The following is a 115,343-nucleotide window of genomic DNA, read 5'->3' on the forward strand; positions in this document are numbered from 1 at the left end:
GATCATTTCAGCACGACTTGTGGTGATGTCCTCCACATCGGTGACAGCGCGCTCGATGCAAGCATCGAATTCAGCGCTGATATCCATCACCCGATTGAGTTCGCGCAATGTATCGACACGCGTGTTCCCGGCGGCCAGAGCCACCAGCGAACGCCCTACAGCGGCACGCGCGGTGAGTGCAACCCGCTCCAGTACGTAACCATGCAGTTGTGCTGCGACGCTCCCGGAAAAATCCAGGTACTTGCGAAACAGGACCCCATCCGGAGCGTCGGGGGTGTACAACCAATAAAAGGCCTTCGGATCGAAGTAGGTGAAAACGTAGACGCCTTGCACGACATGACCGCCGACCGTCAACTTGATTACACCTTCGCGCGTCACGGCAGCGCCGGGGTGCGTGGCGCCGTTCGCAGAGTTCCCATCGCTCAGCAACGTGACTTGCCGGGTGAGCCACTGGAATTCATCGGTGTTCAATATCGACTTGCCATGGGCCACACGCAGGTCACGGTCCATCCTGGCCAACAGCATGTAACGGTAAGCCTCACGGCGCCTCGGATACTCCGTGGCCTTGGCATCGAGGAAACTGGCGCGGATGTGCCTGGCGTATCGCTCCCCCAGGTAAGCCGCGCGAATGTATGACGCCAGTTCGGCGCTGCGAACCTGCCTCAAGTCCTGCCCGACAGAAGAACGCACGCCTTTTGCGGGGTCGTCGATATCCGCGTTGTGCTCGTATCCGAAGATGGCAAGGTCCAGCAGGCTGGCCGTTTTTTTCTCGGCGGCAAGCCCCGGGCTGTAGTCAATGAAGACCGTGGCCGGATCGACCGCTTCAAGCACCCCCTTGCTATGCAGGTAAGGCGTAATCGAATGGGCGAAGGTACGCTTGGCGAAGTCGATGAAGACTTCATAGTCGGCCAGTTGCTCATCGAATACCTGCCGCTGAACCAGAACCTCCTGGTTCAAGCCGCTGATGTTGCGTCGGGACTCAAGGGGCAACGCCGAGTACCAGCGAGGCGACTCATTCAGTTCCACCTGCGCCAGGTTATTGGCCAGGCCGGTCAAGACCGTGTTCTGAAGACCGGCCCTGAAACCGCTGACCGCCCCCCTGAGGTCTTTGCCCAGGTCCCACGAGGCTGGTTTTTCCGCCACGCCGGCAAAGTATTCCCGGGCTCGCCCATGATCGGTCGCAGAGAGTTGCTGCAGCAGATACTCGCGACCGGCTTCGTTTTGGGTCCAGGCACCGACCTCCCCGCTCAGCGCCCGAAGCGAGGTCAATTCGACCCATTCCTGGCCATCGGGCTTGCCGGGGGCATACAGCAGCAAGCCGCTGACGTCGTCGCCCAAGTCTTCGCGGTAGAACAGAAGAAGATCGGCACACTTCAGGCCATTGGGAAGCACAAGGCCGGCGACACGCCACACGCTGGCGGCTGGCGTCGCGACATCACCCTCCCATAGGGCACGGAGAGCGTCATGGCCGGTCGCCGACAACTGGCCCGCACAACGCGCGATAAACGCACTGCGCTGCAGGCGCGCCAAAAACCAATCGAGCATGGCCTCTTTCAGGTCCGCCCGCTCATATCGGTCGGCCAGTGCTTGCAGGTACCCGGCAGGCGCATCGACGTTCGCCAGCAATCGGCCAATGAAAGCTGGCGAAAGGGACTGGTTACGCAGCATGCCACCATTTTCCACCAGGAACACCGACACCGCGTCCGGCCGTACCGGGCCTGCCGCCACCAGTTCACTCAGGCGGTAAGTGTGCACCGGCTGCCCCATCACCGTTCGCCACTGTAACTGCACGCGAATGCTGTCGGGTTCGACCACCATGTCCAATTCATCCCTGACATAGTCCCTGGTCAATTGCCGAGCGAAGGCCCGCAGCGAAACCAGGTCATCGACCAGTTCATCGACTTGTACCTGCGCCAGCGCGGCCTGGTTTTCAAACGCCCGCAGCCGTTCACGATCCGGATTGCTCAAGCCCCGCAGCCAATGCGGCAATTGCAATCGCGCGAGCGCTCCAAGATCCCGGCGCTCACGGGTTGTTGCCAACGCGATCAAGCGACTCGTCTGGCGCCAGGCGTCCTGGAGCTCTTCGAGCTGTTCTCGCAACTCATCGACGTCCAGGCCGGCCAGATGGTCAGGCTGGAAAAGCCCGTCGACCGCGACCCGATGCTCATCGAGTCTTTGCCTGACCAACGCTTCGAGCGAGGCGTCCTGCGACGCCATTCGCCAATGCCGTCGCAGATAGTCCTTGTAGTGACTGACAAACCTCAGCGCCGCACTTTCCACCGCCAGGGCAACGTACTCACGACGCTCGGGGGCGAACCCCAGGTCTACTCCCTCGGGCCAACGGTAGGGCAAATCCTGCTCTTCGTCATAAACCACAGGCGCCTGGTCGATCATGCGCTGCAACACCGTGTCGAGCAGAGTGCCAATGAAGTGTGGATCGATGTTGCCTTGGTGATAATGGGTGCGCAGCTCGACCAGCAGGTACTCTTCCAGCACCTCCAGCAAGCTCATCTGGGTTTGCAGTCGCGCGTCGATAGCCACTTGCCAACGCGTCAATTTCTCCAGGGTCACGTGTGCAGTCGCCGCCTGCGGGGAAGAGACCAGCCCCGTGCGCGCCATGTTGCTGTGCCGTTCGGCAGTGATGTCCATACACATTCCTCCCTGCTGTGTGGACCGGCACCTTATCCGCCCGGCGATACGCCCATGGCATACATATATATATCGAAACACCCACCCGGACGGCGCGAGACTCGCTTATCCACTTTGCCCGCGACCTGGCGTACACTGCGCGCCTTTGCAGCCCTGCGCTGCCCCCTCTAGATTTTTTCCAAAGGTGCCCGCCATGCCTTGGCTGCAAGTACGTCTGGCCATCAGCCCGGAACAAGCCGAAACCTACGAAGACGCGTTTCTTGAAGTAGGCGCCGTATCGGTAACCTTCATGGACGCCGAAGACCAGCCGATCTTCGAGCCGGAGCTCAACACCACCCCACTGTGGTCCCACACCCACCTGCTGGCCCTATTCGAAGACGGGACCGAGGCAGCCAGCGTGCTGGCCCATCTGGAGCTGCTGACCGGCAGCCCGCTGCCCGAGCATCACAGTGAAGTGATAGAGGACCAGGACTGGGAACGCAGCTGGATGGACAACTTCCAGCCGATGCGTTTCGGCCAGCGCCTGTGGATCGTCCCAAGCTGGCACGCCGCGCCAGAACCGGACGCGGTCAACCTGCTGCTGGACCCGGGCCTGGCGTTCGGCACCGGCACCCACCCGACCACCGCACTGTGCCTGGAATGGCTCGACGGCCAGGAGCTGAAGGGCTGCAACGTACTCGACTTCGGCTGCGGCTCGGGGATCCTGGCGATTGCCGCGCTCCTGCTGGGCGCCAGGGAAGCGGTTGGCACCGACATCGACGTCCAGGCCCTGGAAGCCTCCCGCGACAACGCCGGGCGCAACAACATTGCCGAAGCCCTATTCCCACTGTACTTGCCGCAGGACTTGCCACAAGTCCAGGCCGACGTGCTGGTGGCCAACATCCTCGCCGGCCCGCTAGTGTCCCTGGCGCCGCAACTGTCGAGCCTGGTCAAACCGGGCGGACGCCTGGCGCTGTCGGGTATCTTGGCCGAACAGGGTGCAGAAGTCGCCGCCGCTTATGCCGCGGACTTTGACCTGGACCCGATCGCCAATCGCGATGGCTGGGTGCGCATCACCGGACGTCGGCGCTAGAATGAGCGCCTGTATCCACCGGATTGCCGCATGACTGACAGTTTCGTCACCCAGTGCCCGCATTGCCATACCCGTTTTCGCGTCAGCCATACTCAATTGAGTGTGGCCCGCGGGGTGGTTCGTTGCGGCTCGTGCCTGCAAGTGTTCAATGCCGCACGACAGTTGCTGGAACAACGCACCGCCAAGCAAGCGACGCCTGCTGTCGCGCCGCCCTCCAAACCGGAGGACGAAGCCCTGCCTCGGGCGATCAGCCAGAAACAATGGAGCGCCGCCGAGCTGGATCTGGATGACCTGGACAAGGAACTGGCGCGCCTGGAGCGGCGCGACAATCGCGCGCCGGGAAACACTGGCCGGCGCCGGGAAGACAACCTGAGCGCGCAGCGCGACTCGCTCTCCAGCGAGCAGCAAGCCTGGCCCGACAGCCTGTACAGCGAAACCTTGAGCGAACGCGCCGACGCCATCCTCGATACCCCTGTCGAACCGTTCGAGCCCCACGAGCCGGCCCGGCCACCACGCACCGAGCCGTCGCTGTCCCTGGCCCTTGAACCACTGGAACCAGACGACGAGCCTGGCGCCCCACTCCACCTGGCGCCGGACGACGAGCCCGACGAACACCTCGAGCGCCTGTCCGCCACCGACGACCACGACGACGAACCCGAGCAACCGGTGCCACTTCGCAAGTCACGCGAACGCCAGGAGCCAGGGATACGCGCCGAGGCCCTCCACGACCTGGACGACGACCCGCTGCAACTGGACTGGCGCAAACGCCGCTCGCCCTGGGGCCGACGCTTGTTGTGGGCCCTGCTGATACTGCTCGCCGCCGCAGCCCTGGGCGGCCAGTACATCGCCTACCATTTCGAAGAAATGGCCCGCCAGGACCAGTACCGGCCGTGGTTCCTGCAAATCTGTCCGACCATCGGCTGCGAAGTACCGTCCAAGGTCGACATCGCCAAGATCAAGAGCAGCAACCTAGTGGTGCGCAGCCATCCGGAGTTCAGCGGCGCCTTGGTGGTGGACGCGATCATCTACAACCGTGCGCCCTTCTCCCAACCTTTTCCGTTGCTGGAGCTGCGCTTTGCCGACCTCAACGGGCACCTGATCGCCAGCCGTCGCTTCAAGCCCGGGGAATACCTGGGCGGCGACCTCCAGGACCGCGGCGAAATGCCGCCCCAGACGCCCATTCACATCGCGCTGGATATCCTCGACCCTGGCCCCAAAGCGGTGAACTACAGCCTGAGCTTCCATTCCCCTGAATGAATCCTGCCAGGGTCGACCAATTGACGGCAGCTTTCTGACTGACCCCAGCCAGACCAAACCGCTGGCGATAACAAAATAGCTGTTCAGATTTTATCCAATTCGATCTTTATCCAGTCATCGAGAGCGGGTATCATGCCAACCCTTTTTCGAAGTCTCATGATCCGGCCCCACTTCAGGGAAGTCCTATGTCGGCGGTACGCATCGGCCCATATACATTGCAGAACGGCCTGATTCTCGCTCCTATGGCGGGGGTCACCGACCAGCCCTTTCGTCAACTGTGCAAGCGGTTGGGTGCAGGATTGGTGGTTTCGGAAATGGTCACCAGCGACATGAGTTTGTGGAACACCCGCAAATCGCGTCTGCGCATGATCCACGAAGGTGATCCCGAGCCCCGCTCGGTGCAGATCGCCGGTGGCGACGCACAGATGCTGGCGGAGGCGGCCCGGGCGAACGTCGAGCTGGGGGCGCAGATCATCGACATCAACATGGGCTGTCCGGCGAAAAAGGTCTGCAACAAGGCCGCCGGCTCTGCACTGTTGAAAGATGAAGCGCTGGTCACCGAGATCCTGCAGGCGGTCGTCGCCGCGGTCGATGTACCGGTGACCCTGAAGATCCGCACCGGCTGGGACCGGGAGAACAAGAATGGCCTGGTGGTGGCGAAGATCGCCGAACAGGCGGGCATCACGGCGCTGGCGGTCCACGGCCGCACCCGCGCCGACCTGTACACCGGCGAAGCCGAGTACGACACCATCGCCGCGATCAAGCAGGCCGTGTCGATTCCGGTGTTTGCCAATGGCGACGTCGATTCGCCCGAGAAGGCCCGGTACGTGCTCGACGCGACCGGTGCCGATGGCCTGTTGATCGGCCGGGCCGCCCAGGGGCGGCCATGGATTTTTCGTGAGATCGAACACTTCCTGCGCACTGGCGAAAAGCTTGCGGCGCCGCAGTTGTCCGAGGTGGAACGTATTCTGCTAGAGCATCTGGCCGCGCTACATGCCTTCTACGGAGAAGTCATGGGCGTACGCATCGCTCGCAAGCATGTGGGCTGGTATCTCGCAACCCTGCCGGGCGCCAGGGAGTTTCGCGCCCGTTTCAATCGTTTGGATGGTACGCAAGCACAATGCGCCGACGTTCAGGCGTTCTTCGCTGAACGTTACAAGAGCCTGACAGGGGACGAAGGGGTGGCCGCATGACGATGATGACCGAGACTTTAGTGAGTGGAACAACACCCGTGAGCGACAACGTGAATTTGAAACAGCACCTCAATACGCCCAGCGAAGAAGGCCAGACCCTTCGCGGGAGTGTCGAGAAGGCGCTGCACAATTATTTCGCCCACCTTGAGGGCGCTGCCGTCACGGATGTGTACAACCTGGTGCTTTCCGAAGTCGAGGCGCCTCTGCTCGAAAGCGTGATGAACTACGTCAAGGGCAACCAGACCAAGGCCAGTGAGCTGCTGGGCCTGAACCGCGGCACCCTGCGCAAGAAACTCAAGCAGTACGATCTGCTGTAAGCATTCAATCAAACCAGAAAGGCGCCCGCGTAAAAACGGTCGCCTTTTTTGCTGACTTCCCTTGCTTTTGATGGAAATTGAAATGACCGACCAGACCACCCGCCTGCCGATCCGCCGCGCCCTGATCAGCGTCTCCGACAAGACCGGAATTCTCGAATTCGCCCGCGAGTTGCAACAGCTGGGCGTCGAGATTCTCTCCACCGGCGGGACCTTCAAGCTGCTGCAGGACAACGGCGTCGCCGCAGTGGAAGTCGCGGACTACACCGGTTTTGCAGAAATGATGGACGGTCGGGTCAAGACCCTGCATCCGAAAATCCACGGCGGGATCCTCGGCCGTCGCGGCATCGACGACGCCATCATGAACGAACACGGCATCAAGCCGATCGACCTGGTAGCGGTCAACCTCTACCCGTTCGAAGCCACCATCAACAAGCCCGGCTGCGACCTGCCGACCGCCATCGAGAACATCGACATCGGCGGCCCGACCATGGTCCGCTCGGCGGCCAAGAACCACAAGGACGTGGCCATCGTGGTCAACGCCAGTGACTACGCCAGCGTGCTGGAAAACCTCAAGGCCGGCGGCCTGACCTACGCCCAGCGTTTCGACCTGATGCTCAAGGCGTTCGAACACACCGCTGCCTACGACGGCATGATCGCCAACTACATGGGCACCGTGAACCAGGCTGCTGAGACCCTGTCGACCGAAGGTCGCAGCGAATTCCCGCGCACCTTCAACACCCAGTTCGTCAAGGCCCAGGAAATGCGCTACGGCGAGAACCCGCACCAGAGCGCGGCGTTCTACGTGGAGGCCAAGCCTGCCGAAGTCGGCATTGCCACCGCCACCCAGCTGCAAGGCAAGGAACTGTCGTTCAACAACGTGGCCGACACCGACGCCGCGCTGGAGTGCGTGAAGAGCTTCGTCAAGCCGGCCTGCGTCATCGTCAAGCACGCCAACCCGTGCGGCGTGGCGGTGAGCCCGGACGCCGAGGGCGGCATCCGCCAGGCCTACGAACTGGCCTACGCCACCGACACCGAGTCGGCGTTCGGCGGCATCATCGCCTTCAACCGTGAACTGGACGCCGAGACCGCCAAGGCCATCGTCGAGCGTCAGTTCGTCGAAGTGATCATCGCCCCTTCGGTCACTGAAGAAGCCCGCGCCATTGTTGCCGCCAAGGCCAACGTGCGCCTGCTGGCCTGCGGTCAGTGGGATGCCAACCGTGCGCCGGCCTGGGACTACAAGCGCGTCAATGGCGGCCTGCTGGTACAGAGCCGCGATATCGGCATGATCGGTAGCGAAGACCTGAAAGTGGTGACCAAGCGCGCCCCGAGCGAGCAGGAAATCAACGACCTGATCTTCGCTTGGAAAGTCGCCAAGTACGTCAAGTCCAACGCCATCGTCTACGCCAAGAACCGCCAGACCATCGGTGTCGGCGCCGGCCAGATGAGTCGCGTGAACTCGGCCCGCATCGCCGCCATCAAAGCTGAACACGCCGGTTTGCAGGTACAAGGTGCGGTCATGGCCTCCGATGCGTTCTTCCCGTTCCGCGACGGCATCGACAACGCGGCCAAGGTCGGTATCACCGCGGTGATCCAACCGGGCGGTTCGATGCGTGACAGTGAAGTGATTGCGGCTGCCGATGAAGCCGGTATCGCGATGGTCTTTACGGGCATGCGCCACTTCCGTCACTGATACACCGCTCCCCTTGTAGGAGCTGACAAGTGAAACGGGCTGCGATCTTTTGATCTGGCTGTGAAAAGCAAAATCAAAGATCGCAGCCGCGTTTCACTCGTCAGCGCCTACAGGGGATTGCAGCGCCTCCCACAGTTTTGAGGTTTTTGAAATGAATGTTTTGATCATCGGCAGCGGTGGCCGTGAACACGCCCTAGCCTGGAAAGTGGCACAGGACCCGCGCGTCGAGAAAGTCTTCGTCGCCCCGGGTAACGCCGGCACCGCCATCGAAGCCAAGTGCGAGAACGTCGCCATCGACGTGCTGGCCCTGGAGCAGCTTGCAGATTTCGCGGAAAAAAACGTCTCGCTGACCATCGTCGGCCCGGAAGTGCCGCTGGTGGCCGGTGTGGTCGATCTGTTCCGCGCCCGTGGCCTGGACTGCTTCGGCCCGACTGCCGGTGCCGCGCAGTTGGAAGGCTCGAAAGCGTTCACCAAGGACTTCCTGGCGCGTCACAAGATCCCGACCGCCGACTACCAGAACTTCACCGAAATCGAACCGGCCCTGGCATACCTGCGCGAGAAAGGCGCACCGATCGTGATCAAGGCCGACGGCCTCGCTGCCGGTAAAGGCGTGATCGTTGCCATGACCCTGGCCGAAGCCGAAGATGCCGTGCGCGACATGCTCGCCGGCAATGCCTTCGGTGACGCCGGCTCCCGCGTGGTGATCGAAGAGTTCCTCGACGGCGAGGAAGCCAGCTTCATCGTCATGGTCGATGGCAAGAACGTTCTGCCAATGGCCACCAGCCAGGACCACAAGCGTGTCGGCGATGGCGACAGCGGCCCGAACACTGGCGGCATGGGTGCCTACTCCCCAGCCCCGGTGGTGACCGCCCAGGTGCACCAACGCGTCATGGACCAGGTGATCTGGCCGACCGTGCGCGGCATGGCCGAGGAAGGCAATGTCTACACCGGCTTCCTCTATGCTGGCCTGATGATCGACAAGGCTGGTAACCCAAAAGTCATCGAATTCAACTGCCGTTTCGGCGATCCTGAGACCCAGCCGGTAATGCTGCGCCTGCAATCGAGCCTGGTCTTGCTGGTCGAGGCTGCACTGGCCCAGGCACTGGACAAGGTCGAAGCCCAGTGGGATCCACGCCCAAGCGTCGGTGTCGTTTTGGCGGCTGGCGGTTACCCGGGCGACTACGCCAAGGGTAGCGCGATCCAGGGCTTGGACGCCGCGGCCCGCCTGGAAGGCAAGGTCTTCCATGCAGGCACGGCGTTGAAGGATGGGCAAGTGATCACCGCCGGCGGTCGCGTGCTTTGCGCCACCGCCATGGGCGCCAGTGTCGACGAAGCTCAGCTGCAGGCCTACAAGCTTGCCGCCGAGATCGACTGGGAAGGTTGCTTCTACCGCAAGGACATTGGCTACCGCGCCATTGCCCGTGAGCGTGGCGAAAATCTGGAATAACCCGGCCATTCAGCCAGGCAAGGGTCTGCGGCCCTTGCCTGACTGTTCCGGCGCCGCGCATAGTTATAATCTGGCATCAACCTACGAAGGGATTTCGCCGTGCGCTGGCTCAGGATTGCCATAGGCCTTACCGTCACCTTGCTGACGCTGCTCTGCATGCTCCCGGCCCAGGCCGCGCCAGGCAGTGGCTGGGCGGTATTGCTCGACGAACAGGGCGACCTCACGCTGAGCGACATCCGTTCTGCCCGCTACACCAATCAATTCAGCCCCATCGACCTGGAGCGCCTCCAGGCCGCCGAGCCCGGCGGGGCATTGTGGTTGCGTTTCCGCCTGGCCCCCGACCGGCATGAACAGATCCTGCGCATCTTCGCGCCCGACCTGTCACGCCTGAACCTCTATGTGTTGGACGGCGATGCCCTGGTTGACCAACAAATCAGCGGCAATGCCACGCCACATACCGAACCTGTGGTACCTAGCAGCGATTTCATACTGCCCCTGCCGCGCAGCGACAAATCGCTGGACGTCTACCTGCGACTGGCCTCGCACCATGAACTGCGCCCCTACATCACCTTGCAATCGGCGGTCGTGGCCGCGGCCGATCAGAACCAGACGCTGATCTATGGGTTGCTGTTCGGCTGCATCACCATGCTGATCCTGCACAACCTCACCCGCTACGCCTACACCCGCTCACGCAGTTGCCTGTGGCTGGCAGCCTGTGAAGGACTGCTGATGCTCAGCCTGGTGCTGTTGCTGAACCTGGCCGGACCCTGGCTGCCCGACTGGCCAGCCGTCCAGACGCCCGGGGCCTACCTGGCCTTGCTGCTGACAGCGCCCTGCGGCCTGATGTTCGCCTACCGTTTCTTCGCGCCCCTGGGCCCGCACCCGTTGAACCGGCTGCTGCTGGGGGACATTGTGCTCGTCATGCTGTGCAGCCTGTTGCTGTTGTTCGTCAACACGCTACCGCTCAATATCATGACCTATGTCCTGGTGGCCCTGGCCGGCCTGAGCATGCTGTTCGTCAGCGCCTGGCACTGGCAAAAAGGCTACCGCCCGGCCCGACTGTTCGTCGCGGCCATGGTGGTCTTCAACCTGGGCACGCTGATCATCCTTCCGGCACTGCAAGGGCTCACGGAAGTTCCTCCCCAAGGCTTGATCATCACCCTGCTGATCTTCATCTGCATCAGCGGCCTGTTGATGAGTGTCGCCCTGGGCGAGCGCCAGCGCTCGATCAACGAAAGCCGGTTCAGCATCAGCCGCGACCTGGCGGCGAGCAATGCCGAGATCAATGCCAAGGCCGAGTTCCTGGCCAAGATCAGCCACGAGATCCGCACCCCGATGAACGGCGTGCTGGGCATGACCGAGTTGCTGCTGGGCACGCCGTTGTCGGTCAAGCAACGCGACTACGTGCAGACGATCCACAGCGCTGGCAATGAGCTGCTGACCCTGATCAACGAGATCCTCGACATCTCCCGGCTCGAATCCGGACAGATCGAACTGGACGACGTGCAGTTCGATCTCAATGCACTGATCGAGGATTGCCTGAGTATCTTCCGCGCCAAGGCCGAACAGCAGAATATCGAGCTGATCAGTTTCATCCAGCCCCAGGTGCCACGCGTGATCAGCGGTGACCCGACGCGGCTGCGCCAGGCACTGCTGAGCCTGCTGGAAAACGCCCTGAAGAAAACCGATGAGGGCGAAGTGCTGATCGTCGTCGCCCTCGACGAGCGCAGCAATCAGCCGCGCCTGCGTATCGCCGTACAGGACAGCGGGACGCCGATGGACGCCGAAGAGCGCGACACGCTGATGCACGCCGAACTGCACAGCAAGAATTTCCTGTCGGCCACGCGCCTGGGGGGAAACCTGGGCCTGGTCATCGCCCGTCAGTTGATCATCCTGATGCACGGGGAATTCGGTATCAAAAGCGGCAGCACCCAGGGCAGTACCCTGTGGCTGACCCTACCGCTGGATCCGGATCGCCTCGAACATCCGACTTCCGACCTCGATGGTCCGCTGCAAGGGGCGCGGGTATTGATCGTCGACGACAACGACACCTGCCGCAAAGTCCTGGTGCAACAGTGCAGCGCCTGGGGCCTGAACGTCAGTGCGGTGCCATCGGGCAAGGAAGCCCTGGCGCTGCTGCGCACCAAGGCGCACCTGCGCGATTATTTCGACGTGGTGTTGCTGGACCAGAACATGCCGGGCATGACCGGCATGCAACTGGCGGCCAAGATCAAGGAAGACCCGAGCCTGAACCACGACATCCTGTTGATCATGCTCACCGGTATCAGCAATGCGCCAAGCAAGATCGTGGCACGCAACAGCGGGGTCAAGCGCATCCTCGCCAAACCGGTGGCCGGCTATACCCTCAAGACCACCCTGGCGGACGAGCTGAACCAGCGCAACCGGGGCCAAGCGACGAATGTCCAGGTGAACGCCGGCCCTCCCATCCCAGTGAAGGTGCCGAGCGATTTCCGCATCCTGGTGGCCGAGGACAACAGCATTTCCACCAAGGTCATCCGCGGCATGCTCGGCAAGCTCAACCTGCAACCCGACACGGCCAGCAACGGCGAAGAAGCCCTCAAGGCCATGAAGGAGCAGCGCTACGACCTGGTCCTTATGGACTGCGAAATGCCGATCCTCGACGGCTTTTCCGCCACCCAGCAATTGCGCGCCTGGGAAATGGGCAACCAGCGGACCCGCACCCCCGTGGTGGCGCTCACCGCGCACATCCTGGCCGAGCACAAGGAACGCGCCCGTCAGGCCGGGATGGACGGCCATATGGCCAAGCCGGTGGAACTGTCGCAGCTGCGTGAGCTGATCGAACACTGGGTCGCTCAGCGCGATCAGCAAAAACCGACTGCATCGACTTATTGAGCCAAGCCTGCGAGAGCGCGCGCTTCAGAGCTCCAGGGCACTGAGGTAGGTGGACGCTTGGGACAGCACTGAACGCTTTACCTTTTCCCTGAAGGTGGCGTAGTACAGCGTATTGAAGTTGATGGTGGTCATTTGCTCGACGCTGTTGCGCACCCAGTCGCTTCGTTCGATGAACAAGAGTCGAGACGCCTGTCGACGCAGCTGGAACTGGCAGTGATAAACGCCCATTGCAATTCGATGGGTGCCGTTCGGCACGCAGGGAATCATCTGGAAAATGCCTGTGTCGCGAGACAGGCTGGTTGATTCGAACAGCTCGAGCGCTTTCGGATTGTTCTCCAGCGCCACCAACGCACCACTGGCCGGGGTGTGAAAAGCTTCGCCAAGACGAGCTTCGATATGTTGCGTCGCCCCCGCCCCCAAAGGCTTGCCTTCAATGGCAGGCAACGCCTGCGGGCGTGGCACGTCCCAACCCAGGAATTTGAGTTGGTTGCAGTAATAGTCGAACCAATTCCCTGACAACCCGGCACGGTAGGCCGCCCAAGTGGCCCGTTGCGCGTACAGCGTGCTCAAGTACACATCTTCCCTTTGGGACGCAGGCAGACCGGCCGCGAACGAAACAACACTGCCGCCAACGACCGCCGCGGATGGAATCGGCCCCGTCATCGGCCCACCTCTTCAGCAGGACAAAGAGCCAAATCCTCGATAGCCTCAGTGATCTGCGCGACGTGGTCGCCCACGACAGCCCCCACCTTACGGGCGATAACCTCGCGAGCCGGTGCGAACAATGTTTCGCTCAGTTGCATATGAAAATAACGCGCCGACACACAACCGTCGATGTCCTTGTCATCAAAGCATTGCCCCCATGGGTTGGCATCGATTGCTTTCCCGGTGCTGAATTGCAAACAGAGACCTGTCATCGAAACAGGGCTATGCGCCACGATCACCAACAAGCGCATGGAGCTGGACGATGAAGGGTTCGGTGTCGGGTCAGGTTCGTTGTGTTTTTGCATCTGCTTGCGCAGGATACTCAGCGCCGGCAGCGAGCCGGGTAACGCAGCCACACGACCCAACACCGTCATGATTTGCTGTTGCTGATCCAGCCGATCATCCAAGGGGATTGCTGCGACCCACTCCAATGGCGAGCTGACCCCTTCTTTTTTCGGTAGCAGGTCCTTTCGCCGTTTGGCACCTGAAACCCAGGCGACACTCAGGACCTCCATATAACTATCGTACCAATCAGCCCTCGGTATACGCTGCAGAGTCTTGTTAGCCACCAACTGCGCGAGCAAGACCGAATTCATCAGGTCGTCAACGGCCGTTTCACGCACAGAGGAGGAAACTAAAACAATCGCCGCCGCGTTAACAAAAATCGAATATTCCTTGTCCATGCTTTTATTCCTCTTGAACATAAGGCAACCGACCATCCGGCTGCCTTATTTAAACTAAGCTTAGATTTCGTACTCTTCGATCTTGCTGACGGCATGATTACCCAGCCGACCAATAATGACGCCTCGGGTTTGCTCGACAATACTCGGTACTTTCCTGAAAACCGACTCGCCTTTATACAGCTTCACTTCGCGACTGCTCCAATCTGCAAACAAAACCTGGGTCGCGCTATTGCGCCGAATAAAGCGTACGGTGCCAAGCAACATGCTGACTTCACCGTCTATTTCGACACAGGTACCGGCCGCCATTCCACCCACCCCATGTTCCAGCAGGTTTCGCTCGAAAAGGGTCAGCGTCTTTTCCTTCTTCTGCAAGGCCGTGATTGCACTGTCGGCGACCTTCAACAACAGCGCCGAAGTAGCGCTTCCGAGGGCAATACCCGCGACTACGGAACCGAGAATGTCCAATACCAGCTTGTCCATTCGCACGGTGTTGCCGGCGATGCTCAGATCATCATAGAACCGCTGCGTCGCGACCCAACCGGCGTTCGTCATGACCTCAACAAACTTGTAGTACCACTCTCGCCCTTGGGATTCGAGAGGGTATTGCCTGTTGGCAACCAGGGAGGCAAAGAGAAAAGCATGCTGCGCATCTTCTTGATGCTGGGGAGAAAGACCACCGGCGAACGCCAGGATGCCTTCACCGACAACCGATCCCTTCGTCGGTGGTTCAATATCGCCCACATACAACGAACGAGGACTGATATCAGGGTAAATTTCGTAACTTTCCAGCCGCGCCACACAGGCAGCTACAGCGTTATCACACATTTCATAACTCATCACTTACTCCTTAAACTATTAAGCAAGTCACTCCATAACTTGCAGCCCCACCTTAATCAACCGAACCAGACTCAACAACTCTCGACTTGTAACTTCAAAATAAAACCACCAATTTAACAGCCGGCAAATAAAGTCAAGAAAACACTCAAATAAAACACCACCCTTTCCACCTCAGCCAATCAAATGCCGACAGTCGATTCAGAGGCTGATAGACTCCGGCGATGTCTTTCGCAATGAGTCTGAACCATGCTCCACGTGCTATTCAGCGTGTACCTCAAGATGCTGGTGCTCTATAGCCCCTTCTTCGTGCTGTCGTGTTTTATCGGGCTGACTCGCGGCTATTCGCGCAAGGAACAACGCCGCCTGGCCTGGAAGGTCGCGATCGCGACGCTGGTCTCCAGCGTGTTGCTGTATTTGTTCGGGCGGGTGATTTTCAGCGTGTTCGGCATCACCGTGGACGCCTTCCGTATCGGTGCCGGCAGTGTGCTGTTCATTTCGGCACTGGGCATGGCCCAGGGCAAGTCGGCCGTACAGACCGACAACGTGCAGCAGGACGTGACCATCGTCCCGCTGACCATTCCATTGACCGTCGGCCCCGGCACCATCGGTGCCCTGCTGGTGATGGGCGTGAGCCAGCCGCACTGGGACGACAAACTCATGGCCATCATCAGCATCGCCCTGGCGAGCTTCACCGTCGGCGTCGTGCTCTACCTGTCCAGCCGCATCGAACGGATCCTGGGCGACCAGGGCCTGCAGATCGTCAGCCGCCTGATGGGGCTGTTTGTCTGCGCCTTGGCGGCGCAGATCATTTTTACCGGGGTGAGGGGCTACCTGGTGCCCTAAAGGAGGACCGCCTGGCCTTCGACCGGCGCCGGCGCCAGCAGCTCTTTCAGGGTTGCACTGCCGACCCCTCCCAGGTCCCGTAACCGTGCCACGAACGTCGACACCGGGCGGGCATGCGCAGCGTTGAAGCCCAGGCATATTTCACCGCGCAAGACCGGGTCGGCGGCACACACATCACGCAAGATCAGGCAGTGTTCACTGTCCGGATCAACAATGACCAGATGCGTCTGGACGATCTCGAACACGAGCTTTGCAGGTTCATCGAGTGCCCAGACCAATGTACTTGCCATGGTGGGTGGTTCACCCAGGGCATGTCGACAGTCGACAATGACCGAGTCCAGTTTCAGCCACTCCGTCTTCGTCAAATGACACGTCACCGCGCCCTGGCCCAAGCGCAGAATCAACGTATTGACCTCATCGGGAATCAGCGGCAAGAGATCGCGACCGATCTTCGCCCCTTCGACGACCAGCACCTGGGCGTTGCGCTGGACATAATCGAACGGCCCGATGCTGCGTTTGTCGGGATAGATGAGCACCCGTCCATCCTGATGCTTGTGCAGCAGCACGTTAACCTGAGCCTGAGTGCCGAGCAGGGTAAAGTTCCTGGGCAGGTTTTTGCCGGTCACCCGCAGCAGCCGGGCACCTTGCACGTCATACCATTGCAGGCTTCCAGGCTCGGACTCCACCGACACGAACTCGGCATGCTGCGCTTGCTCCAGCAACCGCTGGAGAGCTTCGATCAGGTGTTCGCCCTGGGCGCTCACCCAGTCGTGATTGACCCCGGTGATAGTCCCCGCCTCCTGATGACGCAACGCCAACGACACACCGTCCACACTGGTGCCGCGCAAACCGCTGCCTTCGAGCGTGACATCGGCGAAGCGCCAGCTCGCCCACTCCCGCTGATACGCCGGCAGGCTGTCGCCGGGCAGCAATTGCGAGCCGGCACCGAATGCCTGGTCAAGTCGCAACGGGTCAAAGAATGCCTGGTTCAATACGTCACCGCTCGACCGATCGAACAGCCAGACCGACTGATTGTCGGGCGTCACGCCGAGCAAGCGAACCTCCTTGTCGAGTCCCGGATCGCACAACAGCAAGCGGTGATTCACGTACCAGGCACACAGGTTGCCGTCACCGGCGACATTGCGCAGACCGGCAATCGCAAAATCCCTGCCCGGGTAACCCTTGGCCAACGGCTCGAGCGCCTGCCACCACCGGGCACGCCCCTTGAGCCACTGCTCGCTCACGCCGGCAAACTGCAGCGATTCTTGCGCGTCCAGGTTGAAAAACAACCCGTTTTCATCGAGCGCTACATACCCCCCGTCGACGGCCAGGACCTGCTTGAGCCCATCGGGCTGTACCCATTGATGGGTCCACTGCGCCTTGCCGTCGTTCACGCTGCGTTGCAGTCGGCAGAGCGTCTGGTTGGAGGTGACTCGCTGGTACACGAAGAACACCTCGCTGTCGTCGGCCACGGGCAATAGCATCAGCCCGTCCAAGTTCTTGATCGAGCCATCCCAGCCACGGGCATGATGCTTGGCGGGTGGCGCCAAGATCAGACGTCGATCACTGCTGCGTACCCATGCCAGGTCTCGGGAATCGGGCGCAATCGTCCAGCAGATCGAAACGTACGAAGCCGGCTGCCAATCGACAGTCGTCACCCCGTTATCCAAAGGCCCGGGGGACAGCCGCAGAAAATCACCGAGTACGGACGACCACTCGGCCAGGCTATCGCTGGTCAACAGCAGCGCCTGCAGTTGCGGCGCGGTGTCGTAAGTGACGGAACTCAACAGCAATTGCCCGTCATGAATCAGGTAGCGGTATTGCAGGACGGTTTGGTTGTCGAGGAGGTATTCCTGCACGACATGAATCACCCCCTGGGCATCCGCTTCCAGGCTGCGAATGGTGCTTTGCCCCTCCTGGAGCAGTAACAGGTAGCGACACTTGAGCAAACCCGTGGCGCAATCCGTCTGCCAGATCTGGAACCCGTCAGGATCGTAGAAATACGCGGACGCCCCCATGACGACCGACAACTGCGGCTCGCCGAGCACGGCCATGTCGTCGCGGATATAGAGAAAGCGGTCTTCGCTCGCGTCATACCAGGCCGTGGTGTAGCTCGGCTGCTGGGGATCCTCGAACGGGATCAGATAGTGATGGATCGGCGTATAGGGCAGCGCCAATCGATGCTCGCGCGCCAGGGTCATGTAGTGGTCAAGTAGCGCCTGCTCATCGAGCCCCTCTGGCGCCGCCTGTTTGAGAAGGTCCAGTTGGCGTTTACCCTGGGTCACACTGAACAGCTGGTCAGCCGTGCGAATCAGCACTTCCTGCTGGCCGATACGGCTCACATGGACGGTGCCGATGTACAGCTCGCCGGAAGGCTCGACCCGGATATCACTCTCATTGGCCCAGGTGGCCTGCAACACCCAGCGGCAATACGTCTGGTTCGGCGCGACAAGGCTGATATCGGCCCCGGGATTGAGCGCTACGGTGCAACGCGCACCCGCGCCCCTGAGCCGATAGGACAACTTTCCATGCCAGGCGTCTGGCAGGACGGGAATCACCAGTACCCGCTCCACCGCATCCAGGTTCACCCTGATCAGCGTTTCGCCGTACACCGGATTCAAGCGATTGAGGATGTAGTCGGAAGGAAAGGAATAGAACGTAAACAGAAACAACCAGGTGCCGTCCGCTTGCTTTTTCTCCAGCCGCCGGGCCGTGTCGAAGCCACGATCATGGCGCCAGCGGGCGAACGGCAACGCCTTGTACTCATAGCCGTAAGTGGTGTGCGGCGTACAGGGCAGCACGATGGGTTGCCCGTCGGGCGGGGTGAACTCGATCCGTCCGGGCAGGCCCAGCTCTCGACGGATGTCGATCGCCCGCGCGTCATCGGGGTCGAAGCCCGGCACACCGAAATGATCATGCAAGGGGTACAGCTTTGGGCTGTCGAGCCGCAGCGTCCCATCATTCAGGTCGATGCTTCTGACAATCAGTGAAGGCCGTGCCACCCACGCGGCCAACCTGTGATCGTAGTGGTAACCGTCGCCACGGTAGGCCTGCTCCAGATCATCGAAAAACTGACCGACTTGACGTGCCTCCCGGGCGATGGTGGCAAACCCCTGGGCCAGGGCGGCGCCCCCGACGGCCAATCCACCGAGAATCACCCCCGCACCGCCGAGCACCGCCGCGGCGGTCGAAGCCCCGGCCAACCCTGCCCCGACGCCGCCCGCCGTCAAGGCCAGGCTGGCAGAGTCGAATGTCAGTTGGGTACCGAATTGCGCTTTTTCGATGCCGGTTTGCGCCGTCTTCAGCTGATAGATATCAAAGCCGACATTGGCCAGCCCTAACACCGCGCCGACGCCCTCGTTGGCCGCATGCCCCAGCGCCTGACCAACGACCGGCGCACACGTGCGGGCAATGAGCCGTTCTTCCGCCAGGGCGGTGCGGACCAACTGCACCAGGCCCGCCACGTCCACGACATTACCGTGTACCAACTGCGCATAGTTGACGTAGGCATGCAGGCGCACGGCGGTGGTCAACGTTCGATCCTCCCCTTCCCGCCCGCGCAAGGCGTTCATCAAAGCCTGGATGGTGAAGCCCGCGTTGAGGGTATGAACGCTGCCGGCCTCGGTCGGGTCCAGAACGCCGCCGCTCTGCACAGGTTGGCGCGCCAGGGTCGAAAACTGTTCCGACAGCCAGTTCTTGATCCGCAACAGGCGATGATCGTCACTGAGCACGCGGATCAATTGTTGCGGTTGCGCAGGATCGATCAGGCTCACCCGGTATTGGCCCTCTGGCGTAACCTCCAGCGTTTCGAACAAGGGCACCAGCGTCGTCGGCGAGTCATGCAGCGCCTGCAAACCGACCGTGACCTGGGCGATCTGCTGGCCCCACCAATGGCTGTCCAACTCCAGCAAACTGCTGCCCAGGTGCGAATTGTCGACCAGGGCTCTGCCGTAGGCACTGTTCAGGCGCTGGCGAATCGCGAGCGCTGGTTTTCCGGGCAACGGATCGGGATTGAGCAGGTGCTCCACGGTGAAGCCCTCAGCCAGCTCCAAGGCGGCGATCTTATTGCTGTGCAGGTCGATCAGATCGAATTCCGGTCGAGCGTCAGGACCATAGGCGGCGTAATAGCGGGCCATACCCTCTGTCTGGAAAAACCTTTCCAGCGCCCGCTGCAGTCCATCCGGATGCTCGAATTTGCACAGGCCGAAGTTGGGGTCGAAAAAGTGATAGGCGGCACTTTCTCCACTGATGGTCTTGGCCACCAGCATCGAATGGTTGTCCGAGTTGAGCATCAGCGTACGGGGGCCGGTGTGCTTCTCGAGCGTGTCCCTGACCTGGTCAAGGTTCGCCTGTCCAAGACGCGTACCGACGTCAGTCATCGGTACGTCCCGCAGTGCTTCCAGCGTTTGCAGGAACGCTTGGGAATCGGTTTGCCCGGGTTCGAGCACCGCCAGGAAGAAACGCTCGCGCAGATGCCCGGTGGACCCATCGCCCTGCATAAGCGCTGCGCTCATCACCAACGTCAGGGGATAGCAGCGCCCACCAATCGCCTCGCCATCGCTGTTGAGCAGTAAATCCTGGGGGACCATTTGCACGCCGGCGTGGCCGAATCCGTCCAGCACTTGCGCGGAACGTTCGACGATCTGGAGACGGTGCTCAAGGGTCGCCACTTTCTGGATCCGTGCAACATGACGGCCCCACTGGAACAGCGTCCGCGCCTGTTTCAAGGCCGTTCTCTTCAACTCCAGCGCGCTGTCGGACGGCAGCGGCGCATCCACTGGATCGGTTTCCAGGCCACTCATGAACCTTGCCGCCTTGCGCTTGAACAATTGCCGCTCGATGACCGCGTAACGACCCGCCACGCCCTGTTCGACAACGCCGTTGGCCAGGTTCTCCAGCTCACTGCTGGAGGCGTTGAAGCGCGGGTTATCCAAGGTCTCCAAATCGAGCAAAATGCCCAGTGACAGCCTTTGTACAGGGCTGACCTCAATGACCCGCCGGGCACCGCTGGCGATCTCGTTCAGCACCTCGTCGATCCCCAGGCTTTGCATCTTTGCATCGCTCAAGAACACCGGCACCAGCGTATCGGAGGGCTGGCGCCGAATACGCTGGCGATCATCGAAACTCAGCGGCAGCGGCTTCTCGAAACGGATTTCACCGTCATGCCCCTGGCTCATCGCCTCGCTGAACGGCTCGCCGAGCCCCTCGAGCAATCGCTCCAGCACATCGGTCAGCAGCACGGCTCGGCCTTCGATCAGCGGCCAGCCCTGTTGGAACTCAACGGTCGAATGCTTGAGCAACTGCGCGATGTCGCCGCTGTAGCGCGTGGGGTACTGACCATCACGCCAACGTGCCTGCTCGTTGCGGACCCATTTCTCGTGATCGGTTTCATTTTCTTTCCAGGAGTGATCCTGCTCCTCTTCGGTGGCACCGTTCACCGTCCCATTGGGCGCGATGGGCGCCTCTTTGCGCAGGCTCTCGGCAATGACGGCGCTCAAGTGCGCTTTCGCATAGTCGACCATGCCATCGCGCATGGCACCGGGCCCCGTCAGGTAGATGGTGCCCTCGCTGTCGAACCGAATGCCATCGCCGAAGTGGGTCGCTATGGCCGAGATCAACGCTATCGCTCTGGGCACGTCTTCCATCGACAATCCGGTCAACGGCCCATTGGTTTTTTCGAACACCTCCTCCACCAGCCCTAACATGCCGGCAACATCACTCAATGCAATATCGCGCTGAGCCGCCAACCGGGTCGATGCATCGATCAACGCGTAGTTGGTGCGAACGCGCTCAAGCACGCTTTTGAGAACTGCTGAGCCCGGATGGGCCATCAGAAACGCATTGGATAACGATTGCTCCATGGCCAAGGCCCGCAGCGCGAAGGGACGAGCAAGCCGATCCGCCGGTTGCCCAAAGACCTCACTCAAGCTTGGACGGCTTTGCGCGAAGGCTTGCAGCGCCGGAAAATGCTCGGCGCCAATGTGCGCGTAATAGCTGGAAGTCGTCTCGCGACCCGGCATCCATTCGGGGTTGTTGTTCAGCAGCAGTTGCAGGACCCCGAGGCGGGCATCACGGTCAAAGCCGCTGATATCAACGGCGCCCAGGGTTTGCGACAACGGCGGAAGGTGGTCGACATCGGTATAACTGCCGCCTTCGGCATACAGGACCTCGGCGCGCACAACATCGGAGGCCGCCGCCATGTTGCCGCGCAAACGCATCTCCCGTTCATAGACAGCCTGCAACTGCAGCGAAATTTCGCCCGTGGCAAGATCACGTAACTTGAAGCCGTGCATGTCCAAGAGGCTACGTTGATTGTGTGCCAACTGTTTGCGCAGTACTTGTACATCCTGACCGTAGGCGCGGGACAACAAATCTATCCGGGCCTCGTCAGCTGACCCTCCGCTAGCCACTGCCGCACGGATATGTGAATGCATCTGTTGTTTCAGAACAATCGCCCGCTCATTGTATAAGGCGCCCAATTCAACTTCGGAGACACGTTCGTCTACGCCTTGTAGAAAAACATCGGCCTTGGCGGCTTCGACAATCAATTTGCTGGTTTGCCAGGCCAGTAGTGCATCACTGTCATACCAAAGATTCAGGGTATAAGCCTGCTTGGCCAACACCTTTCTCCACACATTTAGATAATCGCGCTGAATGCTGCCAAGTCCACCCCCGAGCCAGACAAAGTGCAACGTCCTGGGAACCTCCGCAGGCACCTGTTTCATCTGTTCGGTGCTGAACTGAAGGCGCGCTTCATGACGTTCGACTTTGTCATAGATCCGCGGCAAATCCACTGTCGCCTCGTCGGGGCCGGACACGCTGCGCTTCACCCTGCGGCTGCCCAGGACCTGGGCGAGCGTCTGCTTCAAGAGCCCCAGTGGCTCGAGCAGTCGATGGGAGTCCGGTACGCTAATACAGGCAAAGTAATAACGGATGACCGCGTCGTATTGCTCATTGTTTTTGTACGGCAACAGTGCCTGTTCAAGGTCGGCCAGTTTGAAAAGACTGATGAAACCGAGCGCACCACCGTACGCCTTGATGTTCGCTTCCTGCATAAAAACACTCCTTGGCCTGTTCCTTTACAAAAGCAACAGACATATAAAAACGCCGCCACCAGAGCGTGTTCTGGCGACCTGCTTTTCAATTAAATATTTTGCAACTTGGCGGCAACTAAAACCTATGCCAAGCGCTGACAAGCACACACCGATAACTTATCAGGCACGAAAACTAACGCTTAAGAAGCAACAACTCAAACAGGAAGGCTTTCAATGCATTTCAAAGGAGCATCAAGACTTGAACCTGCTCTTTTATTTATACGCACGACAAATAAAGCGAAAGAATCGAAAACGCGGCCCTGAATCCTGTGGCGAGCAAGCTCCCGCTGGGCTACGCCGTAGGAGCTGCCGGGTGCAACGAGGCTGCGATCTTTCCCCAGACACTTGAATCTCAAGCGAAAGATCAAAAGATCGCAGCCTTCGGCAGCGCCTACACCCAGCGTGAGCAAGAGAACGGTTTCGCGGTTCAGGCTGGCTTGAGCCCATACCAGCGTGGCGTATACACCCAGTTTCCACCCGTCGCGCGCGCAAACACACAGGTTGTGGAGGAGCCGATCAGCACCATGGTGCGCATATCCACCTGCTCGGTCGTGAGTTGCCCTAACGTGGTGACACGCAGGGTCTGGCCCGGACGACCGATGTCACGCCCCAACACCACCGGCGTCTCCGGCGTGCGGTGCTGAGCGACGATCTCCAGCGCACGCCCCAATTGCCACGGCCGCGCACGGGAAATCGGGTTGTAGAAAGCCAACGCCAGATCAGCTTCGGCCGCCAGGTCCAGGCGTTTTTCGATGATCGACCAGGGCTTGAGATTGTCCGACAGCGACATCACGCAGAAGTCATGCCCCAACGGCGCACCGGCCTGGGCGGCGGTGGCGAGGGAGGCGGACACACCGGGCAGGATCTCCAGGTCCACCTGATGCCAGGCCGGATCGCTGGACTCGTGCAACGCTTCGAGCACCGCCGCCGCCATGGCGAATACCCCCGGGTCGCCGGACGACACCACGATCACCGAACGGCCTTGCGCGGCCAATTCAAAGGCATGTCGGGCACGCTGCATTTCTTCGCGGTTGTCGGTGCAGTGCAGCACTTGATCGTCGCGAAACGGGCCGGCCATGCGCACATAGGTTTCGTAACCGAGCACATCGGTGGCCCGAGCCAGTTCGGCCTTCACCGCCGGCACCATCAGTTCGGCCGCACCCGGTCCCAGGCCGATCACCGCCAGGCGTCCGCGCGGGCGACCGATTTGGGCCACATCCAAGGGCAGCGCGGCAACGGCGATGGCCAGATTATCCGTTGTCGAAATAATGTTCGCCCCCGGTACAAAACTGCGCGCCAACGCTGCGGCATCGCCGGTCATCGCCACAAAGCGCAGCGCCACCCCGAGCTCCAGCGCCGCTTCACGCAAGGCCACACTGGCCATCAGCGTATCCGCCGCCACCAGGCATGCCAGGCTCTGAAGCGCCACTTTCGCTTGCTGCAAAGCCGCACGAACGGCACCCGGCAGGTCAGCCATCTCGGCGCTCACCACCACCGCGACACTGCGCGGATAAATCAGCAATTCATGGGCGCTCGCCTCACGCTCGGCATGGCCAACGTGGATCGTGCGCCGCGCCTGCGGGTCTTGCGGCAACTGCGCCTGATCCAACCACGGCGCCGCACCTTCGATGCGCACCGGTTCACCGGCCAACAAGTCGGAGACGAAGCGCTTGCCCTGCTCGAGGTCGCCAAGGCTGTAGCCGCTTGGCGGATTGAGCAGGCAGGTGCCGAAACGCAATTCGCCGCTGGTGGTAATCGCCGGCGCTACTTGCAGCGTTGCCGCGATCTCCCGGGCCATGACGTTGACCCCACCCAGGCCGCCCAGCAGCGGCACCACGGCGCTACCATCCTCGGCCACCGCCAGCACCGGTGGCTCGACGCCCTTTTCCAGCAACAACGGCGCCAGGGTGCGGATGACGATGCCGGCCGCGCACAGGACAATGATCGGCGTATTGTGTTGGTAGAGCTCGCGCAACGTCGCGCCGAACTCGAGGTATTGGCGATCCGCGCCCTCGACCCTTCCGGCCAGGCCGTGGATCAAGGCGTCGGGATAGCGCTGCTGGATCCGTCGGGCCGTTGCCAGGCTGCCCGGGCCGAGGATGACGATGGCCGGCGCCTTGGCGGCCATCATCCCTGCCACCGTTCGCCTGGGACGATGATCAGCGAGAAGTACGGCGAAGACATCGGCTCGACTTCATCCAACGGCACGATTTTCTGGTTGGCCATGGTCGCCCGCTCGACGTACAGCGCCCGTGCGTCCATGCCCAGTTCCTGAAGCACTTGGCGAACCTTGGGGAAATTGCGCCCCAGCTTCATGATCACCGCCGCATCGGCGTCGGCCAGGCGACGCTTGAGATCGTCGTGGGGCAGGACGCCGGAGAGCACCGACAGGCTCTGGTTGCGATAGACCAGCGGCGCACCGAGCACCGAGGCCCCACCCAGCATCGAGCACACGCCGGGAATGACTTGGGCCTCATAGCGCTCGGCCAGGCGATCGTGCAGGTACATGTAGGAGCCGTAGAAAAACGGATCGCCCTCGCAGATCACGGCCACATCGCGACCGGCATCCAGGTGCACGGCCAACTGCTCGGCGGCGGTGTCGTAGAAGTCGGCGATCACCTGTTCATAGGACAGCGGCGCCGGCAGCGCTTCGGTGGTGACCGGATAGACCAGCGGCAGCAACGTCTGCGCGTCCTGCAAATGGGCCTCGATAATGCCGAAGGCATTGCCCTTCTTGCCCTTGGCGACGAAGTACGCCACCACCGGCGATTCGCGCAGCAGGCGCAGGGCCTTGACCGTAATCAGTTCCGGGTCACCGGGGCCCACGCCGAGGCCGATCAGACGTCCAGGCTGCTGCATCATTCAATCTCCGTAGCGAGGGCGTTGACGGCAGCGGCGGCCATGGCGCTGCCGCCCAGGCGGCCTTGCATGATCACGAACGGCACGCCGCGGCTGTTGGCCGCCAGCATCGCCTTGGACTCAGCGGCACCGACGAAGCCCACCGGAAAACCGAGGATCAATGCCGGTTTCGGCGCGCCGGCATCGAGCATCTCCAGCAGGTAGAACAGCGCGGTCGGCGCGTTGCCGATGACCACCACGCTGCCTTCCAGGTGCGGGCGCCACAGCTCCAGCGCCGCCGCCGAACGGGTGTTGCCCAGTTCCAGGGCCAATGCCGGCACACCCTCGTCGCGCAAGGTGCAGATCACCTGATTGTTGGCCGGCAGACGCGCCCGGGTCACGCCTTCGCAGACCATCCGCGCATCGCACAGAATCGGCGCACCGGCGGCCAGCGCCTGGCGCCCGGCCGTGCCCGCGCCCTCGGAAAACTGCAAGCCATCGATGGCCTCGACCATGCCGCAGGCGTGGATCACCCGCACCGCGAGTTTCTCCAGGTCGGCCGGAATGCGCGCCAGGTTGGCTTCGGCGCGGATGATCGCGAAGGAGTGGCGATAGATCTCCTGACCGTCGCGAATGTAATCAAGCATCAAGGGGGCTCCGGGGGCGCGCGTCGAGCCAGTGGCCGAGCGCTTCAATAGTCAGATTGTGTGCCTGCAACGCGCCGAAACCCGGCAGCGTGGCATCGCGAAAATACAGGTCATAACGACCGGGGGCGACCGCCAGCAAGGTGATGGGCGCGATATGGGCTGCCGCGCAGGAACGCGGGCAGCCCGACAGATGGATTTTCAGGGTCTGGCCCTGGCGTTGCAGCAGTTCGGCCAATTGACGGGCATCGGTCTTGGTGTCGGCCAGGGCTTTGCCGCAGCCACTGACGCCGGTGCAGGCGATGAGTTGCGCCAGGGGCTGATCGAACGAACACAACAGGCCCAACCCTTCAAGCCGCGCCAGCACTTCGTCGGCCTCCTCGCGGCGCACGTTGGGCAGCAGCAGGCTTTGCCAAGGGCTGAAACGCAGGCTCGCGTCGCCCTTTTCCCGCGCCAGTTGCGCCGCCCCCCGCAGCATGACCGCATTGAGCCGCCCCAGGGGCACCGCCGCGCCGACGTAGACGCGGTCGTCGTGCTGGGGATGAACGCCGATGTACAGTCCGTCGATGGACCCGTCCCGCCGCCAATCCAGGCAAGTTTGCAGCGGCACGCGACGGGCCAATCGGGTCATGAACTCATCGGCGGGAATTTCAGCCAACAAGTGACGCATGCGGTTCTGGTCCGGGCGGGCCAGGTCGAGGAACAGTTCCAGCACCGCCACCACCAAGGCATGCCCCTGGGCCAACGGCACCCTGCCCGCCGGTTTATCCAAGGGTGAACCGGCCAAGCCGAAGGCCAGCCAAGGCTCGCCATCACGGACCAGGGCCGACAACCACAGGTCGTGGTGATGTTCGAGCATCGCTAACGCTTCCCCTGCGTCCAGTTGCACGGCGAACTTGGCCGACAACTCAGGGAAGCGCTCATGGGTTTGCAGGGTGAAGAGGATCTGCGCCGCCAACGGGCGAGTGTCGAACAGCATCTGTCGGTCGACCCCGGCCGTAGGGCTGAGCATCAGGTTGCGCACGTCATCGCCGGCCGGCTTGCGCGGGCCAAGCCCGGCGGCCAGCAATGGCTGGATCAGCGCTTCGTGTTCGGGACCGATCCCGCGGATTTGCAGATTGGCCCGGTTGGTCGCCTCGATCACGCCGCCGGCAAACCGCTCGGCCACCGCCGCCACGACGTAGGCCTGATCCGCCAAGATGGCACCGCCATCGAGCTTGATCCGACAGATCCCCCCGTCCAACGCCTGGACGACACGCAGCAACCCCGGGCAACCGGAGGGGCGTACAACGTTGGAGGATGGACGTTCGTTCAAGGGCAAACCGCAAATAAGAAACGCCGCATCGGCGAAGGACCGCCATTATGCCTGCTTTGCCGGGGGTCATGAAAAGCTTACCGGTCGGATTGCTGAGAGCCGGCACACAAATCCCCTGCGCACCGCAAATTCCCATGTGGGAGCTTGCTCGCGATAGCGGTCTGCCAGAACAAAATGATGTCGAAAGTGACGCGGCCATCGCGAGCACGCAAATCCCCATAGGATTTGAAGATGACTGAGTATCCCGGGCGGATCATCCACCCGACCGACGTAAGAATTTTTTCTTTACCAAACAACCACATACATCGACACAAAAGCACCTTTGAACAAACAGAGAAACTCCGCTTTATTCATAAGGCAGTCAGTTACTTCATCATCGATAAGGAAATCGAGATATGTCAGAAAACTCAAACAACTACACCGAACAAGAACTCACAACGGCGTTTGATGACATCGCTCTCACGCTGTTCAAAGACGTCACCGCCGAGCCGGTACCCAAGATTCTCGTCGTCGCAGGCCTGCAAAGCTCGGGTAAGAGCTACCTGTTGGAAAGAAGTCTGCTGCCCTCCGGGCGCTACGACAATTATGTTCGGCTGTACCTGCCCGAATACCGAGAAAAACATCCCCGTTACGCGAGACTCATAGAACACGGTGTTCTGCACGCTTACGAGCACACCGAAGCGTTCATTCGGGACATCGGCAAGAAGATCTTCGAGAGGGCGTTCACCCAAAAATACAACATCATCATGGAGGCAGCCTTCGACAGTCAGGGTTTCGCAGCTTTCCCTCCATCGGCAACAGCGGCTGGTTATCAGTTCGAAACGCACATCGTCGCCTGCTGTAAAGATTTCGCCCATTTATCGAGCATCAAGAGAGCCTTCAAAAACATTCAAGCAGGTGAATTGGAGAGGTTCGTCACGGTGCCAATGCTCGACGCCAGCCTAGACCATGCAATAGCGGCACTTCCGGCTCTGGAGGCGGCCGCTCAAGCAGTTAGCGGTTCGACATTCTATTTTTATGAGCGTGGGTTTGGTGCGTTCAAAGAACGACCTTTGCGCGCGCAGAGCACCTATACCAAAGATACGGAAGGAACCTTGACCATTGCAGGGGACCAGCAAAACTATGCAAGCCTTTTCCAAACAACCACCCGTCGTCCTATCTATGAATTGAAGGACCGCGAGGAAATGGTAAAGGAATGTCACCGGGCACTGCTCGCGACTCAGACATTGACTACACCGATGCCCGACTCCCTCTATCACGATCTTTACAGCTATATCCTCAGGTATGTGTACCGATAACCCCAACCAAACCCGTGCCCTCAGGTTCGCGCCTTAACCCAAGGGCACGGTATGATGGCGGCCCGGTTCGCGGCTGTAACACGCCTGTCGATCAACCCCATCTATTCGAGGAACAGAGATGACCCCCTGGCTGACCGTAGTGGGCATCGGTGAAGACGGCTTCAAGGGCCTGGGCCGAACGGCCCGCCATGCCTTGCTGCGGGCGTCACGCATTGTCGGCAGCGACCGGCAACTGGTGCTGCTACCACTGTGCATCCGCGGCCAACGGGAACTGTGGCCCAGCCCGTTCTCCCTTGAGCCGCTGCTGGCGCGACGGAGTGAACCGGTGTGCGTGCTGGCCAGCGGCGATCCGATGTTCTATGGCGTGGGCGCCAGCCTGGCTAAACAGGTGCCGAGCGATCAGATGCTGGTCATCCCCGCGCCATCCTCCTGCTCGCTGGCCGCAGCACGCATGGGCTGGCCGTTGCAAGACGTGGTCACGCTGTCGCTGGTAGCGCGCCCCCTGGCAGCGCTCAATGTGCATTTATCCACAGGCGTCAGGCTATTGCTGCTGAGCAATGACCGCCACAGCCCTGCCGCCGTGGCGACGCTACTGCGCGAGCGCGGCTTCGGCCCCAGCCCCATGACCGTCCTGGAACACCTGGGCGGTGCGGCAGAACGACGGATCGAAAGTACGGCGACACAATGGTCCGACCCGAGCGGCGCCGACCTGAACCTGATCGCCATCGAATGCCGCGCCGAACCGTCCACAGCGCGCCTGTCACGCCTGGCCGGTTTGCCAGACACCGCGTTCGAACATGACGGCCAGTTGACCAAACGTGACGTGCGCGCCATCACCCTCGCCCGCCTCGCCCCGATGCCCGGCGAGTTGCTCTGGGATGTCGGTGCCGGCAGCGGCTCCATCGGCATCGAATGGATGCGCACCCACCCCAGTTGCCGGGCCCTGGCCATCGAAGCCGACGAAGGCCGCCAAGGCTTGATCGAACGCAACCGCGACACCCTCGGCGTGCCCGGCTTGCAACTGATTCGCGGCAAAGCCCCACGGGCGTTGGAGCACCTGGAGCGTCCGGACGCGGTGTTCATCGGCGGCGGCGTCACCCGCGAAGGCGTGCTCGACGCCTGCTGGGCCCGACTCAAGCCCGGCGGTCGGCTGGTCGCCAACGCCGTGACCCTGCAAAGCGAAACGACCCTGATGCACTGGCGCGAACGCCACGGCGGTGAACTGACCCGCATCCACATCGCCCAGGCCCAGCCCTTGGGCGAGTTCGACACTTGGCGCCAGGCCTTGCCGATCACCCTGCTGGACCTGACGAAACCTCTCGATGCGTGACGAAACCGCCGAACAACCCGCGCCCCTGCGCAGCGGCCTGACCACCGGCAGTTGCGCCACGGCCACCAGCCTGGCAGCCGCTCGATTACTGCTGCGCGGCATCGAAGCCGATGCCGTGGATATCGTCCTGCCCAAGGGCAAGCAGGTGCAGATGCGCCTGGAGTTCTGCCGGCTGACCGAACAAGGCGCCGAAGCCGGGACGATCAAGGACGCGGGCGATGACCCGGACGTGACCCACGGCGCCCTGTTGTTTTCCCACGTGCGCTTGATCGCCGAGCCCGGTGTACGTTTCGTCGCTGGTCGCGGCGTTGGCACGGTGACGCGACCGGGGTTGGTGCTGAACGTCGGTGAGCCGGCGATCAACCCGGTGCCGCGCAAAATGATCAACGACCACCTGGGTCGGCTGGCCGAGGACAGCGGTTATGCCGGCGGTTTCGAAGTCACGGTCAATGTCGAGGGCGGCGAAGCCCTGGCGCTGAAAACCATGAATCCACGCCTGGGGATTCTTGGCGGCCTGTCGATCCTTGGCACCAGCGGCATCGTCCGGCCATTCTCCTGCGCGGCCTACATTGCCTCGATCCACCAGGGCATCGACGTGGCGAAAACCAACGGCTACCTGCACATCGCCGCCTGCACCGGCAATGCCAGCGAAGACACCATGCGCCGGGTCTACAACCTGCCGGAAATCGCCCTGATCGAAATGGGCGACTTCGTCGGCGCCGTGCTCAAGCATGTGCGCAAGGTCCCGGTGGAAAAGCTCAGTCTCTGCGGCGGCTTTGGCAAAATCAGCAAACTCGCCGCCGGCCACATGGACCTGCACAGCCGTCACTCGAGCATTGACCTGCCACAGTTGGCCGAGTGGGCCGCCGCCATCGGTGCCGATGAGGTTTTGCAGCAGGGCATCCGAGAAGCCAACACCAGCCAACAGGCCTTGGCCATGGCCAGCGCCGCCGGCATCGCCCTCGGCGACGAGGTGTGCGCACACGCCCTGGCCTTCGCTCGCAGCGTGGTGCCGGCCCAGGTCCAGGTCGAGGTCTTCGCCATCGACCGCCAAGGCGGGATTGTCGGCCACGCCGGAGCCTTGTTATGAAACGTATCCTGCTGCTCGGTGGCGTCACCGAAGCCCTGGCCATCGCCCGCACCCTCGGTCCACAACACATCTACAGCCTGGCCGGCATCGGCCGCGTCCCCACCGACTTGACCTGCCAGGTCCGCGTCGGCGGCTATGGCGGCGCCGAAGGGTTGGCGCACTTCATCCGCGCCGAGGGTATCGACCTGCTGCTGGACGCCACCCACCCCTACGCCGCCCAGATCAGCCAAAACGCCGCCCACGCCGCCCGCGCCTGCGCCATCCCCTGCTGGGCCCTACGCCGCCCGGCGTGGCAGCCCCAGGCCGGCGATGACTGGCGCGAAGTGGCCGACTGGAGCGAACTGATCCAGGCCCTGCGACCCTTCCACCGCCCCCTGTTTACTCTCGGTCGCGAACCCCTGCAACATCTGCATGAAATCCCACCAGAGCAATTCTGGACCCTGCGTGCCCTGGACGTTTACCCCGGCAATGAGCGCTGCGAAGTGATTGGGGCCCGTGGGCCGTTTCACATTGACGGTGAACGCGAACTGTTCGAACGGCGGCAGATCGATGTGCTGGTGAGCAAGAACAGCGGCAGCACGGCTACCGAGCCGAAACTGGAGGTGGCGCGGGAGCGAGGGGTGCCGGTGTTGGTGTTGAAGCGGCCGGTGTTGATGGGGGTGGATAGGGAGTTTGGAGAGATCAATGAAATGCTGGACGCTTTATCCGTACAAAACGGGTTCTGAATTCAGCACATTCGCGCGACATTTCTGACAAGTTTTCAAGACGAAGCCGGCTGTTTCGTCCAAGACGTTCAATTCTATAGTTCCGCTCCTTAATACCCACCGCAGCACCTGGCAGTCATTAAGCATGAGCGACCCGTCTCGTGCCGAGGAAAGTGCTGCTTGCCAATGTGTATCCCAAGGAATACGATCCGAATGATCGAACTTGAACAGTCCCGAGTATTCTCAAGCTGGCTTAACGGGTTGAAGGACATTGCTGGGAAAGCTCGCATCATTGCCAGGCTCCGATCGGCAGAGCATGGAAATTTTGGTGATTGCGAACCGGTGGGTAACGCAGTGTATGAGATGCGTATTCACTCGGGTCCGGGCTACAGAGTGTACTTCTCCCGTCAAGGCTCCGTGCTTTATTTGCTGCTTGTGGGAGGTGACAAATCGACTCAGAAACGGGATATCGCACGCGCTGTTCAAATGGCGCAAACCATGGGTAATGAGGAGTGAATCATGACTGAAGAATTCACACGTTTCGATGCAGCCACTTACCTCAAGACGCCTGAGGAAATGGCCGCTTATCTGGATGCCTGTTTTGAAGAGGATGCGGGTGACGGCGTACTGGTTCGAGCAGCTCTTAACGATATTGCCAGGGCAAAGGGCATGACGCAGATTGCTCGTGATGCAGGCCTGGGGCGAGAGAGTCTTTACAAAGCACTGGGAAGTACGGGCAATCCGGAGTTCACAACTATCATGAAAGTCATGAAAGCTTTGGGCTTGAGGTTACATGCGACGGCCATTTGACAGAGGTTCCCTTCCCTCCTGTATTGGAGTGATTGAATACCGATTGATCAAAAACACACGACGAGGGAACTTGCTCCCTCGCCACAAAAGCACTCACTCGAAGATCTGTTGCTACTGTTAACACCAGCCCTGCGACCCTACACCGCACGTGGCCTTTTTACTTCTCAACCCCGATCAGGCTAAATACCGCCACCTGATCGCCCAACCGAGCGGATTGCCCCATGTCCCGACAACGGCTTGCATTTGCCTGGATCGCCTGCTTCGCAGTGCTGTTCAATATGCTTGCCATGCCGCTTTCCAACAGCGCTGGCGCGATGGCCAATTCGCCGGCCGAACAACTGCTGTGGGGCAGTTTCTGCTCGTCCAGCGGCACGAAAATGGTGGCGATATCCTTGGGCAAGCTCGAACAGGGCACGCCACAGAAAGACAATCACTCGACTATGCAGCATTGCTGGTGCTGCTCAGGGCCGGCGCCGTTGGTGGCGCTCGCCGGGCACGTCCCGCAGTTGTATCTGGATGCACAGTTGGACCATCGTGCCGCCGTCCATTCCAAGCTCGACAGCCCCACGCCACGCCAGCAATGGCCCAGTCTCAATCCTCGCGCCTCGCCTCTGGCCTGATTCTTCCGCACACACCTGCGCCCTGAATCGTTCCGGAGAATCGCCATGTTGAACAGACTTATCCTGCTGGCTGCCCTATTGCTTCCCCTCGGCTTCGCCCAAGCTCACCAATACAAGGTGGGCGAACTTGAGATCGCCCATCCGTGGTCCCAGGAGTTGCCGCCCAACGCACCGACCGTGGCCGCGTATTTCGTGATTCACAACGGCGGCACGAGCGCCGACAAGCTGCTCAGCGTCGACTCGCCGATTGCCGGCAAGGCCGAGCTCCATGAGCATGTGATGCAAAACGACCTGATGAAAATGCAACCGGTGCCCGTGGTGGAGATCGCCCCCGGTGCGACCGTCACCTTCGCGCCGATGGCGTATCACGTGATGCTGCTGGACCTGAAGGACCGCAGCCTGCTCAGCGATGGCAAACGCTTTGCCATGACCCTGCATTTCGAAAAAGCGGGGGATGTCACGGTCAACATCGCGGTGCAGAAAAAAGCACCCGACGGCACCAAGACACACATGCACGCCCAGTAGACGTAGTCGCCCGTGCCCACCCTTCGCGCCAGGCCATCCATGCCCCGCCGCCAGCCCCTGAGCCTGACACGCGGCAGCTGGATCAGTCTGTTCGCCATGCTGATGATCTTTGTCGGTCCGCTGATTTCCCAGTCGATGCCGATGGGTCAGCGCATGTCCATGCCTGTGTCCATGGACATGTCGGTGCACGAGGCGCCGGCAGCCGAATACTGCCCGCCCCAGAGCGAACATCATGCGCTTTGGGAAAAATGCGGTTATTGCAGCCTGCTGTTCAATTGCCCCGCGCTGCCTGGCGGTCACACCTTCGCCGTCTTTGACACCCCCCACACCAACACCTACACCAGCCTTTCCCCACGCCTGGGCCATGCCTGGCCGGCGTTCTTCCCGGGTGCCCGCACCCGCGCACCGCCCCTCGACGCGTAAGCCCGACACTTAACTCACCCGGTCGCACAAGACAGCCCCAGGCTGCCCGACCGTGTCGTCTACGTTTGTTCGATGGAATCATCATGTCCAGGTTTTCTGCTGGCATCGCGTTGGGCTCCGCCCAGGTGCGCTGCCCCCTGAACGAGCCACGGGTTCGTTTGCGCCAAACCATCGCCGCCCTCTGCGGCCTGCTGCTCACCCCACTCGTGCTGGCCGACGAGCAAGAGCATCATGACCATCAGGTCGAAGAACTGAGCCCGACGGTGATCACCGCCATCGCCCCCAGCTCACCCCTGACCGTCGTCACCAACCCCAAGGACCCGCGCCAACCGGTGCCGGCCAGCGACGGTGGCGACTACCTCAAGACCATTCCTGGCTTTGCCCTGGTGCGCAACGGCGGCACCAATGGCGACCCCGTGTTGCGCGGCATGTTCGGCTCACGGCTGAACATTCTCACCAACGGCAGCATGCTGTTGGGTGCTTGCCCGGGCCGGATGGACGCGCCGACGTCCTACATATCGCCGGAAACCTACGACAAGCTCACTGTTATCAAAGGCCCGCAAACCGTGCTGTGGGGCCCCGGCGCATCGGCCGGGACCGTCCTGTTCGAGCGCGAGCCGGAACAGTTCGGCGAACTCGGCACCCGGATCAACGCCAGTGTGCTGGCCGGCTCCAACGGCCGTTTCGACAAAGTGGTGGATGCCGCCGCCGGTGGGCCGCTGGGTTATGTACGGGTGATCGGCAACACCGCCCATTCGGACGATTACCGCGACGGCAATAACGACACCGTGCCGTCGCGTTATGACAAGTGGAACGGCGACGTCACCCTCGGCTGGACGCCAGACGCCGATACCCTGCTGGAGTTGACGGCCGGCAAGGGCGACGGTGAAGCACGCTACGCCGGGCGTGGCATGGACGGCTCGCAGTTCAAGCGCGAAAGCCTCGGGCTGCGTTTCGAACGCTCGAACATCGGCGAGGTGCTGGACAAGGTCGAGGCCCAGGTCTACTACAACTACGCCGACCACGTGATGGACAACTACACACTGCGCACGCCGTCAGGCACCGGGATGATGGCCGGGCCCATGGCCTCCAACGTCGACCGCCGCACCCTCGGCGCCCGCATCAAGGCCACCTGGCGCTGGGCCGATGTGCAGTTGATCAGCGGCCTGGACGCCCAGACCAACGAGCATCGCCAACGCAGCAGCATGGGCGTGGACACCTATAAGGACCTGCCGTACACCAAGGACGCCGACTTCCACAATTACGGGGTGTTCGGCGAACTGACCTGGTACGCCGCCGACCGCGACAGGGTGATCACCGGTGCCCGACTCGACCGTGCCTCGGCCAAGGACTACCGCCAGAGCATCGGTTCCGGCATGTCGGCGCGCGCCAATCCCACCGCCGATGACACCCGCGCCGACACCCTGCCCAGCGGCTTCATCCGCTACGAACACGACCTGGACGACAGCCCCGCCACCCTCTATGCAGGCGTGGGTCACGCGCAACGTTTCCCGGACTACTGGGAGCTGTTCTCGGCGAACGTCGGCCCCAGCGGCTCGCTGAATGCCTTCGACGCGATCAAGCCAGAGAAAACCACCCAGCTCGACTTCGGCCTGCAGTACAAGACCGAAACCCTCGAAGCCTGGGCGTCGGGTTATGTCGGGCAGGTGCGCGACTACATCCTGTTCGATTACACGCCCGGCATGATGGGCACCACCTCGCGGGCCGAGAACATCGATGCACGGATCATGGGCGGTGAGCTGGGCGCAGCCTACAAGCTGACCGAGCGCTGGAAGGCCGATGCCACCCTGGCCTACGCCTGGGGCAAGAACAGCAGCGACGGCAGCGCCCTGGCGCAAATGCCGCCGCTGGACGCACGCCTAGGCCTGACCTACAGCGAAGACCGCTGGAGCGCCGGCGCCCTGTGGCGTGTGGTGGCGGCGCAGCACCGGGTCGACGAGAACAAGGGCAACGTGGTGGGCAAGGACTACGGCAAAAGCTCCGGGTTCGGGGTGTTCTCCCTCAACGGTGCCTACCGCATCAATAAGCACTGGAAGGTCAGCAGCGGCGTCGACAACCTGTTTGGCAAAGCCTACGCCGAACATCTGAACCTGGCCGGCAACGCCGGGTTCGGCTACCCGGCGAGTGACCCGCAGGCCATCAACGAACCGGGGCGCACGCTCTGGACCAAGGTGGATATGAGTTTCTAAAAGCATCGCGGGCAAGCCCTGCTCCCACAGGGACTCCATTGCTGAGGGACGCAACATGTTCCACAGCAATGACGAATACTGTGGGGGCAAGGCTTGCCCGCGATCGGTTGCGCAGCAACCGCAAAACATAACAATCTATTTGCCCTGCGGAGCGCTTTGCAATGAGCCAACCGAAACCCAATTTCTACAACCTGGCCTGGCGCTGGCATTTTTATGCCGGGCTGTTCGTGGCGCCGTTCATGGTGATGCTGGCCCTGACCGGCATCATTTACCTGTTCAAACCGCAACTCGATCCGCTGATGTACGGCAGCCTGTTGAACGTGCCGGCCGGGCATCACACCCTGGCGGCGGACGACCTGCTCAAGCAGGTCCGCCAGGCCTACCCCCAAGGCCAGGTCAAACAGTACCTGCCGCCGGTCAACGCCGAGCGCAGCGCGCAATTCGTGGTGATCGACCAGGGCCGGGAACTGAACGTGTTCATCGACCCGTACCACGGCGATGTCCTCGGCGAGCAGGATGCGAAGAACAACCTGCAAGCCATGGCCCGGGCCATCCACGGCGAATTGCTGATCGGCACCGTCGGTGACCGCTTGGTGGAAATGGCCGCCGGCTGGGGCGTGGTGCTGGTGGTCTCCGGGCTGTACCTGTGGTGGCCGCGCGGGCAATCATCGGCCGGCGTGCTGTGGCCGCGCTGGAGTGCACGCGGTCGGCTGTTCTGGCGCGACCTGCACGTCGTCGTCGGCTTCTGGGGCGCGGCGTTGCTGCTGGTGATGCTGCTTAGCGGCATGACCTGGACCGGCTTCTGGGGCAAGCAATACGCCAATCTCTGGAACCGCTTCCCGGCGGCGATGTGGAATGACGTGCCCAAGTCCGATGTCGAGGCCGGCAGCCTCAACAACGCCCACCGCCAGACCGTGCCATGGGCTGTGGAAAACACGCCGATGCCGACGTCCGGCGACCATGCCGAGCACATGGGCCACGGCGGCATGCACGAAGGGCCCGCCGTCCCGACTGTCAGCCTGCAAGCGGTGCAGGACATCGCCACCGAGCGCCAGGTCACGCCCGGCTACAGCATCACCCTGCCGACCACGGCCAGCGGCGTGTTCACCGTCGCCGTGTTCGCCGATGACCCACGAAACGACGCCACCCTGCACGTGGACCAGTACACCGGCAAGGTCCTGGCCGATGTGCGTTGGGCGCACTACAGCGTCGTCGCCCGCGCCACCGAAACCGGCGTAATGCTGCACGAAGGCAAGATGTTCGGCCCGCTGAACCAGATCATTGTGCTGCTGATCTGCCTGATGATCCTACTCAGCGCCGTCAGTGGCTTGGTGATCTGGTGGAAGCGCCGGCCAGAGGGCAAGTTCGGCGTACCGCCGCTGCGTCACGACCTGCCGACCTGGAAGGCCGGGGTGTTCATCATGCTGGCCCTGGCAGTGGTGTTTCCGTTGGTGGGGGCTTCGCTGCTGGTGATGGGCTTGCTGGATCGCCTCGTCACCCGTTTCAATCGCCAGCCTGAGATTGCCTCATCTTCAAACTGAAGACAGTGCGCTAACGGAAGGCGGTGCGAACCCCCTACAATCGCGCCCGCTTTCCAAACCACGAACACAGTTCAAACTGTGGGAGCGAGCCTGCTCGCTCCCACAGGGGCTGTGTGTCGATCCATTAATTTGAGTAAATGCATGCCCTCCCTAACCCTCTCCCACCTCGCCTGGACGCCCCTGGGCCATGGCCACTGTCATCACCAGTTTCAGCTGCGTGACGTGACGTTGCGGGTGGCAGCCGGAGAGTTTGTCGGGTTGATCGGGCCCAACGGCAGTGGCAAGACCAGCCTGTTGCGTTGCGCCTATCGCTTCAGCCGGCCAGAAAGTGGCGAGGTCAAACTCGAGCATCACAACGTTTGGAAACAGTCCTCGCGCTGGTGCGCCCAACGCATCGCCGTGGTCCTGCAAGAGTTTCCCAACGCCTTCGGCCTGACGGTCGAGGAAGTGGTCGCCATGGGCCGCACGCCCCACAAAGGCCTGTTCGACGGCGACAATCACGAGGACCGTCGGCTGGTGCGCCAGGCACTGGAATCGGCCGGGCTTGCAGGCTTTGGCGACCATGCCTTCGCCACCCTCTCAGGCGGTGAGAAGCAACGGGTGATCCTCGCCCGCGCCCTGGCCCAGCAACCGCAGTTGCTGATCCTCGACGAGCCGACCAACCACCTCGACCCCCACTATCAATTGCAATTGCTGCAACTGATCAAGGGCCTGGGCATCGGCACTCTCGCCAGCCTCCACGACCTGAACCTGGCCGCCGCCTTCTGCGACCGCCTGTACGTGATCGAACACGGGCGCATCGTCGCCAGCGGCACGCCCAAGGACGTCCTCACCGTCGAGCTGTTGCGCGAGGTGTTCGGCATCGAAGCCCTGGTGGATGAACACCCGCTGTCCGGCTACCCACGAATCACCTGGATAACCCAACCATGACCTTGCGTTCCCTGCTGTTGCTGCCCCTGCTGCTGGGCAGTGCCCACGCCTTGGCCGAAGCCACCCACTACCCGTTGACGATCCAAAGCTGCAATCGCCAAGTGGTGTTCAACGAGGCGCCTCGGCACGCTGTCAGCCACGACATCAACATGACCCAGATGATGCTCGCCTTGGGCCTCAAACCGCACATGGTCGGCTACAGCGGCATCAGCGGCTGGAAGTCGGTGACGCCCGAGATGGCGAAGATCCTCGATGGCCTGCCGGAACTGGCCGCCAAATACCCCTCGGTGGAAACCCTGCTCAATGCCAACGTCGATTTCTTCTTCGCCGGCTGGGACTACGGCATGCGGGTGGGCGGCGACCTGACCCCGCAGACCCTGCAACCGCTGGGCATCAATGTCTACGAACTGACCGAATCCTGCGCGTTCGTGATGAAGCGTCCAGCGGCCTCGCTGGAGGACACCTACAACGACCTGCGCAACCTCGGGAAGATCTTCGACGTGCAGGATCGCGCCAACGCGCTGATTGCCACGATGCAAGCCCAGGTGGCCGAAGTGCGCAAACACCTGCCGCCCGATCAACTCCGTGTGTTTCTGTACGACAGCGGCGAAGACCGCGCCATGACCTCCGGGCGCCTGGGCATGCCCCAGGCCCTGATCGACGCGGCCGGTGGGCGCAACATCCTTGATGACGTGGAAACCAGTTGGACCCGGGTGAACTGGGAGAACGTGGTCGAGCGCAACCCGCAAGTCATCGTGATTGTCGATTACGGCGAAGTCAGCGCCGAGCAGAAGCAACAATTTCTGTTGAACAACCCGGCCCTGCAATCGGTGGAGGCGATCCAGCAACGGCGCTTCATTGTGATTCCCTACGTACAGGCCACGCCGGGCATCGATAACGTGCTGGCGGTGCAAACCCTGGCGCGGGGTTTTCACCGCCAATGAACGGTCGTCGCTACGGCGCCCTGCTGACACTCCTCGGCGCACTGCTGCTGGTGTCGTGCGTGGTGTCCCTGGGCTTCGGGCCGGCGCGGGTGCCGGTGGCCGTGGTCTGGGACATTCTGCTGAACAAGGCCTTCGGGGTGGGCGAGGTCCATTGGACGCCGGGCCAGGAGCATATCGTCTGGCTGATCCGCGTACCGCGGCTGTTGCTCGGTGCCTTGGTCGGCGCGGGGCTGGCGTTGATCGGTGCGGTGCTGCAAGCGGTCACGCGCAACCCGCTGGCCGATCCGCACTTGCTGGGCGTCACGTCCGGCGCGACTCTGGGAGCGGTCATCGTGGTGCTGCATGTCGGCGAGATCGTCGGCCTGCTGACCCTGCCGCTGGCGGCGTTCATCGGTGCGCTGCTGAGCATGCTGCTGGTGCTGACCATCGCTGCCCGCCAGGGTCGTCTGGAAAGTGATCGCCTGTTGCTGTGCGGCGTGGCGGTGTCCTTCGTGATGATGGCGGCCGCCAACCTGTTGTTGTTCCTCGGTGACCATCGCGCCAGTTCAGCGGTGATGTTCTGGATGCTCGGCGGCCTGGGCCTGGCCCGCTGGGAACTGCTGGTGGTGCCAGCGGCCAGTGTGGTGCTGGGGCTGGTGTTGCTGCTCGGCATGGCCCGGCCGCTGAACGCGCTGATGGCCGGCGAACAGACCGCCGTGACCCTGGGCCTGAACGCGGCGAAGGTGCGGTTGTGGATCTTCTTGATCGCCTCGCTGATGACCGGCGTGCTGGTGTCCATCAGCGGCTCGATTGGTTTTGTCGGGCTGATGGTGCCGCACATTGCCCGGCGCCTGGTGGGCGCCGAGCATCGTCGGTTGCTGCCGGCCTGCGTGCTGCTTGGCAGCCTGTTCCTGGTGTGGGTGGACGTCGCGGCGCGGACGTTGATCGCCCCGGAAGACTTGCCGATTGGTGTCGCTACCGCGGCCATTGGCGGGCTGTTCTTCATCGGCCTGATGCGCCGCCGATAGACGCAGAGGCACACCATCCGTGGGAGAGCGCTTGCTCCCGCTGGGTCCTGGAGCTGGCAAAGTCTGCGATCTTCTGATCTTTCGCTTGAGACTCAAGTGTCTGGGGAAAGATCGCAGCCTCGTTGCACTCGACAGCGCCTACGGGCGCAGCCCAGCGGGAGCAAGCTCCCTCGCCACAGGTTGGTATTCACAAGCAACGTATCCCAGCTCTTCGCGCACGCACTAATGTGGCGCTCCTCCTCGCACCAGCCCCCGCATCGCGTTCACTCATGGTGCATTCGCGCCCTCACCCCCCCGCGCCAACCCCGCATTTCAAAGCCTTCCCCCGACCGGGCACACCCCTTGCAAAAGCGCTTTCAGCGTTTGCATCTGCCCTCGAAAAAAACTCAAAAGACCACGGAGATCGCACAATGAAGCGTCGTAGCTTGATCAAGGCTTTTACACTCTCGGCAAGCATTGCCGCGATGGGCATGACCTGGACCGTCCAGGCCGCCGAGACCATCAAGGTCGGCATCCTGCATTCGCTGTCCGGCACCATGGCGATCTCCGAGACGTCCCTCAAGGACATGGCGTTAATGACCATTGATGAGATCAACGCCAAGGGTGGGGTCAACGGCAAGCAGCTTGAAGCAGTGGTCGTGGACCCGGCGTCGAACTGGCCGTTGTTCGCCGAAAAGGGCCGCCAGTTGCTGACCCAGGACAAGGTCGCCGTGGTGTTCGGCTGCTGGACGTCGGTGTCGCGTAAATCCGTGCTGCCGGTGTTCGAAGAGCTCAATGGGCTGCTGTTCTACCCGGTGCAATACGAAGGCGAAGAGATGTCGCCAAACGTCTTCTACACCGGTGCAGCACCGAACCAGCAGGCGATTCCGGCGGTGGAATACCTGATGAGTGAGGAAGGCGGCAGCGCCAAGCGCTATTTCCTGCTGGGCACCGACTACGTCTACCCGCGCACCACCAACAAGATCCTGCGCTCGTTCCTGCACTCCAAAGGTGTGGCAGACAAGGACATCGAAGAGGTCTACACCCCGTTCGGTCACAGCGATTACCAGACCATCGTCGCCAACATCAAGAAGTTCTCGGCTGGTGGCAAGACCGCAGTCATTTCCACGGTCAACGGCGACTCCAACGTACCGTTCTATAAAGAACTGGCGAACCAGGGCCTGAAAGCCACCGACGTACCGGTTGTGGCGTTCTCGGTGGGCGAAGAGGAACTGCGCGGCATCGACACCAAGCCACTGGTAGGCAACCTGGCGGCGTGGAACTACTTCGAATCCTTGGATAACCCGGCAAACAAGACATTCGTCGACGCCTGGAAAGCCTACGCCAAGACCAAGAACTTGCCAGGCGCTGATAAAGCAGTGACCAACGACCCGATGGAAGCCACTTATGTCGGCATCCACATGTGGGCGCAAGCAGTGGAAAAAGCCCAGTCCACCGACGTCGACAAAGTCCGCGAAGCCCTGGCCGGCCAGACCTTCGCCGCACCATCGGGCTACACCCTGACCATGGACAAGACCAACCATCACCTGCACAAGCCAGTGATGATCGGCGAGATCCAGGCCGACGGTCAGTTCAACGTGGTCTGGCAGACCGAAGGCCCGATCCGCGCGCAACCGTGGAGCCCGTTCATCGCCGGCAACGACAAGAAGCCCGACTATGCGGTGAAGAGCAACTGAGCCCATGGGTGTCGGCCCTGGGTCTAGGGGTCAACACCCACCCCTTGTGGGAACGAGCAGGCTCGCTCCCACAAAAGAAAGTTTGCGCAAGGCCAACAATATGCCCACCGCCCTTTACCGCCTCATCCTCGCCCTGGTGCTGCTGTTGCCACTGGAGGCCCACGCCGGCGACGCCGAAGACTTCGTCGCCGCCAACCCGACCCAGCAGGCCAAACTCCTGGAAAGCTGGGCCGCGCAGCCGGAGCCTGAGCGCGTTGAACTGATCAACGCCCTGCAACAGGGCCAGTTGACCGTCGAGGGTCAACCCAAGACCCTGCGCCTGAACAACCGCTTGCGCGGGCTGATCGAAAACACCCTCGCCAGCCATCAACTGCTCGCCGTCGATGCCCGCGTACGCCTGGGTGCGGCGCAGCAACTGCAAAAAAGCGCGCGCCCCGCGCAACTGACCCTTCTCGATCGGCAACTGGCCGGCGAGCAGGACGAAGACGTGCATGCCGCTCTGAGCCTGGCGCTGGCGAACCTGCAACTGGTGGACAGCAACCCGAACGTGCGCCTGGCCGCCGTCCGCCTGCTGGGGGAAACCGGCGATCCACTGGCCCGCACGCGCCTGGAAGGTTTGCTCGAACCCGGCGTCGAAACCGATGCCGCTGTGCGCACCGCGGCTGAAACCAGCCTCAGCCAGGTCAAACGCAAACTCTTGGTGGGCGAGTTGCTGGGCCAAGCCTTCAGCGGCATGTCCCTGGGTTCGATCCTGCTGCTCGCCGCCCTCGGCCTGGCGATCACCTTCGGCCTGCTGGGGGTGATCAACATGGCCCACGGCGAGATGCTCATGCTGGGCGCCTACTCCACTTATGTGGTGCAGCTGCTGTTCCAGCGCTTCGCCCCGAACGCCATCGAGTTCTATCCGCTGATCGCCCTGCCGGTGGCATTTTTCATCACCGCCGCCATCGGCATGGCCCTGGAGCGCACGGTGATTCGTCACCTCTATGGGCGCCCACTGGAAACCCTGCTCGCCACCTGGGGCATCAGCCTGATGTTGATCCAACTGGTGCGCCTGGTATTCGGCGCGCAGAACGTCGAAGTCGCCAATCCGGCCTGGTTGTCGGGCGGGATCCAGGTGTTACCGAACCTGGTGCTGCCGTACAACCGCATCGTGATCATTGCCTTCGCGCTGTTCGTGGTGGTGCTGACCTGGCTGCTGCTGAACAAGACCCGCCTGGGCCTGAACGTGCGCGCCGTCACCCAGAACCGCAACATGGCCGCCTGCTGCGGCGTGCCCACCGGGCGGGTGGACATGCTCGCCTTCGGCCTCGGCTCGGGCATCGCCGGGTTGGGCGGCGTGGCCTTGAGCCAGATTGGCAACGTCGGTCCGGACCTGGGCCAGAGCTACATCATCGACTCGTTCCTGGTGGTGGTGCTCGGCGGCGTCGGCCAGTTGGCCGGTAGCGTGTTCGCCGCGTTCGGCCTGGGTATCGCCAACAAGATCCTAGAACCACAGATCGGCGCCGTGCTCGGCAAGATCCTGATCCTCGCGCTGATCATTCTGTTCATCCAGAAGCGTCCGCAAGGCCTCTTCGCGCTCAAAGGACGGGTAATCGACTGATGAACCAGCCCCTGATGCTCACGGCCACGCAAAAGGCCGGCCCCAAAGTCACCCTCGTCGTCGGCACGGTGATCCTGGCCGTGCTGCTGAGCCTGCCGTTGCTGTCACTGTTGCCGGCGGACAATCCGCTGCATGTCTCGGCCTACACCCTGACCCTGGTGGGCAAAATTCTCTGCTACGCCATCGTCGCCCTGGCACTGGACCTGGTCTGGGGCTACGCCGGCTTGCTCTCCCTGGGCCACGGCCTGTTCTTCGCCCTGGGCGGCTACGCCATGGGCATGTACCTGATGCGCCAGACTGCCGGCGATGGCTTGCCGGCGTTCATGACCTTCTTGTCGTGGACCGAGTTGCCCTGGTACTGGGCCGGCACCGACCGCTTCCTCTGGGCGATGTGCCTGGTGGTGCTGGCGCCGGGCTTGCTGGCGCTGGTATTCGGTTTCTTCGCCTTCCGCTCGCGGATCAAGGGCGTGTATTTCTCGATCATGACCCAGGCCCTGACCTTCGCCGGAATGCTCCTGTTTTTCCGCAACGAAACCGGCTTTGGCGGCAACAACGGCTTTACCAATTTCCGCTCGATCCTGGGCTTTGGCATCACCGAGCCGGGCACCCGGGCGGTGCTGTTTTTCGCCACTGTGGTGTTGCTGGTGGCGAGCCTGTTCATCGGCTGGCGTCTGGCCCGCAGCAAGTTTGGCCGGGTGCTGACGGCCCTGCGTGACGCGGAAAACCGCCTGATGTTCTGCGGCTACGATCCCCGAGGTTTCAAGCTGTTCGTCTGGGTGTTGAGTGCGGTGCTGTGTGGCCTGGCCGGGGCGTTGTACGTGCCGCAGGTGGGCATCATCAACCCCAGCGAAATGTCGCCGACCAACTCCATCGAGGCCGCTGTGTGGGTCGCCCTCGGTGGACGCGGCACGCTGATCGGGCCGCTGCTGGGCGCCGGCGTGGTCAATGGCATGAAGAGCTGGTTCACCGTGGCGTTTCCTGAATATTGGCTGTTCTTCCTCGGAGCACTGTTCATCGTTGTGACGCTGTATCTACCGAAAGGTGTGATCGGCTTGCTAAAAAAGAGAGGCGGACAATGAGAATCACCCCGACGGCCGACTTCATGCTCGAACCCATCCTTGAACCCAACAAAGACCAGGGCAGCAGTCGCGACGCCATCGGCCTCGGCCAAGCCGCCGGCGTGGGCCTGAATACCCGCCACGGCACCATCCTGACCCTGGAAGACATCAGCGTCAGTTTCGACGGCTTCAAGGCTTTGAACGCTTTGAACCTGTACATCGGCGTCGGCGAATTGCGCTGCATCATCGGCCCCAACGGCGCCGGCAAGACCACCCTGATGGACGTGATCACCGGCAAGACCCGGCCCAGCCACGGCAAGGCCTGGTTCGGCGAAACCCTGGATCTGACCAGCATGAGCGAAGTGGCGATCGCCCAGGCCGGCATCGGCCGCAAGTTCCAGAAGCCCACGGTGTTCGAAGCGTTGAGCGTGTTCGAGAACTTGGAGCTGGCGCTCAAGACCGACAAGTCGGTGTGGGCCAGCCTGCGGGCAAAACTCACTGGACAGCAACACGACCGTATCAACGAAGTGCTCGAGACCATCCGCCTCACCCCCTCGGTCAACCGCGCTGCGGGGCTGCTGTCCCACGGGCAAAAGCAGTTCCTGGAGATTGGCATGCTGCTGGTACAAGACCCGCAATTGCTGCTGCTCGACGAGCCGGTGGCGGGCATGACCGACGCCGAGACCGACTTCACCGCCGAGCTGTTCAAGTCCTTGGCGGGCAAGCATTCGCTGATGGTGGTGGAACACGACATGGGCTTTGTCGGCGCGATTGCCGACCACGTCACCGTGCTGCACCAGGGCAGCGTGCTGGCAGAAGGGTCGCTGGAACAGGTGCAGGAAAATGAGCGGGTGATCGAGGTGTATCTCGGTCGCTGAGGCGATAGAAGTTGGCTTTTATGTGGGAGCGAGCCTGCTCGCGATGACGGCGGCACATTCGACAACAATGCAAGCTGACCCACCGCTATCGCGAGCAGGCTCGCTCCCACAGGGGTTCTAGGAGATTTGGAGATGCTGCAAGTCGACAAGCTGCACCAGTACTACGGCGGTAGCCACATCCTGCGGGGCCTGTCGTTCGACGCCAAGGTCGGCGAGGTGACGTGCCTGTTGGGGCGCAACGGCGTGGGCAAGACCACCCTGCTCAAATGCCTGATGGGGCTGTTGCCGGCCAAGGAAGGTGCGGTGAATTGGGAAGGCAAGCCCATCACCGCGTTCAAGCCACACCAACGGGTGCATGCCGGCATTGCCTACGTGCCCCAGGGCCGGGAGATTTTCGGAAGGCTGACCGTGGAAGAAAACCTGCTGATGGGCCTGTCGCGGTTTCCCGGCTCCGAAGCCAAGGAGGTGCCGGCGTTTATCTACGAATTGTTCCCGGTGCTGCTGCAAATGAAACAGCGGCATGGCGGTGACCTGTCTGGCGGCCAGCAACAGCAGCTCGCCATTGGCCGGGCGCTGGCCAGCCGTCCACGCCTGCTGATTCTCGACGAGCCCACCGAAGGCATCCAGCCCTCGGTGATCAAGGAGATCGGCGTGGTGATCAAGAAACTGGCGGCCCGGGGCGACATGGCGATTTTGCTGGTAGAGCAATTCTACGACTTCGCCGCCGAGCTGGCCGATCAGTACCTGGTGATGTCCCGGGGCGAGATCGTGCAGCAGGGCCGTGGAGAAAATATGGAAACCGAGGGTGTGCGCGGGCTGGTTACGATCTAGTCTTTAGCGTCCTGACGATAATCAGAAATCATGAATCTACCTGTCTCTTCATTGGCACCTTCGGCCCTGTTCAGCCCCAGCTGGCATGCCGAGCTGGAATTGGGTTACGCCCGATTCGGCGATTGCACGCGCCCGGTACAGCGCCGCCATAAAGGCCCGCTGCGGGTGCAGAAGCACTTGTACGCCGAAGGGCCCGAAGTGTGCCAGCACATCATCGTCCACCCGCCCGGCGGGATTGCCGGCGGTGACCGACTGGACATCTCGGCCCACGTCGGCCCTGGCGCCTGGGCGCAGTTGACCAGCCCCGGCGCGGCCAAGTGGTATCGCGCCGCCGGCCCGGCGTACCAGCAGTTGAGCCTGAGCGTGGCCCCGGGCGCGACCCTGGAATGGCTGCCCCAGGAAACCATCGTCTTCAGCGCGGCCCGGGCCGAACTCAGCACTTGCATCGACCTGCAAGGCGACGGGCGCCTGTTCTACTGGGACATGGTTGCCCTCGGCCGACCGGCCAGCGGCGAGCGGTTCGACCTGGGGCACTTTCAGTCACGGTTGGACATTCGCCGCGACGGCCAGTTGCTGTGGCATGAACGCCAGCGCATTGTGGGCGGTGATGGGTTGCTCGACTCGCCCATCGGGCTGGGCGGTGACCCGGTGTTTGCCACGTTGCTGGTGACCGGCGAGATCGACAGCGAACTGCTGGAACGTTGCCGATCCCTGGGCCATGCCGTGCGCGGCGACCTGACCCAATTGCCCGGCCTGGTCGTGGCCCGCTGCCTGGCGAGCGAGGCGTTGCTGGCGCGGGGGTGGTTGATTGAATTGTGGCGACTACTACGCCCGGCAATGCTGGGGCGAGAGGCCGTACCACCGAGAATCTGGAGTACCTGAATCTGCTTTTCTGTGGGAGCGAGCCTGCTCGCGATAGCAATGGAACATTCACCCTACATGTTGACTGACACACCGCTATCGCAAGCAGGCTCGCTCCCACAGGGGCTGTATTCAAGGATCTGTAATTTTTATCTGCCCTTATGGATTGCACATGGACCTGACTCCACGCGAAAAAGACAAGCTGCTGATCTTCACCGCCGGCCTCGTCGCCGAACGACGGTTGGCCCGTGGCCTGAAGCTCAACTACCCGGAGGCCATGGCCTATATTTCCGCGGCCCTGCTCGAAGGCGCCCGTGACGGCCAGACCGTCGCCGAGCTGATGCACTACGGCACCACGCTGCTGAGCCGCGAGCAGGTGATGGAAGGTATCCCGGAAATGATCCCCGAGATTCAGGTCGAGGCGACGTTTCCCGACGGTACCAAACTGGTCACCGTCCACCAGCCCATCGCCTGAGGCCGTGCCATGACTCCCCACGTTCGTGACGGCCAACACCCGGACCTGCCAGCGATCCGCGACATCTACAACGACGCCGCCCTCAATACCACGGCGATCTGGAACGAACAGGCGGTGGACCTGGGCAATCGCCAAGCCTGGCTCAGCGCCCGGCAATCCCAGGGTTACCCGGTACTGGTGATCGTCGATGCCGATGAAAACGTGCTCGGCTATGCCTCGTTCGGCGACTGGCGCCCCTTCGATGGTTACCGGCACACCGTGGAGCATTCGGTCTACGTGCGCAGCGACCAGCGCGGCAATGGTCTCGGCCCGCTGTTGATGAATGCACTGATCGAGCGGGCCGGGGCCTGCGGCAAACACGTCATGGTCGCCGCCATCGAAAGCGGCAACACGGCGTCGATCCGCCTGCACGAGCGGGCCGGTTTCGTCACCACCGGGCAGATGCCCCAGGTGGGTACCAAGTTCGGCCGCTGGCTGGACCTGACTTTCATGCAGTTGATCCTCAATCCCGGGGCGCTACCGCCTGCCGTCAACAAGGAGTGAAAAGCCAATGAACGCTGCCCAGTTGCGTCGAGTCCACGCTGAAAGCTTTGCGCATTATCGCCAGGGCCTGATCGATCTGTTGCTCGACGCCGTCGGGTACGGCGCCAGCGTGGGGTTCATGGCCGATCTCGATGCCGTCCAGGCACGTGCCTATTTCGACGAGGTCCAGGCCAGCCTCAACCAGGGCCACCTGCTGCTGTGGGTAGTGGTCAAGGACGAACAGGTGCAAGCCAGCGTCCAGCTAGGCCTGTGCCAGAAACCCAACGGCCTCAACCGGGCCGAAGTGCAGAAGCTGCTGGTCCGCGGCGAGGCCCGCCGCCGGGGCCTGGGCCAACAATTGATGAGCGCCCTGGAACTCGGCGCCCATCAGCACAAGCGCGGCCTGCTGTACCTCGACACCGAGGCCGGCTCCGAGGCCGAAGCGTTCTACCGCGCCATGGGCTACATCCGCGTCGGCGAACTGCCGGACTACTGCCAGAGCCCGGACGGGACCTACACACCGACCGCCATTTACTACAAGACTTTGGGGCAACCGCAATGATTCCAGGGCAATACCAGGTCCAGCCTGGCGACATCGAACTCAACGTAGGCCGCCGCACGCTCACGCTGAACGTTGCCAACAGCGGCGACCGGCCGATCCAGGTCGGCTCGCACTATCACTTTTTCGAGACCAACGACGCCCTGACCTTCGACCGCGCCGCCAGCCGTGGCATGCGCCTGAACATCCCGGCCGGCACCGCGGTGCGCTTCGAACCGGGCCAGCGCCGCGAAGTGGAGCTGGTGGACCTGGCCGGGCATCGCCGGGTGTTCGGATTTGCCGGGCGGGTCATGGGCGAATTGGACTAAGCGTCAGCTCGTTCCCACGCTCTGCGTGGGAATGCATCCCGTGACGCTCCGCGTCACACAAGCGGACGCAGAGCGTCCATGGCGGCATTCCCACGCAGAGCGTGGGAACGATCAGGAAAGCACATGAAGATTTCGAGACAAGCCTACGCCGACATGTTCGGCCCCACCGTCGGTGACAAGGTCCGCCTGGCCGACACTGAGTTGTGGATCGAAGTGGAAAAGGACTTCACCACCTACGGCGAAGAAGTGAAGTTCGGCGGCGGCAAGGTGATTCGCGACGGCATGGGCCAGAGTCAACTGCTGGCCGCCGAGGTCGTGGACACCTTGATCACCAACGCGCTGATCATCGACCACTGGGGGATCGTCAAGGCCGATGTCGGCCTCAAGGACGGACGCATCGCGGCCATCGGCAAGGCCGGCAATCCGGATATCCAGCCCGACGTGACCATCGCCATCGGCGCCAGCACCGAAGTGATCGCTGGCGAAGGCATGATCCTCACCGCCGGCGGTATCGACACCCACATCCATTTCATCTGCCCGCAGCAGATCGAAGAAGCGCTGATGAGTGGCGTCACCACCATGATCGGCGGCGGCACGGGGCCGGCCACCGGAACCAACGCCACCACCTGCACCCCCGGTCCCTGGCACCTGGCGCGCATGCTCCAGGCCGCCGATGCGTTCCCCATGAACATCGGTTTCACCGGCAAGGGCAACGCCAGCCTGCCAGAGCCGTTGATCGAGCAGGTCAAGGCCGGCGCCATCGGCCTGAAGTTGCACGAAGACTGGGGCACCACCCCGGCCGCCATTGACAACTGCTTGAGCGTGGCCGACCAGTACGACGTGCAGGTGGCGATCCACACCGACACCCTCAACGAATCGGGTTTCGTGGAAACCACCCTCGCCGCCTTCAAGGGCCGCACCATCCACACCTACCACACCGAAGGTGCCGGTGGCGGTCACGCGCCGGACATCATCAAGGCCTGCGGCTTCGCCAACGTGCTGCCCAGCTCCACCAACCCGACCCGGCCGTTCACCCGCAACACCATCGACGAACACCTGGACATGCTGATGGTCTGCCATCACCTGGACCCGAACATTGCCGAAGACGTGGCCTTCGCCGAAAGCCGTATCCGCCGCGAGACCATCGCCGCCGAAGACATTCTCCACGACCTCGGCGCCTTCTCGATGATCAGCTCCGACAGTCAGGCCATGGGCCGCGTCGGCGAAGTCATCACGCGCACCTGGCAGACCGCCGACAAGATGAAGAAGCAACGCGGCGCCCTGCCCGGCGACGGCGAAGGCAAAGGCAACGACAACTTCCGTATCAAGCGCTACATCGCCAAGTACACCATCAACCCGGCGATCACCCATGGCATCAGCCATGAAGTGGGCTCCATCGAAGTGGGCAAGTGGGCTGATCTGGTGCTGTGGCGCCCGGCGTTCTTCGGCGTCAAGCCGACCTTGATTCTCAAGGGTGGGGCGATTGCCGCCAGCCTGATGGGCGATGCCAACGCCTCGATCCCGACACCGCAACCGGTGCACTACCGACCGATGTTCGCAAGCTTTGGCGGCTCGCGGCATGCCACCAGCCTGACCTTCATCAGCCAGGCCGCCGCCGAGGCGGGGTTACCGGAACAACTTGGGCTGAAGAAAAGAATCGCCGTGGTCAAAGGCTGCCGCGATGTGCAGAAGACCGACCTGATCCACAACGACTACCTGCCGAGCATCGACGTCGATCCGCAGACCTACCAGGTCAAGGCCGACGGTGTGTTGCTATGGTGCGAACCGGCCGAAGTGCTGCCGATGGCGCAGCGTTATTTCCTGTTCTGAGTGGGATCGCTTGCCGAACATGCTGTGGCGAGGGCGCTTGCGCCCTCGCCACAGAGATTCACTGCCCTGAAATGACCGAGCGGGTTCAACCTACAATTCGGTACTTTCCTTCAGCGCGTCCAGTTCCGATTGAGTCAATGACTGAATCAGCTCCGCCTCCTTGATGCCATGCTGCAAGGCCAACGCCTCGGATTGAGAGGCATAGTCGGTCGCCTCCAGGGTGCCGGCGACCTTCGCCTCATCCAGTTCAATCTGCTTGGCGATGAGCGTGTCGGTCAGCGCCTGGAAGGACGCCGGATGTTGTTGCCTCAGGTAGTCGATCCAGAAATCCCGGCTCACCAGCGACTGGAATTGCGCAGGCGTATCGTCCAGCGCCAAGACGAGGGCGGCCGCCGCATCGAGCATCGGACCCGTAACCTGTCCCATCGAGACAAACCGTGCGCCTGAGGGTTGTTTCGGTAGCTCCAGTCGCGCCTTCAGACCCACGCGATAGGCCAGACGAACCTCGACCTCTTCTATCTTCTTTATTTTTTCGACCTTCTTCGCGGCCGTGAGATCGAGACGGGCATTGATAGCATCACGCCGCTGCTGGATATCCTGCTGGGCGATGCGCTCCACCTCATCAAGGCGAAACAACCCCTTCGCCAGGCGAACCAACGTCGCCGCCTCGTCCCCTGCCGCCGCCGTAGCCATGGCGTTGTGAATCATCAACCTGATTTCCAGGTAGCTGAACGACAACGACGCCCGATCCACGCACGCCGGGGCGCCGGCCAGTTCAAACAGTTCACGACGCAACTGCGTGGAATCCCTGGCCGCTTCAAGCATCTGCCAAACACGAGCCTGAAGGTCCGAATAGTTTTCCTGGCCCTCGTAAGAACCGGCCAATCGATTCAACAGGTGAAACAACTCCTTGGACTGCGGTTCATTTGCCAGGCTTTGCCACAAAGCTTTCTTTGCCTCTAGCTCGGTTCCCAGCAAATTGCGTAACCACTGCTGCACGCTTGACGGCCTGCCGGTAGAGGCAGGCCCAAACGCACCGTACCCACGCAAAGCCAGCCATTGCGGATGCGACAGCGAGAGGTTCGTCCAGTAATCGCCCAAGCGCTGCTCGGTCAGCTCGCTCAACGGATTACCCTGCAAGAGCGTCACCCCATTGAGGCGAGCGGTGGCGCGAGCACGCTCTGCCGGCGGATCAATCAGATTGTCCGGGACCTGGGTCAGTTGGTTGTCGCGCAAATCCAGCCGATCCAGAGGCAGCTCACTGAGGCCGCTGGGCCAGACACTAATGCCGGTGCCCTTCAAATACAGGCCCCTCAGATCGGACAAAAAACTGAAATCCGGCAAGCTTCCCAGCGGATTAAACTCCAGATTGAGTACTTTCAGTCGGGTCAAGCTTTGTAGCGTTACGACGCTTTGGGGTGTCAGAAATATCTGATTAGATCCCAGATCGAGCTTGGTCAGGCCCTTCATCGCCTCTAGCGTGGCGGGAAGATGAGTCAGCCTGTTGCGGGTCATATCCAACCAGCGAAGGGAAGAAAAACTGGCGAGGAAACTTTCACTGTCCGCGGTTGTAAGCCCCATATCATTCAACCTCAGTGAGACCACATGGCTGAAATCGGCGGTCAGGTCGGGAAGGCCTCCCACATACTGTTGGCTAATCCTCAACTCATATCCCACCCTGCTGCCGTCCATCGCCGATACCACCGGAGCCTGGCGCCGCCAGCAACGCTTGATGCGCTCAGCCAGCGCTCGCCTGGCTTGCGGGTCCACATCCACGTAACGCTGACGCCCCACCTCACGCCAAGCCGGCGTGTTGGCCCAACGGTCCAGATCCCGATGCAGCATATTCAGCTCGACCTTACGCCGCTTCAGCTCCTTGACGGCTCCCCCGCCCAATGAATCCAGCAAAGCCTCGACTTCTTGCGCGGTATAGTCCGGGTACAGCTCAAGGACCCGGCTTTGCGGTGAACGCCCCACCCCCAACAGTTCGCGCAGCCCCCCCAACGGGTAGCCGAGCTGGCCCGAGGCCAGGCGCATCGGCGATTTGAACCAGGGCTTGATCGGTGGCAGCTTCAAGAGGCTCGCCAGGGAATCCCGGCTCAATGGGGCGGCACCAATGGTCTGTTTCAACAGGTCTGCTTGATGGATCGACGGCAGGCCGATTGCCTGGCGCTCGGCATCCGGAAGGGCACGCAGCAACGCATCGTAGAGGCTCCCCCAGTGGCTCAGGTCGTTGCCCTGGTCGTCGAAAGACTTGTAGGCCCCCTCATCCTTGACCACGTATTTGATCTGCTGCGCGTCCTGCGGCCCGATCGCGTCGATCAATACGCCGGTCACGTCGTCTTCGCGCAACTCGATGCGCACCGCATCACTCCAACCCGACAAGGTTTTCAAGGTCGCCAGCGCCAACCGCGACGTATCGGCGGTGGCCAACGGCTCGTGGTACAACCCCTCGTAGGCTCGGTTCATCCGCACGGCCCGCTGGAAATGACGCAGCTCTTCGGCGATACGCAACGGGATGGGTTTGGTCTGGGCTGCATTGGCGAAATCCCATGCAGCCATGTGTTCTGTTTCAGTCGGGCTGGCATGGGCCAGCATCTGGTCGATTGCCCCGGCGGGGACCGAAGGGAAGCGGGATTTGATCAACGTCGCACGGGGGTCGTTCGAGAAGTCCTCCTTGCCATAATAGTCATTGAACAAACCCGCTTTCTCACGCACCACGATCTCCGCGAGTTTTTTCCTGAGCAGGCGAACTCGGGCCGGCATGTCGGTTTTCGCCATGGCCGGGCGCGCATCCGCCAACAGGTCGCCGCCGGCGGCATCCACCGCCTCGATCAGGTTTTTCAACACCGAAGGCGTCCGCACGTTCGCTTCGGCGAGGCTGCCCCCCTGGGCTGCGGCGTTACCTTCAGGCCCGGGGGCGAATTGCCACAGACGCCTGCCCGAGTGATCGAGCACCTCCAGCTGCAGCCCCTTTGGCCACGGGCCATAACGGGTGAGCAAGTGCAACTGGGCCATCGGCTCGGCGTTGTCGTATTGCAGCGCGTCTTCGCTTTGCAGTTGCCCGGTCAACACCTCGATTTGCCGACAAATGTCGAAGCGCGTGATCGTATCGGCCAGCAACGCCGGCATCGGCGCGCCCTCCACGTGTACACGTCGTAGCACATCGTCAGGGGTGCCGCTGGCGATGCGAATCTGCTCCAGTTCCGCCGCGCTGAAATCCTTGACCCGATGCCCTAGCCGCTTTATCAACTTCGCGCCCTCCCAGCCATAGGGGTGCTCCAGTTCATGGTTCCACGCGCCGCTGCCGTTGTCCGTCAACTCGGGCTGATAGGCATCCGGTCGGGAGGGGTGCCGAATGCGATACCGCTGCGTGGACGGATCCCGCTGCACTTCATAGTGCTGGCCATCCAGCACCAGGACCTGACGGCCGTTGACCCGATGCAAACCTCGAGCGTCCGGCACTGCACCCGCGGGCGGCACAAGATCGCTCCGGTAGGGGGTCAAGTCGGGACGCCACAGCCGCGATTCGCCGTTGTCCAACTGGACCGGTTCCAACTGATCCACGGCGTTGGACCATTGGATATGCGGCAGCACCGCGGCGCCCGTGGCCACGAACGCGGTATTGAGGGCGACGCTGGAAAAATGCGCCCACATTTCTTTGGTCTCCCCCCGTTCGAACGCTTCGATGCCCTCAAAGGCCTCGTTGAACATCTGTACCGCCCCAACCGTCAACATCAGCGGCCCCAGCCCTGGCACGACGAACGCTCCCAGGTTGAGCACATCGATGACCGCATTCAAATAACTTTCCTGGCGCGCCAGACGGGCTTTCTTGTCTTCATCACCGGTGGGCACCGCTACCGCCCGTGCGTCGAGTTGGATCTTCTGGATCTGCCGTCGCCGCAAGGACTCCCACAACGGGGCGGGAATGGGCGAAGTGCCCATGGGCAGCCGCCGCAGGTTCGGCTTGAGCGGGTAGTCGACCTGGTCCTCTGCCTGCTCAGAGGGTTGGTAGAACCGGTTGAACTGCTCGAAAAAAACGCCTTGCTTGCGCAGCGGCACAAAACGGCTGAAAAAGCGCCGATAGGTGATGCCGTGCAGGCGCCGCCGCGTTTCAGCCATGAAGTCGGCGCTGGAAGCAAACTCCTTCAGCGGCTGCTCGGGATCACCGGGAAGGTAGGCCACGAGCCGCTCGACTCGCCGGCTGTTTTCACGCTCCGGTCCGATCAGCACCGGGCCAACCAACTCGATGTCGAAAACGTTCAGCGAAGTGAAGGTCACCGCGCGGTCGTCCAAGGTGATTGCGTCCTGGTCGCCGACCACCTGTTGCAACATTCGATAAGCCGCCCGACTGATATCCCCCTTTGCCCAGGCGAGCTCCATGCTCAGCGCCAAACCTTGCCGGTGATGATCGCGCAGTTGGCGGTCCAACGGGTTGCGTGACACCTCATCTGCCGGCCGTACGATAGCGTTGATGTGTTCTTGATACTGGCGCCCCAGGTCCAACGTGCGACATAGCTTGGCAAAGGCTTGGGGCGCAATCGACAACGCCCCCGCGCGAAAGGCACTGATGGAAGGCTCGACCGCCCCACCATAAAACGGGCGCTGAGTGGTGATAAGCGTGCAATCGGCACAACCTGGCTGGTTTTCTTCGTCAGGTTCGAAGTTGCCCAGCGCGGTCTCCAACAGCGAAGCGCCGTGGTATTCGTACTGATTGAAATGACGCTCTCCGTTATCCAGGACGAGCGCGCCAAAGAAATCACTGCGAACTTGGCGTCCGTACTTGCGGACGAAATAGACTTGGTGGACGTTCAGCTCCTGCTTGAACTCAGCCTCAATCGCCTGCTTAAGCAGCGGCTCGGCAAAGGCACGAACATCCCGGATATCGCCCAAGGTGTTATCGACCTGGTTCAAGGTCTCGCGGTAGCGCGAATGACGGCTCTTGAGGTTGGCCCTGGTTTCGTGGGAGGCCTTTACATACCAGTCTGGCAGTTCCAGCGCATGCTCGCTCAGCGCCTGCTGGCGCTGCACGATGGCCCCGCTGTACCAACCGGGAATACGAGTTTTGAGCAGGTCCAAGTGCAGGCCGCGGGCTTCAGGCCTCACGGGGGGAAGAATGGGTTCTGACATATCGGGTCGTCCTTGATGCTGGAAAACCCGAGCCTAACCAGCGCGCGCTCGAAGAGTGCGGTAACTATTTATCGCTATTTCGACAAGACATAACGGGCACGAGCGCCGCTGTCAGTCCACCCAACGACCCAGCTGCCGGCGCAGCCGCCGGTTCTCGTCCCGCAATTGCTGGACTTCCTCCAGCAGGTCCAGCGCCAGGGCAACGCCTTCCCATTCCAGGTCCAGGTCGTGCCGCAGCTTCGCGGCACGCTTGGCCAGGGTCAGTTCGTAATCGGTGAAACGCCAATCCGTCGGGGCCGCGCCGTGGGGTTCGAGGATGCCATGCTCGACGATTTCGATCACATGGACATCGGCCAATGCGGCGGCTTCACAGAATTCCACCAGGTTCAGTTCAATGATCGGGTTGCTCATGGTCTGCTTCTCCCAATGCTTTTACTGTGTAGGTGCTGACGAGTGAAACGAGGCTGCGATCTTTCCGTTACCCATTGAGTTTAGAGCGAAAGATCAAGATCAAAAGATCGCAGCCTCGTTTCACTCGTCAGCTCCTACACAGCTCCTACCAACAGAAACGGGGCGCTGTCAGAAGTTCTCCCGCGGATCGAACACGGCTTTCTTCGCCAGTTCCGCCCACAACGCCTTGACCGTTTCGTCGCTGACCTTGGGCATCACGGCCTTGAGTTGCACGAACAGGTAACCGCGCTCGCCGGCCTTGTTACGCAGACCGTGGCCCTTGGCGCGCATGCGTTGGCCATTCTGGCTGCCGGCCGGGACTTTGAGGTTGATCTTGCCGGTGAGGGTCGGGACCGCCACTTCAGTGCCCAGCGCCAATTCCCACGGCGCCAGGGGCAAGGTGATGATCAGGTCCTGGCCTTCGACATCGAACTTGGGGTGCGGCGCGAAACGAATGGTCAGGTACAAATCGCCATTGGCGCCGCCGCCGACGCCCGGCGCACCCTGGCCCTTGAGGCGGATGCGTTCGCCGTCGGTCACCCCCAGCGGGATCTTCACGTTCAGGCTTTTGCTGGTGTTGCTCACATGCTGGCCGGCCGCGTTGTACTGCGGCACCTGGAAGCTGACCTTTTTCGACTCGCTCGACAGGGTCTCTTCCAGGAAGATCGGTAATTCCATTTCCACGTCTTGCCCTCGACGGCCGGCGCTGCGACCTGACTGTCCGCCGCCGAAACCCGGCCCGCGATTACCGAAAATCGAACTGAAGAAGTCCGAGAAATCCCCGGTGTCCTGGCCGTCAAAACCACCACGGCTCTGCCAACCCGGCGGGCCCTGGAACGGCTGGCCGTGCTGGCCGTAGCGGCGCAGCTCGTCGTACTCGGCGCGCTTGTCGGCGCTTTTCAGCGCTTCATAGGCTTCGGAGACGTCCTTGAACTGGGTCTCGGCGTCCTTTTCCTTGCTCACATCCGGGTGGTACTTGCGCGCCAGTTTGCGATAGGCGGCCTTGATCGTGGCGTCGTCGGCCGTCGGCTCAACACCCAGGATCTTGTAATAGTCTTTGAAGTCCATTGAAGGATCACCATCCGTTATCGATATAGCGCCGCCATGCACAGCATGCTCGTAATACAAGCCCCGGAGTTTGACCAATCTCAAGGTTTGTGACCGGGCGGCGCTTCAGAAGTTTATCGGCAGCCGGCGGCGGTTCTTGTGCCCGCCCTGTGCTACCAGGCTCATGCCAGCAAGTTTGGGGGTGCGATGCCGTCTTTCAAGGCCAACGATTGCGAATTAGCAGATAACCGGCCTTCGAATCCGCGCCGCACTGACATACACTGCGCGGCCGTTTTTTCAACTGGAACCCGAAAGACATGAAAAACGCATCCCCGGCCCGTGCCTGTGGCATCGACTTTGGCACGTCCAACTCCACTGTCGGCTGGCTGCGCCCCGGCATGGAAACGTTGATCGCGCTGGAGGACGACAAGATCACCCTGCCCTCGGTGGTCTTTTTCAATCTCGAGGAGCGCCGTCCGGTGTATGGCCGACTGGCCCTGCACGAATACCTGGAAGGCTACGAAGGCCGGCTGATGCGCTCGCTCAAGAGTCTGCTGGGCTCCAAGCTGATCAAGCACGACACCAGCGTGTTGGGCACGGCCATGCCGTTCAAGGATCTGCTGGGGCTGTTCATCGGCCAGTTGAAGAAACGTGCCGAAGCCACCGCCGGTCGGGAGTTCGAAGAAGTGGTGCTGGGTCGCCCGGTGTTTTTTGTCGACGACGATGAAATGGCCGACCAGGAAGCGGAAAACACTTTAGTGGACGTCGCCCGCGCCATCGGTTTCAAGGAAGTCTCGTTCCAATATGAGCCCATCGCGGCGGCATTCGACTATGAATCGACCATCGAGAAAGAGGAGCTGGTGCTGATCGTCGACATCGGCGGCGGCACCTCGGACTTCTCCCTGGTGCGCCTGTCGCCCGAGCGCCGCACACACGACAACCGCCACGCCGACATCCTCGCCACCGGTGGCGTGCACATCGGCGGGACCGATTTCGACAAGCAGCTCTCGCTGGCCGGCCTGATGCCGCTGTTTGGCTACGGCAGCCGCATGAAGAGCGGCGCCTACATGCCCACCAGCCACCACATGAACCTGGCGACCTGGCACACCATCAACGCGGTGTACTCGCAAAAAACCACCCTGGCCCTGGGCAGCATGCGCTACGACATCGAAGACACCGGCGGCATCGACCGGCTGTTCAAGCTGATCGAACAGCGCGCCGGGCACTGGCTGGCGATGGAAGTGGAAGAAACCAAGATCCAGCTGACTCAATCCGACCAACGCCACGTGCCGCTGGACCGGATCGAGCCGGGCCTGAGCGTGGACCTGAGCCGGGCCTTGTTCGAGTCGGCCATCGACGGCTTGCTGGAGCGGGTACGCGGCAGCGTCACGCAGTTGCTCAACGATGCCAACGTGCGGGTCGATCAGGTCGACACGGTGTTTTTCACCGGCGGCTCCAGCGGCATTCCGGCGCTGCGCAACAGCGTCTCGGCGATGCTGCCCCAGGCGCGGCATGTGGAAGGCAATATCTTCGGCAGTATCGGCAGCGGGTTGGCGATCGAGGCGATGAAGCGGTACGGCACTCAGGTCTGATCCAGTTCTGCGGCGCGTCCATCGCGAGCAGGCTCGCTCCCACATTGAATCGCATTCCCTCTGAAGGAACTCGGTCAACTGTGGGAGCGAGCCTGCTCGCGATGGCGCCAGAACAGGCGACGCCTACCGGATCAAACCATCCCCACCTGCTTCAACTCACTCTTGAGATACGCATAATAAATCGGCCCCGCCACCACTCCCGGCAGGCCGAACGCGGCTTCGAACACCAGCATCGCCATGAGCAACTCCCAGGACTTGGCGCTGATCTGCCCGCCGACGATGCGGGCGTTGAGGAAGTACTCGAGCTTGTGGATCACGATCAGGTAACCCAGCGCCGCCACCGCCACCCAGATCGACAGTGACATGGCGACAATGGTGATCAGGGTGTTGGACATCAGGTTGCCAATGACCGGCAGCAGCCCCAGCAAAAACGTCATCACGATCAGGGTCTTGGCCAAGGGTAGATGTATGCCGAACAGCGGCAGCACCACCGCCAGAAAAATCCCGGTGAAGAAGGTGTTGAGCAAGGAAATCTTGATCTGGGCGAACACGATGTTGCGAAACGCCTTGACCAGCAGGTTCAGACGATCGAACAGCGCTGCAGCCAGGGGCTTGCGCTTGGTCAGGTCGGGGATGCGTTGCAGGGCAACGATGGCCCCCAGCACCATGCCGATCAGCAGCGTCACGAACATGTGGGCCGCGTCCTTGCCCACCAGTTGCAGGTCGCTCAGGTGTTTGCTCACCCAGTCGCCGATCGCCACCCGGAATTCGGCGGCGCTGGCCGGCAGGTAAGCGTCGATGAACGGCGGCAATTGCCCACGGGCACGGTCGACCACGGTCATGAACTTGTCCAGGGACGCGCCAGGGTTTTCCGCTTCATGTAACAGGAAACTGAAGGCACCTGCGAAGATCAGCGTCAGCGCACTGACCACCAGCGTGCCCAGCAATGCCACCGCCAGCCAGCGAGCGCGGCGGCCTTCGATCAGGCGTTGCAACTGCGGGGTGAGCATGTTGACCAGTTCGAACACCAGCAGCCCGGCCAGCAGGCTCGGCAACAGGCGCAGCGGCAACACCAGCAACAGCCCACCAAAAATGATCACCCAACTGATCACCAACAACACATGACGCTGAGAAAACGTTGGCATACAGCCTCAGGACAAAACGGCGTAAAAGGATCGGCAGTCTGCCAGCGATCCGCTGGCAGCACTAGGGATTGTGTCGGCCGACCTTGGTCGCAGTTCAGGTGTTTTTTGCAGTGGCTGTGTCGCTCTCATCGCGAGCAAGCGCGCTTCCACCCTGGGCCGGACAATACAAACCCACTGTGGAAGCGCGCTTGCTCGCGATAGAGTTATGGATTCAACGCTTATTTTTTCTTCAGGCACTCACTCATGAACGCCTTGCGGGCGTCCCCCTTCAGAGCCCGCTCGGTGGCCGTGACGTTGCAGGTTTTCATGCGCTCCTGCGGGGTAGCCTTGAGGCAGTTGCTCATGAAGACCTTGCGCTCGTCGCCCTTGAGCGCCTTGGCGGTAGCGTCGGCGTTGCAGGTGGTCATCTTAGACTGCTGCGCCGTTTCGGCGAAGCCCTGGGAACAAAGCAATAAACCGATCATCAACAAAGGCACACGCAGCGTCTTCATGGTGGTTCTCCTGGCTGCCACACGAGGGTGTGGCGATGAAGTGCAGTGTAGACAAAACCTGTTACACCTTCACCAGGTGGATCCTCTGTGCCTGAGCTACACGCCAGCAGCCTTCAACCGCTCGGCATGCTCGACAAACAACCGGATCGGCTCGGCCCCCTTGCCCACCAGCCCCAGCGATTGATTGACGATATCGAAGTGGTCCAGCGGATAGTCATCGCCGATCACTGTGCCCAGGTGCGAGCTGTAGCGTCCGACCATACCGTCGCACTGCCCCGCCTCCCTAACAAACGTACGAGCAAATAAACGGCAGCTGCGGTTGGTGCCGTCGAACAGGTTGCCCCCCTTGTCAGTCTTGCCCGGCTGCAAGGTGCCGGACCACGAGTAATATCGCACGCCATTGACCTCTTCCGGTCCATTGCCGCCCCAGGTTAGCGGCAGACCCTGTGGATAACGTTGGTTGAACAGTGCCGCCCCGGCGGTGGTCAGGGAGGCATGGGAAGCGTGAATATCCACCGGCAGCTTCGGCCCGCGATAACCGGTTTCCAGCAGGCTCATCAAGGTGTTGATCAGGCGCAGCACGGCACTGAGCACGCGTCCCTTGGCGCTGTCGGCGGGGTAGTGGGCTTGCAGGTAATCCGCCAGTTCTGAGCCGTGGTTGGTGCCGGCCACCGACGTGACCGACGCTACCAGGTCCGGGCGTTTGGCGGCTGCATAGCGGGCGGTGAGACTGCCTTGGCTGTGGCCGATCAGGTTGACTTTCGGCGCACCGGTTTGCCGCAGGATCTCCTCGATCCGCGCCAGCAATTGCTCGCCGCGCTCCTCGGAAGAGTGCAGCGGCGAAACCTTCACCGCCACGACCACGGCCCCGCCGCGACGCAACGCCGAGACGATCCCATACCAGTACGGATACAGCACCAGGCGTATGAACCCGAACATCCCCGGGACCAGTACCAGCGGGTAACGAGTGGCGCAGCGTTGCGACATGGCGACATCCTTGTGATCAAGAGGGGTCAGCATCGGTACTGATGATGACCTGTCTATGACACCCGTGTCACTGCCATGGCCCCATGGCCAGAGATTGCGTCCGTTGGGCCGATCAGAACGTCCGCGCCAGCGCCAGCAAACGCTCCTGGGCCTCGGCGCAGGACAACGCAAAGCTGCGCTCGGCCGATTCTTCGCCTTCTGCCGCCACCACCGTCACATCGGTGATGCCGATAAACCCCAGGACGGTGCGCAACAGCGTGTCGGCGTGGTTCATGCTTTCCAGCTGGCCGCCGGGCCCGAAACCGAAATCGCCGCGACTGGTCACGATCAGCGCCTTCTTACCCAACACCAGCGGCTCGTAGTGCGACACGCCGTTATCCAGGCTGTGGTTGAACGTCAGCCCGATGCGCACGATCTGGTCGATCCAGGCCTTCACGCCGCTGGGCACGCTGAAATTGTGCATGGGCGCGGAGATCACCAATCGGTCATGGGCTAGCAACTCCCCGACCAAGACATCGCTCAGGGCCAGGTCCGCCTGCATGGTCAACGGTCGCGCCTGGGGCTCGGGGTAGAACGCCGCGGCGATGAAAGCTTCGTTGACCGGCGCAATCACCGTCCGACCGACTTCGCGACGGGTCAATTGGGATTGCGGATGGGCGGCCTGCCACGCCGAAACAAAGGCCTCGGTCAAACGCCGGGAATGAGAGCGTTCACCACGGGGACTGCCATGCACCACAAGAATTTTACTCATCTTAATCTCCTTTTATACGGCTACAATCAACACTGCTTTTTCCCTGTAGCTTGAAGCTCGCTGCCGCTGACAGACAAATGAGCGTTAGTTCATTTGGATGAATTAATCTCACCCATCGTATTTCAGGAGAATTAGGATGTTCGCCAACCTGCCGCTTAACGCCCTGCGGGCTTTCGAGGCAGCCGCGCGGCTGCTCAGTTTCAAGGCGGCAGCAGCGGAGTTGTCGGTGACACCTACCGCGGTCTCCCATCAGATTCGATCCCTGGAGAGCTGGCTGGGGCTGGCGCTGTTCGAACGCCTGCCACGCCAGGTACGCCTCACCGACGGCGGGCAACGTTTGTTTCACAGCCTGCACGGGGCGTTGCTGGAAGTGGCGCAAAGCGTCGACACCCTGCGCCCGCAACGCAGCACCAGTCACCTGACCCTGTCCACCACTGCAGCGTTTGCCGCCCTGTGGCTGGTGCCTCGCCTGGGGCGTTTTTATACACGCCACCCCAACATCAACGTGCGCCTGGACACCCACTGCGAGGTGATCGACCTGCACCAGGACGCCAGCGTCGACCTGGTGGTGCGCTACAGCCTGGATACCTACCCGAACCTGTACGGCATGTGCCTGTTCGATGAAAGCTTCGGGGTCTATGGTTCGCCTGAACAGGTGGCCCTGGCGGCCCGGCAGGTGCCGACGCTGATCAGCGTGCATTGGCACAACTCCAAGCTGTACGCCCACGGTTGGGATGCCTGGTGCGCCCAGGCCGGGGAAACCTGGCTTACCCGGCAGCCATGCATGCGCGAGTACGACGAGGAGCATTACGCCTTGCAAGCGGCGATTGCCGGCCAGGGCCTAGTGCTGGCGAGCAATATTCTGGTCTCTGAAAGCATCGCCAGCGGCTTGCTGGTGGGCTATCGCCCGGACGTTCAGGTCAATGGCGCCGGCTACAGCGCCCTGTGCGTCCCGGGCCGCGAACGCCATCCGCCGGTGCGGGCGTTCTTCCAGTGGCTAGGGGAGGAAGCGCGGCTGTCGGGGTTCCCCCCGGTGTTTGCGATGTCGCAGGCGTAGCCGCTGCCGAAGGCTCGGACCGCGTTCGGACGATCTTTTGACTTTGCTTTTTTGGCGTTCGCTCATGACTCAATTGTCGGGGACAAGATCGCCGCCTCGTTGCACTCGGCAGCTCCTACACGGGGTATTTCATAAAACTTTTTGCTTCGCCCATCACTCCCACCTAAAGAAGTGATCGCGCCATCAGAGCGTGACGCTCCCACCGGATCAGCCTCCAGGAGAACGAGATGAGCGACATGCACTTATCCGATGTAACCACCCTGCGCGAACGTGCACGGCAGAACGTGCAGAACGGTGCAGTGACCGAAGGCTACGGCGCCGATCGGCAAGAAGTCGTCCGCCTGCTCAACGAAGCACTGGCCACCGAATGGGTCTGCGTGCTGCGCTACAAGCGCCACTACTTCATGGCCACCGGCCTCAAGGCCAGCGTGGCGGCCAGTGAATTCCTCGAGCACGCGAACCAGGAAGCCGAACACGCCGACAAACTCGCCGAACGCATCGTGCAACTGGGCGGCGAGCCGGAATTCAACCCCGACCTGTTGACCCGCAATTCCCACGCCCAGTACGTGGCGGGCAACACCCTCAAAGAAATGGTGTACGAGGACCTGGTGGCAGAACGGATCGCCATCGACAGCTACCGGGAAATCATCCAGTACATCGGTGAAAAAGACCCGACCACCCGGCGCATCTTCGAAGACATCCTCGCCCAGGAAGAAGAACATGCCGATGACATGGCCGATCTCCTGGCCGATCTCTAATACCGCCATCGCGAGCAGGCTCGCTCCCACAGGGGACCGCATTCTTCCTGAAGAAACTCGGTCGAATGTGGGAGCGAGCCTGCTCGCGATGGGGCCGGCAGTATCACTGCAAGGCTCGGCTACCGGGTCGGCTTGACCGTCACCGGCGCCTTGCCCGCCTTCAACTGCTCCAGCAGCGGCGCGCACTCTTTCGGCTCTCCGCCGCTGGGCGCCACCAACGCGAGCAAGCCGGCGGCCGGTGTTGCGATCACACCCAACGCCACCATCCCGGCACCGCGCAGCATCAGCGGCACCGCCTTGACCCCGGCGGCGGGCTTGGCGAACGGGCCTCGCACGTACAACGGCGAGCGCAGGGAAATCAGGCGCCAGCCCTTGGACTCTGGGGTGATGGTCAGGTCCAGCTGTTCATTCGCCATGTTCGCCGTGCCGTCGATGTAAATGATCGCGTTCTCGGTGTCGAACACGAACAGGCGCGTGGTCGCCAGGCCCGTCTTGATATCGAAATCCGCCGCCGCGCAGTTGATCTTCACTTCCTTGTCGCCAAAGATTTTCCCCACCACGTAGTTGCCGACGTTCAGCCCCGCCAACTCCATCAGCTCACGACTGATGGCACCATCGTTGATGAGCATTTTCAACGTGCCGTTGGAAGTGCCCAGCAACGCCGCCACCGAATTGCCGCGGCCGGTGATATCGGCATCGCCGTTCAGTTCGCCGAAGCTGGTTTTCATCGGCTCAAAACCCGGGAACAGCTGCTTGAGCTTGAAGCCGCGCGCCGTCAACTTCGCCTGGCCTTCAAGGGGCTGAGTGTGCCCGTTGAGGCGGATCTGCGCATCGAGACGGCCACCGGCCACGCCGAAACGCAGGGGCTCGAGGCTCAACTGCCCATCGTTGAGCACCAGATGGGTGTACAGATCGGTGAACGGCAACTGCTCACTATGGACGATGCGTTTGCCAGTGAACTTCACATCGGCGTCCATCACACTCCAACGCTCGGTGCGAAATTCTTCCACGGGCAAGACCTTGTCGGACGGCTGCTTGCTGGTGCCGCCCCGGGCCTTTTGCTCGGCATTGGAGTCGGCCCCGATCAGCGGCGCCAAATCGCTGAAAAGCAGTTGATTGGAGACCAGCGCGCCACTGAGCTTCGCCCGCGGCTGGCTGGCGACATAGGCCAGGTCGCCATGGATATCGCTGTCGCCGATCTTGCCGTTGAACGCCTCATAGCGAAACAGCGCCCCACCCGGCTCATGCAGCTTGGCGATCAAGCGGCCATCAGTGGCATAAGGCGGCGAATCCGGCAGGGTCACGCCGGTCAGCGGGTAGAGATGAGCCAGGCTGTTGCCGGCCAGTTTCAAGCGCAAGTCCAAGGCCCCGAGATTCATCGGGTCGGAGAGGGTGCCGGCCAGTTCGACGTGGGTCTCGGCGATTTTCGCCTGGGCCTGGAGCGGAAAGGGTCGTGACGCATCCTGCAATGCCAGCAGGCCACCGACCTTGCCGGAGCCGGCCAGGCTTTGCCCGTGATACTGCCCGTTGACCTTGAAGGCGAACGCGTAGTCCTGCGGTGTCGCACCTTGGCCCTGAGTTTTTTGGGCGACCTTGTCACCGACGATATCGCTGAACGGGATGGGTTTGCCCAACGGGTCGATCAACAGGTCGAGCCGGGTCTTGAGCGCCTGGTCGTCAAGGGTGACGTGGCCCTTGTCGAAGCCGATGGTGCCGATGTCCACCACCCAGCTGGATGGCTCGACGTCCGGGTCTTTCGGATCGAATTGGAAAGTCCAGTTGGCGCGCCCATCAGCCAGGCGTTGCAGGTTGGCGCTGGGCTCCGTCAGGTCGATACGCGCAATCGCCACCCGCCGGGCCAGCAAGGCCAAGGGCGACAGGCGCAACTCAACACGTTTTAACGTGACCATTTGCGGGGTTTTCGACCAATCCGGGTTGCCCAGGCTCAAGTCCTCGGCCACCACGTGGGGCCACGGCAACCAAGCTCGCCAGCCTCCCTCCTCCGGCTCACGCTGCCAGGACACCGCCAAGTTACCGTGGATAGCGAAGGGGCGATGCAACGCCTCGGCAACCTTGGCATTGAGCGTGGGCTTAATGCGGTTCCAGTCGAAGAACGCGATGACCAGGACCAGCACGGCCAGCAGGACAACAAGGCTGGCAAAGCTCCAGGCGAGGATTTTCGAGGTGCGCGTCATGCACAAGGCTCCTGATGACAAGTCAGCGTCCGCAACCGCGACGCCGCTGAAAACACGAACCTGCAGTCGGTTCGTTATGAAGGGTTGGACTGGTAAAACGGCCGACTGGTGCCGATGAACGGCATAAAAAAACGCAAGAATCCTGACTGATCAGCCAACAAACTGTTACCGAAGCCGCACATTTGCGAGGCAGCGATGAGTACAAAATACCCACCTAGGTGCAAAACCACACCTCGGAAAGGCCCGCTCTAGAGCCTTCGCCCAGAACAATCAATTCCGTTGATTATTACCATTGCGTTTATGAACTTTTATATCGACTTATCGAGAGTAGCATTGCCGTCGTACCCACTTTATCGCCCTCCCACGGAGCAACGATCATGAAACGCCAATTACTGATGAGCCTGTCCCTTTCACTGCTGGCCTCGACTGCCTTTGCATTGCCAGCTGCCGAACAAGCCACGCCACAGGCCAAGGACAGCCACTCTGTCTACAGCCAGACTGTTACCGAAGGTGGCCGTGATCGTCTGGAAGAAAAAGGTCTGGTTGAGGACGGTTCTTCTCGCACACCTGGCCAAACCCTTGCCGAAGACGGTTCTGACCGCACACCTGGCCAGACCCTCGCCGAAGACGGTTCTGACCGCACACCTGGCCAGACCCTCGCCGCAGACGGTTCTGACCGCACACCTGGCCAGACCCTCGCCGCAGACGGTTCTGACCGCACACCTGGCCAGACCCTCGCTGAAGACGGGTCTTCCCGCACCAAACTGGGCGAAACCGTGGCCGAAGGCGGTGGTGATCGCACAATCGAACGCAACGGCATAGTGAGCTGAGCCCATGGTGGCCCAGAAAAAAGCCCGATTCCTGCAATCGGGCTTTTGACTTTTCAAGCCCTTCGTTTTTCCCGTCTGATCCCTCTCTACCGTTCGACGTCGACAAAGCCGATTTGCTAGAGTGCATCGCTCCCGTGAATCAGAAGCCCGCCTTGCGATGCTGCCCCGCGCCGAACAGAAACAACAGACCCGAATTGCCCTGATGGATGCAGCCCGCCATTTGATGGAGTGCGGCCGGGGGTTCGGCAGCCTGAGCCTGCGGGAAGTCGCCCGGACGGCCGGCATCGTGCCCACCGGGTTCTACCGGCACTTCGACGACATGGACCAACTGGGCCTGGCACTGGTCAGCGAAGTCGGCCAGACCTTTCGCGAAACCATCCGCCTGGTACGCCACAACGAATTCGTCATGGGCGGCATTATCGATGCGTCTGTGCGGATCTTTCTCGATGTGGTGCAGGCCAATCGATCGCAGTTCCTGTTCCTGGCCCGCGAGCAATACGGCGGCTCCCTGCCGGTGCGCCAGGCCATCGCCCAACTGCGCGAAGACATCAGCTCGGACCTGGCCGCCGACCTGGCCTTGATGCCCAAGTTGCAGCACCTGGACCTGGCCGCCTTAGGCGTGATGGCCGACCTCATCGTCAAGAGCGTATTCGCCACCCTGCCGGACATCATCGACCCACCCGCCCAAGCCCTCCCCGAACACCTCACGCCCCAGGCAAAGATTACTCAGCAACTGCGGTTCATCTTCATTGGCCTCAAGCATTGGCAAGGGCTGGGCAGTACCGAATAACTGTCTGCATGCCTCCTCTGTGGGAGCGAGCCTGCTCGCGAAAGCGGTGTATCAGCCCCCTGATTGCTCACCTGACACACCGCCTCCCGAAAAACCACGCGACAGATGCTCTGTGATGTAGGAAAAGGCGCATCTGGACCTACGAACTTTCCTATTCGCTGCAAATGCCACCCGCGCCGGAATTGCACTCAATCAGCGGCTCATCGTCTTATTCATCGCTTCCGAGACCTGTCAACGCGGCCTTGCGTACGACGTCCTTGTATATAGGAGCCATGAAAATGACTGCACCCGTGCTATCCCTCCACACCAATGAAGCCTCTCCTGAATACCTGAGCCATCTCGACGAGCCCTACTTTGAGCCGGATCGGTTGGAGGGTTGCGTCGAAGAAGTCGCGACACGGCTTAGACAACAACAGGCTTACGTCAAAGCCCATCCGCCACTCGGTATTTACCGACTGGCGGCCGAGGGTAGTCAGACCCGAGACGGCGGAACGATCCAACAAGCTTCATCACCGTTTGAATTCAAGATGGATGGCCGCACGCTACGCGCCGCCCAGAAAGGCGATCACGTCGCATATGCCGATGGCAGCACGGCGCGGATCGTCACCGGGGCCGGTGAAAGCAATAGCGATGTTGCACTGGTCGACAGCCGTCTGAGCAATGGCGACGAAATCATCAATCCCCCCCAAGACATAGCGATTCTCATCGTCCGCAAAGGCGTGTCGAACGCAGAAGTTTTTTTGCCCGCAGTAGGGCCAGCTGAGGGCCGCCGTCTGCGCCGGAATGAGATGAAGGAGAACCCCCAATGAACAAGGGTTATTTCATCGGCCGGGGCGACAAGACCACGTGTGGCGGGGAAGTGCTGGACGGCGATGGTAGGATCAATATTTTCGGCCTGCTGCACGCCCGCGAAGGTGACCGGGTTTCGTGTGGAAAGGACGGAAAAATCTATCAGATCAGGGGCGGCGTAGCGCACATGGTCAGCCACGGTAAGCAAATGGCCGGCACGCTGGATAGTCACAGTACCTGCCCCTGCAAAGCGCAACTGATCCCTTCGGTTTTCTGGGCCACCTATGAAGGTGCGAATTCTGCACCGCAAACCAGCCGAGCGGCTCAGCCGGCTCCACAGCCCGCGACCAGCGCTCCAACTGCTTCACGCCAATCGTTTTTAGCCCCATCGAGCAACCCGTCACGCCCAACATCTACCCGCGTAGAACCCCAGGAACCGGGCTTCTATATCGTGCCCAGAAGCGTGACTCGCGAAGCGCTGGAAGCCACGTTGTTCCCTTCACCCGACCCGGCTGTGATGCGCAAATTCCGCGCACTCAATCCTCATCGCAACGTCGTCAAGGCCGGTTCGATGATCGTGCTGAGCGATCCGAACAACCATCAATGCACCCGCGAAGAGGCGCAGGTGATGGCGGCGGCGGAAACGGTGAATGCCGCCCTTGACGACCTGACCGCAGAGCAAGCCGACTTCATGCACCGCCACGCGGCGGAGATCGCCAGCTTCACCGGCCAGACCTCCACTTGGCTCGGTGTCAGCGCGGTGATGATGGAAAAACATCTGACCAGCCTGCGCGACACGCTCCAGGCCATGGAACGCTTGCACCAGAACAGCTTTCGTCAATACGGCCATCTTAGATCGCCGCAATTCTTCGCCGAGCGCAAGCTGCTGCTCGCTCAACTGGATGCCCACCTGCTGAATTCCACCCGCCTGCGCGGCCATACGACGCTGGGCGACCATCCCAAACTGAAAACCGCCCTCGGCATTTCGAGCCGCAGTCTGGTGCACCACTGGAACAAGGCCGGAGCACCGGGGCAGATACCGGGGTATGCCACGCATGTGGAGAGCACCAGTCGTGCAGCGAAATATATGCAGATGGGCGGTTATATCGGCATTGGGATTGGTGGGGTGTCTTCGTTATTAGCTGTTCAGGACGTGTGTAACGGAGGCTCTGAGGCGGCTTGTGAGAGAATTAAGTTCACTGAAGGAGGGAAATTCGGCCTATCTACCGTTGGTGGCGCTTGGGGTGGAAATTTAGGTTTATCAGCCAGCGGGCCGCTTTGCTTGGCGCTTGGAGCCTCTACTGGTATCGGAGGTGTGATTTGTGTCGCGGCCGTAGTGGGCGTTGGTGCTTGGGCGGGTACAGCTGTTGGAAGTATGGGAGGCGAAAAAATAGGTGACGTTATGTACGAGATAGCTTTGCCATGACGCTGGGGGAGTTCTGGAACTCTTCGCTGTCTGACTGGATTGTGTTGGCTATGATCCCTATGAACCTTGCGTGCTTGACATTCAGTTTGTACCTAATTCGCCATCATTTGAACCCCATGATGGACGCCTTGAAAAACAGCCGCTTCATATACCTTTGGGCTCCCGCTTGGCGAAATCGAGGCTACTTTGGGGGATTTGTGCTGCTGAGTAAAATTGCCGGGATGGTGATTTTTTCAAATGCGTATATCCGCATCGGGGATGTGGACCCCGTTGATGTCAAACATTTCCCACCCTATCTGAAACGTCTTCTCATCATTGATAGAACGTTGATGGCTTTTACTTTGGCATGGATGGGCATCGTAGCCGTGCTGATCAAGCTCAGATGACTGAATAAACACAAATCCCAGCTGCTAACACTTCGGCCTCCCCAGCCAAAGCTTGATGCATCACTGGAACAAGGCCGGAGCACCGGGGCAGATACCGGGGTATGCCACGCATGTGGAGGCGACCAGCCGGGCCGCGAAGTACATGAAGTCAGGTGGGTATATCGGTATTGGGATTGGCGGGGTGTCTTCGTTGCTGGCGATTCAAGAGGTTTGTTCCGGGGGATCTGGGGAAACTTGTGGGCGGGTCAGGTTTACTGAAGGGGGTAAATTTCTCGGATCAGCCTTTGGTGGCTGGGCTGGTGGCGCAGGAGCCTCTTTGGCTAGCAGCTCTGTTTGCTTGGCGCTAGGGGTTCCCACAGGCGGCATTGGGAGTGTCCTGTGTGTTGCAGCAGTGGTGGGGACTGGTGCATGGGTAGGTACGACCGTTGGCGGTCAAAGGGGGGAGATCGTAGGCGAGATTCTGTATGAGGCCGTACCGCCATGATCAGCGGTTGGCCCGTGTGGGCCCTGCTCATTTTGAATGGCGGCCCAATCCTGTTGAGCTTCGTAAGTTTGATTTTCACTATGTATCTGAGCCGTCGGCATCTGGACGGCATGATGGAGGCCTTGGATAACAGCCGCTACATCCATCTCTGGGGCCCCGCATGGCGGGGTCAAGGCTGGGTAGGGGGAATCGTACTGATCGTGAAAATTGCCGGGATGGTGGTGTTTCCGAGGGCAAATATTCTCAATGGTGACGTAGACCCTACCGACATCCAAAACTTTCCACCTCGCCTGAAGCGCCTTCTCGTTGTTTTTGTATTGATCGTACTAACTTCCATAGTTTGGATGGTGCTTGTATGCCTGCTGTTGAAGTTCGAATAGCTTAATGAGGGATCCGGTCTGTCGAGGGAGGGCTTTCGTAGGAAACGCCACATCCCTCTGTGCGAAGTTTCCTATTCGCTCCAAATGCCCACACCGCCGGGATAGCGACTCACCCGCGCCGCAACGTCTCATTCATCGTTTCGATGGAGGAGAAAATCTAATGATCAGGGGCTATTACATTGGACTGGGTGACCAAACCACCTGCGGCGGCCAAGTCATGGATGGGGATGCGCACAACAGAATGAATGGTATCGCCCGTGCTCGTGAAGGTGATCCGGTTTCTTGTGGCAAGGACGGAAAGACTTATCAGATTGTGGGCGGCATCTCGGGCATGACCAGCAATGGCCGGCGTAACGCTGGCACGTTGGACAGCGTCAGCAGTTGCCCTTGTAATGCTCAGTTGATTCCATCGCTGCACTCGGCCACCTACAGAACAGCCGACGCTGCACCGCAAGCCAGCCGAGCCGCTGGATCGGCTTCCCAATCTATGAACAGCGCACCCTCTACGCCGCGCCACTCGGGCTTCGCCCTATCGAGCAACCCGCCGCCCCCAACATCTACCCGCGTAGAACACCAGGAACCGGGCTTCTACGTTGTGCCCAAAAGCGTGACCCGAGAAGCGCTGGAGGCCACGTTGTTCCCGTCACCCGACCCGGCGGTGATGCGCAAATTCCGCGCGCTCAATCCTTATCGCGATGTGGTCAAGGCCGGTTCGATGATCGTGCTGAGCGATCCGAACAATCACCTATGCACCCGCGAAGAGGCGTTGTTGATGGAAACAGCGATATGGATCAACGACGCCCTTGAACCGCTAAGCGCGGATGAGGCCGACTTCATGGCTCGGCATCGCGACGAAATCGAAACGTTCCTGGCCCAGGGCTCGACTGCCATCGGTGTGGGTGAGGCCATCTTCGCCAAAAACCTGGAGGACGTTAAAACCGTTCTGCGGGATATCGAGGCGTTGCATCAACGTACTTTCCGGCGCGATGGGCACCTACGGTCGCCGGATTTTTTTGCAGAGCGCAAACAACTACTCTCAAGGCTCGACATCCATCTGACCACCCTGACGCGAAAGGGCATCGGCCTGCCAGATCATCCGAACCTGAAAAGCGCCTTGGGCATCTCCAGTCGCAATTTGGTCCATCGTTGGACCAAGGCTGGTGGCGCAGGTCAGATTCCAGGTAATGCGACTCATATCGAGGGTGTTTCCAAAGCGGCCAAAATCATCAAGTACGGGGGGTGGATTGGCCCGATTATTGGTGGTGGGGCTTCGTACATGAAGGTTCAGGATGTTTGCACGGCAGATAGTGCGCAGGCTTGTAAGAAAGTTAAATTCACTGAGACTGGCAGCTTCGCTGGTGGAGTGGCAGGTGGTGTGGCGGCAGGCGCCGCCCTGACAGGGCCCGTGGTTGGAGCGATCTGTATCGGGTTAAGTGTGCCGACAGGAGGGTTGGCAATGGTGGGGTGCGGTGTTCTGGTGGTCGGAACAGGGTCGCTTGCGGGGGGTGTCCTTGGAGGAACACTGGGCGAAAAAACGGGAGAACTTATCTATGAGGCTGCCCAATGACTGTGAGCTTTTCTGAGAAAATATTTATGGTCGTCGGGATAATTGATTTGGGAGGAATTTTCATTTGGATTGGAATGTGTCTGTACTTGGCTTACAAAAAAACGGACCTAATATTGGATCACTTGAAAAATTGTTCGGCCGTCATGACGATCGCATCACTGCGCCATGGTGGTCCTTGGGGTAAATTGATGCTGGTAGGCGGGATTTCCGGACTCATCACCTTTCCCAATTTTTACCTCAAAAGAGGCGGACTAAGTGCCGAAGACATAAATACTTTTCCCGCGAGCCTTAAGCGTAAGCTAGTAGTACTGCAGTGGTGTGTTATCGCACTTCTATCGGTAATGATTATTCTTGCCATGTTCGTTAAGTTTGGTCTCGCTTAGTCTTCCCGTTCCATAGGTTGACCTGTGCCTTGTGATCGGGTTTACAGAGGAAAGACGTCTCCCTGCGCGGAGCGGCTGGTACGACATCCGAAAGAATGCTGGTATTGCAAGCTATCCCGAGAGCTATTGTTCAATATAAATAACAAGGTGTTCGACTGCTTATGAATGCGCCTTTCCAAAACACCACATGTATTACCAACAAAAAAATCAATAACGTGGCTCCAACGTTTTACGTGGTCTCCAAAGACAAGTTGATCATCATGTCATTCCTGACCTTTGGCTACTATTTTATCTACTGGAACTACAAGAACTGGAAAACCTATCGAACTGCTACAGGCGAGAGAATCTGGCCTGTAGCTCGTACGATATTCGGTTTATTTTTTATCTATTCGCTGTACATAAAGATAGATCGACGGTTGCGCATCGCAAACAGACACTATAACTGGCATCCGTATTTGCTCATACTCTGCGCATTGTTGAATGTAGGCGTGAATACTTATGTAGTTCTGGTTGCGACAGAACCCAAAGTTTTCTTTCCTATCGGGTTGGCATCGCTTGCTTTTGGTACCTATTGTCAACTTCGCGTTCAGGCCGCTATCAACCATTTGGAACAGGATCCAGAGGGGCGTCAGAACACCAAAATCACCCTTGCCAATTTCGCATGGATTGCATTGGGCTGTGTCATTTGGTTTTTCTGTATCTCTGGAACTCTGTTGGTACCTTGAAGCAGGTCAACGCTGACCGCAATGGTCAGGAAATCATGTGGGCCGAAGGGCAACAATCCACGAACCCTCAAATCAAAAGATCGCACCTTTCGGCAGCCGCTAGGCAATTTCTGTAGGACCTGCCGACGGCTGCGATCTTTTGGTGCTTTTCCCCGCCAAACCCTCGGACATTTCCTTCAACACGCCGGGCTGTTCATGAACTAGGCAGCGCTCTCGAGCGCCGCTAACCTTTGTTCGTCATCGCAAAAAACGGTGATACGGACGTGCAAGTCCGATCTAGGAGCGTATTCGTTATGGCTATTCGCCGAGCATTTTTCTATGCTCGCTGACTATTATGGCGGCTGCGCGTGGGAGATCTTCGGGTCTGCCGGGTTCCTGGACCGGTCTTGCACACCTACGTACAGCTGCCACCCATTTTTCGACGTGCAATCGGAGGGTGCCGGCTCCACTTCCAGGATTTTCATTATGTTCAAAGCAACTCCGAATCCCCCGCCAAACAGCCACAAGTCCCGCGTCCAAGCGCAGGAAGAAAAGAAGCTCGATGACGCCGCCACCCGCGCCCTCGATTACTACCTCAAGCCCAAGCCCGCCTCACCGCCCGAACCTGACAAAAACCAGCTCTTCATCGTGTCCCCCCACATCGACACCGAAACCCTGCTCGCCAACGCCTCCGAAGACCTGCTCTCCATCAGCACCATCGCCGCCGACCTGGCTGACGACGTGGACGACTCACGCCGCTGCGTCGCCCTGGCGATCAGTCGCATGGCCGATGGGGTGCAGTTGTTGGTCGAGCGGGCGTTGGATCATCTGGAAACCAGGGAGATGGCGGCGCCTGGTGCCAAGGGATAGCGCTTTGTTTTGATGCAAGCTGAGCCGACGCCTTCGCGAGCAGGCTCGCTCCCACAGGTTCTTTTTGTGTCAGCCGCAAAATGGTGCGCGACAACTCGACGCGCACCATTATGGAACGCCATCCACCCCGCCCTGAAACGCCATCCTGGCTATTTCCTACACCTTCTTCGGTTGGCAAGCCCCTTGCTCTAAACACAGCACTGTTCATTGCTGGAAGCACTCCGATGCTGGTGATTCACCGCAGAATCGACACTCAACCGCGCTGGGACGCCGAGCTGCACCTGACCTTTGACGCCCGCAGCAAAAGCCGTCTGCGCTGTTTCAGTGCCGAGGGCGAAGACGTGGGGTTGTTCCTGGAGCGAGGCCAACCGCCGCTGTACGACGGCGAATGCCTGCAAGCTGAAGACGGGCGCATCGTGCGCGTTTGCGCCCGCGCCGAACAACTGCTGCATGTCACCTGCGCCAACGCCTTCGAACTGACCCGCGCCGCCTATCACCTGGGCAATCGCCATGTCGCCTTGCAAGTGGCCGATGGCTGGTTGCGCCTGCTGGACGACTACGTACTCAAGGCGATGCTCGAGCAACTGGGCGCCCGCGCCGAATCCATCGAAGCCCCGTTCCAGCCGGAACACGGCGCCTATGGCGGCGGTCACCATCACTCCCGGCACGGCGACGAAGATTTCAACTACGCGCCGCGCCTGCATCAGTTTGGCGTGCGCACATGAACCCGGCCTGGGCGCTGCTGCGTCTGGCCAGCCCGCAATTGCCGATTGGCGGCTACAGCTATTCCCAGGGGCTGGAGATGGCGGTGGACAACGGCCTGGTCAAGAATTGCGACGACGCCCGGCGCTGGATCAGCGATCAACTGCTGCTGAACCTGGCGCGTTTCGAAGCGCCTTTGCTGCTGGCGCACTGCAGCGCAGCAGCCGCTGACGATTGGGACGCCCTGCTGCTTCATTGCGAAGAACACCGCGCCAGCCGGGAAACCCGCGAGCTGTATCAGGAGAGCCGGCAGATGGGCTACTCGTTGCAGCAACTGCTCACCGGCCTGCCGGAACTCGACGGTGCCGCGCGCGGCTTTCTTGAACAGCTCAGTCTCCAACAACGCAGCGAGCCGCACCTGGCCTTGTGCTGGGCCCTGGCGGCGCGCGCCTGGCATATCGCCCCCCAAGACGCCCTCGCCGCCTGGCTATGGAGCTGGCTGGAAAACCAACTGGCGGTGCTGATGAAAACCCTGCCCCTGGGTCAGCAAGCGGCCCAGCGCCTGACCAGCGAACTGCTGCCGCTGCTGCAACAGGCTCAGCACGACGCCTCGAACATCGACCCCGACCATTACGGCAGCGCCGCCTTTGGCCTGTCCCTGGCGTGCATGGCTCATGAGCGCCAGTACAGCCGCCTGTTCCGTTCCTAGGAGACACTCATGAATACACAACCTCTGCGCGTCGGTATCGGCGGCCCGGTAGGTTCCGGCAAGACCGCCCTGACCCTGGCCCTGTGCCTGGCGCTACGTGAACGCTACAACCTGGCAGTGGTCACCAACGACATCTACACCCGCGAAGACGCCGACTTCCTGGTACGCAACGAGGCCCTGGCGCCGGAGCGGATCATCGGTGTGGAAACCGGCGGCTGCCCGCACACGGCGATTCGCGAAGACGCGTCGATCAACCTGGAGGCGGTGGACCAGTTGAACCGGCGCTTCCCGGGCCTGGACCTGATTCTGGTGGAATCAGGCGGCGACAACCTGTCGGCGACCTTCAGCCCGGAATTGTCGGACCTGACCCTCTATGTGATCGACGTCTCGGCCGGTGACAAGCTGCCGCGCAAGGGCGGGCCGGGCATCTGCAAATCCGACCTGCTGGTGATCAATAAAATCGACCTGGCACCGCTGGTGGGTGCATCTCTGGAAATGATGGACAGCGACACCCGGCGGATGCGCAACGGCAAGCCCTTCGTGTTCAGCAACCAGAAGACCGGCCAGGGCCTGGACGACATCATCGCCTTCATCGAGCGCCAGGGTCTGCTGACCGCCGCCTGATCTTTCCGACTGACCACAAGGAAGCTTATCCATGACCTTCAAACGCATCCTCGGCGCCCTCGCCCTGCTGCTGACCCCGGCCCTGGCCTTTGCCCATCCCGGCCATGGCGACAATGGCCTGGTTGCCGGGCTCGGCCACCCCATCGGTGGGCTCGACCATTTGCTGGCGATGCTGGCGGTCGGTTTGTGGGCCGCACAACAACAAGGTGCCGCGCGCTGGGCGCTGCCCTGTACCTTCATCGGTACGATGCTGTTCGGTGGCCTGCTGGGCTTTGAAGGCCTGGACCTGCCAGCGCTGGAAAGCGGGATCGCCGCCTCGGTACTCGCCCTGGGCCTGGCGGTGGCACTGGCGGTACGTCCGCCGTTGAGCCTGGCGGTCGGTGCGACGGCACTGTTTGCGCTGTTCCATGGCGTGGCCCACGGCTTGGAACTGCCGGACATGTCGAGCCCATGGGCCTATGCGGCGGGCTTCGTCGCGGCGACAGCGGCGCTGCATGGCGCCGGGTTTGCCCTGGTACGGGTGTTGCCGCGAGCGGCGGCGCCGTTGGTCCGATTGGCCGGGGCGGCTTCGGCGGCGGCTGGGGTGTGGTTATTGGCCGGCTAATTTTTCCGACACCTTCAAAGGCGCCTTCGCGAGCAAGCCCGCTCACAGTTTGATCGATCCCTGTGAGAGCGGGCTTGCTCGCGAAGGCGGCCTGACAGCCGCCCCATCTCCCCAGGCCTGCCACTCTGCTACCATGTCGCGCAATCGCCCCCAGCCGTGACGACGTCCGCCAATGCCTCATGCTTCCCGCCCCGCTCCCCAGCCTGAATTGACCGCCCTGTTCGCAACGGTGCGTCAGCATTTTCACGACGTGATCGTGCCGATGTGGCAAGGCCCGGGCTGGAATGCCGAACTGGCGTTGCCCTATGAGTCCCTGGATGCCGAGCATGTGCCGCTGCCCCCCCAGCGCTACCGCGCCATGGCCTGTGCGCGCCAGTTGTATGTGTTCGCCAGCCTGATCGGCGAAGTGCCCCAGGCCGAGGAACGGGCCAGTGCACTGTTTCGCTCGCTGCAGCGTCATTTCCACGATGCCGAACACGGCGGCTGGTTCTACAGCATCGACCCGCAAGGCGCGCCGCTGGACACCGGCAAAGACCTCTACACCCACGCCTTTATCCTGTTCGCCTGCGCCCATTACTGGGGCAAGGTCCGCGAATCGCTGGTGGAATCGGTGCTCAACGCGAGCCTGGAGGTCATTGCCAAGCGTTTTGCCAGTGCAGACGGTCTCTACGAGGCCAGCCTCAAGCGCGATTGGTCAACGACCGGATCCGGCCCGTTGCAAAACCCCTTGATGCACCTGGCCGAAGCGTTCCTCGCCACCCTGTCGGTCCGCGAAGACGCCAACGTCCGCCAGGCGTTGCTGAGCCTGTGCGACGGGATGTCCAAGCAGTTCATCGAGCCGCAGCAACGCGTGATGATGGAGAAGCCGCTCAAGGCTGTGGATAACTGGTTCGAACCGGGGCACCAGTTCGAATGGTATTACTTGCTGGCCTCATCGCCCCTGTTGCGCAACGGCAAGTTGCACACAGCCCTGGCGCACAGCTTCGGCCATACCGAACAACGCGGCGTCGACCCGGACTCCGGTGCTGTGTGTGCAATGCTGGCCTTGGGATCCCAGGCGGGCCCGCGCGATGCCACCCAACGCATCTGGGCCCAAGCGGAGTACTTGCGGGCACTCACCCTGCGCCCGGGCAGCCAGGCGTTGTTGCTGCGTCAATTACAAGCGCTGCAGCAGCATTTCCTGCATGCCAAGGGCTGGAACGAATGCCTGGACGCCGACGGCGCTGTCAGCCGCCGGGACATGCCGTCCACCACGCCGTATCACCTGCTGACTTGCTATCGCGGGCTGGCCGACTATCTAGGCTGATTGGCAAACCGCTATCGCGGGCAAGCCTTGCTCCCACAGGGATCAGGGCAGACCTGCTCCCCAGAGGTGAGTCAAACCTGTGGGAGCAAGGCTTGTCCGCGATGAACGATAACGCGGTCTTATGTTTTGTTGCGCTCAATGGCAAACCCGGCCCAGGTCTGGCTCACCGGCATCAGCTCCAGGCTGTTGATGTTGATGTGCGCTGGCGCATTGAGCACCCAGAAAATCGTATCGGCGATGTCCTGTGGCTGGATCGGCTCGGCGCCGGCGTAGGTCGCGTTGTAGCGCTCCTGGTCGCCACCGAAGCGCACCAGGGAAAACTCGCTCTCGCACAGGCCCGGCTCAATATTGCTCACCCGCACGCCCGTGCCTTGCAGGTCGCAACGCAGGTTCAGGGAGAACTGTTTGACGAACGCCTTGCTCGCGCCATACACGTGGCTGCCCGGGTACGGGTAGTTGCCGGCGATGGAGCCCAGGTTGACGATCCCGGCCCCACGGCCGTGGGCGATCAGGCGCGGCAACAGCAGGCGAGTGCTGTAGAGCAGCCCTTTCACATTGGTGTCGACCATGGTGTCCCAGTCATCGAGGTCGCACTTGGGTGCCGGGTCGACGCCCAGGGCCAGGCCGGCGTTGTTGATCAGCCCGCGCAATTTGGCGAAGGATGGCGGCAGGTTGGCGATGGCCTCTTCCATGGCCTTGCGATCACGCACATCCAATACCAGGCCATGGACTTCGGTCTGCTTCGACAGCTCGGCACACAGGGCATTAAGGCGTTCTTCACGACGACCGGTCAGCACCAGCTTCCAACCCGCCTCGGCAAAACGACGGGCACAGGCTTCACCAAAACCGGACGTTGCGCCGGTAATAAACAGGGTGTCAGACATCGTGTTCTCCTTGCTTGAACTTCAACAGCCATTGAATGGAAATCGGCCCACAGCATGCCCGCCCCGGCACGGTAGGGGCAAGGCTTGCGCACGGCTTTTGCCCCACGACTGCTCATAAAACAACCAATCTGCGCCAAGCCTTGTCAAACAAGGGCCGCAGCCGGTTGCCCGCACCTTATCCACAGGCACGTCCACAGTAATCGGGGGCAAGTGCAAAACCCGCAAGCCGCTGTGTGTAAGGCTTTGCGGGGTATTTGGAAAATTTTTTCGCTTGACCCTGCAGGTGGGGTTGTGCAGCGCAAGTTATCTGCTATAAGCCAACGTTAGATGGGCGATGGCTCCAAGCCAGTAACGACGGTGCTCAGCGCGGTCTTTCCAGAGTTTAATCACAGACTTATCCACAGGCTTGCCCAGCGACTTTCGAGCCCATTTCGGTGCTCATAAAAGTGTTGACAACAGCCACTCCCCCTTGACCAAAAACACCTGATCAAAAAACGATCACAGCCCTGAAAGCCACGTATTCAAAGGCTTGCAGCCAGCTACTCCCACGTTACCCACAGCCAGTTCCACAGCAAACGGGGACAAGTCAAAACCGTGACAAAACAACTATTTGCGGCGACTTTATGTCGCGGTTTCGCAGGGGCTCAGGATTGTTGTCCACAATTGCAAAAACGCATAAAAAACCTGTGGGAGCGAGCTTGCTCGCGATGGCTGTCTGTCAGTGCCATGGAGAGTGGCTGACACGCCGCTATCGCGAGCAGGCTCGCTCCCATAGGGGATTTGTGGTGTGTCCAGAAGATAAAAAAACCGGCGATCACTCGCCGGTTTTTTTCATTGCAACAGCCGCCTCAATGTCCGCCCAGGTAGGCGTTGCGCACTTCCTCGTTGGCGAGCAGCTCCTTGCCTGTGCCAGTCAGGCGGATTTCGCCGTTGACCATCACATAGGCCCGGTCCGACAGCCTGAGGGCGTGGTTGGCGTTCTGTTCCACCAGGAAGATGGTCATCCCGGTGGACGCCAGCTCACGCAGGGTGGCGAAGATCTGCTTCACCACGATCGGCGCCAGCCCCAGGCTCGGCTCATCGAGCAGCAACAACTTTGGCCGGCTCATCAAAGCCCGGGCGATGGCGAGCATTTGCTGCTCGCCGCCGGACATGGTCATGGCCCGCTGGTTGCGGCGCTCCTTGAGCCGTGGAAACAGCTCGAACATGCGCTGCATGTCTTCACTGGCGTGCTTGTCACCGATGGGAATGGTGCCCATCAGCAGGTTTTCCTCGACGGTCATGTCCGGGAATACCCGCCGTCCTTCCGGTGACTGCGCGATGCCGTGGGAAGCAATGTAGTGCGACGACTTGTGGGTGATGTCCACGCCCTGGTAAATGATCTGCCCGCCCGCCGCACGCGGCTGGCCGAAAATCGACATCAGCAGCGTGGACTTGCCGGCACCGTTGGAGCCGATCAGGCTCACGGTTTCACCTTCACCAACGTGCATCGAGACTTTTTTCAGGGCCTGGATCGGCCCGTAGAACACGTCCAGCTCCTTGAGTTCGAGGATAGGTCCACTCATACCAGTTCCTCTTCATCGGCACCCAGGTAAGCCGCGATCACCTTCGGATCGTTGCGAATCGCCTCGGGACCGCCCTCGGCGATCACGTTGCCGTGGTCCAGCACCACGATGTGGTCGGAAATGCTCATTACCATGCCCATGTCGTGTTCGATCAGCACCACGGTCAGATCGTGCTCGTCGCGCAGCAGCCGGATCATCGCGCTCAGCGCTTCGGTTTCCTGAGGGTTGAGGCCGGCGGCCGGTTCGTCGAGGCAGATGATCTGCGGACGCGTGCACATGGCCCGGGCGATTTCCAGGCGCCGCTGCTGACCATAGGAAAGCTCACCGGCGAGACGGTTGGCACAATCGACCAGGTCCACCACTTCCAGCCAATAGAAGGCGTGGTCCAGGGCGTCGCTTTCAGCCTTGCGGTAGCCCTTGGTGTTGAGGATGCCCGCCAGCAGACTGCGGTTGACCCACATGTGCTGCGCCACCAGCAGGTTTTCCAGCACCGACATTTCCTTGAACAGGCGAATGTTCTGGAAGGTACGCGCAAGGCCAGCGCGGTTCACCAGGTGGGTGCCGCCGAACATCTTGTAGTACAGCCGGCTGGCGAAGGATTTCGGCGACACGAAGTCCGTCGGGCGAAACGCCTCGCCCAACAACTTGATGACGTTGGTTTGCTCGCCACGCACGTTGAGCTCGATCTTGCCGCCCGAGGCCTTGTAGAAACCGGTCAGGCAGTTGAACACCGTGGTCTTGCCGGCGCCGTTGGGGCCGATCAGAGCGAAGATCGAGTTGCGTTTGACTTGCAGGCTGACGTCGCTGAGGGCCTTGATCCCACCGAACTGCATCATCAGGTTTTCGACCTGGAGTACGACTTCACTCATGGCGCTACTCCTTTACGCGGCGTCACACCCGTGCGGCTGATACGGATCAGGCCGCGTGGGCGCCAGATCATCATCAACACCATCAGCACGCCGAACAGCAGCACCCGATATTCCGAGAAACTGCGCAGCAACTCCGGCGCCACGGTGAGCACGAACGCGGCGATCACCACGCCAACCGTCGAACCCATGCCACCCAGCACCACGATGGCCAGGATCAGCGCCGACTCGAAGAACGTGAACGAAGACGGGTTGACGAAACCCTGGTAACTGGCAAAGAACACCCCGGCCAGGCCCGCCGTGGACGCGCCGATGGTGAAGGCCGAGAGTTTGACCAACACATGGTTCAGGCCCATGGAACGGCAGGCGATTTCGTCTTCGCGCAAGGCTTCCCAGGCACGTCCGACCGGCATACGGGTCAGGCGATGCTTGACATAGAGCACCAGCAGCACGGTGATGAACAGGACGATGTAGATGAACAGGAATTTGACGTTGGGGTTGTAGGCCATGCCGAAGAACTCGTGGAACGGCACACCGCCCTCCTTCGCTCGCCGACCGAACTCCAGGCCGAAGAAGGTCGGTGACGGCACCGGCATGCCATTCGGTCCGCCGGTGAACGATAGCCAGTTGTTGAGTACCAGGCGAATGATCTCGCCAAAGCCCAGGGTCACGATGGCCAAGTAGTCACCGTGCATTCGCAACACCGGGAATCCTAATATGCACCCGGCCATCGCCGCCGCAATCGCCGCCAGCGGCAACACCGTCCAGAACCCCAGCCCCAGGTATTGGTAGCCCAGCGCCAGGCCATAGGCACCGATGGCGTAGAACGCCACGTAACCCAGGTCCAGCAGCCCCGCCAGGCCGACCACGATGTTCAGGCCCAGGCCCAACAGCACGTAGATCAGGCCGAGGATGACCACCGTAAGCACGTATTTGTTGGCAAAAAACGGGAACACGATCGCAATCACGATCAGCGCCGGGATGATCCAGCGCAGGCGCGACTTGTAGTCCGGGGGCAGCACATGCACGCCGGAACTGGTGCTTTCGAAACCCTGGAGAATATTCAGACCCTTGGGGGTTTGCAGAAACAGGCTCAAGGCAAAGCGCCCAACCATCACGATCGCCACCAGCCAGCCCACACGGGCCGGTTGCAGGTTGAAGCTGTAGCCGTCGAGCACCACGCCGACAATGGGCCCGAACACGATCAGCGAGATCAGGCCGGCCAGGATCGCGTCGATGACGCTCTGTTTGATATCAAGCGGTTTATTGGCAGCAGACATACTTATACCTTCGCCACGAGTGGGCGACCCAGCAGGCCTTGGGGACGGAAAATCAGAATCAGCACCAGCAGCGAGAAACTGAACACGTCTTTGTAGTCAGAGTTGATCAGACCGGCGAACAGCGACTCGGAAATGCCGAGGATGATCCCGCCGAGCATCGCCCCAGGCAAGGAGCCGATACCGCCGAGTACCGCCGCGGTGAACGCCTTGATGCCGATGATGAAGCCGGCATAGAAGTCGAACGTGCCGTAGTTCATGGTGATCAGCACACCGGCCAGGGCCGCCATGGCCGCGCCGATGATGAACACGTAGGAAATGACCCGGTCAGTGTTGATCCCCAGGATCGACGCCATCTTGCGGTCTTGCTGGGTCGCGCGGCACATGCGTCCGAGCTTGGTGTACTTGATGATGTAGGTCAGCAAGGCCATCCCGGCGAATGCGGCGATCAGGATGAAAATCTTGGTGTAGGTGAGCTGGACGAAACCGCTGCCGATGTCGACGCGCATGGCGCCTTCGAGCAGAGTCGGAACACCCTGTTGGCGGGCGCCCTGGCTGATCTGTGCGTAGTTCTGCAGAATCAGCGAGATGCCGATGGCACTGATCAGCGGTGCCAGGCGGGTGGAGTTTCGCAGGGGTTTGTAGGCAACGCGTTCGATGACCCAGCCGTAGACCCCGGTGACCACCACCGTGAACACGAGCGTGCCGAGGATCATAAGCGGAAAGGATTCAATACCGAAGTAAGCCAGCAGAGCCAGACTGATTGCCGCCAGGTAAGCGGAAATCATGTAAACCTCACCGTGGGCGAAGTTGATCATGCCGATGATGCCGTAGACCATTGTGTAGCCGATGGCGATCAGACCATAGACCGACCCGAGGGTCAGGCCATTGATCAGTTGCTGCAGGAAAATACCATCCATAACGCAATCTCACGCAGTGAGAACCTGCACACCCTGGGGTGTGCGGTTCTTCTAAGGAAAATACAGATTTACGTCGGAGCGATGTCAGCCGCGACCGGCGCGCGCCCCTTGGAAACCGGGGCTTGCCCGGCTCTGAAGAAGGCGTGGACGCTCGCTTCGGCCCTTACTTCTGTTTTTCCAGCTGGTGATACTTGCCGTCCTTGTCCCATTGGTAAACCACGTAGTCGGAGACCTTCAGGTCGCCCTTGGAATCCCACTCCTTCTTGCCCATCACGGTCTGGACCGGATTGGCCTTGAGCCATTCAGCCGCGGCTTCGCCGTCATTTTTCTTGGCGCCGTTGAAACCGGCAGCCAGGGCCTGAACCGAGGCGTAGGCATACAGGGTATAGCCTTCCGGTTCGGTGCCCTTGGCACGGAACGCGTCCACCACGGCCTTGCTGTCTGGCAGCAGGCGCGGGTCGGCGCCGAAGGTCATGTATACGCCGTCGACGAATTGCGGGCCGCCGGCGGTGGTGACCAGTTCGTCGGTGACGATGCCGTCATCGGACATGAATTTCACGTCCTTGAGGCCTTGTTCACGCAACTGGCGAACCAGTGGGCCGGCTTCCGGGTGCAGACCGCCGAAGTAGACCACGTCGGCACCGGCCGCACGGATCTTGGTGACAACGGCGCTGAAGTCTTTCTCACCACGGGTCAGGCCTTCGTACAGCACCGGTTCCACGCCACGCTTGGCCAACTGCGCCTTGGTAGCATCCGCCAGGCCCTGGCCGTAGGTGTCCTTGTCGTGCAGGACGACGACTTTCTTGCCCTTGAGCACGTCAACGATGTAGTCGCCCGCGACGATGCCCTGCTGGTCGTCACGACCGCACATACGGAACATCGCGCTCAGGCCACGCTCGGTGACCTGCGGGTTGGTGGAACCTGGGGTGATGGAGATGATGCCGGCATCGCCGTAGACCTCGGACGCCGGGATGGTGGAGGAGGAGCAGAAGTGACCGACCACCGCCAGAACCTTGTCCTGGTCGACAAATCGGTTGGCCACGGCCACGGCCTGCTTAGGTTCACAGGCGTCATCGCCCTTGACCAGCAGGATATCCTCACCGTTGACGCCACCCGCCGCGTTAATGGCATCGGCTGCCGCCTGAGCACCCTTCATGTACTGCTCGCCAAATGCAGCGTTGGCGCCGGTCATCGGCCCCGCCACACCAAATTTCACTTCAGCTTGAGCAAACGCAGAAACACCCAGCGCAGCTGCCACTGCGAGGGCCAGGAAACCTTTCTTGTAAAACGTCTGGGACATGAGGTGGTGCTCCAAGGTTTTTTTTAGTTGGCACTGCGACTTCATTTCACTGATAAAGCTCAGAGCAAGGGCCGTGCCATCGGTTTTTTATTCTGAAAAAAGTCGCTGCTTTATTGTTATTTCGACTGTTTCGAGCCCTTTTTCATAGGGCGTGCAACCGTCTAAACCGCACTAGGTGCAACCTTTTATTTAAATGGGTGAAACCCTCCGTGAGCCATCATTGCAACCATCGCACGAAACGGCGTGCAACCACTGTGTAACAACCCACGTCACCGAACTGCACACTGTCGGTGCGCGATTGCTACAACCCGCACCATAACAGGCTAGACGCTACGTCGGAAAACGTGGATTCCAGCAACATTTTTCAACACTCAAATGACGATCCGCAGGCACTGGCCCGCGTGATACAGCGAAAAACCCGCCTCATACAAGCCACTGCGCAACCCCACCCCGGCCAATGGCCGCATGGGTGCGAACGGGATCGGCAGGGCCTGGGCATCGCCGTGGCAGAGGTAGTCGGCGAACGCCTTGCCGACCACCGTACCGGTGGTCACGCCCCGGCCGTTGTAACCGGTAACGGTCACCAGCCCAGGAGCGGGCTCGAACAGGCGCATCAGGTGATCGGGGGTGAAGGCAATACAACCGGTCCAGGTGCACTCCCACTCCACCGGCTTGAGATAAGGAAAATAGTGCTGCTGGACCCGATCGGCCCAAGCCTTGAGGAACCAGGTCGGCTTGCGGTTGCCGTTGCCCAGGCTGCCCAGCAGCAAACGGCCGTCCTTGTCCCGTCGGATGCTGCTCAACACCTGGCGGGTATCCCACGAACCCTGTCCGCCCGGCAGAATGCGTCGGGCGGCCACGTCGGTCAGCGGGACCGAGGCGACCTGATAGTAATAACCGGGGAAGAAATTGCGCCGCAGTTCGGTCCAGTCGCCCTCGGTGTAGGCATTGGAAGCAATTACCACCTGCTCGGCCAGCACCGAACCCTGGGCAGTCTGCACCGACCAGCGCGGGCCTTGACGCTCCAGGCCTGTCACCGGTGAGTGATCGAACAACTGGCCGCCAAGGTCCCTGGCTGCCTTGGCCAACCCACTGGTATAGGCCATCGGGTTGAGCGTGCCGGCGCGACGGTCGAGCAATGCCGCGGCGATTTTCGACGTGCCGGTGGCATCGACACAGGCCTGGCCGGTGAGCAGTTCCACCGGGGCACCACGGCGTTTCCATTGTTCTTCGCGACTGCGCAGGTCTGCCTCGCCCCGGGCGTTATGGGCCATGTGCAGGGTGCCTTCGCGGCGCAGTTGACAATCAATGCTGTATTTATCGATGAGGCTGAACACCAGGGCCGGCGCGGCCCCCAGCATGCGGTTGAGCTGGCTGCCCACCGCCTCGCCGAACCCGGCCTCGATGTCATCCGGCGGGATCCAGAGGCCGGCGTTGACCAACCCGACGTTACGCCCCGATCCGCCATGTCCGGCCCGATGAGCCTCCAGCACAACCACGCGCTTGCCCTGTTCGAGTAAATGCACCGCCGCCGACAGCCCGGTAAAACCGGCGCCGATCACGCAGACGTCGGCCGTAACTTCGCCGGTGAGCGCGCTGTTTTCGGGCCTTTGCGGCGTCAGTTTTTCCCACAGACATTCTTCGCGTAACGGCATTGCCAGACTCCAACAGAAACCCAACAAACACAAAATCCAATGTGGGAGCGAGCCTGCTCGCGAAGCGGTTTATCTGCCAACATCCATATTGTCTGATCCGACGCTTTCGCGAGCAGGCTCGCTCCCACAGAGGCACTCTTCGTTGACTCGACCTCAGTCGAAGGTAATCCCCTGCGCCAACGGCAACTCCAGCGAGTAGTTCACGGTGTTGGTCTGGCGGCGCATGTAGCCACGCCAGGCGTCGGAGCCGGATTCGCGACCGCCGCCGGTTTCTTTTTCGCCACCGAATGCGCCGCCGATCTCGGCACCGCTCGGGCCAATGTTGACGTTGGCGATGCCGCAGTCGCTGCCCACGGCCGACATGAACTGCTCGGCTTCACGTACGTCGGTGGTGAAGATGCAGGACGACAGGCCCTGGGGCACGGAATTGTTCAGGCACAAGGCCTCGGCAAAGTCCTTGTAGCCGACCACGTACAGGATCGGTGCGAAGGTTTCGTGGCGCACCACATCACTCTGCTCGGGCATCTCGACGATGGCTGGCGAGACGTAATAGGCATCCGGGAATTGCTCTTCAAGCTGGCGCTTGCCGCCAAATACGCGCCCGCCCTCGCTCAAGGCCTGCTCCAGCGCATCCTGCATGTTGTCGAAGCTGTGCTGGTCGATCAGCGGCCCGACCAGGTTGCCTTCCAACGGATGGCCGATACGCACTTTCGAATAGGCAGCCTTGAGGCGGGTGACGATTTCTTCCTTCACCGATTCATGGGCGATCAGCCGGCGCAGGGTGGTGCAACGCTGGCCGGCGGTGCCGACGGCGCTGAACAGGATGGCGCGCACGGCCATGTCCAAGTCGGCGCTCGGCGCCAGGATCATGGCGTTGTTGCCGCCCAGTTCCAGAATACTGCGGGCGAAACGCGCGGCGACCTTCGGTGCCACTTCACGGCCCATGCGGGTGCTACCGGTGGCGCTGATCAAGGCCACACGCGGGTCATCCACCAGCGCTTCACCAGCATCACGGCCGCCGATGATCACCTGGCTCAGGTACGGGGGTGCGTCGCTGAAATTTTTCAGCACGCGCTCGAACAACGCCTGGCACGCCAGGGCGGTGAGCGGGGTCTTTTCCGACGGTTTCCAGATCACCGCGTTGCCGCACACCAGGGCCAGCGTGGTGTTCCAGGCCCAGACCGCCACCGGGAAGTTGAAGGCACTGATCACCCCGACCACGCCCAGCGGATGCCAGGATTCACGCATGTGGTGGCCCGGACGCTCGGAGGCGATGGTCAGGCCGTACAGCTGGCGGGACAGGCCGACGGCGAAGTCGCAGATGTCGATCATCTCTTGCACTTCACCCAGGCCTTCCTGGGTGATCTTGCCGGCTTCCCACGACACCAACTCGCCGAGGTCGGCCTTGTACACACGCAACAGGTCGCCGAATTGACGCACCAGCTCGCCACGACGCGGGGCTGGCACCTGGCGCCACAGGTCGAAGGCGTGTTCGGCACGGCTGACCTGCTGCTCGACTTCAGCCGCGCCTTCCCAGTTCACGGCGCCGATACGACTGCCATCAATGGGTGAATGCACCGGTTGTGTGCCGTTCTGGTACAGGGTCGAGTCGACGCCCAGGCGATCAAGCAATGCAGCAACCATGGAAAATTTCCTCACACAAAAGACAAAGGATTGGCAGCCGGACGAATACGGCTGATCAGACCTGTAGTTGTAGCTGGCCCGAGACTTGCCAACAAACGACCTTTAAGCGAGATATCATTCCGTTTATTCATGCTGGCCATGACCGGATAAGCAGAGCCACAAGAAATAAGGCCTCATCATGATCAATAAACGCTATTTGCCGTCGATCACGGCGCTGCAATGCTTCGAAGCGGTGACCCGCCACCTGAGCTTCACCCGTGCCGCCGAAGAGCTGAATCTGACCCAAAGCGCCGTCAGCAAACAAGTCGCGCAATTGGAAGAGTTGCTGCAGCACCTGCTGTTCCGGCGCGTGCGCCGACGCTTGCAGCTGACGCCCGCCGGTGATTTGTACCTGGGGGAAGTGCGAAAAATCCTCACGCAGGTGGAGATGTCTACCCATTACCTGCGCTCCTACGGCGGCGACACCGAAGTCCTGCGCGTTTCCACGCCTCCGACCTTTGGCGCACGCTGGCTGGTTCCACGCTTGAAGGGTTGGCGATTGCGACATCCGACCATTCACCTGGACCTGTGCAGCGAGCAGGAGGCCGACGACTTGCTGCAAGGGCGCAGCGACCTGGCGTTCTATTTCGGCCACGGTTCGCGACCCGGCACCGAATCCCTGAAGCTGTTTGGCGAAGAACTGGTACCGGTCTGCGCGCCCGGCAGCCTCCCTGAACAGCCCTTCACCGACCCGACCCAACTGGCCGGGCTGGTGCTGCTGCAAAACGCCTCGCGCCCCCAAGCCTGGCACGACTGGTTCGACAACCAGGGCTATCACACCGAACACAGCTACCACGGGCCGCGTTTCGAAACTTTCTACATGTGCATCCGGGCCGCCCAGGTCGGCTGCGGCGTCGCCCTGCTGCCGCGATTTCTGGTGGAAGAAGAACTGGCCGACGGCAAACTGGTCATCCCCTGGCCGCACGCGATGCCCAGCACCAACGCCTATTACCTGGCCTATCCGGAACATTCGGCGGAAGTGCCCAAGGTGCGACTTTTTGTGGAGTGGATGCTGGAGCAGATCGACAGCCCGGATAGACCGGCATAACCCCCCGCGAACTTGCTCCCACAGAATCTGGCTCTCACAGCGGGGATAAATCCCCTTCCCACAAATAACGCTCATCACAACAGAGGACGCTGCGACCAAAAAACACTGGCAATACCCACCACGGTTATGCGCCACTAGCCCTTTGACTACAACCCGCCGAACCTCGCTACCCACGGCTGCGGCCTGTCTGGAGACCCCTATGAGCGAGAGCGTATTTGCCGATCGTATCGTGCAGAACCTGCTCGACACCGACTTCTACAAACTGACGATGATGCAGGCGGTGTTGCACAACTACCCCAACGTCGAAGTCGAATGGGAGTTTCGCTGCCGCAACAGCGAAGACCTGCGCCCGTACCTGGCGGAGATCCGCTTTCAGATCGAGCGTCTGGCCGAGTTGAGCCTGAGCGCCGACCAGTTGGGTTTCCTGGAGCGCATCAGTTTTCTGAAGCCGGACTTCCTGCGTTTCCTGGGGCTGTTTCGCTTCAACCTGCGCTACGTGCACACCGGTATCGAAAACGGCGAGTTGTTCATCCGCCTGCGCGGGCCGTGGCTGCACGTCATTCTGTTCGAAGTGCCGCTGCTGGCCATCGTCAGCGAGGTGCGCAATCGTTATCGCTATCGTGAAATCGTCCTGGAACAGGCGCGGGAGCAGCTTTACCGCAAGTTCGACTGGCTGAGCGCCAACGCCAGCGCCGAAGAACTGTCCGAACTGCAAGTCGCGGACTTCGGCACCCGCCGGCGTTTTTCCTTCCGCGTCCAGGAAGAAGTGGTCAATGTGCTCAAGCACGATTTCCCCGGGCGCTTCGTCGGCACCAGTAACGTGCACCTGTCCCGGGAGCTGGACATGAAGCCCCTGGGCACCATGGCCCATGAGTGGATCATGGCCCACCAGCAATTGGGTCCACGACTGATCGACAGCCAGATCGCCGCCCTCGATTGCTGGGTACGCGAGTACCGAGGCTTGCTGGGGATCGCCCTGACCGACTGCATCACCATGGACGCCTTCCTCAAGGATTTCGATCTGTTCTTCGCCAAGCTGTTCGACGGTTTGCGCCATGACTCGGGCGACCCGGTGATCTGGGCCGAACAAGCCATTGCCCACTATCACAAGCTCGGCATCGACCCGATGAGCAAGACCCTGGTGTTCTCCGATAGCCTGACGTTGCCCAAATGCCTGGAGATTTTTCGGGCATTGCATGGTCGCATTAATGTCAGCTTCGGTATTGGCACCCACCTGACGTGTGACATTCCGGGTGTAGAGCCGATGAGCATCGTGCTTAAAATGATCAGCTGTGATGGGCAACCCGTGGCCAAGATTTCAGACGAGCCCGGCAAGACCCACTGCAAAGACCCGAATTTCGTCGCCTATATGCGACATGTTTTCCAAGTACCTGCCGCCCTTTCAGACACATCAAGCAAGGAGTGAATTCATGCAAGCCGTACAGCGTGAGATTGCTGAACAGCTCAAGGTCCAGCCACCGTTCGCCGATGACGCCGCTCTCAAGGCCGAAATCGCCCGGCGGGTGGGCTTTATCCAGGATTGCCTGGTCAACTCCGGGCTCAAGTCCCTCGTGCTGGGCATCAGCGGTGGCGTTGACTCGTTGACCGCCGGGCTGCTGGCCCAACGTGCCATGCGCGAGCTGCGGGAGAACACCGGTAACGCCGCCTACAAGTTCATCGCCGTGCGCCTGCCGTACGAAACCCAGTTCGACGAACATGAAGCGCAAGCCTGCGTGGACTTCATCGACCCGGACGAGCGCCATACCGTCAACATCGGTCCAGCGGTCAAGGCCCTGGCCGATCAAGTCGCGGCGTTCGAAGGCAAGGCAGCGGTCTCGCGGGATTTCGTGCTGGGCAATACCAAGGCGCGGATGCGCATGGTGGCGCAATACACCATCGCGGGCACCGAGCACGGCCTGGTGATTGGCACCGATCATGCCGCCGAAGCGGTCATGGGTTTTTTCACCAAGTTCGGTGATGGCGCTTGTGACTTGGCCCCGCTCAGCGGCCTGGTGAAAAACCAGGTCAGGGCCATTGCCCGAGACTTCGGCGCGCCGGAGTCGCTGGTGGAAAAAGTCCCCACCGCCGACCTTGAGGACCTGTCCCCAGGCAAGCCGGACGAAGCCTCCCACGGCGTGACCTATGCCGAGATCGATACGTTTCTGCATGGGCAACCGGTTCGTGAAGAGGCGGCCAGGATCATTTGTGACACCTATCGTAAGACTGAGCATAAGCGGGTGATGCCTTACGCCCCGTAACCACCGCGACGGTGTGACAATCCCTGTGGGAGCGAGCCTGCTCGCGAAGGCGTCGCATCAGCGACATCATTGCTGACTGACACACCGCTTTCGCGAGCAGGCTCGCTCCCACAGGGGAAATCTGCCAGGCATGAAAAAGCGCCCTGAATGAGGGCGCTTTTTTTATGCCTCGGCGATTACTTCAGGGTAACAGTGCCTTTCATCATCGAGATATGTCCCGGGAACGAGCAGAAGAAACCGTACGCCTCACCGGCAGCCAGTTTCGACACATCAAAGGTCACCGAGTCCTTCTCTCCGGCACCAATGATCTTGGTGTGGGCAATGATGCGAGCATCACCGTCCTTGAGGTAGTTCTTGTCGATACCGGCAGCAAGGCCATCGGTGGCAATCGGCTGCATGTCAGCCTCCTTGCTCAGTACCCAGTTATGACCCATGACGTTTTTCGGCAAGCTGCCCGAGTGCTTCAGCTCGACTGTGAAGGTCTTGCAGCTCTTGTCGATTTCGATGGCCTTGGTGTTGAAGGACATCTGGTCGGTCGAGTCGACGGTGATCTTGCACTCCGCTGCCATCAGTTGGCTACTAGCCAGCGTCAACAGAGATACTGCTACAAGTTTGGCGAACATCATGAATCTCCAAGGCATGGTTAAAAAATTCGGTCAAAGGAAAAGACTGCCTGATTTTCCGGCAAGTTCCTATGACCTGAGTCAAAGATTGTATACAACTTCAGGCTATCAACCTGATGGACAGAATCAACCAGCCGAAAGTATGAGGCGCCCCTATCATCAGCCCCATCACCTACTGGAGCGATCGTCATGAACCTCAACAGCCTGCTGTGCAGTTTGCTCGCCGCCTACGCCTGTGGCGCCAGCGGCACCTACGAAAAGCCCCAGCGCGAGGTATAAATCCTTTGCGCAACACGGGCCAGGCTTTACTCTGGCGCGGTGACTGACCACGGAGTAAAGCATGTCCATCGCTTCTGTTTGTGTATTTTGCGGCGCCAGCACTGGCACCAATCCCGCGTATCGTGAAGCGGCGCAGGCCCTCGGGCGAGCATTGGCGGAACGAAAACTGACCCTGGTCTACGGCGGCGGTGCCGTCGGCCTGATGGGGATCGTCGCCGACGCAGCCCTGGCAGCCGGCGGCGAGGTCATCGGCATCATCCCGCAAAGCCTCAAGGACAAGGAAATCGGCCACAGCGGCCTGACCCGCCTGGAAGTGGTGGACGGCATGCACGCCCGCAAGGCGCGCATGGCCGAACTCAGCGATGCCTTCATCGCCCTGCCCGGTGGCCTCGGCACGCTGGAGGAGTTATTCGAAGTCTGGACCTGGGGCCAACTCGGCTACCACGGCAAACCGCTGGGGCTGCTGGAAGTGAACGGTTTCTACAGCAAGCTCACCGCTTTTCTCGATCATATCGTCGGCGAAGGCTTCGTCCGCGCGCCCCATCGTGACATGCTGCAAGTGAGCGAATCCGCGCAGAACCTGCTCGATGCCTTGGACGAATGGCAACCGTCCGTGCAGCCAAAGTGGGCCGAACAAAAACCCAGCTAACGGCTCGGCCCCGATACAGGGCAGAATATGCGCCGCTCAACCTCACCTTCGACCCCAGAGGATCGCCCATGGCCAAACCCAATTATTCCTTCGCCAAACGTCAGAGAGACTTGGCCAAGGAGCAGAAGAAAGAGGAAAAGCTGCAGCGCAAGAAAGCCACAGCTGAAGAAGCGGCACTGAACCCGGATGACGAAGGCGAAGTGACGGCAGAAGATGATGGTGGTGATGCACCGAAAGACCAGGCACCCGACGCCTGACATCCCCAGGGCCCGATGATCCGATCCGGCCCTACTGTCTCGGGCTGGCGGTCTCGCTGCCGGCCCTCACAGTCCCAGCGCCTTGATGATCGACAGGCGATAACCCGCAGGCAGGTTCACCGGCAATTGGTCCGGCGCGAACAGCCCGATCTCCTTGTGCTCATGACTGATGGTCGGCACGAAACCGCCCAGCAACTGGCAACGGTACGTGGAGATGAAGACGTGCTTGCCGGCAATGACCTCGAACAAGTACGAATCCAGCGGCTCCCCCACGCTCACCTCCACTGCCAGTTCCTCGGCGATTTCCCGCGCCAGGCATTGTGGCGCCGTTTCACCCAGCTCGATCCGTCCGCCAGGCAACTCCCATTCGTCCCGCTCGTTGAGCATCAGTACAACCAGGCCTTGGGGGGATTGCAGCACGCCTTTGATGGATACCGGGAACATAATGGGTCTCGCTGTGTAGGAGCTGTCGAGTGCAACGAGGCTGCGATCTTTCCCCTGCCAATTGAGTCTGGAGCGAAGGATCAAAAGATCAAAAGATCGCAGCCTTCGGCAGCTCCTACGTATTAATTCATGCTTCCAACGGCATCACCGTCACCCGCACTTCGGGATCATGGGCACCGCCCCCCAGGATTACCCCGCGCAACGGCGACACATCGGAAAAATCCCGGCCCCAGGCCAGGGTGATGTGTTCCAGGGCCGGCTGTACGTTATTGGTCGGGTCGAAGTCCACCCAACCCAATACCGGGCAATACACCGAGACCCAGGCATGGGACGCATCGGCGCCAATCAGCCGGGGTTGGCCAGGTGGCGGTTGGGTCAGCAGGTAGCCGCTGACGTAACGCGCCGCCAGCCCGCGAGAACGCACGCAGGCCAGCATCAAGTGAGCGAAGTCCTGGCACACCCCCCGCCGCCGCTCCAGCACCTCCACCAGCGGCGTGGCCACCTGGGTCGCCTCGGCATCGAAGGTGAACTCCTCGAAGATTTTCTCCATCAATGCCTGAACGCCAATCATCAGCGGTCGCCCTGGCGCAAAGCAGCTTTCGGAGAATTCGACGAAGCTGCGCTTGAGGTGCACGTAGGGCGACTCGAAACGGTAACGGCACGCCTCCAGCAGTGGTGCCGCAAGCGGTCGGCTGCTATAGGTCAGCGCGCGACAGGTCGACTCCCAGGCCGGGGACAGGTTGAAGTCCAGCGCGGGGCGGGCCAGTACCTCGACGCTCAAGCGGGCATTGACCAGCAGCTCGTCGTGGGGGCGTTCGAAGGCCAGGCGGGTCAGCGGGTTGCCGAACACATCCTGCTCGTCACGGCGGGTCGTCGGTTCCGGGCTGATCAGCAATTGCTGTTCGGTGCAACGCTGCCAATCACAGGCCCGTGGCCACAAGTGGGCAAGTTGCTGGGCCAGGGATACCGGGCTGTCGTAGTGGTAATGGGTGTCGTGGAGAATCTGGTAACGGGCGTTCATCAGACGGACACCGTGCGTTGGCTGACGTCATCGACGTGGGCGAAATGGCGCAAGGCCAGGCGATCTGATACCTGGCCACCGACATCGGCCACTTCCTGCAACAGGTCGGCCAGCCCATCGAGTGCTGCGCGCAGGCTGGCTTCACCAAACAGGGGATTCTCCAGGCAACGCAAATCAAAGCGAGAAAGACGCGTCACCAATTCTGGCAAGGCCGTTTCCTTCGGTGCGCCAAAATCGTCGTTCAGGCGTTTGAGTGTGCGGGCCACCAGCTTTAACTGGAAAAGCACCGCGTGGGGGTTCTGCTCGTCCAGCAACAACAGGTCCAGCACCGGGACCAGTTGCGCCACCGCCAGGTAGCGCGAACGATAGGTGATGCTGCTGTTGCCCAATTCCAGCAGCCACTCCAACCCAGCCTGGTCGAACACTGCATCGCTGCGCAAAAACGCCGCCAGGCTGCTGCTGAGGAACTGCAAGCGTTCCAGGCGCCGGCCAATCATCAAGAAGCGCCAGCCCTCGTCACGGGTCATGTCGTCCAGAGCAAAGCCGGACAATGCCGCCAGGGACATCACCAGCCGATTGAGGAAATCCAGCAACTCACCGAAATCCGGTTCCTCGGTTTCCAGCTCCATCGCTTCGCGCTGCAACTCCACCAGGGCCTGCCAGTTCTCCCGGGACAACTTGCCGCGAACCTGCGAGGCCGCCCACTGCAAGCGCTGCAGGTTGGAGCGCAGGCTGAACGACCAGTCGTCCCCCAACAACGCCGCCAGCAAACGCTCGTGCAACTCGCCCTCTTCAGGCAACAGCATCAGGCTTTCGCCCAGGGACACCGCCGATTGCAAAGCCTGCGGGTCGTCGCCATCGACATAACGCCCGAGCATGATCCGCAGCAGCCGTGCGCTGTCGTCGCAGCGTTCGCAGTAACGGCCGAACCAGAACAGGTTTTCCACCACCCGCGAAGGCAGGTACGGATCACGTCGAACCAGATCATGGACCCCAACGGTTCGCTGGGCCGTCCATTGCTCACCACCGGGTGCCTGCTCACTCAGCACCCAGGTGTCCTTGCTGGCGCCGCCACGCTGCATCGACACCACTTCAGCGTCGGCCTCGGCGGCCACGCGAGTCAGGCCACCTGGCAGCACCCGATAATCGTCTTTCCCGGACACGGCGTACATGCGCATACCAATTGCCCGGGGCTGGATGCGCCCATCTTCGGCCTGCCAGACCGGCGCTTGGGACAGTTGCGCCAGTTCCTGGGCGACATAGGCGTAGGGCCGTGCCTGAATGCGCGCGGCCAGTTGGGCGCGCTGCGCCTCGCTCAGGTCGCGACCGAACACCGGGCTGAAACTCTGGGAAGGAAACGCCGGCTTGATCAACAAGTGCGGCAATTTTTCCAAGGCCTGGGCCAGCACCGGCGGCTCGCCGCACCACCAGGTGGCGATGGACGGCAGCAGCAGTTCTTCGCCAAACAGGTACTGATTGATCTTTGGCAGGAACCCCAGCAGGCCCGGCGACTCCAGCACGCCACTGCCCAGGGCATTGGCCACCAGCACCCGGCCCTGGCGCACCGCTTCCAGCAACCCCGGCACGCCGAGGGCCGAATCGGTGCGCAGCTCCAGGGGATCGCAGAAATCGTCGTCGAGCCGGCGCATGATGGCGTGAACCCGGCGCAGGCCGCTGAGGGTCTTGAGGTAGACCGTGGCATCGCGAACGGTCAGGTCGCCGCCTTCCACCAGCGGATAGCCCAGTTGGCGCGCCAGGTAAAGGTGTTCGAAATAGCTTTCGTTGAACCGCCCCGGCGTCAACAGCACCACCAGCGGCGAGTCGCCATCGCTGGGCGCCTGGCGCGCCAGGGTTTCTTGCAAGGTGCGGAAAAAACCGGACAGGTGGCGCACCTTGAGGTCGCGGTACAGGTCTGGGAACGCGCGGGAAACGATCATGCGATTTTCCAGCGCATAACCAGCCCCTGAAGGCGCCTGGGTCCGATCCGCCGTGACCCACCAGCGTCCATCGGGCGTGCGCGCCAGATCCACCGCGTACAAGTGCAGGAAGCTGCCGTCCGGCGGCGCGATGCCTTGGCAAGGCCAGAGGAAATTGTTGTGCCCGAACACCAGCTCTGCCGGCAACAGCCCTTCGCTGATCAGCCGCTGCGGCCCGTACAGGTCGGCCAGTACGGCATTGAGCAGTCGCGCACGCTGGGCGATCCCGGCCGACAGGTGTTTCCATTCCTGCGGGTCGATCACGTGGGGCAGCAGGTCCAGCTCCCACGGCCGGTCGGCGCCCTTCGGATCGGCGTAGACGTTGTAGGTCACGCCGTTTTCCTGGATCTGCCGGGCCAGCAGGGCCTGACGCTGGAGCAACTGGGCCGGCGTGCTGCGCTGCAACTGGTCGAACAGCCGCCGCCAGTGCGTACGCACCGCACCGCTGTCGTCCAGCAATTCGTGATAGGTGCCCGTCGTCAGCGGGTAACGGTCAAGCAGGTCAGGCATGGAAAGCTCGGCAGACGGCAATGAAAGGTGAGACTAGCGCAAGCGCATGACGCCCGGATAGTTGAAAGATGGTGAGCAGACGCTGGGTTGTGCCCTGTAGGAGCTGCCGAAGGCTGCGATCTTTTGATCTTGATTTTTCGCTCCAGACTCAATTGGCAGGGGAAAGATCGCAGCCTCGTTGCACTCGACAGCTCCTACACAGCCTCTACACAGCTCCTCCATTTAGGCCCCTTGAAGACGTCGCAGATCAAGGGTGAGTGGAAACTCGTCATCTACGACGAGGCAGGGAATCGGCAGCTTCCCCGGTGTATGTCCGAGACGGAAGAAACGCGCCATGCGCCGGCTCTCGGCCTCGTTGGCATTCACCGGCAGGCTGTCGTAGTTGCGCCCGCCCGGATGGGCCACGTGATACTGGCAACCGCCCACGGAGCGTTGCATCCAGGTATCGAGCAAGTCGAAGACCAGCGGCGCATGCACCGGGATGGTCGGTTGCAGGCAGTTGGCCGGTTGCCAGGCGCGAAAGCGCACCCCGGCGACGAATTCACCGACCCGACCGGTCGGTTGCAACGGCACCGGCACGCCATTGCAGGTCAGCAGGTAGCGTTGCGGCGCCAGGCCGCTGAGCTTGACCTGCAAACGCTCCAGGGAGGAATCCACATAACGCACGGTGCCGCCGACCGCACCCTCCTCCCCCAGCACATGCCAAGGCTCGAGGGCCTGGCGCAATTGCAGCTCGATACCACTGACCGCGTAATCGCCGACCTTGGGAAAACGGAACTCCAGGTGCGCGGCGAACCACTCGGCCCGCAGCGGGTAGCCGGCGGCGTTCAGTTCATGGATGACGTCGGCAAAATCCTGCTCGATAAAGTGCGGCAACAGGAAGCGGTCATGCAGCTCAGTGCCCCAACGCGCCAGTTTCGCCGGCGCATAAGGCTCGCGCCAGAACCGCGCCACCAGCGCCCGCAGCAATAATTGCTGGGCCAGGCTCATGCGGGCGTGGGGCGGCATCTCGAACGCACGCAACTCCAACAGGCCGAGACGCCCCGTGGCACCATCCGGCGAATAGAGCTTGTCGACGCAGAATTCGGCGCGGTGGGTATTGCCGGTCACGTCGATCAACAGGTTGCGCAGCAGGCGATCTACCAACCACGGCGGGCACTCCTCGCCGGGCTGTGGCATCTGCGAGAACGCGATTTCCAGTTCATACAACGCGTCATTGCGCGCCTCGTCCACGCGCGGCGCCTGGGAGGTCGGGCCGATGAACAATCCGGAAAACAGGTAGGACAAAGACGGGTGGTTATGCCAGTAACTGATCAGGCTGCGCAGCAGGTCGGGACGCCGCAGGAACGGTGAGTCAGCCGGTGTCGCGCCACCCAGTACGAAATGGTTACCGCCGCCGGTGCCGGTGTGCCGGCCATCGATCATGAATTTCTCGGTGGTCAGCCGGGTCTGACGCGCTTCTTCGTATAAGAATTCAGTGCGCTCGACCAACTCATCCCAGGTCGCCGAGGGTTGCACGTTGACCTCGATCACACCGGGGTCGGGAGTGATACGGAAATTGCTCAGGCGCGGGTCGCTCGGCGGCTCGTAGCCTTCCAACAGCACCGGACAGTGCAGTTCCTCAGCCGTCGCTTCAATGGCGCTGACCAGCTCCAGGTAATCCTCGACCCGCTCCAGCGGCGGCATGAACAGATAGAGCCGGCCTTCGCGGGCCTCGGCACAGAAGGCGGTACGGGTCAGCCAGTCGGCAGACTTGTCGATCTCCGGGACACGCTCCTGCTCGGCCGCCGGCTCGCCGTGACGCGCCAGTTGCTCGGTGTCGGGCAGCTCGGGCAAGTCCTGGTTCGGGTCGGTGGGGTGGATGAACGGGTACTCGGCCGCCGTCACCCACGGCTGGGACGCCAGTGGCAGTCGATAGCCCAGCGGCGAATCCCCCGGTACCAGGCGGCAGTGACTGTCACGCAGGTACCAGCGACCGCTTTGCCATTGATCGCCCTTGGCGGTGCGGGCCAGCGGCAGGACCTGGCCGATGACCTTGTCCAGGCCCTGGCTGAAGACCTTGCGCAGCCGCGCGCGCTCCAGAGCGTCTTCCAGGCGTGGGTCCTGGGCCGTGACATTCGAAGGCAATGCGCCTTCGCGCCAGAGGTAATAGAAGTTGTCTTCGTAGGCCGGAAACACGAACCGCGCAGGAATTTTCAAACGCTCGGCGACGCTCGCCAGGAAGCGCCCGGCCAGTTCGCCATCGGCGCCGTAGTCCTCCTGCTCATCGGCGATCAACGCGCTGTTGTGCCAGATCGGCACCCCGTCGCGGCGCCAATAGCAGTTGAGCGACCAGCGCGGCAGTTGCTCGCCGGGGTACCACTTGCCCTGGCCGAAATGCACCAGCCCCTTGGGCGCATAGTGCTTGCGCATGCGCTGGAACAACTCGGCGGAGAGCCAGCGTTTGTCCGGCCCCAGCGCGGCGGTGTTCCATTCAGCGCCGTCCGGGTCATCGATCGAGACGAAGGTCGGCTCGCCGCCCATGGTCAGGCGCACGTCGCCCTCCAACAGGTCGGCATCGATCTGCCGCCCCAGGGCCTGGATCTCCAGCCATTGCGCGTCGGTGTAAGGCTTGGTCACCCGCGGCGCTTCCCAGACCCGCTCGACGGACATTTCATGGCTGAACTCACATTCGCAAGGTTCCACCAAGCCACTGATCGGTGCCGCCGAGGACGGATCGGGACTACAGGCCAGCGGGATGTGGCCTTCACCGGCGAACAACCCGGACGTCGCATCCAGGCCGATCCAGCCGGCACCGGGCAGGTACACCTCGCACCAGGCATGCAAGTCGGTGAAATCGACGTCGGTGCCGGACGGGCCATCGAGGCTCTTCACGTCGGCGGTCAACTGGATCAAGTAACCGGAGACAAACCGAGCCGCCAGGCCAAGGTTGCGCAACAACTGCACCAACAACCAGGCCGAGTCACGGCACGAGCCGGAGGCGTGCTCAAGGGTATGCTCCGGGGTCTGCACACCGGGCTCCATGCGAATCAGGTAGTTGATGTCTTCGCTCAGGCGCTGGTTGAGCGCCACCAGGAAATCCACCGCCGGCAATGGCGTGCGGTCGATGCCGTCCAGATACGCCTGGAACCTCGGCGTCAGCGGCAGGGTTTCCAGGTAAGGCGCCAGCTCCTTGCGCTCGTCGGCCGCGTAGGCGAACGGAATCTTTTCGGCGTAGGGCTCGAGGAAGAAGTCGAACGGATTGAACACCGCCATTTCCGCCAGCAGATCGACTTCGATCCGCAGCTCCCGGGTTTTCTCGGGAAACACCAACCGCGCCAGGTAATTGCCCTGGGGGTCTTGCTGCCAGTTGATGAAATGCTGCTCGGGCGAAACCTTCAGCGCATAGGAAAGAATCCGCGTGCGGCTGTGGGCCGCCGGGCGCAGGCGAACGATCTGCGGGCCGAGTTCGACCGCGCGGTCGTAGCGATAATGCGTGACGTGATGCAATGCGACATGGATCGACACGACGTGCCTCCTGCGAGCCTAGGCGGTATCGAAAGCGGCGCAAGACTTATGCCATGCAGGCAGGCCGGACACTTTCTTTGTCTACTCAAGGCAGTAGAGCACTAAAAACGCGCGATGCCCGTATTCATCTGTAAAGGAATGCACATAAATGCGGCGCGGCTGGCGCGAATCGACTCAGCGACGCCGGCGTGAGGCCTTGGCGGCCTGGATGATAAGCTCGCGTTGGCGGCGAATCTCGACGAGTTTGCCGCGCATTTCCCGATGGCGTTTGCTGTTGAGCAGCAAGAGCCCCAGCAGTGGCAACAGCACCGCGAAAAGGTACACGCCCTGATGCGGCCCATAAGCGAATGTCGGCAGCATCGCCGCCAGACAGGCGAGGAAATAACCCGCCACCCACCAGACCGCCCAGGCGCGCCCGCGTGCGATCATGAGATTGCCCAGGACCAGGACACTCACCAGAGCCAAGGTGCCGAGTCCAACATAGTTGCCCCTGACGGAAGGCTCCAAGGCTCGCCAATAAGTGCTTGCGGACAAAACGAGCAGCGCAGACCCGGAAAAGCAGCCCAGAAAGATCGTGCCCATGAACACCGGAAAATAATGGGCGAGGAACCGCTTCATTGATCCGCCGCCAATCATTCGGTGAACTCCTCATACAGCCCGACGGCAACAGTCTTCACGGCGCCATCGCCGGTATAACTGCCAATGATCCCCAAAGCACGGCGCTGCTCATATGAATCGTCCTTGAAGAATTGGAGAGTTGATTTTTTATTGTGCCGTGCCCTGAAGTATCTACGCCAGCTCAGATTTCTGGCCTGACGACACCGACTCAGCGACGCGGTCGCGACGTCTTTGCGGACTGGAGGATGCGTTCGCGCTGATGGCGGATTTCGACGAGCTTGCTGCGCATCTCGCGGTGGCGTTTGCTGTTGAGCAGCAGGAGTCCGAGTAATGGAAAAAACAGACCTGCCGCATAGGCGATTCGATTCGGACGATAGCCAATGGTTGGTAATACACACAGCAGACAAGCTACGAACAACCCGACAAACAGCCAGATCCAACCAGGCCTGCCCCGGATGACCATGAAGTTGCTATGGACCAGAACCATTGTGCAAATAGCGATGCCTATGGCGGACAATTTTGCTTGGCTCGCCAACGGAACGCCCGCAAGGAAACCGTCGAGCAGAGCAAAGAGGGCAAACAGAAACGATATTTTCGCCACGAAGATTGCTGCAATGAAGGTTGGAAAGTAGCGCCTCATGAAATCGATGAAATTCGGATGGCTTTTCATTTAGCGTCCTTTCATTTTTTTCCGCTGCCGGGTGGCAGACCTTGTCGCGATACGCTCATTGCGTAACTCCAATAGTTTTTGACGCATCTCTCGATGGCGTTTGCTATTGAGCAATAGCAACCCCAGCAACGGGAACAACAACCCAGTCACATAGGCAACGGGATGCGGTCTATAGCCGTAGGTGGGAAGGACAATGAAGAGGCAAACGAGATAGAACACAACGATGGCCCGAACACCCCACGACCGCCCTCTGATCATGAAGAAATGACTCAACGCCAAGAGCAGAGATAGCACCAGTGCAATCAGAAAAGAATATTTAGCCCGCTCAGGATCGCCTCGAAAATAAGTACTTGAGGCCAATGAAATCGAAGCGGAAACCGCAAAACAGGCTAGAAAAAAAGCGCATATGAAGGTTGGAAAATACTGAGCAAGGAACGCGTTCAATGAATGCTTGCGGTCCATCAACTACCCCCCCCGCGCATTAGCTTGATCGGCTCTGCTGCCTGGTCTCACGCTTGATCCGCTGACGTTCGTGGCGGATCTCCAAAAGTCGAGCACGCATTTCCCGGTGACGTTTGCTACTGAGCAGCAACACACCAAGCAAGGGCCAAAACACCCCCTCCGCATAAACAAACTTGTGCGGATCATATTGGATAGTCGGCAAAACGGTTAGCAAGCAAGCAGCAAGTACGGCGACCATGACCCATGCGCACCAAGGTCGCCCTCGAACGATCAAATAGTTGCTGTGCACGATGACCATGGCGATGATAACGGTCGCCGCCCACCCGGAAGTCGCCCTGATATCCACTGGGACAGCTCGAAAATAAGTACTCATCGCTAACGATACCGTCGCCGAAGCAGCGAAGCAGCCCGCAAAAATGACTCCCATGAAAACAAAAAGGTAACGTACCAGGAAACTACGGATAGTCTGGTTCTGCTCCATTACTCCATCTCCTCATACAAGCCAACCGCAATGGTTTTGACATTGCCAGATATGGCGCTGCCGGCGAACCCCAATGCCGCGCCCAGAGAATCCTGTATCTGAGTAACAGTGCCATGCCTAAGCTGAGTGGGTGTGTAGCGCTGGATCGGCATCAATGACGGCGAACAACCGCGGCAGGTTGATTTGGCTTTCAATGCGGCGGCGGCCAACATCTGGGAGATGCTGTTGTCCATGCCGATGCCGATGCCGGGTAACGGTGTGCTCAAATGAATCGTCCTTGAGAATCGGAGGGTGAGATTTTATCCACACTGAACCTTGCGCTCGCTGCGCTGTGCCCTGTAGGAACTGCCGAAGGCTGCGATCTTTTGACCTTTTGATCTTTCGCTTGAGATTCAAGTGCCTGGGTAAAGATCGCAGCCTCGCTTCGCTCGACAGCTCCTACACTGCAGGCAGGCCGGACACTTTCTTTGTCTACCCGCCAAGGCCATAGAGCACTAACACCGCGCGAAGCCCGAATTCATCTGCAAAGCAATGCACATAAATGCGGCGCGGACAGCGCGATTCGACTCAGCGCCGCCGGCGCGAGGCCTTGGCGGCCTGGATGATGAGTTCGCGCTGGCGGCGGATTTCTACCAGTTTGCTCCGCATCTCCCGGTGGCGTTTGCTGTTGAGCAATAGCAGACCCAGGAGCGGAAATAATACAGCCATCACATAGATGACTTTGTGTGGGCGCCCCTCAATGGTCGGTAACACGCTCAACAGACATAGAACCAGTACTCCGACCAGTCCCCACACCCACTGTGGCCGTCCCCGCATCACCATGAAATTGCAATGCACCACGACCAAGGTGGCAGCCGTTCCTCCCAATACCGACCAAGTCGCTTGCTCACCGACTGACACCCCAGACAAATAGAACATCACCAGTAAAGGAACAGCACAGCCCACTGAAAACAGCACCGAAAAAACGCCGCCAATAAAGGTAGGTAAGTAACGCGCAAAAAAACGCGGCAAACTCAAATCGTCCATTACTCCTCCAACTCTTCGTACAAGCCGACGGCAATAGTCTTAACATTTCCCGACAAGCTGCTGCCGGTCAGGCCGATTGTCGCCCCTAAGGAGTCTTTGATCTGAGTAACCGTAGCGTGCTTGAGCTGGGTCGGCGTGAAACGTTTGGGCAACTCCCCAGCAAGCTGTTTGAGCTTAAGCATTTTCGGTGTCAGCCGTGGGTCATTGATACTTAGCAATTCTTTGGTCAACTTCGCCCGCTCTTGGCGATTCAGACCACGCAGAATCTCACGCAGACTTTTGCCGGTGGTGGCCTTCGTCACCTTTACCAGTTTTATGGTAGTTAAGGCAGAAGCCCCGACTCCCAATAATGAGGCTGCATCTAGACCGATAGAAGCGTATTGGTACCACTCCTCGCTGTCCAATTTGTCATTGATTTGCGGGTTGGTCACTTCAGCCCCTGTTCGTATAACTCCGATAACGCACTGCGCAGAGCTAGCAACCGCTGCGGTATACCCCAGAGCAACCACGACAGAACTGGCTCCCGCGCTGAAGGGAACCGCAATCGTGCCACTGAGCACGACAATCCAGCCCAACACCGCTCCTGCGCAAGATAGCGTGGTATTGACCGCCTCCCCCACTAATCGCGACTCACGAGGATTGCTCTGTACCTGTTGCGCGAACTGCTCCGGCGCGATGTATTTCTGCGCCTCACGCAAAATGATCCGCTTGGGCTTGATGCTACAGATCGGCTTGAATTCACGCAGGGTCACTACATTGAATTCAGCATCGATGTACACCACACCGGCGCCGACGATACCGGGATCGGCGTCAATGGCAGCAAACAGGCGCGGCAGGTTGAGTTGGCTTTCGATACGGCGACGGGCCATCATCTGAGAGATGCTGTTGTCCATGCCGATGCCGGGTAATGGAGTGCTCATATGAATCGTCCTTGAATCGGAGGGTGAGACGTTATCCACACTGAACCTGTGGCGAGGGGATTTAGCGAAACGTCGCACCGCCCCGCTGGGCTGCGAAGCAGCCCTAAATATCTGCCACCTCGGTGGGTCAGGCTGATTGTGCTAAGCCTGTATGGGGCTGCTGCGCAGCCCAGCGGGGCGGTGCGACGTTTCGCTAAATCCCCTCGCCACAAGAGCGATGTGTCCGGCGTTGTTGTGCCTATTGACGGGAATTGGCGGGCGCCACGATAACAAACGGCCAGCACCGCCGCTAGAAAGCAAAACGCCAGCACTTAGGCTGGCGTTTGGCGAGGCGGCTAGGCGATCAGCGCGGCACGACAGGCTTGCGCGCCGGTTTCGGGCCCTTGCCCTTGGCGGCGTCCTTGCGTTCCTTGGCGGCCTGCTGGTTGCGGGCGAATGCCGCGGCCTTGGCCTGCTCGCGCTTGTCCCACGGGTTGCCACCGTCGCTGGCCCGCGGCGGCAGGCCGGTGTGCTGGGTCAGGATCTTGGTGGTTTCCTTGCCTACCTTATGGCTGCCGGCTGGCGTCGAGTTCTTGCGACGGGCGCTCTGGTAGCTGTCGGTGGCCGGCTGGTGCAACGGAATCAATTGGTTCTTGCCCGGCCCGATCAGGTCGGCGCGGCCCATGCGGGTCAGCGCTTCGCGCAGCATCGGCCAACCCTTGGGGTCGTGATAACGCAGGAAGGCCTTGTGCAGGCGGCGCTGCTCCTCGCTCTTGACGATGGTCACCGCGTCGCTCTTGTAGGTGACCTTGCGCAGCGGGTTCTTGCCCGAGTGGTACATGGCGGTCGCCGTGGCCATCGGCGACGGATAGAACGCCTGCACCTGGTCAGCCCGGAAACCGTTGCCCTTGAGCCACAGCGCCAGGTTCATCATGTCTTCGTCGGTGGTGCCCGGGTGGGCGGCGATGAAGTACGGAATCAGGTACTGCTCTTTTCCGGCTTCCTTGGTGTACTTCTCGAACATCCGCTTGAATTTGTCATAGCTGCCGATGCCCGGCTTCATCATCTGGTTGAGCGGGCCTTCCTCGGTGTGCTCCGGAGCGATCTTCAGGTAACCGCCAACGTGGTGGGTCACCAGCTCCTTGACGTATTCCGGCGACTCGACCGCCAGGTCGTAACGCAGGCCGGAGGCGATCAGGATCTTCTTCACCCCAGGCAAGGCCCGGGCGCTGCGGTACAGCTGGATCAGCGAAGAATGGTCAGTGTTCAGGTTCGGGCAGATGCCGGGGAACACACACGACGGCTTGCGGCACGCGGATTCGATTTCCGGGCTCTTGCAGGCGATGCGGTACATGTTCGCGGTCGGGCCGCCGAGGTCGGAAATGACCCCGGTGAAACCGGGGACCTTGTCGCGGATCTCTTCGATCTCGCGAATGATCGACTCTTCGGAACGGTTCTGGATGATCCGGCCTTCGTGCTCGGTGATCGAGCAGAAGGTGCAGCCACCGAAGCAGCCACGCATGATGTTCACCGAGAAACGGATCATCTCGTAGGCCGGGATCTTCTCCTTGCCGTACACCGGGTGGGGGACACGTGCGTAAGGCATGCCAAACACGTAGTCCATTTCTTCGGTGGTCATCGGAATGGGCGGCGGGTTGAACCAGACATCGACTTCGCCGTGCTTCTGCACCAGGGCGCGGGCATTGCCTGGGTTGGTTTCCAGGTGAAGCACGCGGTTGGCGTGGGCGTAGAGCACCGCATCGCCACGAACCTTTTCCACCGATGGCAGACGGATCACGGTTTTGTCGCGGGTCATTTTCGGGCTCGCCAGGATCTGCACGACCTTGGCTTCGCTCGGGTCTTCTGCACTTGAAAAAGTCGACCCTTTTTCCTGCTCGATGGCGCAAGCTTGAGTGTCCTGGGTGTTCACATACGGGTTGATGATCTTGTCGATCCTGCCCGGGCGGTCGATGCGCGTGGAGTCGACTTCGTACCAGTCTTTCGGCGTGTCACGACGGATGAACGCCGTGCCGCGCACGTCGGTGATGTCTTCGATCTTGTGGCCGTAGGACAGGCGCTGGGCGACTTCGACAATCGCCCGCTCGGCGTTGCCGTAGAGCAGGATATCGGCGCAGGCGTCGATCAGGATCGAGTTGCGCACCCGGTCCTGCCAGTAATCGTAGTGAGCGATACGCCGCAGCGATGCTTCGATACCGCCAAGCACGATCGGCACATGCTTGTAGGCTTCCTTGCAGCGCTGGCTGTAGACCAGGCTCGCACGGTCCGGCCGTTTGCCCGCCATGCCACCTGGGGTGTAGGCGTCATCGGAGCGAATTTTCTTGTCGGCGGTGTAGCGGTTGATCATCGAGTCCATGTTGCCGGCCGCGACACCGAAAAACAGGTTGGGCTCGCCAAGCTTCATGAAGTCGTCTTTGGACTGCCAGTTCGGCTGGGCAATGATCCCGACGCGAAAGCCCTGGGCTTCCAGCAAACGGCCAATGATCGCCATGCCGAACGACGGGTGATCGACGTAGGCATCACCGGTCACGATGATGATGTCGCACGAATCCCAGCCGAGCTGATCCATCTCCTCCCTGCTCATGGGCAGGAACGGCGCCGGGCCGAAACACTCGGCCCAGTACTTGGGATAGTCAAATAACGGCTTGGCTGCTTGCATGTCGATAACCGGTATAAAAGATGAAAAATCGCGGGCGCGGAATATAGCACAAAAAATAACCAATTCCGACGGCTATGGTCGGAAATTGGTGGTGCACCTTTCGCGAGCAGGCTCGCCCCCACAGAGGAGTGCATTCCAAGGTGGGAGCGAGCTTGCTCCGGGCGGCGTTCCGACGATGAGGCCGGATCAGACGACGAAGAACTTACTCGTCGTCGTCAAAATTGTAGCTACCCGGCGCCAGGTTCTCGAACCGGGTGTATTTACCGATGAACGCCAGGCGGATGAAGCCGATCGGGCCGTTCCGCTGCTTGCCGATGATGATTTCGGCGATGCCCTTGTGCTCCGTCTCGGGGTGATACACCTCGTCGCGGTACACGAACATGATGACGTCGGCGTCCTGCTCGATCGCTCCGGATTCCCGCAAGTCGGAGTTCACCGGACGCTTGTTGGGGCGCTGTTCCAGGGAACGGTTCAACTGGGAAAGCGCCACCACCGGGCAGTTGAATTCCTTGGCCAGGGCCTTGAGGGAACGGGAGATTTCGGAAATCTCGTTGGTCCGGTTGTCGCCGCTGGAACCGGGGATCTGCATCAGTTGCAGGTAGTCGATCATGATCAACCCGACCTCACCGTGCTCACGCACCAGGCGACGGGTCCGGGCGCGCATTTCCGATGGACTGATACCAGCCGTATCGTCGATGAACAGCTTGCGGTCGTTGAGCAGGTTGACCGCCGAGGTGAGGCGCGGCCAGTCGTCGTCTTCCAGTTGGCCGGAACGAACCTTGGTCTGGTCGATACGCCCCAGGGACGAGAGCATACGCATGATCAGCGATTCGCCTGGCATCTCGAGGGAGTACACCAGGACCGCCTTTTCGCTGCGCAGCACGGCGTTTTCCACCAGGTTCATCGCAAAGGTGGTTTTTCCCATGGACGGACGGCCGGCGACAATAATCAGGTCGGACGGCTGCAGGCCGCTGGTCTTCTCGTCGAGGTCGGTGTAGCCGGTGGACAGGCCGGTAATGGCGTTGTCAGTATTGAACAAGGTGTCGATACGGTCGATGGCCTTGGTCAGCAGGTCGTTGACGCTGACCGGGCCGCCGGTTTTCGGGCGGGCTTCGGCGATCTGGAAGATCTGCCGTTCGGCTTCGTCAAGAATCTCGGCGGCGGTGCGGCCTTCGGGGTTGAAAGCGCTGTCGGCGATCTCGGTGCTGATGCCGATCAATTGGCGCAAGGTCGCCCGCTCGCGCACGATCTGCGCGTAAGCCTTGATGTTGGCGACCGACGGCGTGTTTTTCGCCAGTTCGCCCAGGTAACCGAGGCCACCAACCTGAGACGTCTGCCCTTCCTTGTCCAATTGCTCGGCCAGGGTCACGACGTCGATCGGCATGTTCTGATCGGCCAGCTTGGCGATCGCACGGAAAATCAGGCGGTGGTCATGCCGGTAGAAATCGCCATCGGAGACCTGATCGAGCACGCGTTCCCAGGCGTTGTTGTCCAGCATCAGGCCACCGAGCACGGCCTGTTCGGCCTCGATGGAATGCGGAGGCACCTTCAGGGCAGCGGTTTGCAGATCATATTGCTCGGGAGCGGTGATTTCGTTCATGGCCACTTCTGGTTATGAAAATCAGGAATTGCAGAAAGACAAAGGGCACGACCTGTAAACAGGATCGTGCCCGATGTTACCGGCAAGCACCCGAGGGTGCCAGCCGACAGGTGTTGCTTAGGCTGCTACCACGACAACGCGTACGGTGGCTTCAACTTCGGAGTGCAGGTGCACAGCTACGTCGAATTCGCCTACGTTGCGGATGGTGCCGTTCGGCAGACGAACTTCGCTTTTCGCAACTTCAACGCCGGAGGCGGTCAGTGCATCAGCGATGTCGTGAGTACCGATCGAACCGAACAGCTTGCCTTCGTCGCCAGCGGTGGCAGTGATGGTCACTTCCAGCTCAGCCAGTTGGGCAGCACGGCTTTCAGCCGAGGTTTTACGGTCTGCGGCAGCTTTTTCCAGCTCAGCACGACGCTCTTCGAACGCAGCCAGGTTGGCAGCGGTCGCAGCGGTGGCTTTGCCGTAAGGCAGCAGGTAGTTACGGCCGTAACCGGCCTTAACGTTTACTTTGTCACCCAGGTTGCCCAGGTTGGTGACTTTTTCCAGAAGGATCAGTTGCATGTGAAAATCCTCTAACTTTTAACCTTCACCGTTCGCGTTGTCGGCGTCTTTCGGCGCCATACGACCGCGAAAATCAATCAGGCTGTCAACGATGGCCATGACCACGAGTAACGGACCGAGCAAGTGCATGAAAGGCAACAACGTCACGTACATCCCCACCAGCCAGAACGTAGCCAGTCGCTTCTGCGCCACCAGCCCGTGAATCAGGGCCAGGCCGGCGAAGACCAGCGGTACACTGCACAACGGCAACAGGATCAGTGCATGCAGCCCGAAAAACGGAGCAACACACATGACGGCCAGCAGTGACAGCGCCACGCGCTTGGGGAATCGGATGGCGCGAAATTCGCGACCGAAACCACCGGGGTTATACAACGACGCCTGCCAATAGCGCCCAAGAATCAGGCACAGCACGCTAAAGATCTGCAGCGAAGACGCTATCGAGATGATCATCAGCGGAGCGCTCAGGGCGGTGAGAAACGCCTTCTGGTCTGCCGAGAATGTCTCGTAGACCTCACCCATCGCCAGCGGCAGGACGTGTTCGAACGTCTGCGCCAGTGACTCGATGAAGGAACTGAATACAGTTCCCAGGCTCACCGCACACAACAACCCCACGGCCACGCTGCACAGCAGCACGCGATTCCAGGTATGTCCGGCGCGCAGAACCAACGCCAGGCCACAAGCCCCGAGCAACACCAGAAGTGTTGTCGGGTCCTTCAGGAAATACCAGCTCACCAACGCTGACAACAACCCGATACCCAGGACGCTCAAGGCGTCCGAACCGCGCCGCAGGAGCACAAGGCACCCAGCGGCGGCACTCAACCAGAACAACAGCGGCAATGCCGCGGATCCGGCCACAACCAACGTGGCCTGCACGCGTCCCCGCATGATGAAGTCAGCTAAGGCGCGCATGCATTCAATCCCTTACTACTCGTCGACTGCCCGGTCTCAGCGGCCGTGGCTGTCGGTGTAGGCCAGCAGGGCCAGGAAGCGGGCGCGCTTGATAGCGGTGGCCAGCTGACGCTGATAACGAGCTTTGGTACCGGTGATGCGGCTTGGAACGATTTTGCCGGTCTCGGATACGTAGGCTTTCAGAGTGTTGAGATCTTTGTAATCGATCTCTTTCACGTCTTCAGCGGTGAAGCGGCAGAATTTACGACGACGGAAGAAACGTGCCATGTGATTGGCTCCTTAAAAGGTCCGTGGATTACTCGTCAGCGTTATCGCTGTTGTCGCTGTCGCTATCGCTGTCATCGCCATCGGCGCTGTCAGAGTGCTCAGGACGGTCGCGACGCTCACGGCGCTCACTGCGGTTTTCTTCAGCCTTGAGCATCTCGGATTGGCCGGTGACGGCTTCTTCGCGACGGATGACCAGGTTACGGATCACTGCATCGTTGTAGCGGAAGTTGTCTTCCAGCTCGGCCAGGGCCTTGCCAGTGCACTCAACGTTCAGCATCACGTAGTGAGCCTTGTGAACATTGTTGATTGCGTAGGCCAGTTGACGACGGCCCCAATCTTCCAGACGGTGGATTTTGCCGCCGTCTTCTTCGATCAGCTTGGTGTAACGCTCAACCATGCCGCCGACTTGCTCGCTTTGATCCGGGTGGACCAAAAAGATGATTTCGTAATGACGCATGAATGCTCCTTACGGGTTGTAGCCTGCCGCTCAAAAACGGTCAGACAAGGAGTGAATGACACTTATGGACTTGTGGACGCTAGACACATAAGTGCCTGCCATCACAGCAAGGGGCGCAATTGTAGAGAAGGGCCGAGGGAGGCGCAAGGCAATTGGCGATTATTTGAACAACCACTGACGATTGCGAAGCTGAACAATTGTAGGAGCTGCCGAAGGCTGCGATCTTTTGATCTTGATCTTTCGCTTGAGACTCAAGTGTCAGGGACAAGATCGCAGCCTCGTTGAACTCGTCAGCTCCTACAAGGGTATGTCAGGGCTTTTTGGCGACAGCCTTGACGCTGCGCTGGCGCTGCGCTTCGAACAGGCACACGCCCGTGGCCACCGAAACGTTGAGGCTGCTGACGCTGCCGGCCATCGGCAGCTTGACCAGGTAATCGCAGTGTTCGCGGGTCAGGCGGCGCATGCCCTTGCCTTCGGCACCCATGATCAGGATCGTCGGCCCCGTCAGGTCCTGATTGTAAATACTGACCTCGGCCTCGCCCGCCGTGCCGACCACCCACAAGCCGCGCTGCTGGAGTTTTTCCAGGGTGCGTGCCAGGTTGGTCACCGCCACCAGCGGAATCACTTCCGCCGCGCCGCAGGCAACTTTACGCACCACCGGCGTCAAGGTTGCCGACTTGTCTTTAGGCACGATGACCGCCAACGCACCAGCTGCATCCGCCGAACGCAAGCAGGCGCCGAGGTTATGCGGGTCGGTCACGCCGTCCAGCACCAGCAGCAGGGGGGGGCCTTCGCTGCGATCGAGCAGTTCGTCGAGCATCGCCTCGCCCCAGACCTGGCTCGGACTTACGTCCGCCACCACACCCTGGTGAACGCCTTCTACCCACACGTCCATTTCACGACGCTCGGCCTGGCCGATGGCAACCTTGTTTTGAGTGGCCAGCTCGACCAGCGCTTGCACACGCGGCTCGCTGCGACCTTCCGCCAACCACACTTGCTTGACACGCTTAGGGTGGTGACGCAGCAGCGCTTCTACAGCGTGCACGCCGTAGATTTTTTCCAGACTCATGACTTGGCCTTAGGTTTGCGCGACCCGCCGCTTTTCGCAGGGGCCGAACCCGCTTTTGGCGGGCCTTTACGGTGTTTACTTGGCTTGCTCGACGGCTTTTCCGTCCCGTGGGACTTTCCCCCAGGCGCCGCTTTACCACCGCTTTTGGCTTCGTTGAGCAACTGCTGCTTCAACTCGCGACTCTTGCGCAGTTCGGCGTTTTTCGCCGCTGCGTCGCTGGGGCGATAGGCTTCGGGGGCCTTGTCCTTGGCAGGCGAACGGCGACCGGCCGCCTTGGCTGGCTCACGCTCTGCGTTTTTTGCAGGAGCCCCTTTACCCTTGGTCGCAGGCGCTGCGCTCTCGCTGCCACGTTTTTTACGACCAGCCGGCGCTTCGGCGGGCTTGTCAGGCATTCCGAAGTCGATCTTGCGTTCATCGAGATCGACGCGCATGACCTGCACTTCCACGGTGTCGCCCAGGCGGAAGCTGCGACCGGTGCGCTCGCCCGCCAGGCGGTGGTGCACAGGATCAAAGTGGTAGTAATCGCCCGGCAAGGCGGTGACGTGCACCAGGCCCTCGACGTAGATGTCGGTCAGCTCGACAAACAAACCAAAGCCGGTCACAGCAGTGATCACGCCCGGGAACGACTCGCCCACGCGGTCTTTCATGAACTCGCACTTGAGCCAGTTCACCACGTCGCGGGTGGCTTCGTCGGCGCGGCGTTCGCTCATGGAGCACTGCTCGCCCAACTGCTCCAGGGCCGCTTCGTCGTACGGATAGATCCGTGCCTTCGGAATGGTCATGGCACCGGCGCGCTTGACGTGCGGGGTGTTCTGCTTGGAATGGATCACGCTGCGGATCGCGCGGTGCGTGAGCAGGTCCGGGTAGCGGCGGATCGGCGAGGTGAAGTGGGTGTACGCCTCGTAATTCAAACCAAAGTGACCCTGGTTGTCGGCGCTGTACACCGCCTGACTCAGGGAGCGCAGCATCACGGTCTGGATCACATGGTAATCCGGACGATCCTTGATGTTGGCCAGCAGTGCCTGGTAGTCCTTCGGCGTCGGGCCATCCTTGCCTTTGTGCAGGGACAGGCCGAGTTCGCCGAGGAAGGCGCGCAGTTTTTCCAGACGTTCCGGCGGCGGGCCGTCGTGCACGCGGTACAACGCAGGAATCTCGTGCTTCTTGAGGAACTCCGCGGTGGCCACGTTAGCCGCCAGCATGCACTCTTCGATCAGCTTGTGCGCATCGTTACGGGTCGTCGGGGTGATTGCGGCGATCTTGCGCTCGGAACCGAA

At 61.0% G+C, this 115,343-nt stretch carries 100 protein-coding genes and 2 pseudogenes (2 of these 102 cut by a window edge); 56 read left to right on the forward strand and 46 right to left on the reverse strand.

Features of this window, described 5'->3' with window-relative positions; all coding sequences use genetic code 11:
• Window positions 1-2,649, reverse strand: partial view of a dermonecrotic toxin domain-containing protein gene (locus AACY31_RS00265; RefSeq protein ID WP_339503627.1) — the 5' portion only. The gene continues 1,323 nt to the left of window position 1, outside the view; 2,649 of the gene's 3,972 nt are visible here — the first part of the coding sequence; the start codon lies at window positions 2,647-2,649; its stop codon lies off the left edge, out of view.
• Between the two features lie 193 nt (window positions 2,650-2,842).
• Here AACY31_RS00265 and prmA point away from each other — a divergent pair, with 193 nt between their 5' ends.
• The 7 genes from prmA to AACY31_RS00300 all read left to right on the forward strand — a co-directional run bounded on the left by prmA (window position 2,843) and on the right by AACY31_RS00300 (window position 12,499).
• Window positions 2,843-3,721 carry a 50S ribosomal protein L11 methyltransferase gene (prmA, locus tag AACY31_RS00270; protein ID WP_339478517.1) on the forward strand — a complete coding sequence of 293 codons (879 nt, stop codon included), beginning with the start codon at window positions 2,843-2,845 and terminating at the stop codon, window positions 3,719-3,721.
• Window positions 3,722-3,751: 30 nt separating this feature from the next.
• A complete protein-coding gene (locus AACY31_RS00275; RefSeq protein ID WP_339478514.1) occupies window positions 3,752-4,978 on the forward strand; it encodes a DUF3426 domain-containing protein in 1,227 nt (408 codons plus the stop codon).
• A 185-nt stretch (window positions 4,979-5,163) separates the two neighbouring features.
• A complete protein-coding gene (gene dusB, locus AACY31_RS00280) occupies window positions 5,164-6,171 on the forward strand; it encodes a tRNA dihydrouridine synthase DusB (RefSeq protein WP_057448329.1) in 1,008 nt (335 codons plus the stop codon).
• The gene (gene fis, locus AACY31_RS00285) at window positions 6,168-6,488 is read left to right on the forward strand and encodes a DNA-binding transcriptional regulator Fis (protein ID WP_003186237.1); all 321 of its coding nucleotides are present in this window, start codon (window positions 6,168-6,170) and stop codon (window positions 6,486-6,488) included. The genes dusB and fis overlap by 4 nt, the downstream gene beginning before the upstream one ends.
• Before the next feature lie 82 nt (window positions 6,489-6,570).
• Entirely contained in the window at window positions 6,571-8,178 is a 1,608-nt protein-coding gene (gene purH, locus AACY31_RS00290; protein ID WP_339478509.1) for a bifunctional phosphoribosylaminoimidazolecarboxamide formyltransferase/IMP cyclohydrolase, read from the forward strand.
• Window positions 8,179-8,329: 151 nt separating this feature from the next.
• On the forward strand, window positions 8,330-9,625 hold the full coding sequence (gene purD / locus AACY31_RS00295; RefSeq protein ID WP_339478507.1) for a phosphoribosylamine--glycine ligase: 1,296 nt from the start codon (window positions 8,330-8,332) through the stop codon (window positions 9,623-9,625).
• 99 nt (window positions 9,626-9,724) lie between these two features.
• Entirely contained in the window at window positions 9,725-12,499 is a 2,775-nt protein-coding gene (locus tag AACY31_RS00300) for a hybrid sensor histidine kinase/response regulator (protein WP_339503629.1), read from the forward strand.
• Between the two features lie 24 nt (window positions 12,500-12,523).
• Here the strand turns inward: AACY31_RS00300 and AACY31_RS00305 are convergent, their stop codons facing one another.
• The 3 genes from AACY31_RS00305 to AACY31_RS00315 form a co-directional block, all read right to left on the reverse strand.
• Window positions 12,524-13,060 carry a hypothetical protein gene (locus AACY31_RS00305; protein WP_339503810.1) on the reverse strand — a complete coding sequence of 179 codons (537 nt, stop codon included), beginning with the start codon at window positions 13,058-13,060 and terminating at the stop codon, window positions 12,524-12,526.
• Between the two features lie 98 nt (window positions 13,061-13,158).
• On the reverse strand, window positions 13,159-13,887 hold the full coding sequence (locus AACY31_RS00310) for a hypothetical protein (protein ID WP_339478504.1): 729 nt from the start codon (window positions 13,885-13,887) through the stop codon (window positions 13,159-13,161).
• Between the two features lie 60 nt (window positions 13,888-13,947).
• Window positions 13,948-14,724 carry a hypothetical protein gene (locus tag AACY31_RS00315; RefSeq protein WP_339478503.1) on the reverse strand — a complete coding sequence of 259 codons (777 nt, stop codon included), beginning with the start codon at window positions 14,722-14,724 and terminating at the stop codon, window positions 13,948-13,950.
• A gap of 246 nt (window positions 14,725-14,970) precedes the next feature.
• Between AACY31_RS00315 and AACY31_RS00320 the strand changes: the two genes are divergently transcribed.
• Window positions 14,971-15,567 carry a MarC family protein gene (locus tag AACY31_RS00320; RefSeq protein WP_047227382.1) on the forward strand — a complete coding sequence of 199 codons (597 nt, stop codon included), beginning with the start codon at window positions 14,971-14,973 and terminating at the stop codon, window positions 15,565-15,567.
• Here the strand turns inward: AACY31_RS00320 and AACY31_RS00325 are convergent.
• The 5 genes from AACY31_RS00325 to cobG form a co-directional block, all read right to left on the reverse strand.
• Window positions 15,564-22,622, reverse strand: coding sequence for a TcdA/TcdB catalytic glycosyltransferase domain-containing protein (locus AACY31_RS00325; protein WP_339503631.1), 7,059 nt, complete (start codon window positions 22,620-22,622; stop codon window positions 15,564-15,566). The genes AACY31_RS00320 and AACY31_RS00325 overlap by 4 nt on opposite strands.
• A gap of 466 nt (window positions 22,623-23,088) precedes the next feature.
• On the reverse strand, window positions 23,089-24,789 hold the full coding sequence (cobJ, locus tag AACY31_RS00330; protein WP_339503812.1) for a precorrin-3B C(17)-methyltransferase: 1,701 nt from the start codon (window positions 24,787-24,789) through the stop codon (window positions 23,089-23,091).
• Window positions 24,789-25,520: a precorrin-2 C(20)-methyltransferase gene (locus AACY31_RS00335; protein ID WP_339478605.1), complete on the reverse strand. Its 732-nt coding sequence runs from the start codon at window positions 25,518-25,520 to the stop codon at window positions 24,789-24,791. Before AACY31_RS00335 ends, cobJ begins: the two co-directional genes overlap by 1 nt.
• Window positions 25,520-26,146: a precorrin-8X methylmutase gene (locus AACY31_RS00340; protein ID WP_339478498.1), complete on the reverse strand. Its 627-nt coding sequence runs from the start codon at window positions 26,144-26,146 to the stop codon at window positions 25,520-25,522. Before AACY31_RS00340 ends, AACY31_RS00335 begins: the two co-directional genes overlap by 1 nt.
• A complete protein-coding gene (gene cobG, locus AACY31_RS00345; protein WP_339478497.1) occupies window positions 26,139-27,458 on the reverse strand; it encodes a precorrin-3B synthase in 1,320 nt (439 codons plus the stop codon). The genes AACY31_RS00340 and cobG overlap by 8 nt, the downstream gene beginning before the upstream one ends.
• A gap of 47 nt (window positions 27,459-27,505) precedes the next feature.
• Here cobG and AACY31_RS00350 point away from each other — a divergent pair, with 47 nt between their 5' ends.
• From AACY31_RS00350 to ureC, 26 genes are all read left to right on the forward strand, one after another.
• Window positions 27,506-27,697: a hypothetical protein gene (locus tag AACY31_RS00350; protein WP_339478496.1), complete on the forward strand. Its 192-nt coding sequence runs from the start codon at window positions 27,506-27,508 to the stop codon at window positions 27,695-27,697.
• Between the two features lie 156 nt (window positions 27,698-27,853).
• Entirely contained in the window at window positions 27,854-28,756 is a 903-nt protein-coding gene (locus tag AACY31_RS00355) for a zeta toxin family protein (protein ID WP_339503633.1), read from the forward strand.
• 118 nt (window positions 28,757-28,874) lie between these two features.
• Complete coding sequence (gene cbiE / locus AACY31_RS00360; protein WP_339503635.1) at window positions 28,875-30,086, forward strand: precorrin-6y C5,15-methyltransferase (decarboxylating) subunit CbiE; 1,212 nt, start codon at window positions 28,875-28,877, stop codon at window positions 30,084-30,086.
• On the forward strand, window positions 30,079-31,176 hold the full coding sequence (locus AACY31_RS00365) for a cobalt-precorrin-5B (C(1))-methyltransferase (RefSeq protein ID WP_339478492.1): 1,098 nt from the start codon (window positions 30,079-30,081) through the stop codon (window positions 31,174-31,176). Before cbiE ends, AACY31_RS00365 begins: the two co-directional genes overlap by 8 nt.
• A complete protein-coding gene (locus tag AACY31_RS00370; protein ID WP_339478491.1) occupies window positions 31,173-31,901 on the forward strand; it encodes a cobalt-precorrin-6A reductase in 729 nt (242 codons plus the stop codon). Before AACY31_RS00365 ends, AACY31_RS00370 begins: the two co-directional genes overlap by 4 nt.
• Window positions 31,902-32,093: 192 nt before the next feature.
• The gene (locus tag AACY31_RS00375) at window positions 32,094-32,396 is read left to right on the forward strand and encodes a type II toxin-antitoxin system RelE/ParE family toxin (RefSeq protein ID WP_310366832.1); all 303 of its coding nucleotides are present in this window, start codon (window positions 32,094-32,096) and stop codon (window positions 32,394-32,396) included.
• 3 nt (window positions 32,397-32,399) lie between these two features.
• Entirely contained in the window at window positions 32,400-32,690 is a 291-nt protein-coding gene (locus AACY31_RS00380) for an addiction module antidote protein (RefSeq protein ID WP_024617344.1), read from the forward strand.
• Between the two features lie 221 nt (window positions 32,691-32,911).
• Window positions 32,912-33,310 (forward strand): DUF2946 domain-containing protein, encoded by a 399-nt coding sequence (locus AACY31_RS00385; RefSeq protein ID WP_339478487.1) that lies wholly within the window; start codon window positions 32,912-32,914, stop codon window positions 33,308-33,310.
• A gap of 45 nt (window positions 33,311-33,355) precedes the next feature.
• A complete protein-coding gene (locus tag AACY31_RS00390; RefSeq protein ID WP_339478486.1) occupies window positions 33,356-33,835 on the forward strand; it encodes a copper chaperone PCu(A)C in 480 nt (159 codons plus the stop codon).
• 39 nt (window positions 33,836-33,874) lie between these two features.
• The gene (locus AACY31_RS00395) at window positions 33,875-34,258 is read left to right on the forward strand and encodes a DUF2946 domain-containing protein (RefSeq protein WP_339478485.1); all 384 of its coding nucleotides are present in this window, start codon (window positions 33,875-33,877) and stop codon (window positions 34,256-34,258) included.
• An 83-nt stretch (window positions 34,259-34,341) separates the two neighbouring features.
• Window positions 34,342-36,468 (forward strand): TonB-dependent copper receptor, encoded by a 2,127-nt coding sequence (locus AACY31_RS00400; protein WP_339491245.1) that lies wholly within the window; start codon window positions 34,342-34,344, stop codon window positions 36,466-36,468.
• A gap of 161 nt (window positions 36,469-36,629) precedes the next feature.
• A complete protein-coding gene (locus tag AACY31_RS00405) occupies window positions 36,630-38,009 on the forward strand; it encodes a PepSY-associated TM helix domain-containing protein (RefSeq protein ID WP_339478481.1) in 1,380 nt (459 codons plus the stop codon).
• Between the two features lie 141 nt (window positions 38,010-38,150).
• A complete protein-coding gene (locus AACY31_RS00410) occupies window positions 38,151-38,939 on the forward strand; it encodes an ABC transporter ATP-binding protein (RefSeq protein ID WP_339478479.1) in 789 nt (262 codons plus the stop codon).
• Entirely contained in the window at window positions 38,936-39,883 is a 948-nt protein-coding gene (locus AACY31_RS00415) for an ABC transporter substrate-binding protein (RefSeq protein ID WP_339478477.1), read from the forward strand. Before AACY31_RS00410 ends, AACY31_RS00415 begins: the two co-directional genes overlap by 4 nt.
• A complete protein-coding gene (locus AACY31_RS00420) occupies window positions 39,880-40,890 on the forward strand; it encodes a FecCD family ABC transporter permease (protein ID WP_339478476.1) in 1,011 nt (336 codons plus the stop codon). The genes AACY31_RS00415 and AACY31_RS00420 overlap by 4 nt, the downstream gene beginning before the upstream one ends.
• Before the next feature lie 410 nt (window positions 40,891-41,300).
• Complete coding sequence (gene urtA / locus AACY31_RS00425; RefSeq protein ID WP_339478474.1) at window positions 41,301-42,566, forward strand: urea ABC transporter substrate-binding protein; 1,266 nt, start codon at window positions 41,301-41,303, stop codon at window positions 42,564-42,566.
• A 100-nt stretch (window positions 42,567-42,666) separates the two neighbouring features.
• Window positions 42,667-44,169 carry an urea ABC transporter permease subunit UrtB gene (gene urtB, locus AACY31_RS00430; RefSeq protein WP_339478473.1) on the forward strand — a complete coding sequence of 501 codons (1,503 nt, stop codon included), beginning with the start codon at window positions 42,667-42,669 and terminating at the stop codon, window positions 44,167-44,169.
• Window positions 44,169-45,248, forward strand: a complete 1,080-nt coding sequence (gene urtC / locus AACY31_RS00435; RefSeq protein ID WP_339491242.1) for an urea ABC transporter permease subunit UrtC — start codon at window positions 44,169-44,171, stop codon at window positions 45,246-45,248. The genes urtB and urtC overlap by 1 nt, the downstream gene beginning before the upstream one ends.
• Window positions 45,245-46,105, forward strand: coding sequence for an urea ABC transporter ATP-binding protein UrtD (urtD, locus tag AACY31_RS00440; protein ID WP_339478470.1), 861 nt, complete (start codon window positions 45,245-45,247; stop codon window positions 46,103-46,105). The genes urtC and urtD overlap by 4 nt, the downstream gene beginning before the upstream one ends.
• 132 nt (window positions 46,106-46,237) lie before the next feature.
• Window positions 46,238-46,936, forward strand: a complete 699-nt coding sequence (urtE, locus tag AACY31_RS00445) for an urea ABC transporter ATP-binding subunit UrtE (RefSeq protein ID WP_339503637.1) — start codon at window positions 46,238-46,240, stop codon at window positions 46,934-46,936.
• A 30-nt stretch (window positions 46,937-46,966) separates the two neighbouring features.
• The gene (locus AACY31_RS00450) at window positions 46,967-47,818 is read left to right on the forward strand and encodes an urease accessory protein UreD (protein WP_339478466.1); all 852 of its coding nucleotides are present in this window, start codon (window positions 46,967-46,969) and stop codon (window positions 47,816-47,818) included.
• Between the two features lie 151 nt (window positions 47,819-47,969).
• A complete protein-coding gene (gene ureA, locus AACY31_RS00455; RefSeq protein ID WP_003197350.1) occupies window positions 47,970-48,272 on the forward strand; it encodes an urease subunit gamma in 303 nt (100 codons plus the stop codon).
• A 9-nt stretch (window positions 48,273-48,281) separates the two neighbouring features.
• A complete protein-coding gene (locus tag AACY31_RS00460) occupies window positions 48,282-48,815 on the forward strand; it encodes a GNAT family N-acetyltransferase (protein WP_339478462.1) in 534 nt (177 codons plus the stop codon).
• 7 nt (window positions 48,816-48,822) lie between these two features.
• Window positions 48,823-49,356, forward strand: a complete 534-nt coding sequence (locus AACY31_RS00465) for a GNAT family N-acetyltransferase (RefSeq protein WP_339478461.1) — start codon at window positions 48,823-48,825, stop codon at window positions 49,354-49,356.
• A complete protein-coding gene (locus AACY31_RS00470; protein WP_339478460.1) occupies window positions 49,353-49,661 on the forward strand; it encodes an urease subunit beta in 309 nt (102 codons plus the stop codon). The genes AACY31_RS00465 and AACY31_RS00470 overlap by 4 nt, the downstream gene beginning before the upstream one ends.
• 123 nt (window positions 49,662-49,784) lie before the next feature.
• The gene (gene ureC / locus AACY31_RS00475) at window positions 49,785-51,491 is read left to right on the forward strand and encodes an urease subunit alpha (protein WP_339503639.1); all 1,707 of its coding nucleotides are present in this window, start codon (window positions 49,785-49,787) and stop codon (window positions 51,489-51,491) included.
• A gap of 90 nt (window positions 51,492-51,581) precedes the next feature.
• On the opposite strand, the gene AACY31_RS00480 is transcribed toward ureC, so the two are convergent.
• From AACY31_RS00480 to AACY31_RS00490, 3 genes are all read right to left on the reverse strand, one after another.
• Window positions 51,582-56,621 (reverse strand): NEL-type E3 ubiquitin ligase domain-containing protein, encoded by a 5,040-nt coding sequence (locus AACY31_RS00480; RefSeq protein ID WP_339503642.1) that lies wholly within the window; start codon window positions 56,619-56,621, stop codon window positions 51,582-51,584.
• Window positions 56,622-56,732: 111 nt separating this feature from the next.
• Window positions 56,733-57,032, reverse strand: a complete 300-nt coding sequence (locus AACY31_RS00485) for a chaperone modulator CbpM (RefSeq protein ID WP_339478454.1) — start codon at window positions 57,030-57,032, stop codon at window positions 56,733-56,735.
• 168 nt (window positions 57,033-57,200) lie between these two features.
• Entirely contained in the window at window positions 57,201-58,139 is a 939-nt protein-coding gene (locus AACY31_RS00490; RefSeq protein WP_339503644.1) for a DnaJ C-terminal domain-containing protein, read from the reverse strand.
• Window positions 58,140-58,435: 296 nt separating this feature from the next.
• Here AACY31_RS00490 and AACY31_RS00495 point away from each other — a divergent pair, with 296 nt between their 5' ends.
• Window positions 58,436-59,710 carry an Hsp70 family protein gene (locus tag AACY31_RS00495; RefSeq protein ID WP_339478451.1) on the forward strand — a complete coding sequence of 425 codons (1,275 nt, stop codon included), beginning with the start codon at window positions 58,436-58,438 and terminating at the stop codon, window positions 59,708-59,710.
• Between the two features lie 131 nt (window positions 59,711-59,841).
• Here AACY31_RS00495 and AACY31_RS00500 read toward each other — a convergent pair whose 3' ends face one another.
• The 4 genes from AACY31_RS00500 to AACY31_RS00515 all read right to left on the reverse strand — a co-directional run bounded on the left by AACY31_RS00500 (window position 59,842) and on the right by AACY31_RS00515 (window position 63,084).
• Window positions 59,842-60,855, reverse strand: a complete 1,014-nt coding sequence (locus tag AACY31_RS00500; protein WP_339478449.1) for an AI-2E family transporter — start codon at window positions 60,853-60,855, stop codon at window positions 59,842-59,844.
• A 218-nt stretch (window positions 60,856-61,073) separates the two neighbouring features.
• Window positions 61,074-61,346 (reverse strand): PsiF family protein, encoded by a 273-nt coding sequence (locus tag AACY31_RS00505; protein ID WP_339478447.1) that lies wholly within the window; start codon window positions 61,344-61,346, stop codon window positions 61,074-61,076.
• A 96-nt stretch (window positions 61,347-61,442) separates the two neighbouring features.
• Window positions 61,443-62,333 carry an esterase/lipase family protein gene (locus AACY31_RS00510; protein WP_339478446.1) on the reverse strand — a complete coding sequence of 297 codons (891 nt, stop codon included), beginning with the start codon at window positions 62,331-62,333 and terminating at the stop codon, window positions 61,443-61,445.
• A 112-nt stretch (window positions 62,334-62,445) separates the two neighbouring features.
• Window positions 62,446-63,084, reverse strand: coding sequence for an FMN-dependent NADH-azoreductase (locus tag AACY31_RS00515; RefSeq protein ID WP_339478445.1), 639 nt, complete (start codon window positions 63,082-63,084; stop codon window positions 62,446-62,448).
• Between the two features lie 136 nt (window positions 63,085-63,220).
• Here AACY31_RS00515 and AACY31_RS00520 point away from each other — a divergent pair, with 136 nt between their 5' ends.
• Together AACY31_RS00520 and AACY31_RS00525 are read left to right on the forward strand one after the other, a co-directional pair.
• Window positions 63,221-64,141 (forward strand): LysR substrate-binding domain-containing protein, encoded by a 921-nt coding sequence (locus AACY31_RS00520; protein ID WP_339478444.1) that lies wholly within the window; start codon window positions 63,221-63,223, stop codon window positions 64,139-64,141.
• Window positions 64,142-64,368: 227 nt separating this feature from the next.
• Window positions 64,369-64,899: a ferritin-like domain-containing protein gene (locus AACY31_RS00525; RefSeq protein ID WP_339478443.1), complete on the forward strand. Its 531-nt coding sequence runs from the start codon at window positions 64,369-64,371 to the stop codon at window positions 64,897-64,899.
• Between the two features lie 119 nt (window positions 64,900-65,018).
• Here AACY31_RS00525 and AACY31_RS00530 read toward each other — a convergent pair whose 3' ends face one another.
• Complete coding sequence (locus AACY31_RS00530; RefSeq protein ID WP_339478441.1) at window positions 65,019-67,094, reverse strand: AsmA family protein; 2,076 nt, start codon at window positions 67,092-67,094, stop codon at window positions 65,019-65,021.
• Window positions 67,095-67,471: 377 nt separating this feature from the next.
• On the opposite strand from AACY31_RS00530, the gene AACY31_RS00535 reads away from it, so the two are divergent.
• From AACY31_RS00535 to AACY31_RS00600, 14 genes are all read left to right on the forward strand, one after another.
• Window positions 67,472-67,924 (forward strand): hypothetical protein, encoded by a 453-nt coding sequence (locus AACY31_RS00535; protein ID WP_339491232.1) that lies wholly within the window; start codon window positions 67,472-67,474, stop codon window positions 67,922-67,924.
• 157 nt (window positions 67,925-68,081) lie between these two features.
• Entirely contained in the window at window positions 68,082-68,714 is a 633-nt protein-coding gene (locus tag AACY31_RS00540; protein ID WP_014336338.1) for a TetR family transcriptional regulator, read from the forward strand.
• Window positions 68,715-68,992: 278 nt separating this feature from the next.
• Window positions 68,993-69,523: a hypothetical protein gene (locus AACY31_RS00545; protein ID WP_339491231.1), complete on the forward strand. Its 531-nt coding sequence runs from the start codon at window positions 68,993-68,995 to the stop codon at window positions 69,521-69,523.
• Window positions 69,520-70,929 carry a PAAR domain-containing protein gene (locus AACY31_RS00550; RefSeq protein ID WP_339503646.1) on the forward strand — a complete coding sequence of 470 codons (1,410 nt, stop codon included), beginning with the start codon at window positions 69,520-69,522 and terminating at the stop codon, window positions 70,927-70,929. Before AACY31_RS00545 ends, AACY31_RS00550 begins: the two co-directional genes overlap by 4 nt.
• Entirely contained in the window at window positions 70,926-71,315 is a 390-nt protein-coding gene (locus AACY31_RS00555) for a hypothetical protein (protein ID WP_339478432.1), read from the forward strand. Before AACY31_RS00550 ends, AACY31_RS00555 begins: the two co-directional genes overlap by 4 nt.
• Window positions 71,316-71,795: 480 nt before the next feature.
• The gene (locus AACY31_RS00560) at window positions 71,796-72,179 is read left to right on the forward strand and encodes a hypothetical protein (RefSeq protein WP_339478430.1); all 384 of its coding nucleotides are present in this window, start codon (window positions 71,796-71,798) and stop codon (window positions 72,177-72,179) included.
• A gap of 160 nt (window positions 72,180-72,339) precedes the next feature.
• Entirely contained in the window at window positions 72,340-73,746 is a 1,407-nt protein-coding gene (locus AACY31_RS00565; protein WP_339491227.1) for a PAAR domain-containing protein, read from the forward strand.
• A gap of 544 nt (window positions 73,747-74,290) precedes the next feature.
• A complete protein-coding gene (locus AACY31_RS00570) occupies window positions 74,291-74,854 on the forward strand; it encodes a hypothetical protein (protein WP_339478424.1) in 564 nt (187 codons plus the stop codon).
• Between the two features lie 465 nt (window positions 74,855-75,319).
• Window positions 75,320-75,703 carry a DUF6124 family protein gene (locus AACY31_RS00575; RefSeq protein ID WP_339491225.1) on the forward strand — a complete coding sequence of 128 codons (384 nt, stop codon included), beginning with the start codon at window positions 75,320-75,322 and terminating at the stop codon, window positions 75,701-75,703.
• 224 nt (window positions 75,704-75,927) lie between these two features.
• Entirely contained in the window at window positions 75,928-76,428 is a 501-nt protein-coding gene (gene ureE / locus AACY31_RS00580; RefSeq protein WP_339478420.1) for an urease accessory protein UreE, read from the forward strand.
• The gene (locus AACY31_RS00585; protein ID WP_339478418.1) at window positions 76,425-77,114 is read left to right on the forward strand and encodes an urease accessory protein UreF; all 690 of its coding nucleotides are present in this window, start codon (window positions 76,425-76,427) and stop codon (window positions 77,112-77,114) included. The genes ureE and AACY31_RS00585 overlap by 4 nt, the downstream gene beginning before the upstream one ends.
• A 9-nt stretch (window positions 77,115-77,123) precedes the next feature.
• Entirely contained in the window at window positions 77,124-77,738 is a 615-nt protein-coding gene (gene ureG / locus AACY31_RS00590) for an urease accessory protein UreG (RefSeq protein ID WP_053155587.1), read from the forward strand.
• A gap of 31 nt (window positions 77,739-77,769) precedes the next feature.
• Window positions 77,770-78,342, forward strand: a complete 573-nt coding sequence (locus AACY31_RS00595; protein WP_339478414.1) for a HupE/UreJ family protein — start codon at window positions 77,770-77,772, stop codon at window positions 78,340-78,342.
• Between the two features lie 172 nt (window positions 78,343-78,514).
• Window positions 78,515-79,648 (forward strand): AGE family epimerase/isomerase, encoded by a 1,134-nt coding sequence (locus AACY31_RS00600; protein ID WP_339503648.1) that lies wholly within the window; start codon window positions 78,515-78,517, stop codon window positions 79,646-79,648.
• 119 nt (window positions 79,649-79,767) lie between these two features.
• Here the strand turns inward: AACY31_RS00600 and AACY31_RS00605 are convergent, their stop codons facing one another.
• The 8 genes from AACY31_RS00605 to amaB form a co-directional block, all read right to left on the reverse strand.
• Window positions 79,768-80,532 (reverse strand): SDR family oxidoreductase, encoded by a 765-nt coding sequence (locus AACY31_RS00605; RefSeq protein ID WP_046064353.1) that lies wholly within the window; start codon window positions 80,530-80,532, stop codon window positions 79,768-79,770.
• A gap of 848 nt (window positions 80,533-81,380) precedes the next feature.
• Window positions 81,381-82,097 (reverse strand): ABC transporter ATP-binding protein, encoded by a 717-nt coding sequence (locus AACY31_RS00610; RefSeq protein ID WP_339478411.1) that lies wholly within the window; start codon window positions 82,095-82,097, stop codon window positions 81,381-81,383.
• Window positions 82,094-82,966 (reverse strand): ABC transporter ATP-binding protein, encoded by an 873-nt coding sequence (locus AACY31_RS00615; protein ID WP_339503650.1) that lies wholly within the window; start codon window positions 82,964-82,966, stop codon window positions 82,094-82,096. The genes AACY31_RS00610 and AACY31_RS00615 overlap by 4 nt, the downstream gene beginning before the upstream one ends.
• Window positions 82,963-84,243, reverse strand: a complete 1,281-nt coding sequence (gene livM / locus AACY31_RS00620) for a high-affinity branched-chain amino acid ABC transporter permease LivM (protein ID WP_339478407.1) — start codon at window positions 84,241-84,243, stop codon at window positions 82,963-82,965. The genes AACY31_RS00615 and livM overlap by 4 nt, the downstream gene beginning before the upstream one ends.
• 2 nt (window positions 84,244-84,245) lie before the next feature.
• The gene (locus tag AACY31_RS00625) at window positions 84,246-85,160 is read right to left on the reverse strand and encodes an ABC transporter permease subunit (protein WP_014336328.1); all 915 of its coding nucleotides are present in this window, start codon (window positions 85,158-85,160) and stop codon (window positions 84,246-84,248) included.
• A 163-nt stretch (window positions 85,161-85,323) separates the two neighbouring features.
• Complete coding sequence (locus AACY31_RS00630) at window positions 85,324-86,460, reverse strand: branched-chain amino acid ABC transporter substrate-binding protein (protein WP_339503652.1); 1,137 nt, start codon at window positions 86,458-86,460, stop codon at window positions 85,324-85,326.
• Window positions 86,461-86,831: 371 nt separating this feature from the next.
• Complete coding sequence (gene amaA, locus AACY31_RS00635; protein ID WP_339478402.1) at window positions 86,832-88,115, reverse strand: L-pipecolate oxidase; 1,284 nt, start codon at window positions 88,113-88,115, stop codon at window positions 86,832-86,834.
• Window positions 88,116-88,268: 153 nt separating this feature from the next.
• The gene (gene amaB / locus AACY31_RS00640) at window positions 88,269-89,759 is read right to left on the reverse strand and encodes an L-piperidine-6-carboxylate dehydrogenase (protein WP_339478401.1); all 1,491 of its coding nucleotides are present in this window, start codon (window positions 89,757-89,759) and stop codon (window positions 88,269-88,271) included.
• Window positions 89,760-89,937: 178 nt separating this feature from the next.
• On the opposite strand from amaB, the gene AACY31_RS00645 reads away from it, so the two are divergent.
• The 3 genes from AACY31_RS00645 (at window position 89,938) to nadE (ending at window position 93,104) form a co-directional block, all read left to right on the forward strand.
• A complete protein-coding gene (locus AACY31_RS00645) occupies window positions 89,938-90,846 on the forward strand; it encodes a LysR family transcriptional regulator (protein WP_339491222.1) in 909 nt (302 codons plus the stop codon).
• 199 nt (window positions 90,847-91,045) lie between these two features.
• Complete coding sequence (pncB, locus tag AACY31_RS00650) at window positions 91,046-92,272, forward strand: nicotinate phosphoribosyltransferase (RefSeq protein ID WP_339478398.1); 1,227 nt, start codon at window positions 91,046-91,048, stop codon at window positions 92,270-92,272.
• 4 nt (window positions 92,273-92,276) lie between these two features.
• Window positions 92,277-93,104, forward strand: a complete 828-nt coding sequence (gene nadE, locus AACY31_RS00655) for an ammonia-dependent NAD(+) synthetase (RefSeq protein ID WP_339491221.1) — start codon at window positions 92,277-92,279, stop codon at window positions 93,102-93,104.
• Between the two features lie 176 nt (window positions 93,105-93,280).
• On the opposite strand, the gene azu is transcribed toward nadE, so the two are convergent.
• A complete protein-coding gene (azu, locus tag AACY31_RS00660; RefSeq protein WP_339478394.1) occupies window positions 93,281-93,727 on the reverse strand; it encodes an azurin in 447 nt (148 codons plus the stop codon).
• Window positions 93,728-94,067: 340 nt separating this feature from the next.
• Between azu and AACY31_RS00665 the strand changes: the two genes are divergently transcribed.
• Window positions 94,068-94,655 carry an LOG family protein gene (locus tag AACY31_RS00665; RefSeq protein WP_339478393.1) on the forward strand — a complete coding sequence of 196 codons (588 nt, stop codon included), beginning with the start codon at window positions 94,068-94,070 and terminating at the stop codon, window positions 94,653-94,655.
• Between the two features lie 68 nt (window positions 94,656-94,723).
• The gene (locus AACY31_RS00670; protein ID WP_339491219.1) at window positions 94,724-94,912 is read left to right on the forward strand and encodes a hypothetical protein; all 189 of its coding nucleotides are present in this window, start codon (window positions 94,724-94,726) and stop codon (window positions 94,910-94,912) included.
• A 66-nt stretch (window positions 94,913-94,978) separates the two neighbouring features.
• On the opposite strand, the gene AACY31_RS00675 is transcribed toward AACY31_RS00670, so the two are convergent.
• From AACY31_RS00675 to rnr, 20 genes and pseudogenes are all read right to left on the reverse strand, one after another.
• Complete coding sequence (locus AACY31_RS00675; protein ID WP_339478391.1) at window positions 94,979-95,356, reverse strand: NUDIX hydrolase; 378 nt, start codon at window positions 95,354-95,356, stop codon at window positions 94,979-94,981.
• A gap of 127 nt (window positions 95,357-95,483) precedes the next feature.
• The gene (locus AACY31_RS00680; RefSeq protein ID WP_339478390.1) at window positions 95,484-96,377 is read right to left on the reverse strand and encodes a transglutaminase family protein; all 894 of its coding nucleotides are present in this window, start codon (window positions 96,375-96,377) and stop codon (window positions 95,484-95,486) included.
• Window positions 96,377-98,863, reverse strand: coding sequence for a circularly permuted type 2 ATP-grasp protein (locus AACY31_RS00685; protein ID WP_339491217.1), 2,487 nt, complete (start codon window positions 98,861-98,863; stop codon window positions 96,377-96,379). The genes AACY31_RS00680 and AACY31_RS00685 overlap by 1 nt, the downstream gene beginning before the upstream one ends.
• Before the next feature lie 222 nt (window positions 98,864-99,085).
• Window positions 99,086-102,370 carry a transglutaminase family protein gene (locus AACY31_RS00690; RefSeq protein ID WP_339503656.1) on the reverse strand — a complete coding sequence of 1,095 codons (3,285 nt, stop codon included), beginning with the start codon at window positions 102,368-102,370 and terminating at the stop codon, window positions 99,086-99,088.
• A gap of 174 nt (window positions 102,371-102,544) precedes the next feature.
• Window positions 102,545-103,006, reverse strand: coding sequence for a hypothetical protein (locus AACY31_RS00695; RefSeq protein WP_339478387.1), 462 nt, complete (start codon window positions 103,004-103,006; stop codon window positions 102,545-102,547).
• A gap of 190 nt (window positions 103,007-103,196) precedes the next feature.
• Window positions 103,197-103,658, reverse strand: a complete 462-nt coding sequence (locus AACY31_RS00700) for a hypothetical protein (protein ID WP_207965179.1) — start codon at window positions 103,656-103,658, stop codon at window positions 103,197-103,199.
• On the reverse strand, window positions 103,659-104,120 hold the full coding sequence (locus AACY31_RS00705) for a hypothetical protein (RefSeq protein WP_339491214.1): 462 nt from the start codon (window positions 104,118-104,120) through the stop codon (window positions 103,659-103,661).
• Between the two features lie 19 nt (window positions 104,121-104,139).
• Window positions 104,140-104,601: a hypothetical protein gene (locus tag AACY31_RS00710; RefSeq protein WP_339503658.1), complete on the reverse strand. Its 462-nt coding sequence runs from the start codon at window positions 104,599-104,601 to the stop codon at window positions 104,140-104,142.
• Window positions 104,601-104,744: pseudogene (locus AACY31_RS00715) on the reverse strand (NAD synthetase); the annotation flags it as partial. The pseudogene AACY31_RS00715 and the gene AACY31_RS00710, both read right to left, overlap by 1 nt.
• Window positions 104,737-104,867 (reverse strand): annotated as a pseudogene (locus AACY31_RS28780) (NAD synthetase); the annotation flags it as partial. The pseudogenes AACY31_RS00715 and AACY31_RS28780, both read right to left, overlap by 8 nt.
• Before the next feature lie 301 nt (window positions 104,868-105,168).
• The gene (locus tag AACY31_RS00720) at window positions 105,169-105,627 is read right to left on the reverse strand and encodes a hypothetical protein (RefSeq protein ID WP_339503660.1); all 459 of its coding nucleotides are present in this window, start codon (window positions 105,625-105,627) and stop codon (window positions 105,169-105,171) included.
• Entirely contained in the window at window positions 105,627-106,547 is a 921-nt protein-coding gene (locus AACY31_RS00725; protein ID WP_339478383.1) for an NAD synthetase, read from the reverse strand. The genes AACY31_RS00720 and AACY31_RS00725 overlap by 1 nt, the downstream gene beginning before the upstream one ends.
• A 343-nt stretch (window positions 106,548-106,890) precedes the next feature.
• Window positions 106,891-109,203: a YgiQ family radical SAM protein gene (locus AACY31_RS00730; protein ID WP_339478381.1), complete on the reverse strand. Its 2,313-nt coding sequence runs from the start codon at window positions 109,201-109,203 to the stop codon at window positions 106,891-106,893.
• Between the two features lie 202 nt (window positions 109,204-109,405).
• Complete coding sequence (dnaB, locus tag AACY31_RS00735; RefSeq protein ID WP_014336312.1) at window positions 109,406-110,803, reverse strand: replicative DNA helicase; 1,398 nt, start codon at window positions 110,801-110,803, stop codon at window positions 109,406-109,408.
• Window positions 110,804-110,920: 117 nt separating this feature from the next.
• Window positions 110,921-111,367, reverse strand: a complete 447-nt coding sequence (gene rplI, locus AACY31_RS00740; RefSeq protein WP_339478379.1) for a 50S ribosomal protein L9 — start codon at window positions 111,365-111,367, stop codon at window positions 110,921-110,923.
• Window positions 111,368-111,385: 18 nt separating this feature from the next.
• Window positions 111,386-112,276, reverse strand: coding sequence for a hypothetical protein (locus AACY31_RS00745; protein WP_339478377.1), 891 nt, complete (start codon window positions 112,274-112,276; stop codon window positions 111,386-111,388).
• Between the two features lie 36 nt (window positions 112,277-112,312).
• The gene (gene rpsR, locus AACY31_RS00750) at window positions 112,313-112,543 is read right to left on the reverse strand and encodes a 30S ribosomal protein S18 (RefSeq protein WP_002551829.1); all 231 of its coding nucleotides are present in this window, start codon (window positions 112,541-112,543) and stop codon (window positions 112,313-112,315) included.
• A gap of 28 nt (window positions 112,544-112,571) precedes the next feature.
• Window positions 112,572-113,000 (reverse strand): 30S ribosomal protein S6, encoded by a 429-nt coding sequence (gene rpsF / locus AACY31_RS00755; protein ID WP_003186395.1) that lies wholly within the window; start codon window positions 112,998-113,000, stop codon window positions 112,572-112,574.
• 310 nt (window positions 113,001-113,310) lie between these two features.
• Window positions 113,311-114,069, reverse strand: coding sequence for a 23S rRNA (guanosine(2251)-2'-O)-methyltransferase RlmB (gene rlmB / locus AACY31_RS00760; protein WP_339491213.1), 759 nt, complete (start codon window positions 114,067-114,069; stop codon window positions 113,311-113,313).
• Window positions 114,066-115,343: the end of a ribonuclease R gene (gene rnr / locus AACY31_RS00765; RefSeq protein ID WP_339478371.1), read on the reverse strand. 1,356 nt of this gene lie beyond the right edge of the window; 1,278 of the gene's 2,634 nt are visible here — the last part of the coding sequence; the start codon falls outside the window, past its right edge; its stop codon occupies window positions 114,066-114,068. Before rnr ends, rlmB begins: the two co-directional genes overlap by 4 nt.

The organism is Pseudomonas sp. RL_105y_Pfl2_101 (assembly GCF_963970585.1).
GTDB lineage: Bacteria > Pseudomonadota > Gammaproteobacteria > Pseudomonadales > Pseudomonadaceae > Aquipseudomonas.

Bases quoted from the DNA above. Each gene is read 5' to 3' on its own strand.
- AACY31_RS00725 (WP_339478383.1), bottom strand. From the start codon at position 106,547: ATGAGCACTCCATTACCCGGCATCGGCATGGACAACAGCATCTCTCAG.
- AACY31_RS00350 (WP_339478496.1), top strand. From the start codon at position 27,506: ATGCCTGCTTTGCCGGGGGTCATGAAAAGCTTACCGGTCGGATTGCTG.
- cbiE (WP_339503635.1), top strand. From the start codon at position 28,875: ATGACCCCCTGGCTGACCGTAGTGGGCATCGGTGAAGACGGCTTCAAG.
- rplI (WP_339478379.1), bottom strand. From the start codon at position 111,367: ATGCAACTGATCCTTCTGGAAAAAGTCACCAACCTGGGCAACCTGGGT.
- ureE (WP_339478420.1), top strand. From the start codon at position 75,928: ATGCTGGTGATTCACCGCAGAATCGACACTCAACCGCGCTGGGACGCC.
- AACY31_RS00545 (WP_339491231.1), top strand. From the start codon at position 68,993: ATGACTGCACCCGTGCTATCCCTCCACACCAATGAAGCCTCTCCTGAA.
- urtB (WP_339478473.1), top strand. From the start codon at position 42,667: ATGCCCACCGCCCTTTACCGCCTCATCCTCGCCCTGGTGCTGCTGTTG.
- ureC (WP_339503639.1), top strand. From the start codon at position 49,785: ATGAAGATTTCGAGACAAGCCTACGCCGACATGTTCGGCCCCACCGTC.
- urtD (WP_339478470.1), top strand. From the start codon at position 45,245: ATGAGAATCACCCCGACGGCCGACTTCATGCTCGAACCCATCCTTGAA.
- cobJ (WP_339503812.1), bottom strand. From the start codon at position 24,789: ATGGCCGCCAAGGCGCCGGCCATCGTCATCCTCGGCCCGGGCAGCCTG.
- AACY31_RS00315 (WP_339478503.1), bottom strand. From the start codon at position 14,724: ATGAGTTATGAAATGTGTGATAACGCTGTAGCTGCCTGTGTGGCGCGG.
- AACY31_RS00385 (WP_339478487.1), top strand. From the start codon at position 32,912: ATGTCCCGACAACGGCTTGCATTTGCCTGGATCGCCTGCTTCGCAGTG.
- pncB (WP_339478398.1), top strand. From the start codon at position 91,046: ATGAGCGAGAGCGTATTTGCCGATCGTATCGTGCAGAACCTGCTCGAC.
- AACY31_RS00610 (WP_339478411.1), bottom strand. From the start codon at position 82,097: ATGAGTGGACCTATCCTCGAACTCAAGGAGCTGGACGTGTTCTACGGG.
- AACY31_RS00595 (WP_339478414.1), top strand. From the start codon at position 77,770: ATGACCTTCAAACGCATCCTCGGCGCCCTCGCCCTGCTGCTGACCCCG.
- AACY31_RS00465 (WP_339478461.1), top strand. From the start codon at position 48,823: ATGAACGCTGCCCAGTTGCGTCGAGTCCACGCTGAAAGCTTTGCGCAT.
- livM (WP_339478407.1), bottom strand. From the start codon at position 84,243: ATGTCTGCTGCCAATAAACCGCTTGATATCAAACAGAGCGTCATCGAC.
- AACY31_RS00490 (WP_339503644.1), bottom strand. From the start codon at position 58,139: ATGGACTTCAAAGACTATTACAAGATCCTGGGTGTTGAGCCGACGGCC.
- AACY31_RS00695 (WP_339478387.1), bottom strand. From the start codon at position 103,006: ATGATTGGCGGCGGATCAATGAAGCGGTTCCTCGCCCATTATTTTCCG.
- AACY31_RS00570 (WP_339478424.1), top strand. From the start codon at position 74,291: ATGAATGCGCCTTTCCAAAACACCACATGTATTACCAACAAAAAAATC.
- AACY31_RS00525 (WP_339478443.1), top strand. From the start codon at position 64,369: ATGAGCGACATGCACTTATCCGATGTAACCACCCTGCGCGAACGTGCA.
- AACY31_RS00630 (WP_339503652.1), bottom strand. From the start codon at position 86,460: ATGTCCCAGACGTTTTACAAGAAAGGTTTCCTGGCCCTCGCAGTGGCA.
- AACY31_RS00535 (WP_339491232.1), top strand. From the start codon at position 67,472: ATGAAACGCCAATTACTGATGAGCCTGTCCCTTTCACTGCTGGCCTCG.
- urtC (WP_339491242.1), top strand. From the start codon at position 44,169: ATGAACCAGCCCCTGATGCTCACGGCCACGCAAAAGGCCGGCCCCAAA.
- rpsF (WP_003186395.1), bottom strand. From the start codon at position 113,000: ATGCGTCATTACGAAATCATCTTTTTGGTCCACCCGGATCAAAGCGAG.
- AACY31_RS00530 (WP_339478441.1), bottom strand. From the start codon at position 67,094: ATGACGCGCACCTCGAAAATCCTCGCCTGGAGCTTTGCCAGCCTTGTT.
- amaA (WP_339478402.1), bottom strand. From the start codon at position 88,115: ATGCCGTTACGCGAAGAATGTCTGTGGGAAAAACTGACGCCGCAAAGG.
- AACY31_RS00405 (WP_339478481.1), top strand. From the start codon at position 36,630: ATGAGCCAACCGAAACCCAATTTCTACAACCTGGCCTGGCGCTGGCAT.
- AACY31_RS00420 (WP_339478476.1), top strand. From the start codon at position 39,880: ATGAACGGTCGTCGCTACGGCGCCCTGCTGACACTCCTCGGCGCACTG.
- azu (WP_339478394.1), bottom strand. From the start codon at position 93,727: ATGTTCGCCAAACTTGTAGCAGTATCTCTGTTGACGCTGGCTAGTAGC.
- AACY31_RS00480 (WP_339503642.1), bottom strand. From the start codon at position 56,621: ATGTCAGAACCCATTCTTCCCCCCGTGAGGCCTGAAGCCCGCGGCCTG.
- AACY31_RS00365 (WP_339478492.1), top strand. From the start codon at position 30,079: ATGCGTGACGAAACCGCCGAACAACCCGCGCCCCTGCGCAGCGGCCTG.
- AACY31_RS00665 (WP_339478393.1), top strand. From the start codon at position 94,068: ATGTCCATCGCTTCTGTTTGTGTATTTTGCGGCGCCAGCACTGGCACC.
- AACY31_RS00395 (WP_339478485.1), top strand. From the start codon at position 33,875: ATGCCCCGCCGCCAGCCCCTGAGCCTGACACGCGGCAGCTGGATCAGT.
- AACY31_RS00625 (WP_014336328.1), bottom strand. From the start codon at position 85,160: ATGGATGGTATTTTCCTGCAGCAACTGATCAATGGCCTGACCCTCGGG.
- AACY31_RS00555 (WP_339478432.1), top strand. From the start codon at position 70,926: ATGACGCTGGGGGAGTTCTGGAACTCTTCGCTGTCTGACTGGATTGTG.
- AACY31_RS00515 (WP_339478445.1), bottom strand. From the start codon at position 63,084: ATGAGTAAAATTCTTGTGGTGCATGGCAGTCCCCGTGGTGAACGCTCT.
- AACY31_RS00575 (WP_339491225.1), top strand. From the start codon at position 75,320: ATGTTCAAAGCAACTCCGAATCCCCCGCCAAACAGCCACAAGTCCCGC.
- AACY31_RS00450 (WP_339478466.1), top strand. From the start codon at position 46,967: ATGAATCTACCTGTCTCTTCATTGGCACCTTCGGCCCTGTTCAGCCCC.
- AACY31_RS00500 (WP_339478449.1), bottom strand. From the start codon at position 60,855: ATGCCAACGTTTTCTCAGCGTCATGTGTTGTTGGTGATCAGTTGGGTG.
- AACY31_RS00550 (WP_339503646.1), top strand. From the start codon at position 69,520: ATGAACAAGGGTTATTTCATCGGCCGGGGCGACAAGACCACGTGTGGC.
- dusB (WP_057448329.1), top strand. From the start codon at position 5,164: ATGTCGGCGGTACGCATCGGCCCATATACATTGCAGAACGGCCTGATT.
- AACY31_RS00560 (WP_339478430.1), top strand. From the start codon at position 71,796: ATGATCAGCGGTTGGCCCGTGTGGGCCCTGCTCATTTTGAATGGCGGC.
- AACY31_RS00370 (WP_339478491.1), top strand. From the start codon at position 31,173: ATGAAACGTATCCTGCTGCTCGGTGGCGTCACCGAAGCCCTGGCCATC.
- urtE (WP_339503637.1), top strand. From the start codon at position 46,238: ATGCTGCAAGTCGACAAGCTGCACCAGTACTACGGCGGTAGCCACATC.
- AACY31_RS00685 (WP_339491217.1), bottom strand. From the start codon at position 98,863: ATGCCTGACCTGCTTGACCGTTACCCGCTGACGACGGGCACCTATCAC.
- AACY31_RS00460 (WP_339478462.1), top strand. From the start codon at position 48,282: ATGACTCCCCACGTTCGTGACGGCCAACACCCGGACCTGCCAGCGATC.
- purH (WP_339478509.1), top strand. From the start codon at position 6,571: ATGACCGACCAGACCACCCGCCTGCCGATCCGCCGCGCCCTGATCAGC.
- purD (WP_339478507.1), top strand. From the start codon at position 8,330: ATGAATGTTTTGATCATCGGCAGCGGTGGCCGTGAACACGCCCTAGCC.
- prmA (WP_339478517.1), top strand. From the start codon at position 2,843: ATGCCTTGGCTGCAAGTACGTCTGGCCATCAGCCCGGAACAAGCCGAA.
- AACY31_RS00705 (WP_339491214.1), bottom strand. From the start codon at position 104,120: ATGGACCGCAAGCATTCATTGAACGCGTTCCTTGCTCAGTATTTTCCA.
- AACY31_RS00410 (WP_339478479.1), top strand. From the start codon at position 38,151: ATGCCCTCCCTAACCCTCTCCCACCTCGCCTGGACGCCCCTGGGCCAT.
- AACY31_RS00585 (WP_339478418.1), top strand. From the start codon at position 76,425: ATGAACCCGGCCTGGGCGCTGCTGCGTCTGGCCAGCCCGCAATTGCCG.
- AACY31_RS00605 (WP_046064353.1), bottom strand. From the start codon at position 80,532: ATGTCTGACACCCTGTTTATTACCGGCGCAACGTCCGGTTTTGGTGAA.
- AACY31_RS00540 (WP_014336338.1), top strand. From the start codon at position 68,082: ATGCTGCCCCGCGCCGAACAGAAACAACAGACCCGAATTGCCCTGATG.
- AACY31_RS00390 (WP_339478486.1), top strand. From the start codon at position 33,356: ATGTTGAACAGACTTATCCTGCTGGCTGCCCTATTGCTTCCCCTCGGC.
- urtA (WP_339478474.1), top strand. From the start codon at position 41,301: ATGAAGCGTCGTAGCTTGATCAAGGCTTTTACACTCTCGGCAAGCATT.
- AACY31_RS00720 (WP_339503660.1), bottom strand. From the start codon at position 105,627: ATGGACGATTTGAGTTTGCCGCGTTTTTTTGCGCGTTACTTACCTACC.
- AACY31_RS00710 (WP_339503658.1), bottom strand. From the start codon at position 104,601: ATGGAGCAGAACCAGACTATCCGTAGTTTCCTGGTACGTTACCTTTTT.
- AACY31_RS00400 (WP_339491245.1), top strand. From the start codon at position 34,342: ATGTCCAGGTTTTCTGCTGGCATCGCGTTGGGCTCCGCCCAGGTGCGC.
- AACY31_RS00520 (WP_339478444.1), top strand. From the start codon at position 63,221: ATGTTCGCCAACCTGCCGCTTAACGCCCTGCGGGCTTTCGAGGCAGCC.
- rpsR (WP_002551829.1), bottom strand. From the start codon at position 112,543: ATGGCACGTTTCTTCCGTCGTCGTAAATTCTGCCGCTTCACCGCTGAA.
- AACY31_RS00275 (WP_339478514.1), top strand. From the start codon at position 3,752: ATGACTGACAGTTTCGTCACCCAGTGCCCGCATTGCCATACCCGTTTT.
- AACY31_RS00325 (WP_339503631.1), bottom strand. From the start codon at position 22,622: ATGCAGGAAGCGAACATCAAGGCGTACGGTGGTGCGCTCGGTTTCATC.
- AACY31_RS00675 (WP_339478391.1), bottom strand. From the start codon at position 95,356: ATGTTCCCGGTATCCATCAAAGGCGTGCTGCAATCCCCCCAAGGCCTG.
- AACY31_RS00310 (WP_339478504.1), bottom strand. From the start codon at position 13,887: ATGGACAAGGAATATTCGATTTTTGTTAACGCGGCGGCGATTGTTTTA.
- AACY31_RS00380 (WP_024617344.1), top strand. From the start codon at position 32,400: ATGACTGAAGAATTCACACGTTTCGATGCAGCCACTTACCTCAAGACG.
- AACY31_RS00700 (WP_207965179.1), bottom strand. From the start codon at position 103,658: ATGAAAAGCCATCCGAATTTCATCGATTTCATGAGGCGCTACTTTCCA.
- dnaB (WP_014336312.1), bottom strand. From the start codon at position 110,803: ATGAACGAAATCACCGCTCCCGAGCAATATGATCTGCAAACCGCTGCC.
- nadE (WP_339491221.1), top strand. From the start codon at position 92,277: ATGCAAGCCGTACAGCGTGAGATTGCTGAACAGCTCAAGGTCCAGCCA.
- AACY31_RS00645 (WP_339491222.1), top strand. From the start codon at position 89,938: ATGATCAATAAACGCTATTTGCCGTCGATCACGGCGCTGCAATGCTTC.
- rlmB (WP_339491213.1), bottom strand. From the start codon at position 114,069: ATGAGTCTGGAAAAAATCTACGGCGTGCACGCTGTAGAAGCGCTGCTG.
- AACY31_RS00745 (WP_339478377.1), bottom strand. From the start codon at position 112,276: ATGCGCGCCTTAGCTGACTTCATCATGCGGGGACGCGTGCAGGCCACG.
- AACY31_RS00355 (WP_339503633.1), top strand. From the start codon at position 27,854: ATGTCAGAAAACTCAAACAACTACACCGAACAAGAACTCACAACGGCG.
- AACY31_RS00320 (WP_047227382.1), top strand. From the start codon at position 14,971: ATGCTCCACGTGCTATTCAGCGTGTACCTCAAGATGCTGGTGCTCTAT.
- AACY31_RS00415 (WP_339478477.1), top strand. From the start codon at position 38,936: ATGACCTTGCGTTCCCTGCTGTTGCTGCCCCTGCTGCTGGGCAGTGCC.
- AACY31_RS00510 (WP_339478446.1), bottom strand. From the start codon at position 62,333: ATGTCGCAACGCTGCGCCACTCGTTACCCGCTGGTACTGGTCCCGGGG.
- AACY31_RS00680 (WP_339478390.1), bottom strand. From the start codon at position 96,377: ATGAACGCCCGTTACCAGATTCTCCACGACACCCATTACCACTACGAC.
- AACY31_RS00470 (WP_339478460.1), top strand. From the start codon at position 49,353: ATGATTCCAGGGCAATACCAGGTCCAGCCTGGCGACATCGAACTCAAC.
- AACY31_RS00615 (WP_339503650.1), bottom strand. From the start codon at position 82,966: ATGAGTGAAGTCGTACTCCAGGTCGAAAACCTGATGATGCAGTTCGGT.
- AACY31_RS00485 (WP_339478454.1), bottom strand. From the start codon at position 57,032: ATGAGCAACCCGATCATTGAACTGAACCTGGTGGAATTCTGTGAAGCC.
- AACY31_RS00505 (WP_339478447.1), bottom strand. From the start codon at position 61,346: ATGAAGACGCTGCGTGTGCCTTTGTTGATGATCGGTTTATTGCTTTGT.
- AACY31_RS00495 (WP_339478451.1), top strand. From the start codon at position 58,436: ATGAAAAACGCATCCCCGGCCCGTGCCTGTGGCATCGACTTTGGCACG.
- ureG (WP_053155587.1), top strand. From the start codon at position 77,124: ATGAATACACAACCTCTGCGCGTCGGTATCGGCGGCCCGGTAGGTTCC.
- AACY31_RS00670 (WP_339491219.1), top strand. From the start codon at position 94,724: ATGGCCAAACCCAATTATTCCTTCGCCAAACGTCAGAGAGACTTGGCC.
- AACY31_RS00335 (WP_339478605.1), bottom strand. From the start codon at position 25,520: ATGCAGCAGCCTGGACGTCTGATCGGCCTCGGCGTGGGCCCCGGTGAC.
- AACY31_RS00375 (WP_310366832.1), top strand. From the start codon at position 32,094: ATGATCGAACTTGAACAGTCCCGAGTATTCTCAAGCTGGCTTAACGGG.
- AACY31_RS00730 (WP_339478381.1), bottom strand. From the start codon at position 109,203: ATGCAAGCAGCCAAGCCGTTATTTGACTATCCCAAGTACTGGGCCGAG.
- AACY31_RS00565 (WP_339491227.1), top strand. From the start codon at position 72,340: ATGATCAGGGGCTATTACATTGGACTGGGTGACCAAACCACCTGCGGC.
- fis (WP_003186237.1), top strand. From the start codon at position 6,168: ATGACGATGATGACCGAGACTTTAGTGAGTGGAACAACACCCGTGAGC.
- AACY31_RS00340 (WP_339478498.1), bottom strand. From the start codon at position 26,146: ATGCTTGATTACATTCGCGACGGTCAGGAGATCTATCGCCACTCCTTC.
- ureA (WP_003197350.1), top strand. From the start codon at position 47,970: ATGGACCTGACTCCACGCGAAAAAGACAAGCTGCTGATCTTCACCGCC.
- amaB (WP_339478401.1), bottom strand. From the start codon at position 89,759: ATGGTTGCTGCATTGCTTGATCGCCTGGGCGTCGACTCGACCCTGTAC.
- AACY31_RS00600 (WP_339503648.1), top strand. From the start codon at position 78,515: ATGCCTCATGCTTCCCGCCCCGCTCCCCAGCCTGAATTGACCGCCCTG.